This is a genomic window from Streptomyces sp. NPDC030165, from assembly GCF_055573595.1.
The window spans coordinates 1-115343 of the sequence record NZ_JBVIBD010000007.1; the positions used below are offsets into that span (position 1 = coordinate 1).

Consider the following 115343-nt stretch of genomic DNA (forward strand, 5'->3'; position numbering starts at 1 on the left):
TTTTCTTTTCTGGTTTTTCACGCAGAGAAGCGAGGAAGAAGGGAGCGGGGTGGACCGTCCCGGGGGGGGTTGGGTCTGGGAGGGCCCTGTCTTTCCGCGCCGTCCCGGGCCGGCCCGGTGATCCGGTCCGGCCCGACGGCTCAGGCCGGTCCTACGGCTCAGGCCAGCCCGGCGACCAGCTCGGCGACCGGCTTGCGCCGCCCGGTGTAGAACGGCACCTCCTCGCGGACGTGCATCCGCGCCTCGGAGCCGCGCAGGTGCCGCATGAGGTCGACGATGCGGTACAGCTCGTCGGCCTCGAAGGCGAGGATCCACTCGTAGTCGCCCAGCGAGAAGGACGGCACGGTGTTGGCCCGCACGTCCGGGAAGCCGCGGGCCATCTTGCCGTGGTCGGCGAGCATCCGGCGGCGGTCCTCGTCGGGGAGCAGGTACCAGTCGTAGGAGCGCACGAACGGGTAGACGCTCACATAGTCGCGGGCGACCTCGTCGGCCAGGAAGGCCGGGATGTGCGACTTGTTGAACTCTGCCGGGCGGTGCAGCGCCATGTTCGACCAGACCGGCTCCAGCGCGCGTCCCAGCCTGGTGCGGCGGAAGAGGTTGTACGCCTCCTGAAGCGCGTCCGAGCTCTCCGAGTGCCACCAGATCATCACGTCGGCGTCGGCACGCAGGCCGGAGACGTCGTACGTGCCGCGTACGACGACGTCCTTGGCGGCGAGCTGCGCGAACAGCGTCTCGACCTCGTCGGCGTACCCGGCGCGGTCCTCGGGCAGCGTGTCGCGCAGCTTGAACACCGACCAGAGCGTGTAGCGGATGACCTCGTTCAGGTCCTTCGCCTTCTTGCCGGCGTTCGGGGTCTTCTCGGGAGCGGCCCCGGTGGGGGTGGCGGGGGCGGAAGCGTCAGTCATGGGTCCATTCTCACTCGCCCGCCGCGGCGGCTTGCGGCAGGGTGTCCAGGATGTCGTCCGCGGCGGCGCGCGCGGACGCGATGCAGGCGGGGATGCCCACCCCGTCGTACAGCGCGCCGCAGACCCGCAGGCCGGGCAGCTTGCCGGCCTCGGCCCGGATGCGGGCCACCCGCTCCAGGTGGCCGACCGGGTACTGCGGCAGCCCGCCCTCCCAGCGCGTGACCCGCTGCGCGACGGGCCGGGCGGCCAGTCCGACCGCCTCTCCGAGGTCGCGCAGGGACAGCTCCACCAGGTCGGTGTCGTCGCGCGCCAGGTCGGCCTCGTCGCCGTACCGCCCGACGGAGGTGCGCAGCACGAACAGGTCCGGGTCGGCGTCGGCGATCCAGCCCCACTTGTTGCTCGCGAAGGTGGACGCCTTGATCGTGCGGCCGTCGACCGGCGGGACGAGGAAGCCGCTGCCGGACAGCACCCGCTCCACGTCCGCACGGCGGAAGGCCATGGTCACCAGGGCCATGGAGGCGTACTCGACGGCGGCCAGCCCGGTGGCGGCGGCCGGCGCCTCGGCGGCCAGCAGCCGGGCGGCGGCGGGCGCCGGTGCCGCGAGGACCACGGCGTCCGCGTCCAGCGCCGCCGGGCCGTCGCCGCCGTCCAGGACGGCGCGCCAGCCGTCGGCGGTGCGCCGCAGCTCCCGGACGGGAGTGTGCGTACGGATCTCGCCGCCGGCGGCCCGTACCGCGTCGGCCACGGCGCCCGGCAGCGTGCCCACGCCGCCGTCGATGCCCATGAAGACCGGTGCCTGCGCCTGGCCGGGCCCGGCGGCCCGCGCCGCCGTCCGCGCCTGGATGCCCCGTACGCCTTCGATCAGGGAGCGTTCGGCGCGCGCGGCCTCGAAGAGCTGGGGTACGGCGGCGCGCATCGAGATGCGGTACGCGTCGCCCGCGTACACACCGCCGAGCAGCGGCTCGACGAGCCGGTCGACGACCTCGCGGCCCAGCCGGGCGGCGACGTACTCGCCGACCGCCACGTCCGCGCCGACCTCCGTGCGCTCCAGCGCCTCGTCCTCGGCGATCCGCGCCATGCCCTCGGGGGAGATCACCCCGGAGGAGGCGAGCAGGTCCAGGTCGCCAGGTACGCCCATCACGTGCCCCTTGGGCATCGGCCGCAGCGCGCCGCGCGTCCACAGGGCGGCGGTCGCGGTGGTGGGCGGCTGGAGCCGGTCGCCGAGACCGACGGCGCGCGCCAGTTCCACCGCCTCCGGCCGCCTGGCCAGCATCGACTCGGCGCCGAGGTCGACCGGTACGCCCGCGATCTCCCCGGCGTGCAGTTTGCCGCCGAGCCGGCCGGACGCCTCCAGCACGGTCACCCGGGCCCCGCCGTCCAGCAATCGGTGGGCCGCGGCCAGCCCCGAGATGCCCCCGCCGATGACGATGACGTGACTTCCGGGCGCGCGGCCCGTACTGGTGTGCGCTGTGCTCATGTCCCCACTCTCTCAAAGTCCGCACGGAGTCCGGACCGTGACCGCATCGCGACGCACGGACGGCAACCCGCGGCTCCTCCGCCACGTCGAAGTGGCAACAGGGGCACACCACTTCGGGGGTACGGGACATGGGCACAGCGGGCAGGCCGTACGGGGCACGGCGAGCGGCCGCGGGAGCGCTGCTCGCGGCGTCCCTGGCGGTCGCGGGGTGCGGGGCGGCCGGGGAAGGCAGTTCCAAGCCGGCGAGCGCGCCGCAGGCCGACAAGGGCGCCGCGCGGGGCGAGCAGGGCATGGTCGGGCCCAAGGCGCCCGGCGGCGCGGAGTCGGCCGGCGGGCGGGCCGGGACGGGCAGCGGGACCGGGAAGCCCGCCCCGGTCCCGACGGCGCAGATCATCCGTACGGCGACGCTCACCGTCGAGGCCGCGGACGTCCCGGGAACGCTCGCCAAGGCCCGTGCGGCGGCCAAGGGTGCCGGCGGCTACGTCGGGGAGGAGTCCACCGACCGGGACGGCGAGGGCCGCGAGCGCTCCCGGGTCACACTGCGCGTGCCGCCCGAGGCGTACGACGGCCTGCTGGACCGGCTCTCACGGCTGGGCACGCTCAAGGAGCGGCAGGTCTCGGCGAAGGACGTCACCGACCAGGTGGTGGACACCGGCAGCCGCATCACGTCGCAGCAGGCCAGTGTGGCGCGGGTGCGGGCGCTGATGGGCAAGGCCACCTCGATCGGCGACATCGTCACGCTGGAGTCCGAACTCAGCCGCCGCCAGTCGGAGCTGGAGTCTCTCCAGGCGCGCCTGAAGTCGCTCCAGGAGCAGACCGGCATGGCGACGGTGACCCTGGTGCTGCACGAACCGGACGCGGCGGCGGACGACGAGGAGACCTCCTTCGGGGACGCGCTCAGCGGCGGCTGGGACGCCTTCACCGCCGGGGTGCGGCGGCTGCTGGTGGCGGTCGGCGCGGCGCTGCCGTTCCTGGCGGCCGGGGCGCTGGGGTACACGCTGTGGCGGGTGCTGCGGGGCCGGCTGACGAGGCGTACGCGGGCGACCGTCGCGTCGGCACCCCCGCGGCAGGCTCCCACGGAGGCCGCGCAGGAGGGCACGGAAGCCGTGCGGGAGGGTGACGGCCCGGGGGACCGTTGACAGCCGCGCGCGGCGGGCAAAGACTCGGGGCGCTGATGCCGATCTTCGAGCGGACAGGGCGGACGGGCTGATGACCGAGCAGGGTGCACGGGACACACGAGGCGCTTGGGGCGCCCGGGACGTCTACATCGTCGACGCCGTACGGACCCCCGTCGGCAGGTACGGCGGCGCCCTCGCGGGCTCCCGCCCCGACGACCTCGCCGCCCACGTCGTCAAGGCCCTGGTGGAGCGCACCCCCGGCCTCGACCCGGCCCGTATCGACGACGTCGTCTTCGGTGACGCCAACGGGGCCGGCGAGGACAACCGCAACGTGGCGCGGATGGCCGTCCTGCTGGCCGGGCTGCCCGTCTCCGTACCCGGTGTGACCGTCAACCGCCTGTGCGGCTCCGGCCTGGAGGCCGTCATCCACGCCGCCCGCTCCCTCGCCCTCGGAGACGCGCACGTCGTGCTCGCGGGCGGCGTGGAGTCGATGAGCCGCGCGCCGTACGTCTTCCAGAAACCCGAACGCGCCTTCCCCGCCGGGCACCAGGAGATGTTCTCCTCGACGCTCGGCTGGCGGATGGTCAACCCGCGGATGGCGCCCGAGTGGACCGTCGCGCTGGGCGAGGGTGCGGAGCTGATCGCCGACAAGTACGGCATCGGACGCGAGCAGCAGGACGCTTTCGCGCTTGCCAGCCACCGCAAGGCAGCGCGCGCCTGGGAGGAGGGCGCGTACGACGCCGAAGTCGTACCGCTGCCGGACGTGGATCTGACGCAGGACGAATCGATCCGCGCCTCGACCTCCAAGGAGGCGCTGGCCAAGCTCCGCCCGGCCTTCCGCAAGGAGAACGGCACGGTCACCGCGGGCAACTCCTCCCCGCTCAACGACGGCGCCGCCGCCCTCCTCCTCGTCGACGAGGAGGGGCTGCGGGCCACCGGCCGGGAACCGCTCGCCCGCATCAGTGCGAGCGCCGTGACCGGCATCGAGCCGCAGCTCTTCGGGCTGGGCCCGGTGGAGGCCGTACGGCGGGCCCTGGACAAGGCGGGGCGCGGCTTGACCGACCTGGCCGCCTTCGAGCTGAACGAGGCGTTCGCGGCCCAGGCGCTGGGCTGCCTCGCCCAGTGGCCCGGCCTGGACCCGGACGTGGTCAACCCGCGCGGCGGCGCCATCGCCATCGGGCACCCCCTGGGCGCGTCCGGCGCCCGGCTGGCCGGCGCGGTCGCCCATCAGCTCGCCGCCCGCGGCTCCGGTACGGGCCTGGCGGCGCTGTGCATCGGCGTGGGGCAGGGGCTGGCGCTCGTGCTGGAACGCGAGTAGCGGCGGCGGGGCGGGCCGTACAGCCGGGGCCCGGGCCCCGCCGTCCCCCTTGATCAGCGGTGCGGGAGGATGAAACGAACCGGTTCATTCCTCAACCGTTCCGACCGGAGGCTGCGCGATGCCCCTGCTCGACCTGGACCACCGGCCCCTGCTGCACGGCGGTGCGACCACCGCGGTCGAACCGGCGACCGGCGACACCCTGGCCGCCTTCACCCTGGCCGCCCCGCCGACGTGGAGAGCGCGGCCGCCGAGGCCGCTGCCGCCCAGCGCACCTGGGCCCGTACGCCGTACACGGAGCGCGCCGCGGTGCTGCGCCGGGCCGGGGATCTGATCACCCGGCACGCCGCCGAGCTGTCCGAGTGGATCGTCCGGGAAGCCGGCAGCGTCCCCGGCAAGGCCGAGTTCGAGATACGGACCGCCGCCGAGGAGTGCTACGAGGCCGCCGCGCTCGCCCACCACCCGCTGGGCCAGGTGCTGCCCTCCGCCGCACCCCGCCACTCGTACACGACCCGGGTGCCGGCCGGCGTCGTCGGCGTCATCGCGCCGTTCAACGTCCCGCTCGTGCTCGCCATGCGCTCCGTCGCCCCGGCCCTGGCGCTCGGCAACGCGGTCGTCCTCAAACCCGACCCGCGCACCGCGGTGTGCGGCGGCCACGCCGTGGCGGCGGTCTTCGCGGCGGCCGGGCTGCCCGAAGGGCTGCTGCACGTACTGCCGGGCGGCAGCGAGGCCGGGCAGGCCCTGGTCGGCGACCGGCACGTCCGGGTGATCTCCTTCACCGGCTCGACGCACGCGGGCCGCAGCGTCGGCGCGCTCGCCGCCCGGCACCTCAAGCGGGCCCACCTGGAACTGGGCGGCAACAGCGCCTTCCTCGTCCTGGAGGACGCGGACCTGGACGCCGCCATGTCCGCCGCCGCCTGGGCCTCCTTCTTCCACCAGGGCCAGGTCTGCATGTCCTCGGGCCGCCACCTCGTGCACGCCTCCCTGTACGACGAGTACGTGGAGCGGCTGGCGGCCAAGGCGGACGCGCTCGCCGTCGGCGACCCGTTCCGCGAGGAGGTCCAGCTCGGGCCGGTCATCGACGCCGGGCAGCGGGACCGCGTCCACGGCCTGGTGGAGGCGAGCACGGCGGCGGGCGCGCGGCTCGCGGCCGGCGGAACCCACCGGGACCTGTTCTACCGGCCCACCGTCCTGGCCGACGTGGACGACCGCGCTCCCGCGTACGCCGAGGAGGTCTTCGGGCCGGTCGCGCCCGTGCGCGAGTTCCACACCGCCGACGAGGCCGTGGCCCTGGCGAACGACACGCAGTACGGGCTGGCGCTCGGCGTCGTCACCCGCGACACCGCGCGCGCCCTGGAACTGGCCGACCGCATACCGACCGGCCTGCTGCACATCAACGACCAGACGGTCAACGACGAGCCGGCCGCGCCGATGGGCGGCTTCGCCGACTCCGGCACCGGCACGCACTTCGGCGGCACGGCCAATCTCGACGCCTTCACCGAGACCCGCTGGACCACGGTCCGCGCCGCCCCGGCCGGCTATCCGTTCTGACCCGTAACCTGCGTCGTACGGACGAACGGTCGTACGGGCGGCCGTCCCGGGCAGCCGTTACGGACGGGGCGACCGGTACGGACAGGTACCGGCACACGACGAAGGGAGCACCCGCGATGGCGGAGCGACTGGTGGTCATCGGCGGCGATGCGACGGGCATGTCCGCCGCCTCGCAGGCCCGGCGGCTGAAGAAGCCCGGCGAACTGGAGATCGTCGCGTTCGAACGCGGCCACTTCGCCTCGTACTCCGCCTGCGGCATCCCCTACTGGGTCGGCGGGTCGGTCGACGGCCCGGACGACCTGATCGCCCGGACCCCGGAGAAGCACCGCGAGCGCGACATCGACCTGCGGATGCGGACCGAGGTCACCGAACTGGACCTGGACCGCGGCCGGGTCCGCACCCGCGGCCTGGACGGCGACGGCACCGAGACCTGGACCGGCTACGACAAGCTGGTCATCGCCACCGGCGCGCGGCCGCTGCGCCCGCCGCTGCCGGGCATCGACGCGCCCGGCGTGCACGGTGTGCAGACCCTGGACGACGGGCAGGCGCTGCTGGACACCCTGAAGGCCACCGAGGGCACCAAGGCGGTCGTCGTCGGCGCCGGCTACATCGGCGTCGAGATGGCCGAGGCGCTGGTCACCCGCGGCTACGACGTCACCGTCCTGGACCGCGGCGAGCAGCCGATGTCCACGCTCGACCCCGACATGGGCGAGCTGGTCCACGAGGCGATGTGCGGCATGGGCATCGAGACCGTGCGCGGCGCGGTCGTCACCGGCGTCCGCACCGACGGCTCGGGGCGGGCCTGCGCGGTGACCACCGAGGACGACGGCGAGTTCCCGGCCGACGTGATCGTGCTGGGCCTGGGCGTACGGCCCGAGACCACCCTCGCCGAGCAGGCGGGGCTGCCGCTCGGCGACGCGGGCGGGCTGCTCACCGACCTGTCGATGCGGGTACGCGGCCACGACGACGTGTGGGCCGGCGGCGACTGCGTGGAGGTGCTCGACCTGGTGCTGGGCCGGACCCGGCACATCGCGCTGGGCACCCACGCCAACAAGCACGGCCAGATCATCGGCTCGAACGTGGCCGGCGACTACGCGACCTTCCCCGGCGTCGTCGGCACCGCCGTCTCCAAGGTCTGCGACCTGGAGATCGCCCGGACCGGGCTGCTGGAGGAGCAGGCGAAGTCGGTCGGCCTGCAGTACGTGACGGTCACCGTCGAGTCGACCAGCCGCGCCGGCTACTACCCGGGCGCCCGGCCGATGCGCGTGAAGATGATGGCCGAGCGGCGCACCGGCCGCCTCCTCGGCGTCCAGATCGTCGGCCGGGAGGGCGCGGGCAAGCGCGTGGACGTGGCGGCGGTGGCGCTCACGGCGCGGCTGACGGTCGAGGAGATGACCGCCCTCGACCTCGGCTACGCGCCGCCGTTCTCCCCCGTATGGGACCCGGTCCTGGTCGCCGCCCGCAAGGCGGCCGCCGCGGTACGGGCCGCGGGCGGCTGAGCGCGACGGGCCGCCGGGAGCCCGGCGGCCCGCCCCTCAGGTCAGCGCGCCGTCTGCTCGTGGACGTACTCGACGAGGCGGGTCAGCGCGGCCGGGTCGGTGTTCGGGAGCACGCCGTGCCCCAGGTTGAAGATGTGGCCCTCCAGGCCGGAAGCGGCGTCCAGCACCTCGCGCGCCTTGGCCTCCACCGCCTCGCGCGGCGCGAACAGCACGGCCGGGTCGATGTTGCCCTGGAGCGCCTTGCCGGGGCCGACGCGGCGGGCCGCCTCGTCCAGCGGCACCCGCCAGTCGACACCCACGACGTCCGCGCCCGCCTCACCCAGCAGGCCCAGCAGCTCACCGGTGCCGACACCGAAGTGGATCCGCGGGACGCCGTACCCGGACACCGCCTCGAAGACCTTGGCGGAGGCCGGCATGACGGAGCGGCGGTAGTCCGCGGGGGCCAGCGCGCCCACCCAGGAGTCGAAGAGCTGCACGGCGCTCGCGCCCGCCTCGATCTGCACCTTCAGGAAGGCGGAGGTGATGCCGGCCAGGCGGTCGAGCAGGTCGGCCCAGAGCTGCGGGTCGCCGTACATCATCGCCTTGGTGTGCTCGTGGTTGCGCGACGGACCGCCCTCCACGAGGTAGCTGGCGAGGGTGAAGGGCGCACCGGCGAAGCCGATCAGCGGCGTGCCGCCCAGCTCGCCGACGAGCATCCGCACGGCCTCGGCCACGTACGGGACGTCGTCCGGCTCCAGCGGGCGCAGCCGCTCCAGGTCGGCGCGCGTACGGATCGGCTGCTCGACGACCGGGCCGACACCCGGCTTGATGTCCAGGTCGATGCCGATGGCCTTCAGGGGCACGACGATGTCGCTGAAGTAGATCGCCGCGTCGACGCCGTGCCGGCGGACCGGCTGGAGGGTGATCTCGGTGACCAGCTCCGGCATCATGCAGGATTCCAGCATCGCGGTGCCCTCGCGGACCTTGCGGTACTCGGGCAGCGACCGCCCGGCCTGGCGCATGAACCACACCGGCGTGTGCGGCACCGGCTCCCGCCGGCAGGCCTTGAGGAAGGCCGAGTCGTACGTACCGGTCTGCTGCTGGCCCGTCGGGCGGTCGTTGACGCTCACGCACCAAATCTTCGCACGCGCGCGAGGGCGCCTCCGAATGGGCGACGCGCGCACCGGGTGTCCTCCCTCACCGAGCGGCTCCTTCCGCCTAATCTTCCGGGCATGGCTGCGGCTCACGAACACCTCGCGGACAGCGCGGACAACGTCCCCATCCCCTTCCGTCAGGCGATCGAGGCGCTCCGCACAGCACGGGTGCGTCCCGAGATCGAGATCGAGCCGACGCCCGCGCCCAAGCGCCTCGCGCCCTACGCGTACGCGCTGGAGGCGGCGGTCGTCGAGCCGGGCACCGGTCCCGAGGGGGAGGACACGGACCTCGCCGACGGGAGACTGGTGCTGCTGCACGACCCGGCCGGGCACGACGCGTGGCAGGGCACCTTCCGCGTGGTGACGCTGGCGCGCGCCGAGCTGGAGCCGGAGATGGGTTCCGACCCGCTGCTCCCCGAGGTCTCCTGGTCCTGGCTCACGGGGGCGCTGGACGCGCGCGGCGTGCGGTACGGGGAGCCCAGCGGCACGGTGACCCGGGCCAGCTCCCACTACTTCGGCGGGCTCGCCGACCGGGCCCCGGCGACCCAGATCGAGATGCGCGCCTCGTGGACCCCGGAGGAGGGGCAGGGCGGGGTGCCGGATCTCGCGGCTCATCTCTGCGCGTGGTGCGACCTGCTGTGCCAGGTGGCGGGGCTGCCGCCGGTGGCTCCCGAACCGTCACCGCGCGGCGGGGTCGTACCGCTGCCGCAGCGCCGGGGGCCGCAGGCACGCTGACGCGCCCGGCGTGTGGAGGCGCCGGGGAGCGCACACCTGCGTCCGCCCTCCGACCGCGCCGGTGCGCCCGCCCGCGTACGGCGGTGACGGGCGAGGCACGGACGCACGTACCGGCGCGGCCGCGCACCCGCCGGCGCGTGGCCGTGTCCCTGCCGCGCCACCTGACAGAGCGACAGGCTCCGGGCTGCTCCACGACGCTCGAACGGGTTCACGGCAACCTTCCGCCGCCGGATCACTCCAAAGTCGATCAAGCGACCGATTTGACCGAAATGAACCAACTAAGTTGAGATCAAACTCTAAAGTCGGGCCCGTTTGGTGCCGAAGAGGTCAGTGACCCTTCAAAGACGGAGCATTCCGACTCGCCCCCAAATGTCGGCACCCGTCCCGCCACTCCCCCCAGGAGGCCCGGTGTCAGTTCTCCTCGAGCAACCTTCGAGCCTGGTCGCCTACCGCCCGAACAAGCCGACGGCCATGGTCGTCGTGGCCGACCCTCGCGTCCGCTCCACCGTCACCCGCCACCTGTGGGCACTCGGAGTACGTGACGTGATCGAGGCGTCGTCCATCGCGGAGGCCCGTCCCCGCGTCGGCAGCCCGCGCGACATCTGCGTTGCCGACGTCCACCTGCCCGACGGCTCCGGCCTGACCCTGCTGTCCGAGACCCGGGCCGCGGGGTGGCCCAACGGCCTCGCCCTGTCCGCCGCCGACGACATCGGCGCCGTACGCAACGCCCTGGCCGGCGGCGTCAAGGGCTACGTCGTCACCGGCACCCGCACCAACCTCGGCCTTCCGGGCCGTCCCGGCGCCGCACCCATCGGCGCCAACGCCGCCCGGATGCACCGCCGCCCCCCGGGCGCCCCCGGCCACCCGGGCGGCTACCGCGAACTGTCCGGACGCGAGGTCGAGGTACTGCGGCTGGTTGCGGAGGGCCAGTCCAACAAGGCCATCGGCGTCTCGATGGGCCTGTCGGCACTGACCGTCAAGAGCCACCTCGCCCGTATCGCCCGCAAGCTGGGCACCGGCGACCGGGCCGGCATGGTCGCCGTCGCCCTGCGTACCGGCATCATCCACTGACTCCCGACCCCGAAACCGCCGTCACGCCCGTCGAGGGAACGTTCCCTCGGCGGGCGCCGTGCATACACAGATACCCTTGACTGGTGACCGACGCCCAAAAGACCGCAGAAGACTCGACACTGCGAACATCCGGAGACTCCCCTCCGGACACCCGCCCGGCGCCGGTCCCCCTACTGGAACCGCGCGAGGGCACCCCCGCCGTGACGGCGACGGCCGAGGAACTTGCCGAAGTCGTGTCGGCCTTTGCGGCCGGCACGGGCCCGGTGGCGGTGGACGCCGAGCGGGCCTCCGGCTACCGCTACGGCCAGCGCGCCTACCTCGTACAGCTGCGCCGCGAAGGCGCCGGCAGCGTCCTGATCGACCCCGTCGGCTGCCCCGACCTCTCCGCACTGGGCGAGGCGATCGCCGACGCCGAGTGGGTCCTGCACGCCGCCACCCAGGATCTGCCGTGCCTGCGCGACATAGGCATGATTCCGTCCCGCCTCTTCGACACCGAGCTGGCCGGCCGCCTCGCCGGCTTCGCCCGGGTCGGCCTCGGCGCGATGGTGGAGAACGTCCTCGGCTACGCCCTGGAGAAGGGCCACTCCGCCGTGGACTGGTCCACCCGCCCGCTGCCGGAACCCTGGCTGCGCTACGCCGCGCTCGACGTCGAGCTGCTGGTGGACCTGCGCGACGCCCTGGAGGAAGAGCTGGCGCAGCAGGGCAAGCTCGAATGGGCCCGCCAGGAGTTCGCGGCCATCGCCGCCGCTCCCCCGGCGCCGCCCCGCAAGGACCCCTGGCGCCGTACGTCCGGCATGCACAAGGTGCGCCGCCGCCGGCAGATGGCCGTCGTACGGGAACTGTGGACCGCGCGGGACCAGGTCGCCCAGCGGCGCGACGTCTCCCCCGGCAAGGTGCTCGGCGACGCCGCCATCATCGAAGCGGCCCTGAACCTGCCCCCCAACGCGCACGCGCTCGCCGCCCTCACCGGCTTCGGACACCGCATGGGCCGCCGCCAGCTCGAACAGTGGCAGGCCGCCGTCGACCGCGCCCGCGCCCTGCCGGACAGCGAACTGCCGCAGCCCGGCCAGCCGCTGAACGGCCCGCCGCCGCCCCGGTCCTGGGCCGACAAGGACCCGGCAGCGGCAGCACGGCTGTCCGCCGCCCGCGCCGCGGTGACCGCCCTGGCCGAGGACCTCAACCTCCCCCAGGAGAACCTGATCACCCCCGACACGGTGCGGCGCCTGTGCTGGGAGCCGCCCGCCGACCCCACCGAGGAGACGGTCGCCGCCGTCCTGGCCGGCCACGGCGCCCGCCCCTGGCAGATCGGACAGGTCGCCCCGATCCTCACCGAGGCCCTGACCGCCACCGGAGCCTGATCCTCCGGGGGCGGACCGGAAATCCCGGCCCGCCCCCGCCGGCTCAGTCCCGGTCGACGTGCTCGCGCAGGATCTTCCGGTTCATCGCGTCCACGTCGAACGTGGTCTTGTTCCAGTCGTTCCTGGTCACCACGTCCACCGACCAGATCTCCTTCTTCTGGTCGTTGCTGTCCAGCTCCACGGCGGTGACCGTGCCGTTCTTGCGGCCGGTCGCCGTGGCCGCCGCCTGCTGCGGGGTGACACTGGCCCGGCTGAGCCGATCGGCCAGTTCCTTCTTGTCGTCCCCGTCCTCGTTCTTGGCCTGCGGCTTGTCCGCCTTCCCGGACACCGCGTCGACCCGTACGGTGCTCTCGGTGCCGTCCGAGGCCGCCACCTTCGCGTGCCACTCGGCCTTCCCGCCGGCCCCGCGCTTCAGCTCCACCGAAACCGGCTTGGAACCCTCCACGGCCCCCGTCGCCGCCTTGAGTGCCTGGTCGTACGAGATCTTGGCCTCGGGGACGAGGGCCTTGCGGGAGCGCTGGTCCTCGGTCATCGCGCCCGACGAGCCGCCGTCCCCGGCCGACTGCGACGGAGCCGCGGAAGAGGCCGGTGCCGAGGGCGAGGCCGACGAGCCGCCCCCGCCACCGTCGTCGTCACCGCAGCCGGCCAGCAGGCCGCCGGCCAGCGCGACAGCACACACAGCCCCGGCAGCTCGAACACGCTTGGTCATACCCTCACTCCTGTCCGTATCCATATCCGCACCATAAGGCCGCAATACGCCACAAACCTCCCAGGTCGCGCAACCGGCCGACGCTCCCGCGGGTGCCCTGGCCGCGCACCTCCACACGGACAACCCCAGCCACATCGGCGGGAGAACCGCCCGCCGGCCCCCACCCGCCGGGCGACACGGGACGCCCGGCCTTGTGACCTTCACCGCTTACCCCGGAGGGACTGTGCAGCCTGGTTACCCGCAAGTAGCATGAGAGACGTGACGCGCCCGAGGGCGCGCCCGCAGCAGTGCCACCCCGCACCTGGAGGAGAGCCAACGTGCCTCGTACCGCTAGGGACGTCGTCTTCGTCGACGGCGTCCGCACCCCGTTCGGCAAGGCGGGCCCGAAGGGCATCTACCACGAGACCCGCGCCGACGACCTGGTCGTCAAGTGCATCCGGGAGCTGCTGCGCCGCAACCCGGACCTCGACCCGGCCCGTATCGACGAGGTCGCCCTCGCCGCGACGACCCAGATCGGCGACCAGGGACTGACCCTGGGCCGTACCGCCGGCATCCTCGCCGGCCTCCCGCAGTCCGTTCCCGGCTTCTCCGTCGACCGGATGTGCGCCGGCGCCATGACCGCCGTGACGAGCATCGCCGGCGGCGTCTCCTTCGGTGCGTACGACATCGCCGTGGCCGGTGGCGTCGAGCACATGGGCCGCCACCCCATGGGCGAGGGCGTCGACCCCAACCCCCGGTTCGTCAGCGAGAAGCTGGTCGACCAGTCCGCCCTCTTCATGGGCATGACGGCGGAGAACCTGCACGACCGCCTCCCCCACATCACCAAGCAGCGCGCCGACGAGTACGCGGTCCGCAGCCAGGAGAAGGCCGCCAAGGCGTACGCCGACGGCAAGATCCAGGCCGACCTCGTACCGGTCTCGGTCCGCCGCACCAACGCCGAGGCCGGCGAGACCGGCTGGGGCCTGGCGACCGCCGACGAGCCGATGCGGCCCGGCACCACGCTGGAGAACCTGGCGAACCTCAAGACCCCCTTCCGCCCGCACGGCCGCGTCACCGCCGGCAACGCGGCGGGCCTGAACGACGGCGCCACCGCCTCGCTGATCGCCGCCGAGGACGTGGCCCGCGAGCTGGGCCTGCCGGTCAAGATGCGCCTGGTGGACTACGCCTTCGCAGGCGTGGAGCCCGAGGTCATGGGCATCGGCCCGGTCCCGGCGACGGAGAAGGCCCTCGCCAAGGCAGGGCTGAGCATCGACGACATCGGCCTCTTCGAGGTCAACGAGGCGTTCGCCGTCCAGGTGCTGTCGCTGCTGGACCACTACGGCATCGCGGACGACGACCCGCGCGTCAACCAGTACGGCGGCGCGATCGCCTTCGGCCACCCGCTCGCCTCCTCCGGCGTGCGCCTGATGACGCAGCTGGCGCGGCAGTTCGAGGAGCAGCCGCAGGTCCGGTACGGCATCACGACCATGTGCGTCGGCTTCGGCATGGGCGGCACGGTCATCTGGGAGAACCCGCACTTCGAGGGAGCAGGCAAGTGAGCACCACTACCGAACTGCTGAAGGGCGCGGCCGAGCTGTTCCCGGACGAGGTCGTCACGCAGGCGCACGTACGGCACCTGGAGCTGCCCGGCGCCGGCACCTTCGCGCTGATCACGCTGGACAACGGCCTGGACCACACCAAGCCGACCACCTTCGGCCCGCAGTCGCTGACGAACCTGAACGCCGCGATCGACCAGGTCGAGGCGGAGGCGAAGGACGGCAGGATCACCGGCGTCGGCATCACCGGCAAGCCGTTCATCTTCGCCGTCGGCGCCGACCTCAAGGGCGTCGAGCTGCTCAAGCGGCACGAGGACGCGCTGGCCATCGGCAAGGGCGGCCACGACGTCTTCAAGCGGCTGTCCGGCCTGGCCGTGCCGACCTTCGCGTACTACAACGGCGCCGCGATGGGCGGCGGTGTCGAGGTCGGTCTGCACTGCACGTACCGCACCGTCTCCAAGGCGCTGCCCGCCTTCTCGCTGCCCGAGGTCTTCCTCGGCCTGGTACCCGGCTGGGGCGGCTGTGTGCTGCTGCCGAACCTGATCGGCGCCGACCGCGCGGTCTCGGTGATCATCGAGAACTCGCTCAACCAGAACAAGCAGCTCAAGGGCCAGCAGGTCTACGACCTCGGCATCGCCGACGCGATCTTCGAGGGCGCGGACTTCCTGGAGCAGTCGCTGCTGTGGACCGCCTCGGTCCTCAAGGGCGACACCGAGGTCGTACGGGCCGACGTCGACCGCGGCGAGGCGTGGGACGAGGCCGTCCAGCGCGGCAAGGGCATCGCGGACAGCAAGGTGCACGGCGCCGCCCCGGCCGCGTACCGCGCGCTGGACATCATCGCCGCCGCCAAGAACGGCGACCTGCGCCAGGGCTTCGACGCGGAAGACCAGGCCCTCGCGGACCTGATCATGGGCGGCGAGCTGCGCAGCGGCATCTACTCCTTCAACCTGGTGCAGAAGCGCGCCAAGCGCCCCGCCGGCGCCCCGGACAAGTCGCTGGCGCGCCCGGTCACCAAGGTCGGCGTGGTCGGCGCGGGCCTGATGGCCTCGCAGCTCGCGCTGCTGTTCGCGCGCCGCCTGGAGGTGCCGGTGGTGCTCACCGACATCGACCAGGCGCGTATCGACAAGGGCGTGGAGTACGTCCACGGCGAGATCGACAAGCTGCTCCTGAAGGGCCGCGTCAACCAGGACAAGGCCAACCGCCTCAAGGGCCTGGTCAGCGGCCACCTCGACAAGGCCGCCGCCTTCGGCGACGCGGACTTCGTCATCGAGGCCGTCTTCGAGGAGATGGGCGTCAAGCAGCAGGTGTTCGCCGAGGTCGAGGCGGTCGTACCGGAGCACGCCGTCCTCGCGACGAACACCTCGTCCCTCTCGGTCACCGAGATGGCGTCCAAGCTCAAGCACCCCGAGCGGGTCGTGGGCTTCCACTTCTTCAACCCGGTCGCGGTCCTGCCGCTGCTGGAGATCGTGCGCGCGGAGCAGACCGACGACGCGTCGCTGGCCACCGCCTTCTCCGTCGCCAAGTCGCTGAAGAAGACGGCCGTACTGGTCAAGGACGCCCCGGCGTTCGTGGTCAACCGCATCCTGACTCGCTTCCTGGGCGAGATCCAGAACGTCATCGACGAGGGCACCCCGGTGGCCACCGCCGAGAAGGCCGTCGAGCCGCTCGGCCTGCCGATGTCGCCCCTGGTGCTGCTGGAGCTGGTGGGCCCGGCGATCGGCCTGCACGTCTCCGAGACGCTGCACGGCGCCTTCCCGGACCGCTTCACCGTCTCGCCGAACCTGGCCGCCGTGGTCAAGGCCGGCAAGCGCGGCTTCTACGTCTACGACTCCGGCAAGCCGGAGCTGGACCCCGAGGTCGCAGCCCTCCTGAAGCAGGGCGACACCGTCCTGACCGAGGAGCAGGTCCGCGACCGCGTCCTGGACGCCGTCGCGCAGGAGATCGGCCTGATGCTCGACGAGGGCGTCGTCGCCGAGGCGCAGGACATCGACCTGTGCCTGATCACCGGCGCCGGCTGGCCCTTCCACCTGGGCGGCATCACGCCGTACCTGGACCGTGAGGGCGTCTCCGAGCGCGTCAACGGCAAGAAGTTCCTGTCCCCGGGCGTGGCGAGCGTGCCCGCCTAGGGTTCGCCGCACACCGCACCGACTGCCCTGGTACCGCTGCTCTCAGTGATGCCAGGGCAGTCGTACGGGTTCGGCCGGCGCCCGGCCGTCACATACGTCCGCGAGCAGCGGCGGCAGCCCGCGCGGGAAGACGGTCTCGGCCGTCGCCGCCAGTTCGTCCACCGGCCACCAGCGGTGGCCGGTGACGGACTCGGTCTCGTGCTCCTCGAAACCCCTGGTGTCCACCGTGTGCCCGGCGACGCGATGCAGGAAGAACACGTCCTCGAACACCCCCTTGGCCCAGGTCAGCTCCGCGTACCCGGACGTATGGGCGACCAGCGGCCCCAGCGCGTCGGGCGCCACCCGCAGCCCGGTCTCCTCCGCCAGCTCCCGCGCCGCCGCGGCAATCGGTGACTCCCCTTCGCGCACACCGCCCCCGGGGGTGACCCAGCAGTACCCGGCGTCCGGACGGGCCGGGTCCAGGAGGCAGTGGAAGAGCAGCACGCGGTCGTCCGCGTCGAGCAGCAGGACACGGGCGGAGCGGCGCACCGGAGCGGAGGCGGTCTCGGTTTCAGGCATCCTCGCAGCGTACGGCCGCAGCCGCGCCGTACGACAGCGGCTTTTCACCTGCCGCCCGGCGCAGACCGCCCCGCGGGCCGGTTCATCCGGCTGTGCCGCCGCCCGTACGCGAAGTACACGACGAAGCCGAGCAGCATCCACGCCCCGAACCGCAGCCACGTCTCCGCGGGCAGGTTGAGCATCAGCCACAGGGAGGCGAGCACCGACAGGGCCGGGACGAACGGGACCAGCGGTGTGCGGAAGGAGCGGGGCAGGTCCGGGCGGGAGCGGCGCAGGATGACGACGCCGAGGGCGACCACGACGAAGGCGAACAGGGTGCCGATGTTGACCAGTTCGGCAAGTTCGTCGATCGAGGTGAAGCCGGCCACGACGGCGACCACGACGCCCAGCGCGACGGTCGAGCGGTACGGGGTGCCGAAGCGCGGATGGACCTGCGAGAAGAGCTTCGGCAGCAGGCCGTCGCGGCTCATCGCGAAGAAGACCCGGCTCTGGCCGAGCAGCAGGATCATGCAGACCGAGGTCAGGCCGACGGCCGCGCCGAAGCTGATCAGCCCGGCCCAGAACGGGTGCCCGACGGCCTTGAACGCATCGGCGAGCGGGGCGTCCGTGGACAGTTCGCTGTACTTCTGCATGCCGGTGACGACGACCGACACGGCGACGTACAGGACCGTGCAGATGGCGAGCGACCCGAGGATGCCGCGCGGTACGTCGCGCTGCGGCAGGCGGGTCTCCTCGGCGGCTGTGGCGACGATGTCGAAGCCGATGAAGGCGAAGAAGACGACCGCGGCGGCCGCGAAGACGCCCATCACGCCGAAGTCGGCCGGGGTGAAGCCGAAGACGATCTGGGACAGGGGCGCGGCGAGGCCGTCGCTGCCCTCGGTGGCCCGGCTCGGCGGGATGAACGGCTCGTAGTTGGCGCCGGTGATGAAGAAGGCGCCCGCGATGATGACGAGCAGTACGACAGTGACCTTGATACCGACGATCACGGAGGTCACCCGGGACGACAGCTTCATGCCGAGGACGAGGATCGCGGTCAGGACCAGTACGAGCACGCATGCGAGCAGGTCGAACCCGAAGGTGCCCTCGTGCGTACCGGACAGTCCGGCCGGCAGGTGGACGCCGCCGGTGTCCAGCAGCGAGCGGACGTAGCCGGACCAGCCCACGGCGACCACCGCGCAGCCCAGCGCCAGCTCCAGCACCAGGTCCCAGCCGATGATCCAGGCGGGCAGCTCACCGAGGGAGGCGTAGGAGAAGGTGTACGCGGAGCCGGCCACCGGCACGGTCGAGGCGAACTCCGCGTAGCAGAGCGCGGCCAGTGCGCACACCAGGCCGGCGGCGACGAAGGAGAGTGCGACGGCCGGGCCCGCCGTCTCCTTGGCGATCTTGCCGGTGAGGACGAAGATGCCGGTCCCGATGACGACGCCGACGCCGAAGACCGTCAGGTCCAGGGCGGAGAGGGATTTCTTGAGCGCGTGTTCCGGCTCCTCGGTGTCGCGGATCGACTCCTCGACCGTCTTGGTCCGGAACAGGCCGCTGCGGCGTACCCGGGTGGGGTCCGTGCCGCTGCCGCTCTCCGGTCCGTTTCCCGTGCCCCGATGTGTGCTGCTCATGGGCCAACCTCCGCCTGGACGACCGTCGCGACTCGTGAACTGACCGAGTCTGCGCAATGGTCGGGACGAGTACGGTGCGGCGGGCCTGGACACGGCGGGGATTCACCCGATGGTACGGACGGGTGGATATGCCGACGGGCCGGTGGTTGCACCCGTTCGGGTGGCCCACCGGCCCATCGTATGACCGTTCAGCGATGTTTGTGCAGTGTTGGGCGTCGGGTTTGTGCCACCTTGGGCGGCGGGTGTGCGTCCGGTGAACGGCCGGCACGTCCGGTCACCTCTTCGTGCGGGTGCAGCCACGTCACGCACGTACGTCCCGCAGGAGGAACCGGCCACGCCGGTCCCTCCTGCCGTCGCCCGTCGCCGTCAGTCGCGGGCGGCCTCGGCCCGCTCGGCGTCGTCCGCCGCGCCCACGGACTCCGCCGCGTCCACGGACCGGTCCGTGTCCTCGTACCGGCCGTCGATCTTGGAGACGAGGCCGGTCACCTGCCGTGCGATGTCCGGCGCGGTGAGCCCGATCTCGGCCAGGATCTCCTTGCGGGAGGCGTGGTCGAGGAACCGCTCCGGAATACCGAAGTCACGCAGCGGCACGTCCACGCCCGCGTCCCGCAGCGCCTGCGCCACGGCGGAGCCCACACCGCCCGAGCGGCTGTTGTCCTCGACTGTGACCACGACACGGTGCCCGTCGGCCAGGCCCGGCAGTGCCGCGTCGACCGGCTTGACCCAGCGCGGGTCCACCACCGTCGTCGAGATGCCCTGCTTGTCGAGCAGGTCGGCGATCTCCAGGCACATCGGCGCCAGTGCGCCCACCGACACCAGCAGGACGTCGGGTCGCTCGACACCCGCACCGGGCTCGCGCAGCACGTCCATGCCGCCGACCCGGCCCACGGCCTCGACCGCCGGGCCGACCGCGCCCTTCGAGTAGCGCACGACGGTCGGCGCATCGTCGACCTCGACCGCCTCGCGCAGCTGGGCGCGGACCTGGTCGGCGTCGCGCGGGGCCGCGATCCGCAGGCCGGGCACGACCTGGAGGATCGACATGTCCCACATGCCGTTGTGCGAGGCGCCGTCGGTGCCGGTCACGCCGGCCCGGTCCAGGACGAAGGTGACGCCGCACTTGTGCAGTGCGACATCCATCAGGACCTGGTCGAAGGCGCGGTTGAGGAAGGTGGCGTACACCGCGAAGACCGGGTGCAGACCGCCGGTGGCCAGGCCCGCGGCGGAGACGGCGCCGTGCTGCTCGGCGATGCCGACGTCGTACACCCGGTCGGGGAACTCCTTGGCGAACTTGTCCAGGCCGACCGGCTGCAGCATGGCGGCGGTGATCGCGACGAGGTCCGCGCGCTCACGGCCGAGCCTGACCATCTCCTCGCCGAAGACGGAGGTCCAGTCGGCGCCGGAGGAGGCGATCGGCAGACCCGTGTCGGGGTGGATCTTGCCGACGGCGTGGAAGCGGTCCGCCTCGTCCTGGAGGGCGGGCTGGTAGCCGCGGCCCTTCTCGGTGAGGCAGTGCACGATGACCGGGCCGCCGAAGCGCTTGGCGCGCTGCAGCGCCGACTCCAGGGCCTCGATGTCGTGGCCGTCGATCGGCCCGACGTACTTCAGCCCCAGGTCCTCGAACATGCCCTGGGGGGCGATGAAGTCCTTCAGGCCCTTCTTGGCGCCGTGCAGCGTCTCGTACAGCGGCCTGCCGACGACCGGCGTGCGCTCCAGCAGGTCCTTGCCGCGGGCGAGGAAGCGCTCGTAGCCGTCGGTCGTACGCAGCGTGGCGAGATGGTTGGCGAGGCCGCCGATCGTCGGCGCGTACGACCGCTCGTTGTCGTTGACGACGATGACCAGGGGGCGGTCCTTGGCGGTGGCGATGTTGTTGAGCGCCTCCCACGCCATGCCGCCGGTCAGCGCGCCGTCCCCGATGACCGCCACGACATGATCGTTTTTGCGCAGCACCTCGTTGGCCTTGGCCAGACCGTCGGCCCAGCCCAGGACGGTGGAGGCGTGGCTGTTCTCGATGACGTCGTGCTCGGACTCCGCCTGCGAGGGGTAACCGGACAGGCCGCCCTTCATCTTCAGCTTCGAGAAGTCCTGGCGGCCGGTGAGCAGCTTGTGGACGTAGGACTGGTGTCCGGTGTCCCACAGCACCTTGTCCTTCGGGGACTCGAAGACCCGGTGCAGGGCGATGGTCAGCTCGACCACACCGAGGTTGGGGCCGAGGTGCCCGCCGGTCTTGGAGACGGCGTCGACGAGGAAGGTACGGATCTCCCCCGCCAGCTGCTCCAGCTGCTCCGGTCCTAGTCGGTCCAGATCGCGCGGTCCCTTGATGCGGGTCAGCAGCGCCACCCGTGCCTCCTTGCTGTCGAGCTGGTTCGAGCGATTCGTGCTGCTTCGTGCAGATTCGCCTGGTTGTAGCTGGCTCTGGCTGGTCGAGCTTGCCGATCTGCCGAGTCTAATGTTCCGCTTGCGGCGGCGGAGAACGGGCTGTGCGATGTATGTCACGCGGATGGCCGTTTTACGGTTTTGCTCTCGCCGGGACCGCGGTCTTCGGCCGAAAACACTCCCCGGGGCCGGTACGGGTCCGCACGCCCCGGGCTCCGTCCGCCCGCTCAGGAACCGGCGGAGGACTCCGAACGGGTGAGCCTGTGGAGGGTCCGCCTCGGCTGGACCGTCCGTACCCAGGTCACGCAGGCAGTCGCTCGCTCCCCTCCGTACCGACGTTCCGGCAGCCCGCCGCCCTCCCCGAAGAAGCAGCCCGCCCCCGAAGAAGGTGGAGCCTTCTCCACCTGGAAAACGGGATGTGACGCCCGTGCCTGCCCCGGCCCCGCCCCGCTTGACCGGGCGGCACGCCGTGCACACGACCGTGCACGGCGCCCCAGGCCCAGGAGGAGCAGTGCCCGTCACCGGAGCCGGCGTCGAGCAGGCCGTGACACTCAGCGCGGTGGCCAGGCTGTACGGCCGCGGCCACAGCAAGGTCCCCGCCCTGCGCGGTGTGCACTGCGCCTTCGCCCGCGGGTCGTTCACCGCGGTGATGGGTCCCTCGGGTTCGGGCAAGAGCACCCTGCTCCAGTGCGCGGCGGGCCTGGACCGCCCCACCTCGGGCCGGGTGTTCATCGGCACCACCGACATCGGCGCGCTGACCGAGACGGAACTGACCAGGCTGCGCAGGGAGCGGATCGGATTCGTCTTCCAGTCCTTCAACCTCATGCCGTCGCTGACCGCGCGCAAGAACGTGGCCCTGCCGATGCGGCTGGCCGGGCAGCGCCCGAGCCGCGCCCAGGTGGACGCCGCGCTCCGGCAGGTGGGCCTGGGCGACCGGGGCGGCCACCGGCCGGCGCAGATGTCCGGCGGCCAGCAGCAGCGGGTGGCCATCGCCCGCGCCCTCATCAGCCGGCCCGACGTGCTGTTCGCCGACGAGCCCACCGGCGCCCTGGACACCAACACCAGCCGAGAGGTGCTGGGCCTGCTGCGGTCCGTGGTGGACCACGCGGGGCAAACGGTGATCATGGTCACCCACGACCCGGTCGCCGCCTCCTGTGCGGACCGGGTGCTCTTCCTGTCCGACGGTGCGGTGCACGGCGAACTGACGGCCCCGACGGTGGCCGCGGTCAGCGAGCACATGGCACGGCTGGGTGGCTGACCCATGCTGTCCATCGCTCTTTCCACCCTGCGCACCAGATGGGCGCTGTTCGCCGGCACCTTCGTCGCGCTGACGCTCGGCGTCGCACTGATCGCCGGTACCGGTCAGGTCCTCGACGCCACCCGGGGCACCTCGAAGCCCGGCGGGTCCGGGCGCTACGACGCCGCCGCCGTCGTGGTGCGGGCCGGTCAGTCCTTCACCGTCGGCTTCGGCACCGGGGGCGGTGCGTACGACCAGCGCCGGACCGCCACCACCCCGCACCGCATCGAGGACGTGCGGCGGACCGCCGAAGCGGTCCGCCGGGTGCCCGGCGTACACCAGGCCGTCATCGACCGTGCGCTGCCCGCCCAGGTGGTGGCCGGCGACGCCGCCGGTGACTCTGCCGACCGCCCGGTGGGCCACGGCTGGTCGAGTGCCCGGCTCACCCCCTTCCGCGTCACCGAGGGCCGCGAACCCGTCGGTGACGACGAGGTGGTGCTCGCCGCCGCGCTGGCCGGGCGCGCCAAGGCGGCCGTCGGCGACAAGGTCCCCGTGGTGACCCCGCAGGGCCGGCGGGAGATGACCGTCGCCGGTATCGCGGCGCCTCCCGGCGGGGGCGGGGTGCCCGGCGAGGCCACCGTCTTCTTCGCCGACGCCACCGCACAGCGGCTGTCGGCCGACCCGGACCGTGCCGACGCGGTGGCCGTGCTCGCCGGGCCGGGCACCCCGGCCGCGGACCTCGCGGACCGGATCACGGCCGCGCTGCCGGACCCGTCCCTCACGGCCGGGACCGGCGCCGCCAAGGGCGGTGAGCCGACCGCCGCCTCGCGCGCCGCGGCCCTCGGTGACGTCGCCACACTGCTCGCCGTCATGGCGGTGATCGCCGGCTTCGTATCGGTCTTCGTGGTGTCGGGCACCTTCGCCTTCGCCATCTTCGCGGAGCTGGGACTCTCCCCCGACGACGGCAACCGCCGGGTGCTCGCGGTCCTGGCGTATCTGCGCGACGGATGAGCCCGGGGGCCGAGGTCACAGGCCTGCCCCCGGGTTTCCCGGCCGAACGCGCCCTACGCCCGCCCGGCCGTCTTCTGCGTCTTGCGGGAGACCGAGTCGATGACCACGGCTGCCAGCAGGACAGCACCGGTGATCATGAACTGGACCGCCGAGGCGATACCCAGAAGAGCCATGCCGGAGGCGATGGACTGGATGACCAGGACGCCCAGGAGGGCGGACCAGGTCTTGCCGCGGCCGCCGAACAGGCTCGTACCGCCGATGACGGCGGCTGCGATCGCGTTCATCAGAAGGCTGCCGGCGCCGGAGGACTGGTTCGCGGCGTTGATCTGGGAGGCCAGGAACATGCCGCCGACGGCGGCCATCGTGCCGGCGAGGGAGAAGACGGAGATCCGGATGAGGGCGACGTTGATGCCCGCGCGGCGGGCCGCTTCGACACTGCCGCCGAGGGCGAAGACCTGACGTCCGTACGGGGTGCGCCGCAGCACGAAGTCGAGCGCGACGACGACGCCGAGGAAGATGACGACCGCGAGCGGCAGGCCCTTGTACTGGTTCAGCAGCCAGGCCGCCAGGTAGGCCGGGACGGCGAGGACCACCGTACGCAGGATGATCTCGCTCAGCGGCCTGCTCGGGACGCCCGCGGCCTCCCGGCGGCGCGCGTCGAGCAGGGAAAGGCCGAGGACGGCGAGGACGGCGACCGTCGCCAGCCCGTACGCGGCGGCCACATCGGTGAAGTAGTAGTTGGTGAGCTTGGCGACGAGGCCGCTGTCGTCGAGGTTGATGGTGCCGTTCGCGCCGAGCACCTGGAGCATCAGGCCGTTCCAGCCGAGCAGCCCGGCGAGGGTGACGACGAAGGCGGGCACACCGATGCGGGCGAAGAAGAAGCCGTGCAGGGCGCCGGCCACGGTGCCGGTGAGGACGGCCAGGATCAGGGCCGGCCACTCCGGCATGCCGTTGTTGATGTTCAGTACGGCGAAGACCGCGGCGGCCAGGCCGCTGACCGAGCCGACCGACAGGTCGATCTCGCCGAGGATCAGGACGAAGACGATGCCGACGGCGATCAGTCCGGTGCCGGCGGCCGTCACGAAGAGGTTCGAGAGGTTCTCGGCGCCCAGGAAGGCGGAGTCCTGGAGCTGGAAGACGATGCCGATGACGATCAGGCCGACGACGACGGGCAGGGAGCCCAGTTCGCCACTGCGCGTCTTGCGGCGGAACTCGTCGAGGTAGCCCTTGAAGCCCTGCTGCCGTACGAGCAGCCGCGGGTCCACGGCGGTGACGGCGCCTTCGGCCACGGGCGCGGCGTCGACCGGCTCGTCGCCGGCCTTGGAGAGGTTGGTGGTCACTTCTTGGCCTCCGCGGTGCGGGCCTTGCGCCGGGTCACGGCGTTGTCCGTGGCGCCGGTGATGGCGGAGATGATCTCTTCCTGGGTGGTGGTGCGGACGTCGAAGGTGCCGTTGTTGCGGCCCAGCCGCAGGACTGCCACCCGGTCGGCGACGGCTTTGACGTCGGCCATGTTGTGGCTGATGAGGATGACACCGAGGCCGCGCTCGCGCAGCCGTTCCACGAGGTCGAGGACCTGGGCGGTCTGCTCGACGCCGAGCGCCGCGGTGGGTTCGTCGAGGATGACGACCTTGGGTTCGCCGAGCAGGGAGCGGGCGATGGCGACGGTCTGCCGCTGGCCGCCGGAGAGCGAGGCGATGGGGATGCGGACGCTCGGGATGCGGATGGCGAGGGTGGCGAGCAGCTCGCGGGCGCGGCGCTCCATCTCGACCTCGTCGAGCACACCGGCGCGCACGATCTCGCGGCCGAGGAAGAGGTTGCCCACGACGTCGAGGTTGTCGCAGAGCGCGAGGTCCTGGTAGACGGTGGCGATGCCCAGTTCCTGGGCGGTGTGCGGCCGGTCGACGGCGACCGGCCGGCCCTCCCACTCGATGGTGCCGTCGTCGGCGGGGCCGACGCCGGCGATCGCCTTGACGAGGGTGGACTTGCCGGCGCCGTTGTCGCCGACCAGGGCGACGACCTCGCCGGGGTGGATCTCCAGTTCGACATCGGTGAGCGCCTGGACGGCACCGAACCGCTTGGAGACCCCGCGCAACGCCAGCACGGGCGTAGCGGTCACGTGAATCATCTCCTTCGCCGCCTGACCGGCGGGGATGAGCCGTCCGGCGCCCGGCTTCCGGACCCCGGCCGCAGGGCGGGGGTCGGCGGACGGCGGGGCCGGGCGGACGGCCGGGCTTACTTCAGGCCGGCCTGGGTGCAGGCGGACCGGAACTTGGCGGTGCAGATCTCGGCCTTGGTGAAGAAACCTTCTTGGCCGACATACTTGGAAATATCGGCCTTGGTCAGTGCGAAGGGCGTCACGATGACGGACGGCACCTTCTTCTCGGTGGCGCTGTCGACGGTGGACTTGGCGATCGAGTCGAGCTTCTTGCCCTGGGCGAGCGCGACGGCCATCGACGCGGCGGCGTCGGCCTCCGGCTTGTACGGCTTGTAGACGCTCATGAACTGTTCACCGGTGAGGATGCGCTGCACGGCGGAGAGTTCGGCGTCCTGGCCGGTGACCGGCGGCAGCTTGGTGAAACCGGCGCTCTTGAGGGCGGTGATGATGCCGCCGGCCATGCCGTCGTTGGCGGAGTAGACGCCGATGATCCTGTCCTTGCCGAGTGAGGAGATGGCGCCCTTCATGTTCTCGTTGGCGTTCTCCGGCTTCCACTCCTTGGTGTCGTACTCCTTGCCGATCTTGACCTTGCCGTCGAGTACGGAGTGCGCGCCGTCCTTGTACATCTTGGCGTTCGGGTCGGTGACCGACCCGTTCATCATGACGATCTCGCCTTGGCCGGCCTTGTCGCCCAGCGCCTTCAGGAGCGACTCGCCCTGGATCCGGCCGACCCGCTCGTTGTCCACGGAGGTGTACGCCTTGATCGGGCCCTCGGCCAGCCGGTCGTAGGCGACGACGGGTATGCCCTTGTCGTTCGCCTTCTTCACCGAGGAGGCGATGGACTTGGCGTCCACCGCGTCCAGGATCAGCGCGTCGACCTTCTTGGTGATCATCGTGTCGACCTGCTGCTGCTGGACGGAGGGGTCCTGCTTGGCGTTGTCGTAGAGGATCTCGGTGTCCTTGCCCGCCAGCTCGCGGATCTTCTTCTCGATCAGCGGCTTGTCGAACCGCTCGTAGCGCGCGGTCTGGTTCTCGGGCAGCAGGAGGCCGATGGTCAGCGGCCCCTTCTTGTCCTTCTTGGCGTCCGAGTCGCCGCCGGCTTCCTTCGCGGAGCCGCAGGCGGCGAGTCCGAGGGCCATCGAGACGGCGGCCGCGGCCACGGCAGCACGACGCAGATGCGTGTTCACGGATGAAACCTCCCTGACGAGGCCGCGTCGTTGCGGCCGAGGTGGCTGGAAGTCAACTCGGCCGCTCGCAGACCGTCAAGGAGTAAATACTTAACGAGATGACAACGGTGCCATGCGTTAGCTGTGTGAACTCAGCGTGCCTCGTGTACGGCAGCGTGCCCCGTATACGTCAGGCAATGGCAGAGGTACCGGTGCCGTCGGCGGCACGGCCGCCCGCGACGGCGGGCACCCCGGGGGCCGTCCGCCCGCCCGGCTGCGGGCTCCCGTCGGCGGGCAGCGTGCCGTCCAGCAGCGTCGAGTCGCCCATCTCGCTCAGTACGAGCGCCAGCGCGCCCAGCACCTCGGCGCGGCCGCCGAGCGTCCCCGGCACGATCCCCAACTGCCGCGCGGCGCTGGGGATCGCATACCGCGACACCGACTCCCTTATCGGCCCGAGCACCAGCTCCCCGGCCTCCGCGAGGTCGCCGCCGAGCACCACCCGGCTCGGGTTGAGCAGGTTGCACAGGTTGGCCACGCCGCTGCCGATGTGCCGCCCCACGTCCGCGATCACCCGGCGGCAGCCCGGGTCGCCCTCCCGGGCCAGCCGGACCACCTCCGCCATGGTCAGGTCGGGGCCGTGGCTGGGCTGGAGCAGCGGGAGCACGTACCGGGCGGCGGTGAAGGTCTCCAGGCAGCCGCGGTTGCCGCAGCGGCAGACCGGCCCGGACTCGTCCAGGGTGATGTGCCCGATCTCGCCGGCGGTGCCGCCCGGGCCCCGGTAGATCTGGCCGCTGATGACCAGGCCCGCGCCGACGCCGCTGGCGACCTTGATGTACGCCAGGTCGGCGGCGCCGCGTCCGCTGCCCCAGACCAGTTCGCCGAGCGCGCCGAGGTTGGCGTCGTTGTCGACGTACACGCCGACGCCGAGCCGGCCGGACAGTTCCTCGCTCGGGTTCGTCCCGCTCCAGCCCGGCAGGATGGCGGTCGAGCCGAGCGTGCCGGACTCCACGTCGATGGGGCCCGGGACACCGAGGCCGACGCCGATGACCTTGCCCGGTCCGACGCCGGTCGCTTCGACCAGCCGGTTGACCAGGCGCTCGGCCCGGTCGAAGCCCTCCGCCGCGGAGGCGTCCACGTCGATCGGCTCGGTCTCCTCGGCGAGCACCTGGTGGGCGAGGTTGCCGACCGCGACCCGCAGGTGGGAGTGGCCGAAGTCGACGCCCACGACGATCCCGGCGTCGCCGGAGAGCGAGACGCTGCGGGCGCGGCGGCCGCCTGCCGAGGTCGGCGTGACCTCGACGGTCCCGGCGTCCTTCAGTTCCCGAACGATGTTGGAGACCGTGGCCGCCGACAGCCCCGTGCTCCGGGCGATCTCCGCCTGGGTGAGCGACCCCGCCATGCGCACCGCGCGTACGACCCGCTCCAGATTGGCCCGGTGCAGCGAGGACTGCGAACCCGGAGTCTCCATCGACTCATCCACTCCCGCCTGTAGCGCCCGGCACGACGACCGGCCGCCGGCCGGGCCACACCGACGGGACCCGGCTTGTCTCCAACATGTGAATCTAAGCTGACGTGCCCGGGTCCGGTTACGTCAAGTCCTCGACCGGGTGCACCGGACCTGTGGCCAAAACCCGGCCCTCCGGCGGACGCCACGGCGGCCCCCGCGGGACGGCGGGGGCCGCTGTGACGTACGGCGTGCCGGTACGGGCTCGCGCGCCGGCTCGCGGGGCTACTTCAGGGCGCCCGCCGTCAGGCCCGCCACCACCTGCCGCTGGAAGATGATGTAGGCGCCGAGCACCGGCAGCATGGCGATGGTCAGACCCGCGAACAGGCCGGACCAGTCGCCCTTGTACCCCTGGCTGACCGCCAGCGCGACCAGGCCCTGCGTCAGCACCTTCTTGTCCGGGTCGCCGACGTTCAGCACCGTCGGCAGCAGGTACTGGTTCCACTGCCCCAGGAAGTTGAAGATGCCGACGCTGATCAGACCCGGCTTCGCCATCGGCAGCATGACCTGGAAGAACGTACGCGTGTGGGACGCGCCGTCGATGAGCGCGGCCTCCGCCACCGACGTCGGCAGCGTCTTGAAGAACCCGCTGAGGAAGAAGACGGTGAACGGCAGGGAGTACGCGACGTAGACCAGGATCAGGCCGTGATAGGTGTCCAGCAGGGCCATGTTCTTCATGACGAAGAACAGCGGGACCAGCGCCAGGATGACCGGGAAGCCCATCCCGCCCACGAACAGGAAGTAGATGAAGCGGTTGCCCGGGAAGTCGAACCGGGCCAGGACGTACGCCGCCATCGCGCCCAGCAGCATGGTGCCGATCAGCGACCCGCCGACCACGATCAGCGAGTTGAAGAAGTACTGGCCCATGTTGGCCTTGTCCCAGGCCCGCGCCCAGTTGTCGAAGTGCAGCGCCGACGGCAGGCCCCAGGGCGAGCCGAAGATCTCCCCGTCGTCCTTGAAGGAGCTGACCACCGCCCACAGCAGCGGCATGGTGACCAGCAGGCCCCAGACGACCAGGACGCCGTGCGAGAAGACGTTCAGCACCCGGCCCTCGGCGCTCTCGCCCTTGTCGTCCTTCCCGCTCCGGCCCGTCGCGGCCGGAGGCTTGGTCTGCACGCTCATCAGAACTCCAGTCGCTCGCGCCGGCCCAGCCGCATGACGATGGCCGAGAAGATCAGGGTCACTATCAGCAGGGAGACGCCGATCGAGGTGGCGTAACCGGCCTGACCGTCGCGGAAGGTCTTCTGATAGACGTACAGCGGCAGCACTTCGGTGGAATAGTCGGGGCCGCCCGGCCCGACGCTCATGATCTGCACGAAGGCGAAGGCCGACACGTCCAGGGCCAGAATGCCCATGTAGATCCAGCCGGTCTGCACCGTGTCCCAGAGCAGCGGCAGGGTGATCCTGAAGAACGTGTTGAGCCGATTGGCACCGTCCAGCAGCGCGGCCTCGTAGAAGTCCTTCGGTATGGAACTCATGCCGGCCGAGAAGAGCACGACGTAGAAGCCGACATTGGCCCAGATCATCGCGCCCATGATGCACCAGAGCGCGAGCTGCGGGTCCCCCAGCCAGTCGGGCTGTACGTTGTCCAGTCCGATCGCCTGGAAGAACGCGTTCAGCGCGCCGCTCTCCGGGTTGTACGCGAACTGGAAGAGCAGGGCGACGATCGGGATCGACAGCACCTGCGGGAAGAAGTACAGAATCTTGTACGTGCCCGAGCCGCGCACGCCGCCGATGACCGCCTTCTTCCTGCGGCGGCCACCGACGTTGAGCATGAAGGCGAAGAAGAGCCCGAGCGAGAGCGTCACCACCGGCAACAGCAGCAACAGCGTCACACTGTTTCCCACCGAGGCCCAGAAGACGCTGTCCTTGAAGAGGCGCGCGTAGTTGTCGAACCCGACCATTTTCATGTCCGAGCTCAGGCCGGTCCAGTCCGTGAAGGAGTAGTAGATCGCCTGCACGAACGGCGATATCACGAAGATCGCGTATATCGCCAGCGGGAGGACCAAGAACCCTGCTATGAAGCGGTATTTACCGTGCTGCATGACTACCGATCCCGTTCTTTCCCCGCGACTGCCGTAAAGGCCACCGCTGGTGACGCGTGAGATGCACCGGTCAGCGCTTGTACTTCTTGACGCTGCTGTCGTCGCGCGTCTCGTCCGCGTACTTCTGGATCTTGTTGATCGCTTCGTCGGGAGTCATCCGGCCCGCCATCATCTCGCCCAGCGCACCGACGCCGATCTTCTCCTTCTGCAGCGCCACGTACCAGTCCTGGATCCGCGGGTTGACGATGTTCCGGCCGGCCTTCTGCAGCGCCTGCTGCGCCGAGTCCAGGCCCGGGGGCAGGGTCAGGCCCTCGGTGCCGCCGTTGAGCGAGGTGAGCGAGGAGACCTGCTTGATGAAGTTCTGCGAGGACTTCTTGCTGAGCATGATGCGCAGCATCTCCATGCCGCCGGGGGCGTTCTTCGCCTGCTTGGGCACGATGAACGGTTCGCCTCCGGAGGCCCAGATGGTGCCGAACGGCATCTTGTCGGAGCCGGACAGGCTGGACGGCGCGCCGACCGAGAGCTGGAAATCCGGGTTCTTCTCGATCTGCTTGGCCGACTCGTTCTCCACCCACGACCCGTTGGGTATGAACAGGGCCTTGCCCTCGGCCCACGCCTTCTGCGACTGGAGGTGGTCCAGGCCCGGCGAACCCTTGAGGACGTACCCCCTCTTGTACAGCTCGTAGTACGCCTCGAAGGCGGCCTTGACGGCCGGGTCCTTCCAGGCGTTCGGCTCCAGGTTGTCGATCTTCCGCAGCACCTCTGTGCCGCCGATCTTGGCGATGAAGGGGTAGAGGCTGAAGGGGAGGTAGTACGGGTACTTGCCGGGGTAGGTCCACCCGGCGACGCCCTTCTTCTTCGCCTTCTCGCACACGGCGAGCATCTCGTCCCAGGTCTGCGGGTATTCCGCGTCGGCGACCTTCTGGAGGTTGGTCTTGGAATACCACACGCCGTAGACCGTGTACGCGTAGTACATGATCCAGGTTTCCTCGCCGCCGAACTGGCCCATCTCGACGACGCCGGGACGCAGGGTGTCGCGCACCTTCTTGTCCGGGTCGTCGATCGACGGGGCGTCGAGCAGCGGGGTGAGGTCGGCGAGCTGGTTCTTGGAGACCAGGGTGCCGAAGTCCATCTGCTCGGCGCCGGAGTTGTCCACGAGGTCCGGCGGGTTGCCGCCGTTGAAACGCGGCTGCAGCGTGGACTGGATCTTCTGGGTGGAGGCGAGCTTGACCTTGCCCTTGGTCTTCGGGAAGGCGGTGACGTATTCGGCCTGGGCGTCCTTGGCGTATTTGTCGCCGAAGCCGCCGTCGAAGATGACGACGTCGAGGGCGGCACTGTCATTGACCGCCAGCGGATTCTTGGCGGACTTCTGCCCCTTTTCGACCTTCTCGCCGCCGCCACCGCCACTGCCGGCACACGCCGACAGCGCGCTCATGGCCGGTACGGTGACGATTCCGAGGGCCGTGGCCCGCTTGATCAGGTCGCGACGGCTGAAATCTGAGGTGGTTCCCATGCGCAAGTCCTCGCCTTCTTCAGGACTCATGCGGTGTACCGGAGCCACCCCGGCACCGCGGGTCAGATGAAGCTGAGTTGTACGGGATGTGCACCGGGCACGCCAGAGATGTGCGGGGCCGATTTCTTGTGCTGCTCCGCAGGTCCCCCCGGGTCCGCGACGTCGTTCGCACCGTCGCTCGGACGCCGACAGGTATAGTCCACTTCACGTCAACTCGGCAAGATCGTAAGCAAGTTCGGGCCGCCATCTTTCCCGAGTTGAGACCTCGCCGGTATGCGTCGCTCCGGCCACGGACTTCTGGCCGCCGTTCGCAGGGTCACCCTTGACAACAAAGACCCCACACACCTTACTTATCTCTGCATTACGCAGCTGACAACGATGTCACCATCGTTGAAGTGTCGCCTTCGTTGCCATGTCGCCTTCGTTGAGAGGTACGCGTGCGGCTCAGACACCGGCACAGACCCCTGCCCGGCACGGCACGCGCCGTCGCGCTCGCGGCCGCGGCCCTGCTCGCCCTGACGGCTTCCTCCGCCGCCGTAGCGGCTCCCCCGCAAAAACCCCCGGCGGGCCGGCAGTTCAGCTCCTCCTTCGAGACCGGTGATCCGCAGCCGGACTGGCTGGACACCGTCGAGACCGGCCCGGACGGCGCCAAGACCTCCGGGGTGGGCCCGGAGAGCGGCCCGGGCAGCGGCATGGCCAGCCACCCCGACTCCGGCCCCACCGCTTCCCCCACGGCCAGGACGAACGCGGGCTTCAGCGGGCTGCGCGCGTTGCGGTACGCGGGCACGCACACCGCGGCCGGCCGCGGCTACTCGTACAACAAGGTCTTCGACGTCGACATGCCCGTCACGCGCGCGACGTCCCTGTCGTACAAGATCTTCCCCGAGATGGCCGCCACCGACCTGGGCTACCCCGCCACCCATGTCGCGCTCGACCTGGCCTTCACCGACGGCACGTACCTCAGCGAGCTGCGCGCCACCGACCAGAACGGCGCCCCGCTGACCCCGCGCGGCCAGGCCGCCGCCAAGACGCTCTACGTCAACCAGTGGAACCACCGCCAGTCGCGCATCGGCGCAGTGGCCGCGGGCAAGACCGTCGACCGGATCCTGGTCGCGTACGACGCCCCCGGCGCGCCGAGGACGACCCCGGTCTTCCGCGGCTGGGTGGACGACATCACCCTCGGGCCCGAGGCCAGGCAGAAGCCGCCCGCCCACCTCTCCGACTACGTGGCGACCACCCGCGGCACGAACTCCAGCGGCAGCTTCTCGCGCGGCAACAACTTCCCCGCCACCGCCGTGCCGCACGGCTTCAACTTCTGGACGCCGGTGACCGACGCGGGCTCCACCGACTGGCTGTACGAGTACGCGCGGAAGAACAACGCCGCCAACCTGCCCACCCTCCAGGCGTTCGCCGCCAGCCACGAACCGAGCCCCTGGATGGGCGACCGGCAGACCTTCCAGGTCATGCCGTCCACCGCCACCGGCACCCCGGATGCCGGCCGCGCGGCCCGCGCCCTGCCCTTCCGCCACGCCGACGAGACCGCGACGCCGCACCACTACGGCGTCACCTTCGACAACGGCCTCAGAGCGGACATCGCCCCGACGGACCACGCGGCGCTGATGCGCTTTACCTTCCCCGGTGACGACGCGAACCTGATCTTCGACAACGTCAACAACAACGGCGGGCTCACCCTCGACGCCGGGCGGGGCATCGTCACCGGCTTCTCCGACGTCCGCAGCAATCTGTCCGTCGGCGCCACCCGGCTGTTCGTGTACGGCGTGCTCGACGCGCCGGTGACCGCGGGTGGCAAGCTCAGCGGCGGCGGTGGCCCGGACGTCACGGGCTACCTGAAGCTGCGGCCCGGCGCGGACCGTACGGTCACGCTGCGCATCGCCACCTCCCTGATCGGCGTCGACCAGGCACGCGCGAACCTGGAGCGGGAGATTCCGGCGGGCGACTCCTTCGAGCGGGTCAGGGACCGCGCCCGTGCCCAGTGGGACGGCATCCTCGGCCGTATCGAGGTCGAGGGCGCGAGCCGGGACCGTCTCGTCACCCTCTACTCCAACCTCTACCGGCTCTACCTCTACCCCAACTCCGGGTACGAGCAGGTGGGCGCGCGCACCCGGTACGCGAGCCCGTTCTCGCCGCGGACCGGCCCGGACACCCCGACGCACACCGGCGCGAAGATCGTCGACGGCGAGGTGTACGTCAACAACGGCTTCTGGGACACCTACCGCACCACGTGGCCCGCCTATTCCCTGCTGACACCGAAACAGGCGGGGAAAATGGTCGACGGCTTCGTCCAGCAGTACAAGGACGGCGGCTGGATCTCCCGCTGGTCCTCGCCCGGTTACGCCGACCTGATGACCGGGACCAGTTCGGACGTGGCATTCGCCGACGCGTACGCGAAAGGCGTGAAGTTCGACGCCGTGGCCGCCTATGACGCGGCGGTGAAGAACGCCACCGTCGCCCCGCCCAGCCCGGGTGTCGGCCGTAAGGGCATGGCCACCTCGCCCTTCCGCGGTTACACGAGCACGGACACCAAGGAAGGCATGTCCTGGGCGCTGGAGGGTCATCTCAACGATTACGGCATCGCCCGCATGGGACAGGCGCTGTACGAGAAGACGAAGAAGCCGCGCTACAAGGAGGAGTCCGCGTACTTCCTCAACCGTGCCCGCAACTACGTCAAGCACTTCGACAGCAAGGTCGGATTCTTCCAGGGCAAGGACGCGGCCGGGAACTGGCGGCTGCCCCCGGACCGGTTCGACCCGCGCGTCTGGGGCCACGACTACACCGAGACCAACGCCTGGTCGTTCGCCTTCACCGCACCGCAGGACACCCGTGGCCTGGCCAACCTGTACGGCGGCCGGGCGGGCCTGGCCAAGAAGCTGGACGCGTACTTCGCCACCCCGGAGACCGCGGCGAGGGAATTCGCCGGCTCCTACAACAACGTCATCCACGAGATGACCGAGGCCCGGGACACCCGGATGGGCATGTACGGGCACAGCAACCAGCCGTCGCACCACATCGCGTACGCCTATGACGCCGCCGGGCAGCCGTGGAAGACGCAGGAAAAGGTCCGCGAGGTCCTCTCCCGCCTCTACCTGGGCAGCGAGATCGGCCAGGGATATCCGGGCGATGAGGACAACGGCGAGATGTCCGCGTGGTACGTCTTCAGCGCGCTCGGGTTCTATCCGCTGGTGATGGGATCGCCCGAATACGCGGTCGGCTCGCCGCTGTTCACCAAGGCCACCGTCCATCTGGAGAACGGCCGCGACCTCGTCGTCCGGGCACCGCGCAACAGCGCCCGCAATGTGTACGTGCAGGGCCTGCGGGTCAACGGGAAACCCTGGCATTCCACCGCCCTGCCACACTCCCTGATCGCCCGCGGCGGCACCCTGGAATTCGCGATGGGACCGCGGCCTTCCGCCTGGGGCACCGGCAAGGACGCGGCGCCGTCGTCCATCACACGCGACGACCGGGTGCCCGCACCGGACGGCGACCTGACCGCGCCGGGCGGCAGCCCCCTCCTGGACGACACGTCGGACACCGCGGTGTCCTTCACGTCGGTCCCGGTCACCCTCAAGTCGGCGGCGCGGGTGACCTCGTACACCCTCACCTCGGCGGCGCGGGGGGACGCTCCCGCCGCCTGGGTGCTGGAGGGCCGGGACCGACACGGGAAGTGGCGGACTCTCGACCGGCGTACGGGCGAGTCCTTCAGCTGGGACCGGCAAACCAGGGTATTCGCGATCAGAACGCCCGGTACCTACACCGATTACCGTCTGATTCCGTCAAGCCGCGCCACTCTGGCGGAGGTTGAGCTGATCGGCCCGGCAAAACGAACTTAGCGGACCAATTGATCAGACCATCCGCAAATCAGTTGACATGTGAAGGCCTTGTGCAAAGATCCTGAGCATCCCGCGGCGCACCTCATGTAGGTGCGTCGCGCCTCATCACATGGCAAATGGAGAATTACGTGGCCAAACTTCCCGGCCGTAAGCGCGGACGCGCCCTGTCGCGTCTGGCTGTCGCGGCGGTCGCCGCCGCCCTGGTCGGCACCAGTGCCTCAGCCGCGGTGGCGGATGCCCCGGCGCCGGTCCCCGCCCCGGTCAAGAAGCTCGACATCGACTCGCTGGCGCAGACGCCGCCGAAGGCCGGAGCCTCGGCCCGCGTCAAGGCCCAGGACGCGCCGGCCTTCGGCCTCTTCGGCGTGGAGCGCTCTTCCGGCTTCCTGTACCACTACGCCCCGAACGGCACCGGCGGTCTCGACGAGCGCCTGTTCGCCGGGGCCGACTGGGACCTGATCAAGGCCGCGGCCCTGGTCGACCAGAACGACGACGGCATGGGCGACGGCTCCTGGGCCTGGGACTACGCCGGAAACCTGTACTTCTCCGACGCCCAGACCGAGGGCGAGGCCCGGACCATCGGCGGCGGCTGGAACATCTACAACAAGGTCCTGTCGCCCGGCAACCTCGGCGGCGGCACCGCCTACGACATCCTCGCCCGCGACGGCTCGGGGGTGCTGTGGCTCTACCTCGGCTACGACAACGGCAAGGTCGACCCGCGGGTCAGGATCGGCGCCGGCTGGGGTGGCTACACCCAGATCTCCGGCAAGGGCGACCTGACCGGCGACGGCAAGGCCGACATCGTGGCCCGGGACGGCTCCGGTGTGCTGTGGCTCTACAAGGGCACCGGCAACTACAAGGCGCCCTTCTCGCCGCGTGTGAAGGTCGGTGCGGGCTGGAACGGGTACAACACCCTGGTCGGCACCGGTGACGTGGACCTCGACGGCCGCGCCGACCTGGTCGCCCGTGGCGCCGACGGCAAGCTGTGGCTGTACAAGGGCACCGGCAACGCCTCGGCCCCCTTCGCGCCGCGCAAGCAGCTCGGCTTCGGCTACAACATCTACAGCTGGATGTTCTAGTCCTCAAGGACACCGGCAGCCGGGAGACTCCTGTCGACTCGACCGCCCGCCGGTGAGGTGATGGTGCGACGCGTCCCCACGGGGCGCGTCGCACTGCTTTGCCCGGAGTGCGGCAGCGGCCGGGCGGCACTGTCCGGGTACGACGAGGGCCGCACCCCCGGCTGGGGATGCGGCCCTTGTGCGCGGCCCGCTCACGCGGAGCGGGCCGCGTCCGTCACTTGCGGATCAGCGAGCGCAGCACGTACTGCATGATGCCGCCGTTGCGGTAGTAGTCCGCCTCGCCGGGGGTGTCGATGCGCACCTTGGCGTCGAACTCCACGTCGCCAGCCTTGACCTTGACGGTCTCCGGGATGCCGCCGTCGTTCAGGGCGGTGACGCCGGTGATGTCGAAGGTCTCCTCGCCGGTCAGGCCCAGGGACTGCGCCGAGGCGCCCTCGGGGAACTGGAGCGGGAGGACGCCCATGCCGATCAGGTTCGAGCGGTGGATGCGCTCGTAGGACTCGGCGATGACGGCCTTGACGCCGAGCAGCGCGGTGCCCTTGGCCGCCCAGTCGCGGGACGAGCCGGAGCCGTACTCCTTGCCGGCCAGGATGACCAGCGGGATGCCGGCCGCCTGGTAGTTCTGCGACGCGTCGTAGATGAAGGAGACCGGGCCGTCCTCCTGCGTGAAGTCACGCGTGAAGCCGCCCTCGGTGCCCGGCGCGATCTGGTTGCGCAGGCGGATGTTGGCGAACGTGCCGCGGATCATGACCTCGTGGTTACCGCGGCGCGAGCCGTAGCTGTTGAAGTCGCGGCGCTCGACGCCGTGCTCCGTGAGGTACTGGCCGGCCGGGGTGTCGGCCTTGATCGCACCGGCCGGGGAGATGTGGTCGGTGGTGACCGAGTCGCCCAGCTTGGCCAGGACGCGGGCGCCCTGGACGTCGGAGACCGGGCTGGTCTCCATCGTCATGCCCTCGAAGTACGGGGGCTTGCGGACGTAGGTGGACTGCGGGTCCCACTCGAAGGTGTTGCCGGTCGGGATCGGCAGCGCCTGCCACTGGGCGTCGCCCGCGAAGACGTCCTCGTACGACTTGGAGAACATGTCCTCGCCGATGGCGTTGGCCACGACGTCGTTGACCTCGGCCTCGGAGGGCCAGATGTCCTTGAGGTAGACGGGGTTGCCGTCCTGGTCGGTGCCGAGCGCCTCGGTGGTGATGTCCACCTTCATGGAGCCGGCGATGGCGTACGCGACGACCAGCGGCGGGGACGCCAGGTAGTTCATCTTGACGTCGGGGTTGATCCGGCCCTCGAAGTTGCGGTTGCCGGAGAGCACCGAGGTGACGGCGAGGTCGGCCTCGTTGATCGCCTTCGAGATCTCCTCGTCCAGCGGACCGGAGTTGCCGATGCAGGTGGTGCAGCCGTAGCCGACGAGGTTGAAGCCCAGCTTGTCCAGGTAGGGCGTCAGGTTCGCCTTGTCGAAGTAGTCGGTGACGACCTTCGAGCCGGGGGCGAGGGTGGTCTTGACCCAGGGCTTGCGGGACAGGCCCTTCTCAACCGCCTTCTTGGCCACCAGGGCGGCGGCGACCATGACGTAGGGGTTCGAGGTGTTGGTGCAGGAGGTGATCGCGGCGACGGTGACGGCGCCGTGGTCGATCTCGAACACCGAGCCGTCGGCCGCGACGACCTGGGTCGGCTTGCTGGGCGTGCCGTTGGAGACCGCCGGGGAGTCGGAGGCCGGGAAGGACTCCTTGCCCGCCTCGTCCAGGTCGGCCTCGCTGACGTAGTTGCGCACGTCCTGCGCGAACTTCTGGGCGGCCTCGGCCAGGATGATGCGGTCCTGCGGGCGCTTCGGGCCGGCGATCGACGGGACGACCGTCGACAGGTCCAGCTCCAGCTTCTCGGAGAAGTCCGGCTCGGCGGCCGGGTCCAGCCACAGGCCCTGCTCCTTGGCGTACGCCTCGACCAGGGCGACCTGCTGCTCGGAGCGGCCGGTCAGCTTCAGGTAGTTCAGCGTCTCGTCGTCGATCGGGAAGATCGCGGCGGTGGAGCCGAACTCCGGCGACATGTTGCCGATGGTGGCGCGGTTGGCGAGCGAGGTGGCGGCGACGCCCTCACCGTAGAACTCGACGAACTTGCCGACGACGCCGTGCTTGCGCAGCATCTCGGTGATGGTCAGCACCAGGTCGGTGGCGGTGGTGCCGGGCTTGAGCTCACCGGTCAGCTTGAAGCCGACGACGCGCGGGATGAGCATGGAGACCGGCTGGCCCAGCATCGCGGCCTCGGCCTCGATGCCGCCGACGCCCCAGCCCAGTACGCCCAGGCCGTTGACCATCGTGGTGTGCGAGTCGGTGCCGACGAGGGTGTCGGGGTAGGCCTGACCGTTGCGGACCATGACCGTACGGGCCAGGTGCTCGATGTTGACCTGGTGCACGATGCCGGTGCCGGGCGGGACGACCTTGAACTCGTCGAAGGCGGTCTGGCCCCAGCGCAGGAACTGGTAGCGCTCCTTGTTGCGGCCGTACTCCAGCTCCACGTTCTGCTGGAAGGCGTTGGCGGTGCCGAACTTGTCGGCGATGACGGAGTGGTCGATGACCAGCTCGGCCGGGGCCAGCGGGTTGATCTTCGCCGGGTCGCCGCCCAGCTCCTTGACGGCCTCGCGCATGGTCGCGAGGTCCACGACGCACGGCACGCCGGTGAAGTCCTGCATGATCACGCGGGCCGGCGTGAACTGGATCTCCTGGCTGGGCTGCGCCTGGGAGTCCCAGCCGCCCAGCGCACGGATGTGGTCGGCGGTGATGTTCGCGCCGTCCTCGGTGCGGAGCAGGTTCTCCAGCAGCACCTTCAGGCTGTAGGGAAGGCGGGCGGAGCCCTCGACCTTGTCCAGCCTGAAGATCTCGTACGACTCGTCGCCCACGCGCAGCGTGCTGCGGGCGTCGAAGCTGTTCGCCGACACGACAGTCTCCTTCAATGCATGATTCGCGCGTACCACCGCAATCCTGCCGTCACAGATCCTTGCCGATCAGCTAAGGTAAGGCTAAGTTAGGCAAGCCTTACTAGCGCGGCAGCGGTACGCCTCCCGGCAGATATCTCGATGTCGAGATAACTCTAGTACATCCCTGCCGTGCGGTCATGCGCGCCCGGCCGCCCATAACCGAGGGGCATGGACCCCCGAGCATCCGAAATCGGCCAAAAATTAGGTTAGGCTAACCTTGCCTGCGTGAAGGCCGGTGAAGAACTCCCCCGGGCCGCGCACTCCCGCGGCCACACCCTCTCCGCCACGGATGTCACCGTGGCGTACGACGGTGTCGACGTCGTGCACGAGGCATCCCTCCAGCTCTCTCCCGGGCAGGTGACCGTACTGGTCGGCCCGAACGGCAGTGGGAAATCGACACTGCTGCGGACCGTGGCGCGGCTCCAGCGGCCGCGGAGCGCGGCGCTGACCCTCGGCGAGGAGACGGACGGTTTCGCGCTGACGCCCCGTGAGTTCTCGCGGCGGGTGGCGCTGCTGCCCCAGGGCCGGCCCACACCCAGCGGACTGACCGTGCGGGACGTCGTGGAGTTCGGGCGGTACCCGTACCGGGGGCGCTGGGGCCGGGCCGACCCGGGCGGGCCCGCGGCGGTGGAGCGGGCGCTCGGCATGACCGGGGTCGCCGACCTCGCCGAGCGGGGCGCCGAGCACCTCTCCGGCGGCCAGCTGCAACGGGTGTGGCTCGCGGGATGCCTCGCGCAGGACACCGGCGTCCTGCTGCTGGACGAGCCGACGACCTACCTCGACCTGCGGTACCAGGTGGAACTGTTGGACCTGATACGGGACTTGGCGGACGACCACGGGATCGCCGTCGGGGTGGTGCTGCACGACCTGGACCAGGCGGCGGCCGTCGCCGACCGGATCGTACTGCTCCGGAAGGGGCGGGTGATCGCCGACGGGAAGCCCGAGGACGTCCTCACCCCGGAGCGGCTGACGGACACCTACGGCATCCGGATCGAGGTCTCCACCGACCCGTCGACCGGACGGCTGCGCACCCGCGCGATCGGCCGCCACCACACCCGACGGACGCCGGACGGCGGCACGGCACACGGCGTACGGACGCCGGACGGCGGCACGGTGCCGGACGCCACGACGACGCCGGACGGCGACACCCCGCACGACAACCGGAAGAACGCGCGCGACGCGCACAGCGAAAGGCTCGGTGCCACCTCATGAGACGACTCCTCCTCACCGTCGCGGCGGCCACCGCCGCCGCCCTGACCCTGGGCGCGTGCGGTACCACCGAGCCCGCCGCCGACCCGGCGAAGAAGTCCGCCGGGCACATCACCCTCACCGGCGCGTCCGGTACGAAGGTGGAGCTGGACGGGCCCGCCAAGAAGGTCGTCGGCACCGAGTGGAACGTCGTCGAGCACCTGGTCGCGCTGGGCATCGCGCCGGCCGGTGTCGCCGACGTCAAGGGGTACAAGTCCTGGGACCAGGCCGTACCGCTGAAGAACGAGCCCAAGGACATCGGCACCCGCGGCGAGCCGAGCATGGACGCCGTCGCCGCCCTCGCGCCCGATCTCATCGTCGCCACCAGCGACCTGCCCCAGGCCGCCCTCACCCAGCTGCGGAAGATCGCCCCGGTGCTGGACCTGAAGGCCGCCGACGCCACCGACCCAATCGGGCGGATGACCGCGGACCTGGACCTGATCGCCCGGGCCACCGGCACCACCGAGCGGGCCGGCAAGCTCAAGAAGGGCTTCGAGGCGAAGCTCGCGGAGGGCCGGCGGAAACTGGAGCAGGCCGGGCGCAAGGGCACGCGGTTCGCCTTCGCGGACGGCTACGTGCAGGGCAGCCAGGTGACCATCCGGCCGTACACCGGCGGTTCGCTGGTCGGCGCGGTGAACGAGAAGCTCGGGCTGGAGAACCCCTGGACGATGAAGGGCGACCCTGGCTACGGGCTCGCCAAGACCGACGTCGAGGGGCTGACCAAGCTCGGTGACGTGGAGTTCGCGTACATCGGCAGCGACGACGACAAGAGCGCCACGCCGTTCACCGGGGCACTGGCGGACAACGCGGTGTGGAAATCGCTGCCGTTCGTGAAGGCGGGCAAGGTGCACCGGCTGCCCGACGGTGTGTGGATGTTCGGCGGCACCGGGTCGATGGAGTCGTACGTCGACTCCGTCGTCGCCGCGCTGCAGAAGTGACGGCGAGGCGCGCGTAGACATCATGGCCGTCACCACGACCGCTCCCCCTGCCCCCACCACGACGGCGGCAGCCAGAAAAGGCGGCGCGGCCGCGGTGACGGGCGGGCTCGTCCTGCTGATCGCCGCGCTCGCGCTCGTCGACATCGCCCAGGGCACCTCCGGCGTCGGCGCGGCGGAGGTGTGGAAGGCGCTCACCGGGCAGGCCGACGGGGCGGACGCCTCCGTCGTCGTCGCCTCCCGGCTGCCGCGCATGGCCGCCGGGCTCCTGGTCGGCGCGGCGCTCGGCATGGCGGGCGCCGCCCTCCAGGCCGTCAGCCGCAATGTGCTCGCCGCGCCCGACACCCTCGCCGTCAACGCCGGCTCCTACCTCTCGCTCGGACTGGTCGCCGCGACCGGCGTCTCGCTGCCGATGCTCGCCTCCTCCGGCGTCGCCTTCGTCGGCGGACTTGCGGCCGCGGCCGTCGTGCTCGGACTGTCCGGCCTGGGCGCCGGGACCGTACGTCTGGTACTGGCGGGCAGTGCTCTCACCCTGGGCCTCACCTCCGTCACGGAGGGACTGCTGCTCCTGTTCCCCGAGCAGACGGAGGGGCTGTACGCCTGGAACCAGGGCAGCATCGCGCAGAACGGTTTCAGCGGAGTGCTGTGGATGCTGCCGCTCGCCGTCGTCGGACTGGCGGGGCTGCTGCAGGCCGCCCGCCGGGTCGACGCCCTGGCCCTCGGCGACGACGCCGCGCGGGGGCTGGGCGTACCGGTACGGGCCACCCGCGTGACCACCGTCGTCCTCGCCGCCCTGCTCTCCGCCGCCGCCGTCACCCTCGCCGGGCCGATCGGCTTCGTCGGGCTGAGCGCCCCGGCCGTCGTACGCCTGCTGGCGCGCCGTTACCGCGGCTTCGCCCGGACGCGCGCGAGCGTGATCCGGTCGGCGCTGACCGGTGCGGCGCTGGTGCTCGGCTCGGACGTCGTCCTGCGCGCGCTGGTGCCGGCCGACGTGGCGGTGGCCGTGCCGACCGGCGTGGTGACGAGCCTGGTCGGCGCCGTCTTCCTGGTGGTGCTGGCGACCCGGGGCCGGGACACCGGCGCCGCCGCCCCGCCCGACCGGCTGCGCATCCGCAGCCGGAAGGTCTTCCTGACGGTGGCCGGGACGCTGGTGGTGGTACTGATCGCCGTGACCGTCGCCTCCGTACTGCTCGGCGACTCCAAGCTGCTGCTCGGCGACGTCATGAACTGGGCGCAGGGCAGGGCGGGACGGGCCGTCTCCTTCGTCCTCGACACCCGGGTGCCGCGGGTCCTCGCCGCTCTTCTCGCGGGCGCGGCCCTCGCCCTGTCGGGCACCCTGGTCCAGGCGGTGACCCGCAACCCGCTGGCCGAACCGGGCGTCATGGGCGTCTCCGGCGGCGCGGCGCTGGGCGCGGTGATCCTGGTGACGACCGCGCCCGGGGCCGGGCCGACGGGCCTCGCCGCCGCTGCCTTCGCGGGTGCCGCACTCGCCTCGGCCCTGGTGTTCGGGCTGTCCGCGCGCGGCGGCTTCCGGCAGAACCGCCTGGTGCTGGTCGGCATGGGCGTGGCCACCGCGAGCGCCGCCCTGATCAGCCTGTTCATCGTCCTCACCGACCCGTTCAACGCCACCAAGGCGCTGACCTGGCTCTCCGGTTCGACGTACGGACGCACCCTGCCCGACCTGGTGCCGCTCGCCGTCGTCCTGGCGGCGGGAGTCGCCGTGGCGGTCGCGCGGCGCACCGAACTCGACCTCGTCTCCCTCGACGAGGACACCCCGAAGCTGCTCGGCCTGGGTGTCCCCCGGGCCCGCCTCGGCTTCCTCGCGCTGGGCGTCCTGCTGAGCGCCGCGGCCGTCGCCGCCGCCGGAACCATCGCCTTCGTCGGCCTCGTCGCCCCGCACGCCGCCCGTGCCCTGGTGGGCCGTCGGCACGTACGGGTCGTGCCGGTGGCGGTCCTGCTGGGCGCGGCGCTGGTGGGCACGGCGGACGTGGTGGGCCGGACGGTGATCGCCCCGGCCCAACTCGGCGCGGGCCTCCTCACGGCGGTCATCGGCACGCCGTACTTCCTGTGGCTGCTGGTGCGGACCCGGGATGGGAACGGCAGGCGGTAGCCGGTAGCTCTTTCCGCAAACTTCCCTATTGCTCCCTCCGATAGGGAAGATTACGGTACTTTCGTGAACGACCGCCTCTACTCCGTGGACCAAGTGGCCGAGCGCCTGGGCCTGCACGTCCGCACCGTCCGCAACTACGTGCGGGACGGGCGGCTCGCCGCCGTACGCATCGGCAAGCAGTACCGGATCGCGCACGAGGACCTGGAAGCCTTCACCGGCCGTCCGGTCCCGTCCGGGCCCGGGGAGCCCGCCGGGGGGCGGCGGCACAGTGAGGTTTCGAGCATCGTGGAGATCGACGCGGTCGACGCCCGCACCGCCGACCGGCTGTCCACGCTCTTGACCGGCTCGGCCGCCCACCGCAGCCACGACGACCGGCCGCTGCGGATCCAGACGGTGTACGACCCGGAGCGGGCCCGGGTGAAGGTCGTCATTCTCGGCGGCCTGGGCGACACGGCCCGGCTGTTCGACTACATCGAGGGGGTGCTCGACTCATGAGCACAGGCACCGGCACAGCCGCCGGCACGATCTACCGGTCCGCCGCCGGGGCGCACGAGCTCCAGCGGCGCTATCAGGAGGCGCTGGACAACTGGCCCGTAGCCGCCGAGCGGCTGCGGATACCGACCCGCGAGGGTGAGACCTTCGTGCTCGCCTCCGGGCCGCAGGATGCCCCGCCCCTGGTCCTGCTGCACGGCTCGGGGGCGAACGCCACCATGTGGCAGGGCGATGTCGCCGCCTGGTCGCGGCACTTCCGTACGTACGCCGTCGATCTCATCGGTGAGCCGGGGCTGAGCGCGCCGTCCCGACCTCCCCTGGCCTCCGACGCGTACGCGCGGTGGCTCGACGACGTACTGGACGGGCTGGGCGTCGCGTCCGTCTCCGTCGTCGCCACTTCCCTGGGCGGCTGGACGGCCTTGGACTACGCCACCCGCCGCCCGGGCCGGGTGTCCCGCCTGGCCCTGCTGTGCCCCGGCGGCCTGGGGAAGCAGCGGGTGGGGCTGCTCTTCAAGACCCTGCTGCTGAAGCCGTTCGGACGCTGGGGAGTGCGCCGGTCGGTGCGCAGCGCCACGGGTCTGGACACACTTGCGGCGGAGCCGGTCCTGGACCAAGTGGTGCTGACATTCACCCAGTTCAAACCGCGTACGGAGCGGCTGCCGCGGTTCTCGGACGACGCGCTGCGCGGCCTGGACGTGCCCGTACTGCTGATCGTCGGCAGCGATGACGCCTTCTTCGACTCGGCGGGCTCCGCCCGTCGCGTACGGGAGCACGTTCCGGACGCGACGGTGCGGATGCTGCCCGGGGTCGGGCATGCGATCTTCGGGCAGACGGATGCCGTGCTGGAGTTCCTGCAAGGGTGACAGTGGCGCCTCTCACGCGAACCCCGTCCACGCGTCCGCCCCGAACGTTCCCTTCACCTCGGACGCGACGGCAGTGGCGTCCACCTTGGCCTCCAGAGCGTACACGGTCGTCCTGCGGGCGCCGCGGACGCTGAGGAGGACCGGGGTGTCGCCGGGATGGTCCCCGAGGATGCGTTTGAGTTCTCCGACGGACTGTTCGGTGATCCGGTGGGCGGGGAGGGCGAGCCGTACGGAAGGTCTGCCGCCGTGCTCCGCGGCGGACACGTCCAGTACGGCGAGTTCCCTGCCGAAGACGTTCAGGGCTGCGTCCCGGTCCTCGATGCTGCCCTTGACGGAGATGACGTTGTCCTCGGCCAGGGCGTGCTGCACGAGCCGGTAGACGGCGGGGAAGAAGAGCACCTCGACGGCGGCGTCGCGGTCCGCGAGGTGCACGATGGCCCAGGTGTTGCCCTGTCTGGTCATCTTGAGCTGGATGCCGGTGATCAGTCCGGCGAGCCGCACGTCCCCGGTGGTGCGGCCGGAGGCGAGCAGTTCGGCGATGGAGCAGTCGCGGGCGCCGGCGAGGATGTGTTCGGCGCCGTCCAGCGGGTGGGCGGAGACGTAGAGGCCGAGCATGTCGCGTTCGGCCGCCAGGAGCTGTCTGCGGGGCCATTCCGCGGCGTCGACGGGAAAGTCGAGGCCGAAGGCCGGTTCGCTGCTTCCTGTTCCGTTCAGTTCGGCGAAGAGATCGTCCTGTCCGAAGCCGGCTGCTTTCTTCACGGGGATGATCGCGTCGATGGCGTCCGCATGGACGGCGGTGAGGCCCTTGCGGGAATGCCCCAGTGAGTCGAAGGCGCCGGCCTTGATCAGGGACTCCACCGCCCTCTTGTTCAGCGCGGGCAGTCCGGCCTTGTCGAGGAAGTCGGGGAAGGAGGTGAAGGCCCCGCTCCGGCGGCGCGCGTCGACGATGGCCTCGATGACGTTCTCGCCGACGTTGCGTACGGACCGCAGCCCGAACCGTACGTCGTCGCCGACGGCGGTGAACTCGGCGACGGACTCGTTCACGTCGGGCTGCAGGACCCGAACGCCGTTCTTGCGGGCGTCGGCGAGGTAGACCGCGGCCTTGTCCTTGTCGTCGCCGACCGAGGTGAGCAGGGCCGCCATGTACTCGGCCGGGTGGTTCGCCTTGAGGTAGGCGGTCCAGTACGAGACGAGGCCGTACCCGGCGGTGTGCGACTTGTTGAACGCGTAACCGGAGAACGGGAGCATGACGTCCCACAGCGCCTTGACGGCTTCCTCGCTGTAGCCGTTGCCCCGCATGCCGGCGCGGAACTTGTCCCACTCCGCGGCCAGCACCTCCGGCTTCTTCTTGCCCATCGCACGGCGCAGCAGATCGGCGCCGCCGAGGGTGTAGCCGGCCAGCTCCCGGGCGATGGCCATGATCTGCTCCTGGTAGACGAGCAGGTGGAAGGTGTTGCCGAGGATCGGCTCCAGCGCCTCGCGCAGCTCCGGGTGGATCGGGGTGATCTCCTGGCGGCCGGTCTTGCGGTGTGCGTAGTTGGTGTGCGCGTCGGCCGCCATCGGGCCGGGCCGGTAGAGGGCGTTGACCGCGGCGATGTCCTCGAACCGGGTGGGTTCCATCTGCTTGAGCAGGACGCGCATGCCGCCTCCGTCGAGCTGGAAGACACCGAACGTGTTGCCTTCGGCCAGCAGCCGGTACGTCTTGGCGTCGTCCAGCGGGATCACGACGGTGTCCGGATCGCCGTCCAGGGGGTCCACGGTGGCCAGGCTGATGCCCCGGTTCTCGCGGATGTTCTCGATGGCCTGGTCGATGACGCCCAGGTTCCGCAGCCCCAGGAAGTCCATCTTGACCAGGCCCATGGCCTCGCAGGACGGGTAGTCGAAGCCGGTGATCTTCACGCCGTCCGCGGCGCGCATGTGCAGCGGGATGCGGTCGGTGAGCTTCGTCTTGGACAGGATCACCGCCGCGGCGTGCACGCCGGTGCCGCGGGTGAGGCCCTCCACCCCGCGGGCGGTGTCGATGACCCGCCGTACGTCCGGCTCGTCGTCGTACAGCTGCCGGATCTCGCCGGCCTCGCCGTACCGCTCGTGGCTGGGGTCGAAGACGGCGGCCAGCGGGGCCGGCCTGCCGTTCTGGTCGGGCGGGAGCGCCTTGGTGATCCGCTCGCCGTGGGCGTACGGGTAGCCGAGGATGCGCGAGGAGTCCTTGATCGCGTTCTTGGCCTTGATCCTGCCGAACGTGTTCACCATGGCGGTGTACTCCTCGCCGTACTTCTCGGTGACGTAGCGGACCATCCGGTCGCGCTGCCGGTCGTCGAAGTCGAGGTCCACGTCCGGCGGGTTGATGCGCTCGGGGTTCAGGAACCGTTCGAACAGCAGGCCGTGTTCCAGGGGGCACAGCTCGGTGATGCGGGTGGCGTAGGCGACGATGGAGCCGGTGGCCGAGCCCCGGCCGGGGCCGAGCGGGATCCTGTTCTCCCGGGCGTGGCGGCAGATGTCCGCCACGACGAGGAAGTACGAGCTGAAGCCCATGGGGCCGATGACCGACATCTCGGTCTCGAAGCGGTCCACGATGTGCGCGGGGACCGGGTCCCCGTAGCGCATCGCCAGTCCCTTGAGGACTTCCTTGCGCAGCCACGACTCCTGCGTCTCGCCTTCGGGCACGTCCGGGAAGCGCGGCATCTCGTCGGCATGGTCGAAGACCTCGTCGTACGACTCGACGCGCTCGGCGATCAGCAGGGTGTTGTCGCAGGCCTCCGGAAGCTCCGCGAACAGGCGGCGCATCTCGGCGGCGCTCTTGAGGTAGTAGCCGGAGCCGTTGAACCGGAAGCGGTCAGGGTCGTCCTTGTTCTTTCCGACACCGATGCACAGCAGGCTGTCGTGGGCGTCGGCCTGGTCCTCGGTGACGTAGTGCGCGTCGTTGGTGGCCAGGAGCGGGATGCCGAGTTCCTTGGCCAGGCGCAGCAGGCCCGCCCGGACCTCCCGCTCGATGTCCAGGCCGTGGTCCATCAGCTCCAGGAAGTAGTTCTCGCGGCCGAAGATCTCCTGGTACGCCGCGGCCGCGGCCTTCGCCTCGGCGTACTGGTCCAGCCGCAGGCGGGTCTGGATCTCGCCGGAGGGGCAGCCGGTGGTGGCGATGATGCCGTCCGGCCGTGCGGCGATCAGTTCACGGTCCATCCGCGGCTTCCCGGCGGGGAACTGGCCCTCGTAGCTCGCCTGTGTGCTGAGCCGGAACAGGTTGCGCAGGCCCTGGCTGTTCCGCGCCCACATGGTCAGGTGGGTGAAGCGGCCGCCGCCGGAGACGTCCTTCGAGCCCTCGCCGTCCGCGCTGAGGGCGCGCCGGCCGCCCGGCCCCCAGAACTCCTGCTTCCGGACGAACCGGGAGGAAGGCGCTACGTACGCCTCGATGCCGATGATCGGCCTGATGCTCTCGAAGTCCTTGGCGACCTGCGCGAACTCGTAGGCACCGAACATGTTGCCGTGATCACTCATGGCGATCGCGGGCATTCCCTGCCGGGCCACCTCGCCGAACATCGGCCGCAGCTTCTGCGCGCCGTCCAACATCGAGTATTCGGTGTGGTTGTGCAGGTGGACGAACGAATCCGGCACGGACTGGTCACCTCCGGGGTGAGGGGGAGCCGACATGGCGGCCGGCGGCGCGCGGGAGCGTGCGGGCCGGAAGGGCGCCTCGGCGGCCCGGCCGTACGTCTGTTTCCGCGCTGCACGGGAAACCGCGCGTTGACCCGTGACATCAAAGCGAGCGCGGAGCACCGGAATCAAACAACCATTTCGCCGACCTGAATCAACCACTGGTTGTCCATCTAGGATGGACGGCGTGGATCTCACCGCCGTACGCACCTTCGTCACCGCCGTGGACGCGGGACAGTTCCAAGAGGCCGCCGCCGACCTGTCGATCACCCCGCAGGCCGTCTCCAAGCGCATCGCCGTGCTGGAGAAGGACCTCGGCGTGCAGCTGTTCAGCCGTACGGCCCGCGGCGCCCGCCTCACCATCGACGGGCAGGCGTTCCTGCCGTACGCCCGGGCCCTCCTCCAGGCCGAGGAGCGGGCCGCCGCTTCCGTGCGGCCGGGGCGCCGGGCACTGCGCGTCGACGTGATCGGCCGCCGGCTCTCGGTGGCGGGGCTGCTGCGCGACTTCCACCGTGCGCACCCCGGGACCGAGCTGGATGTCGTGACCCTGCTCGACTCCGCCACGGCCGTCGCCGCCGTCCGGTCCGGGACGATCGACGCGACCTTCCGCGCCGTGACCATGCCGGGCCGGCCGCTCCCCGACGGCGTCGAGGCGACGCCGGTCTTCGACGAACCGCTGTACCTGTTCACCGGGCCGGCCCACGAGTTCGCCACCGCCCGCGCGATCGCCCCCGCCCAGCTCGCCGGGCGCCGGATCTGGATGCCCGGCAACCTGCCCGGCACCGAATGGGCCGCCTACTACGACGAACTCGCCGCCACGTTCGGCCTCACCATCGACGCGGTCGGCCCCGACTTCGGCATCGAGCCCCTCCTCGACACCATCGCGGACTCCTCGACACTGGCGACCTTCGTCAGCGAGCAGACGCCGCTGGTCTGGCCCGCCGGCCACGACCTGCGGCGCATCCCCCTGCACGACCCGACCCCGGTCTACCCGCACTCACTGATCTGGCGCACCGACAACCCGCACCCCGCCCTGACCGCGCTGCGCGACCACCTCACGTCCGCGTACCCCGGCCGCCCCGACAGCGGGGTCTGGACACCGAAGTGGGCTCAGCAGGCGCGGGTCACGCCGTGACCGCAGCGAGCTTCTCCGGATTGCGGACGCAGTAGACGGCCGTCACGGCACCACCGCGGATCTCGACCGAGGTCACCTGGTCGAGTACGCCGTCGATGAGCACCATGACGGAGGGCATCCCGTTGTGGGCGCCGGCACGGAGGGCGACTTCCCCCATGCGGGCGCCCTTGGCCAGCAGCCCGAGGAGCAGCCTGGCCACCTTGTCCGGCCCGGTCACGGGGCGCCGTACCGCGCTCACGACCCCGCCGCCGTCGGCCAGGAACACCACTTCGGGTGCGAGCAGGTCCATCAGCCCCTGGACGTCACCGGTCGCCGCCGCCGTCATGAACCGTTCGGCGACCGGCCGGGCCTCGGCGGGGGTGGCGACCGCGGCCTGCCGCCTCGCGCGCACGCTGCTGCGGGCGCGCCGGTTCACCTGCCGTACGGCGGCCTCGGACTTGCCCACCGCGGCGGCGATCTCCGCGTAGTCGAAGCCGAACACCTCACGCAGCACGAACACCGCGCGCTGGGCGGGAGACAGGGCCTCCAGCACCAGCAGCATCGCGGTGGTCACCGCCTCGCCGGTGAGCACATGGTCGATGCCGTCGGGTGCGTCGCCCGCGGCGTCGGTCGCCAGCGGCTCGGGCAGCCACGGCCCCACGTACTGCTCCCGGCGGCGGACGGCCGACCGCAGTACGCCGAGCGCCTGCCGGGTGACGATCTGCGCCAGGTAGGCCCGCGGGTTCTCCACGGCGGTGCGGTCCACCGCCCGCCACCGCAGATAACTGTCCTGCAGGACGTCTTCGGCGTCGGCCACCGACCCGAGGATCTCGTAGGCGATCGAGAACAGCAGGGGGCGGTGGGCAGTGAACTCGTAAGCGGGGTCCGCGGGTGGCGGTGCGGTCGCCCGGTCCGGCTGTCCGGCCGCTCGGTCCGGCCGCTCGCTCATTTCGGACTCCGCAGCCAGGCGTACGTGGCGGTGCGGGCGCCGAACTTCGCGTAGCGGCAGATCCGCTCCTTGACCGCGGCCGCGGTGCGCCCGGCGAAGTGCAGCCGCCGCGCCGTGCCGTCCCTGCGGTCGACCTGGAGCAGCCCGTCCCGCCGGCCCAGGCTCAGTGCCTGTCCGGTGTACCCCATGCGATACGGCTCGGGCTCGCGGCCCTGGATCACGCGCGCCAGCGTATCCGCGGCGTGTGCGCCCTGCGGCATGGCCGTCGCGCAGGCCGCCCGCGAACCGGGAACCGCCGCGCAGTCACCGACCACGAAGATCCGCGGATCGGTCACGCTGCGCAGATGGGCGTCGACCACCGCACGCCCGTCGGCGTCCACTGCGAGCCCGCTGCGGGCAGCCAGGTCGGGCACGGTCCCGATGACCGCCCAGAGCGTGAGGTCGGAGGTGAGCGGCGGGCGCGTACGGAGACGCACCACATCGCCTCCTCCTTCCCCCGCACCGGAATCGACCCGCTCGACGCAGTCCTCCACGACCTCCACGTGCAAGCGGTCCAGGCCGGTGCGCACGCGCTTCCGTGCGCCCTGCGACAGGCTCGCGGCGATCGGCTGTCCCACGAGCCGCACGCGGAGGCCGGGGCGGCCGAAGGCGATCTCGGACGCGGTCTCGATGCCCGTCAGCCCACCGCCGATGACGGTGACCGCTCCCCCGCCGGGCAGCCCGGCCAGCGCGGCCCGAGCCTCCTGCGCCCCCTCCCAGGTCCCCACTGCAACGGTGCCCGGCAGCGGTGCGGCCGTACTGCCCACCGCGAGCACCAGACGGTCGAAGTCGAGACTCGTCCCGTCGCCGAGCGTCACCTGCCCGTCGCCGATCTTGTCGACGGTCCCCACCCGCGTGGCGATTCCCTCGCCCAGCATCGACGTCAGCGGGGTCGCCGCGGCACCGGTGCCGGCGATCTGTTCGTGCAGCCGCACCCGTTCGACGAAGTCCGGACGGGGATTGACGACGGTGATCTCCGCTGCCGTCCGCACCCTCTTGGCCAGCCGGTTCGCCGCGATCGTCCCCGCGTAGCCGGCTCCCACCACCAGGACCTTCATGTGTGCCTCCCGTTGTGTCGTCGGTTCACACACGGGATGCAGCCGGCCTCGCGTCTGTGACGGGCAGGCCGAGTGAGCTGCGTCACTCGCGGGCCGTTCGCCGGTGACGGCCTCCACCGGCACCCGGCAGGCCATGACCGCCCCTCACCCCGTCCCACCCCACCTCACCCTGTCGACAGTCCCGTCCGGACCAGGGCCACGACCTCGTCGTCCGTGAGGCCGAGATCGCGGGCCTCGGCCACCAGCTGGCCCACGCGTTCGGTGAGGCGTACACGGCCCGCAGAGGCGTCACCGGTCACCACGGCGCCGCGGCCGCGGCGGAGTTCGATCAGGCCCTCGTCCTTCAGACGCTGGTAACCGCGCAGCACCGTATGGACGTTGACGCCCAGGGACTCGGCGACCGCCCGGGCCGCGGGCAGACGTTCGCCGGACCGTACGGAGCCCTCGGCGAGCGCGCCCCGGACCGAGGCGGCGATCTGGTCGCCGAGCGGGACCGGAGAGGCGTGATCGATACGGAAGAGCACGTCAGGCTCCTTGGCCGGGGTCGGAAGCGGAATCGGGCCCGGCGGCGGGGTCGGCGCCGGCAGCACCGCTCGAATCCTCCGTGCTCGCGCGGGCCCCGAGGGCGTTCAGGAGTGCGGCGGCGGTGGCCGCGTCGTCGACGGTCACCACGAACACGCGGCCGTTCGTCAGCCGCAGCGCCAGCGCCTCGCCCGTACGCAGCACGATGCCGCTGCGCCCGGACCGTATCCGGTAGCCCCAGCCGCCGAAGTCGGCCAGCGGACTGACCTGCTGGACCCCTGCCTCCACCACCCGGGTGAGGGGAATGCGCAGCCGGGGGCGAGGCGCCAGGGGCGAGGCGACGGTCAGGCCGCGGTGGTCGGCGGTGACGCGTACGACCGCGAACGCCGCGCAGGTCAGGAACGCGAAGGTGAAGCCCACCGCGCCGACCCAGCTCACCGCCAGACCGAAGAGCACGCCGACGGCCAGCAGCCCGGGGCCGAGCACGACCAGGACGGGCGAGCCGACGGTCCGCGACCAGCCGGCGACCTCACCGTCCGCGAGGGCCAGGGGCGGCGTCGCCCGCGACGGCCCGGCCACCTTGTCCGCCCGTACCCGGTCGCGGCCGGCGCACAGCCAGCCCACCGCCCCGCCCAGTACCGCCACCCCCAGGGCCGCCGCCAGGTGCACCAGCGGCAACCGGACCGCCGACGCCTCACCGGCGTCCGCGTTCACCAACAGGGTCGACACCCCCAGGCTGCCGAACAGGCCCGCCAGTCCGTAGCCGACGCCGATCAGCCAGCGCAGGACGCCCGCCGCCTCGTCGCGCAGCACCAGCGCGCCGATGACGGCACCGAAGACGAGGGGCACACCCAGGCACACCGTGAGGAAATCGGCCCGCTCGGCGAAATCGTCACTGGTGCCGTCGGCGGTGAAGTGCACGGCCAGCGGATCGGGTACCCGGTCCCGCAGGAGCCAGAAGACCACGGTCACGGTCACGACGGCGAGGAGGAACGGCAGTACGGCGATCAACGCCCGCCAGGGGCGACGATTCACGGGCGGTCCGACGACGGTTTTGGCATGCACGGCATTCACGAGCGCCTCCCTTTGTTCGCATCGTACTAGAACAAGCCCCTGAATGACGGGCCAGCCCCACCGCCCCCGGCCGACACCACACCACCCCACGACACGCCCGATTACTCGCTGATCTCATATCTGAGATACCGTCGTGCTCATGGCAGACGACTACCTCGTACGCATCGGCAGGCTCATCCGCGACGCGCGGCAGCACCGGGGCTGGACCCAGACGCAGCTCGCGGAGGCGCTCGGTACGAGCCAGAGTGCGGTCAACCGCATCGAACGCGGCAACCAGAACATCAGCCTTGAGATGATCGCGCGGATCGGCGAGGCTCTGGACAGTGAAATCGTCTCGCTCGGGTATGCGGGACCCATGCACCTCCGTGTCGTCGGCGGCCGACGCCTGTCCGGAAGCATCGACGTCAAGACGAGCAAGAACGCGTGCGTGGCCCTGCTGTGCGCCACGCTCCTCAACGCGGGCCGCACCACCCTGCGCCGGGTGGCCCGCATCGAGGAGGTCTACCGGATCCTGGAGGTGCTGGGCAGCGTCGGCGTCCGCACCCGCTGGATCAACGACGGCAACGACCTGGAGATCGTGCCGCCGGCCGAACTCGACCTGGACGCCATGGACACGGAGGCGGCGCGCCGCACCCGTAGCGTCATCATGTTCCTCGGTCCGCTGCTGCACCGCATGGACCACTTCAAGATCCCGTACGCGGGCGGCTGCGACCTCGGTACCCGGACGATCACGCCGCACATGACGGCGCTGCGCCACTTCGGCCTGGAGATCACCGCGACGGACGGCACGTACCACGCCGACGTGGACCGTTCCATCTCCCCCAAGCGCGCGATCGTACTGACCGAGCGCGGCGACACCGTCACCGAGAACGCCCTGCTCGCCGCCGCGCGGCACGACGGCGTCACGGTCATCCGCAACGCGTCCTCCAACTACATGGTCCAGGACCTGTGCTTCTTCCTTGAGGAACTGGGCGTACGGGTCGAGGGCGTCGGCACCACCACGCTGACCGTGCACGGCGTCGCGCACATCGACCGCGACGTGGACTACGCACCGTCCGAGGACCCCGTCGAGGCGATGAGCCTGCTGGCGGCCGCCGTCGTCACCGAGTCCGAACTGACGATCCGCCGCGTCCCGGTCGAGTTCCTGGAGATCGAACTCGCCGTCCTGGAAGAGATGGGCCTCAACCACGAACGCAGCGCGGAGTACGCCGCCGACAACGGCCGCACCCGCCTCATCGACCTGACGGTCCGCCCCTCCAAGCTCCAGGCCCCCCTGGACAAGATCCACCCCATGCCGTTCCCGGGCCTGAACATCGACAACGTCCCGTTCTTCGCGGCCATCGCGGCCAGCGCCCAGGGCCAGACCCTGATCCACGACTGGGTCTACGACAACCGCGCCATCTACCTGACCGACCTCAACCGCCTCGGCGCCCAGGTCAAACTGCTGGACCCGCACCGGGTACTGATCGACGGCCCGACCCGCTGGCGCGCAGCGGAAATGATGTGCCCCCCGGCCCTGCGCCCCGCGGTGGTCATCCTCCTGGCCATGATGGCGGCCGAGGGCACGTCGGTGCTGCGCAACGTCTACGTCATCAACCGGGGGTACGAGGACCTGGCGGAGCGGTTGAACTCCATCGGGGCGCAGATCGAGATCTTCAGGGACATCTAGGCTGCCCCCACACCACACATGCCACCGCCCCCTCTCCGCTGCTGAGACGCAGACCGAGAGGGGGCGGTGGCATGTGTGGCGGCCCTTACGGCACCCGCGACGGCTGCCGGGCCGGGGGGACCGTCAGGGCCGGTCGTGCCAAGCGCAGGCGCTGATGCGCCAGCCGTCCGGGGTGCGGACGAACTGGAGGGTCTTGGTTCCGCCGCCTTCGAAGGGTTCGCCGTCCAGGACTCCGGACTTGCGGTACTCGCCGGTGCGGGACGCGATGTCGCCGGTGATCTCGGTTCGTTCGGAGGTTTCCCACTCGGAGAACTCGACCAGGCGGCCTTCGGACAGAAGGCGTCGGCGGGGTTCGATGAACTCCTCGACGGTATAGGCCGTGAACTGCGGTCCGGTCGCGACGATCACACCTCCCGGGAGGAACAGCCGGCGGATCCGGGAGACGTCGGCGGTGCGGCCGTCCCGGTTGTCGAAGGCACCGAAGAACTCGGCGGTCAGTGCGTCGATTTCGGCTTTGGACATGGCGGGCGTCAGCACCGGCCTTTCCTCTGTCGTGACGGCTGTCAGGGGTGTGTTTCAGCGGTGACTTTCAGGGTGCAGGAGTCGCCTCCGTGCAGTGGGTCTTCCGCCATTGCAGGAACACGTCGGGGCGGTTGGTGATGACGCCGTCCACGCCCCAGGATGTCGCGGTCTGCCAGTCGGTTTCGCGGTCGACGGTCCAGACGAAGACGTCGATGCCGGCGGCTTTGAGCCGGTCCAGGGCGGTGGGGTGGGTGGCCAGGGCCTTGTAGGCCACCGAGTAGGCCGTGAGGGAGAACGTGCGGGCCGTGGCTACGGGGTCCGGGTCGAGTTTGTCGCGGAGCAGGGCGACCTTCATCTTGTGGGGGGAGGCGGTGGCGTCGCGTACCACTGCCTCGTCGAAGGACTGGACCATCGTGCGTTCGGCCATTCCGGCCTCGGAGACGAGTCTGAGGGCGAGTTCCACGTGGGCCGCGGGCTGCGGTCCCTTGATTTCCAGGAGGAGTCTGGCGGACCGCGCCTTGAGGGAGGTCAGGACCTGCTCCAGGGTGGGGACCCGGCCTCCGCCCTTCACCGTCAGCTTGGAAATCTGTTCAGCGGTGAGCTGGTCTATGCGTCCCGTTCCGTCGGTCATTCTTTCCACGGTCGCGTCGTGCATGATGACCGCTTGGCCGTCCTTGGTGAACTGCACGTCGGTCTCGACCCATTCGGCGCCGTGGTCGGCGGCCGCTTCCAGTGAGGCGAGCGTGTTCTCCGGGGCGAGCTTCGGTGCGCCGCGGTGGCCGACGGTGGCGGTGCGGGAGCAGTGGGCGGCGGAGCTCTGCTCGGAGACGCGGATGTCGTCGAGGGTGCCGGCGAAGTTCTCCTGCCAGGTGCTCCGGTAGAAGAGGCGGCCGATCTGCAGGGCGCTGCCGGCGCGCCACGGTGTGGTGAATTCTGCTGCGGGCTGCGGCTTTTCGTCGACGAAGAGCTGGATCTTCTTGGCTGCGGAGTCGTAGACGCCGGTCAAGTGGGTCCAGACGCCGGCCTGCGCCGTGTCGGTACTCGTGGAACGGACGATTTCCGTGTCGTCGGTGTCCTTGGCGTGGCGGTTGAAGACCCATCTGTCGTAATGCTTGGAGTAGTAGAGCTGGAAACCGCTGGCGTGGTTGCCCGCCTGCGAGAGGAGGGTGTAGTTGCGGTCCTTGTTGTCGAGTTTCACCCAGGCGGAGACGGAGAAGGACTTCGTGGTGTCGAGGGCGGGTGCGGCGGTGGCCGCGTAGGCAGCGGTGCCGTCGAGGTGGAGCGCTGTGCCTGCCTTGCCGGTCACGCCCAGTTCGGCACCGTCGCCCGCCAATGTGGCAACCGGACCGGCGCCTTTGCCGCCGCTGACGGTCGTGCTGCCCGGCTTCTCGTCCAGGGGGAAAGAGGCCAGTTCCTGGAGGTGGGTCGGCGTTTCGTCGTTGGCGAGCGCCGCGGCGTCGGACGCGGTGACCGCCGATTGCGCCGTCCGTACGTCGTCGATGAGGCCGAGCGCGTTCTCCTGCCATGCGCTCTTGTACAGGAGGCGTCCGATCTGGAGGCCGCCGGAGGCGCGCCACGGCGTCGTGAAGGCCGTCGACTCCTGCGGCTTTCCGTTCACGAACAGGGAGAGGGAGTGCTTCGTGGCGTCGTACGAGCCGGTCAGGTGCGTCCAGGTGTCCACCTGGGCGGCGTCCTTGCTCATGGCGCGGACGATGGCGGCGTCGTCGGTGTCCTTCGCATGGCGGTTGAAGACCCACTTGTCGTAGGTCTTCGAGTAGTACAGCTGGAAGCCGCTGCTGTGGGTGCCCGCCTGTGACAGAAAGGTGTAGTTCTTGTTCTTGCCTTCGAGCTTGACCCAGGCGGAGACGGAGAAGGATTTCGTGGTGTCCACGACGGGGCCCGTGGTGGCCGCGTATGCCGTGGTGCCGTTGAGCTGAAGGGCGGTGCCGGTTTTCCCGGTCACGCCCAGTTCGGCGCCGCCGGCCGGGCGCGCGGTGAACTCCTCGGCCGTGCCACCCAGGACCCGCCGCGACCCGGCGCTCTCGTCCAGGCCGAAGACCGCTTTCTCCGCCAGTACGGGATGCGCGGCCACGGAGGCCCGGACATCGGGTGGTGCTGTGAACAGACCGCTGGATGTGACGACCCACAGGGTGGCCAGAATGACGGTTATCAGCAGGGAGGGCAGTGCGAATCTGCCACGCGGTTTCATTTCGGAGCCTCACTCATGGACCGACCGAGCACGCACGCGACGGGTACTCGAATGCCGACGGAGAAGAGGGGCCCGGCCCAGGCACGAGCGCTGGACCGGGTCCCGGTGGTGCAGAAGGTGGTGAAGAAGGGAAAGGCCGTCAGCCGGCCACCCTGATGCCGTCGTTGGCGATGTCACCGGCGTCGACGGTCCGGTCCCAGACCCGCAGGTTGTCGATCGTGCCGGCGAAGTTCTCCTGCCAGTCGCCCTGGTAGAAGAGGCGGCCGATCTGCAGGGCGCCGGCGGCCCGCCACGGTGTGGTGAATTCGGTCGCCGGCTGCGGCTTTCCGTTGACGAAGAGCTGGATCTTCTTGGCGGTGGAGTCGTAGACGCCGGTCAGCTGGGTCCAGACGCCGGCCTGTGCCGTGTCGGTGCTCGTGGAGCGGACGATCGTCGTGTCGTCCGCGTCCTTCGCGTGGCGGTTGAAGACCCACTTGTCGTAGTGCTTGGAGTAGTACAGCTGGAAACCGCTGGCGCTGTTTCCCGCCTGCGACAGGAGCGTGTAGTTGCGGTCCTTGTTGTCCAGCTTGACCCAGGCCGAGACGGAGAAGGACTTCGTGGTGTCCACGACGGGGGCGGCGGTGGCCGCGTACGCCGTGGTGCCGTTGAGGTGCAGTGCCGTGCCGACCTTGCCGGTCACGCCCAGTTCGGCACCGCCACCGGCCACCGTGGCCACCGGGCCGGCGCCCTTGCCGCCGCTGACGGCCGCGCTGCCCGACTTCTCGTCCAGGGAGAAGGAGGCCAGTTCCTGTACGTGGTCCGGGAGGTCGCCGCCGGAGATCGACGCGGCGTCGGCCGCCGTGATCGCCGACTGCGTCACCCGTACGTCGTCGACGAGGCCCAGGGTGTGCTCCGTCCACGCGCCCTTGTAGAGGAGCCGGCCGATCTGGAGGCCGCCGGAGGCGCGCCACGGCGTGGTGAACGCCGTCGACTCCTGCAGCTTCCCGTCGACGTACAGCGACACCGTCTTCTTGGCCGCGTCGTAGGAACCGGCCAGGTGCGTCCAGGTGCCCGACTTCGCGACGTCCTTGCTGGTCGCGCGGGCGATGGTGGTGTCGTCGGCGTCCTTGACGTGCCGGTTGAAGATCCACTTGTCGTAGTGCTGGGAGTAGTACAGCTGGAAGCCGCTGGCGCGGTTGCCGGCCTGCGACAACAGCGTGTAATTGCGGTCCTTGTTGCCGAGCTTGACCCAGGCCGATACGGAGAAGGACTTCGTGGTGTCCACGACGGGGCCGGTGGTGGCCGCGTATGCCGAGGTGCCGTTCAGCTGGAGGGCCGTACCGGTCTTGCCCGTGACGCCCAGTTCGGCGCCGCCGGCCAGACGCGCGGTGAAGTCCTCGGCCGCGCCGCCCAGGACCCGCCGCGACCCGGCGCTCTCGTCCAGGCCGAACCGCGCCTTGCCGCTGAAGGTGCTGCCGTCGAGCCACGGGACGATGTTGTCGGTGCGGGCCGCGATCGCGCTGTCGCCCTGCCCGGTCTGGCCGAGGCAGCCGGCGTGGTCGGCGCGGCTCTGCACCGCGGTGATGCGCCCGTTCGCGTCGAGGACCGGTCCGCCGGTGTCGCCCTTGCAGATCCGGCCGCCGGTCAGATTCAGGGCGGTGGCAGTGGCGCTGCCGCGGGTCACGGTGGTGTGGTGCGGGCTCTTGGGCATCCAGACGGTGTCGGTACGGCCGTACCCGGCGGCGACCAGCGCGGCTCCGTCGGCGGCGGGGCTGCCGGCGAGGGTGGCGGGGGTGATGTCGGTGACGGGGGTGTCCAGCCGGGCGAGCAGGACGTCCCGGTCACCGCGGGGTATCAAGTAATTGATCTTCACCGGGGCCCGTCCGGCGAAGGAGGCCGTCGCGTCGAGCGCCGGCGCGGCCTTGGCCCGGAGCGCCTTGGCCGGATCGTCGGTGAAGCAGCTGGCCGCGGTGAGCACCCAGGTCCGGTCGACGAGGGCGCCGCTGCAGCTACGGCTGCCGTCGTGTCCCGGCGTGTTCACGGTGACGCGGGTCAGCCACGGACGGGCGGCGTCGCCGGACAGCGCGGCGGGCTTGTGCTGCCCGACGCTGATCTCGACGAGCAGGTGCTCACGGGTCTGCGGGTCGGTGGACTCGCCGACCGGCGTCCACTCGTCCTTGGGGACCGCCACTTCCTGCTTCGTGCCGTCCGGCGCCGTGAGGGTGACGTCGGCCGCCTGGTCGGCGGCGCCCTTGACGGCGAAGACGGCCGGGATCTCCAGGGTGAGGTAGCCGGAGGCGCCGGTGACCTGGAAGCAGGTCTTGTCGTTCTTCCGCGACCAGACCTCCATCAGCCCCGTGGAGCTGCCGCACTCGGCCAGGACGATGTTGCCGTCGCCGCGCTTGAGGGTGATGCCCTTCTCCGCCTTGATCCTGTCCGCGCCCGGGTAGGCGAAGTCCTCGATCGCGTAACCGGGTTCGCCGTCCGCGACCGTCGCCATCGACGGGGGGAATAAGGGGGCGGGAGAGGTGGAGGTGGCGTTGACGGCAGCCGCGCAGGCCGCTGCCGCCGCACCCGTGGCGATGATCCGCCGTGCGAGCTTCATACGAGGTCCCTTGCTGAAAGGTGAGCTGAGCCGCGCCCGCCCGGTCCGGAACGGGCTTCGTCACGTGCGGTGGTGGTGCGGGCACGGAGACGGCCAGATTCAAGCACGGGGTTGTGCCCCAAACCACTGGAAAGACTCGGACAAATCCAACTAACCCTTAACATAAAGGCTTTGTATTCCTTCTCACGTCTTTACTTACGCCACACACATAGCCAACACTCTCTTTAGCTGCTTATGGTCACGAGACATGCGCTGTCAGTGCGCCGGTCAACTTCCGTAGTCATGCCGGTACATGAGCACATCGACCACAACTTGAGCATGTCTGGCGGCATACCGCGGTCCGTGTCCCGCCGCCAGGCGCCGTCAGATAGGACCACCTTGGACACCACGTACTGGAGCAGACGCCGCGTCCTGACCGCTTTAGCGGCCACCGGCGCAGCCGCCGCCACCTCAAGTCTCGTCCTCAGTCCCGTCGCCGCCGTGGCGGCCCCGGCAGCGGCTCCCGCGGACGGCGGCACTCCCGAGACCGACCCGTTCGCCCTGCCCGACACCGACCGGGCCAAGGCCGTCAAGGCGTGGATGACGGGCGGCAAGGCCACCCGGGCGGCGGCCGAGCAGGCCCTCGTCGGATCCGACGCCGACGTGCAGACCTTCCTGGCCCAGGAGCTGCCCAGGGTCACGGTGGAGGACAACCGGGTCGCGATCATGACCGCCCTGGCCGGTGCCGGAAAGGGCATCCGCCGCGAAGCCGTCGCGGCGATCGAGGGCGGTGACGCGGCCATCGCGGCCTTCCTGAAGGGCGGCTACCAGCCCGCCGTCATGGAGGACCTCCGCGTGGTCACCTCGACCGTGCTGGCCACCGGTGACAAGGCCGTACGCCGGGAAGCCGGCGCCGCCCTCGACGCCGACACCCAGCCGGCCCTGGAAGCCTTCCTCACCGCGGGCCAGTACACCGCGCGCCAGGAGGACATGCGGGTGGAGGTGTCGAAGATGCTCACCGAGGCGGGCCCGGAGGTGAAGAAGTACGCCTCCCGCGCCCTGTCCGGGTCCGGCCAGGACCTCGAGTGGTTCCTCGACACCGGCCAGCACATCGCCCGCGCCCGCGACCAGGAGTCGGCGACGATCGAGGAACTCGTCGCGGTCGTCGAGCGCGAGGGCAAGCGGGCCGACGCGCAGACCAAGCTCGCCGAGGAGGCCTCCGCCCGTGCCGTCACGGCGGCAGAGAAGGCGAAGGAGGCCGCCCAGAAGGCGGCGGCCGAGGCCGAGGCCGCCAAGGAGGACGTGGTCAGGTCGGGCAAGGCCGCCCGGAAGGCGGCCAGTGCCGCACGGGGCGCCGCGGACGCCGCCCGTACCGCGATCCGCGCTTCGCACGCCGCCGTCGCGGCGTCCCGGCGGGCCGCGTACGCCGCGACCGCCGCGAGCCACGCGGCCGCCACCGCGGGCAGCGCCGCCGCCCGCGCGTACCACTCCGCCATCGCCGCCTCGAAGAACGCCTCACAGGCGTCCGCCGCGAAGAACGCGGCGATCGCCGCGCGCAATGCCGCGGCCAAGGCCCGTACGGCCGCGAAGGCCGCCGACTACGCCGCCTCCGCTTCCGCGCAGGCCGCTTCCGCCGGTGGCGCCGCCGCCTCAGCCGCCCGCAACGCCGCCTCCGCCGCCTCCAGCGCGGCCACGGCCGCCGCCGCGGCGGGCAAGGCGCGGGCCGAGGCCGCCGAGGCCAAGCGCCAGGCGGGCATCGCCAACGCGAACGCCGCCATCGCCACCAACGCCGCGGGCACCGCACAGGCGCTGGCCAACGCCTCCGCCAAGGCGGCCCGTACCGCCCGCGACGCGGCCAACTCCGCCGCCGACCACGCGGAGAAGTCCGCCGAGGCAGCCGAGTGGGCCGCCAAGTACGCGGGGCAGGCCGTCGAGTACGCGAAGAAGTCGCAGGAGTTCGCCAACGAGGCCACCAAGGCCGCCAACAACGCCACCGCGGCCGTCACCGAGGCCATCGAGGTGGAGAAGAAGGCGCGCGAGGCCGAGTGGCAGCGCCTGGACGAGGACGCGAAGCAGGCGCGGGAGGAAGCCCGGCTGCTGGCGCAGCTCGAGCAGCAGGAGCTGGCCGAACTCGCCGAGAAGCGGTCGCAGGCGGAGCAGACCGATCAGGCCACGAAGGACCTCATCGACCGGGCCGCGGCGGCGCTGAAGGCCGGTGACCTCGCCCAGGCCGCCACGGTGGGCCGCCAGGCCGCCATCGCCCTGTGCGACTCGCACGGTACATGGAGCAGGGAAGCGGCCCGGTTCGCCCTGTCGGGCACCGACGCCGACGTCCACACCTGGATCGACACCGACCGGGCCCTGGCGCAGGGGCAGGACGACCGCGAGACGGTCCTCTACATGGCCCAGATCTCCAGCCCGACCATCGCCGAGGCGGCGCAGAAGGCGCTGGAGAGCGACTCCGCCGCGGCCCCCACCTCCTTCCTGGAGGCCGGCGCCGTCGAGGCCGCCGCGATGGACAACCGCGTCCAGCTCGCCCGTGTCCTCGCCGACGCCCCCGGCGCCGCCGTCAAGCGGGCGGCGAACGAGACGCTCGACGCAGGCACGCCCAAGGCGCTGCACACCTTCTTCAACTCCGGCTACCAGGAGGCGCTGAAGGAGGACGACGCGGTCGCGACCGCCGCCATCCTCGCCAAGGCGGGCCCGTACACCAAGGCCCACGCGGAGGCCGCGATGGAGGGGCCGGCGTGGATCCGCCGCAACTTCGTCGCCTCGGTGCAGTACAAAACCGCCCAGCTCGACCACGACTCCGCGACCCACATCGCCGCCATCCGGGGGGCGATCGCCGCCGCCGCGAAGATCGCCCACAAGGCGCAGGAGGTCGCCGCGCTCGCTCAGGAGGCCGCGGCCAAGGCGCGCAACGCGGCGCAGGAGGCGCTGGAGTGGGCGGACAAGGCCAAGAAGTCGTCCGACCGGGCGGCGTCGTACGCCAAGGAGGCGAAGGAGAACGCGGACGCCGCCGACAAGTCGGCCGCCGCCGCGCAGGCTTCGGCGAACGAGGCGAAGAAGGCCGCCGCCACCGCCCGGTCGGCCGCGCGGTCGGCGAACTTCTCCGCCAACCGCGCGCTGAACGCCGCCCGTCGCGCGACGGCCTCCGCCAACAGCGCGCAGTCCTCCGCCGCCAGCGCGCACGCCTCCGCCGTCCAGGCGGGCAAGGACTCCAGAGCCGCGGCAGCGGCCGCGAGCCAGGCCCACCACATCGTCGCGGCCAAGCGCCGGGCCGAGATCGCCGCGGCCGCCAAGGCGGCGGCCGAGGCGGCGAAGAAGGCCAGGGAGTCCGGCCGGAACCCGGTCGACACGGCCGACAACGACCAGGTCAAGGGCGACGACACGCCGTGGTGGCGGGACGCCGGCTGGTGGGCGAACGCCACCAACTGGGCCAGCATCGGCACCGGGTTCATCGCGGCCGGCCTCGGCCTCGCCGGTCTGATCTTCCCGCCCCTCGAAGCTGTCGCCCTCGGGTTCGGCATCGCCTCCGTGGCACTCGGGGGTATCAGCGCGGTGTTCACGGGGATCGAGCACGGCTTCGGGAGCGGTGAATTCATGGCATCCGCCGGAAGCGCGGCGCTCGGCCTGGTCACCTTCGGACAGTCCAGGTGGATCACCGCCCTCGGCGGCAGTAATGTCGTGAGGTCGGCCACGGGGTTCGCACACGACCTCATTTCGCCGGTCACCGGCCTGCTGGGATCGCTGGGGTGACGACCGGGGTCCTCATACGGTAGGCCGTAGGGGCCGGTGACACATGAGGTCACCGGCCCTTACGCCCTCTGCCGCGCCGAAAGGACCCCGCATGCTCGTGTCCCTCCCGCTCGCCGCCCTGTTACTCATGGCCGCCGCGGCGACGTTCGTCTTCTGTTTCGCCATGGCCAGATGGATACCGGGGCGCAAGACGAGAATCGCGTTTCCCCTCATTTCCCTCGCTTGCTGCCTGGGTATGGTCCTGGTCGGGCAGTTCCAGTACCAGCACTGGTCTCCGCGGCACATGCTGGTGCTGTACTCCTTCGCCTGGTTCGGGATCACGATCGGGCTGTTCCCGTCGCGGAAACTCCTGCACCGGTACGCCGAGGAGATCGGCCGCGGCGTGAAGCGCGAGAAGTACGCGTTCCCCGCGCGTTACCAGGTGTCCGCCGTCCTTTCCGTCGTCGTCACGTGCTTTCTGGCGTACGCGCTGTCGCGATGACTCCGCCGGTTTCGCGCCGCGGACGCGGCCCCAGGGCATGTGAGCGCCGTACGGGGCGGTGCTCAGCGGATGAGGCGGAAGAGGTCGTACAGGTCGTCGGTGGTACGGGCTGCCGTCAGCATCCGGCGGAAGCCCGGGTGGGCGGTGTGGCGCGCGAGGACCGAGTACGCCTGTACGCAGCCGGCGTCCCGGAGCCTGCGGGGCGCCGCGAGGAGGAACACGTCGCGCACCGGGCGGTCGTCGGCCCCGCGCCAGCCGAGTTCCGCCGGCACCCGCGCGAAGGCGGCCGCCGGGCAGCTGACCGCACGGCTGCGGGCAGCCAGCAGGGCGATGCCGTGGAAGCCGTTGGTGCCCTGCGTCATGCGCAGGCGTACCGCGCAGACGAAGGCGCGGGGGTCGCACAAGGCGCCCGCGGTGTGCAGGCCGCCGGCCAGGGATTCCAGGAGTTCGTCCTTGGTGGCGGCCTGCGCCCGTGGGTGGATCCGCCGCTTGTCCAGGTAGTCGGCGAGGCTCCGGGTGCCGCCGGCCACCGTGCGGGATCGGTTCATGCGTCGGCCGGCGCCGGTTCCGGAGCGGTCGTCGCCTTGCGGGCCGGGCGGAGAATTCCGGCGGAACACACCGCCGCCACGCAGAAGGCGACGGGCAGGAAAAAGGCGACGTTCAGGGGTACGAGATGGGTGAGCGGCCCGATGATGGCGGGGCCCGCCAGCATTCCCACATATCCCATGCCCGCCACGCGGGACACGTTCGCGCCGGACGACGCCGTATCCACGTTTCCGGCCGCGGTGAAGAACTGCGGAATGCACCCGGACAGGCCGATTCCGAAAATGGTCCAGCCGAGAAGGGCCAGCGGCACCCAGGGGGACAGCGAGGCGACCGCCAGGCCGACGGCCGCGAGACCGGCTCCGTAGCGCACCACGAAGACCCGGCCGAAGCGGCCCACCACCCGGTCGGTGGCGAACCGGCCCACGGTCATCGCGGTGGAGAAACCGCCGTACGCCAGGGCGGCGGTCGCGGCGGGCGCGTCCAGCACGTCCTTGAGGTGCAGCACACTCCAGTCGTTCGCGACGCCCTCGCACAGCATGAGCATGAACGCGAGCACACCCAGCGCCCAGACCTGGGACGGCGTACGACGCCTGGGGGCCGGAGCGGTGGCCCCGGACGTGCCGGCGTCCGCCGTCTCCGGGCCGGTCGCGGCCGGTGCGGAGCGCTCCGGGGGCAGCAGGCCGGGCACCAGCGCGAGCGTGATCAGTACGCCGGCCACCGCCACCACCGCGAGGGTGAGGGAGGGCTGCCAGCCCCAGCTGATGGTGCGGGCGCCGATCAGTGCGGCGATGACGCCGCCGACCGAGAACACCGCGTGAAAGGCCGACATCACGGGACGGCCATAACCGCGCTCGACCTGAACAGCCTGCGTGTTCATGCTGACGTCCAGGCAGCCGTTGCCGAATCCGAGCGCCAGGAGGGCCGCCGCCAGGACCCACGGCGAGTCCGCCAGGCCGGGCAGGACGACTGTGGCGCTGCACAGGGCGCCGCCGGCCAGCACGATGTTGCGGCTGCCGAACCGGTCGGCCAGCGCTCCGCAGACCTGCATGCCCGCGAAGGCGCCGCCGCCCAGGAAGAGCAGCAGCCAGCCCAGGACGGCATGGGTGATGCCGACCCGGTGCTCGATCGCCGGGATGTGCACGATCCACATCCCCATGACGAAACCGTTGAGCGCGAAAGCCACGAAGGTGCAGGCGCGCGCGGTACGCAAACGCCGCGACGGCGGCGACCCGGTGGTGGAGGCAGTCGATTCACTCATCACGGCTGACCATAACGCACACCGAGGATGTGCGTAAGGGCTTTCAAGGACTGCTGCGGGTTACGGACCCGACGGGGAACGGCGGCACCGGTCGGCGAGTTCGGCTCACAGCCGCGCGTTCCGGATTCCGGCCAACTGCCCCGCCCTGCCTCGCTGTCCAGGGAGCGGGCAGCAGGGCGGGGCGTCACACGTGCACGATGTTCACGCCCGCGGCGCGCATCTCCTCGACCACCGGCGTGCCCTGGGCCGCGTCGGTCACCACCACGTCGAGCTGTTCGACCGAACAGATCCTGCCGAGCGCCACCCGCCCCAGCTTCTCCGCGGTGGCCACCAGGATGATGCGCCGCGCCGCCCGCGCGGCGACCCGCTTCACGTGTACGTCGTCCAGGCTGTAAGCGGTGGCGCCGCTGGCCGCGTCCACCCCGCAGCAGCCCAGGATGAAGGTGTCGTAGCGCAGGTCCTCGAAGGTGCGCAGCGCCGTCTCCCCGTAGAAGGACAGCTCCCCCGGCCGGACCTGCCCGCCGGGAAGCAGCAGGCGGATGCCCTCGTGTTCGGCGAGCGGCATGGTCGCGTGCAGGGACAGCGGGGTGACGGTCAGTCGGCGGCCCGCCATGGCGTGCGCGACGGCGACCGCCGTGGTGCCGGTGTCCAGGGCGACGGTCTCGCCGTCGTTGAGCATCCGTACGACCACGTCGGCCAGCTTGGCCTTGGTCTCGCTGCCGACCATGGACCGCACCGCGTACGGCGGTTCGACCCCGCTGAGCAGGGCGGTCACGGCGCCGCCGTGCACCCGGCGCAGGGCGCCCCGGGACTCCAGGAGTTCCAGGTCCCGGCGGATGGTCATCTCCGACGTCTGGGTGGAGCGGGCGAGTTCGGCCACGGAGGCCCGGTTGCGTTCGGCCAGCAGGGCCAGGATGAACCGGTGGCGTTCGGAGACATTCATGCCGCTGATGTAGCACATCAACACGACGGCTGCGAGTTGCTTGCCTTCCGCCCGTTGGGCTCCCCGCCCTGCCGGGTGGTCGGCGGTTGACATCCGCCCATGCCGAGTGTGTACTCACACGCACATTGTGTGATTACGGGCCGGTGCGGACGTCCGGCCGGCGCGGAACGTACCCCGGTCCGGCCCGCGGTCCGCGCCGGCGGGGAAGCGGCTCTCTTCGAGGTGATGTCATGACCGCGGTGCTCTTCGACATGTTCGGCGTCATCGCCCGGCAGCAGTCCCCCGCCGCCTGCGCCCGGCTGGAGGAGACGGCCGGAATGTCCGGTGACGCCTTCTGGGAGAGTTACTGGGGGCTGCGGCAGCCTTATGACCGGGGTGACCGCAACGGTGCGCAATATTGGCGGAAGGTCGCCGCGGCGCTCGGGACGCACTTCGACGAGGAACGCGTCGCGGAACTCATCGCCGCCGACGTGGCGAGCTGGAGCCGTATCGACGACGAAATGGTGGACTTCGTCGCGGAACTGGCGGACAGCGGCACCACCGTCGGACTGCTGTCGAACATTCCGGAGGAATTGGCGGCGCATTACGAGGAGCGCCAGGAGTGGCTGAAGCACTTTTCGGTCCTGGCCTTCTCCTGTCGCATCGGGCACGCCAAGCCGGAGTCCGGCGCCTACACGTGGTGCAGTACGGCGTTCGGCCTGCCGCCGGAGCGCATCCTGTTCGTCGACGACCGGGAGGCCAACGTACGGGCGGCGGAGGCCCTGGGGATGCGCGGGCACCTGTTCACGTCGCTCGCGGAGCTGCGGCCGGTGCTGAACCGGTGACAGCCGGCTGAGCGACGGGCGGCCGCGACAACCGGCCGCGTCCGTCGGACGCCCGGGGCGCGCCCGCACATACCGGCGCCGGGGGGGGGGACCTGACACCCCCGCCCCGGCGCCTTGCTGTGCGCGCACCGGCCTCGACCGCAGCAATCAAATCTTCCGATCAAGTTCCCATCAAGGGTGTTTGAAATTTGCGTAAGAATGTGAAACAGACGGCCTGATCATCCGCATGTCGCCCCTTAGAGCCTTGTCGAAGCCCTTACGGGGCCCGGCGACGGAACTCCGCCACCACCCCGCCACCCCCTACCCCTACCCAGCGACTCACCATTTTGCCAGCTCAGGCGCCACCTCAGGGCATCCACACCGGCGCCGCCCGGACGTCGGCCTGATGGATTCCAGCCGATTCACAGATGATCAAGAAAAACGAACACTCTGACTGTTAGTGTCGTTGGCGTCAGAAGTTGAAGAGCCCGGCCGGGGTGTCCCACCTCCCCGAAGCGCCCGGGCCCGCCCACCGGACAGCACACCCCTTCCTCATACCGCCACCGGCCGGCGTTCAGGCCCCCGTGTGGCGCCCCCAGGGGCCCGGTCGGCGTGCCAGTGCTTCCCGTCATCCATATCTGGCAACAGCATGTCTTCTTCGAGGAGAAATGTTCATGGACGCCACGAACGTACGTGATCTGCTGTATTACCCCGTCAGCGCCCAGAAGATGGTGCGCGGCGAAGGGATCTACCTTTACGACGAGGACGGCAACGAATACCTCGACTGCGCCTCCGCCACCTTCAACCTCAGCCTCGGGTACTCCCACCCGGCGGTCATCCAGGCGATGAAGGACCAGCTGGACGTCTTCACCCACCTGACCTCCTCCGTGCAGAGCGACCCCATCAACGGCCTGGTGCGCCGGCTGGTGGAGGTCTCCCCCGGGAACCTGACCAAGGTGCACCCGAAGGTCTCCGGCGGATCCACCGCCAATGAGGGCGTCATCAAGATGGCGCAGCACGCCACGGGGCGCTCGGAGGTCATCTCACTGTTCCGCAGCCACCTCGGGCAGACCATGATGATGACGTCGATGTCGGGCAACGCCTTCCGCAAGGAGCCGTTCCCCTCGCTCTTCCCGCGCACCCTGCAGGTGCCGGACCCGTACTGCTTCCGCTGCTTCTACGGGCAGAAGCAGGGCAGTTGCGGAATGATGTGCGTGGACCGCATCGAGGACTTCCTGGAGTACGCGAGCACCGGCCAGGTCGCCGCCATCATCGTGGAGCCGATCTCCGGCAACGGCGGCAACATCGTCCCGCCGGACGGTTACTTCCAGAAGCTGCGGGCCTTCTGCGACGAGCACGACATCGTGCTGATCTTCGACGAGATCCAGACCGGCATCGGCCGTACGGGCCAGATGTTCGCGGCGCAGCACTTCGACGTGGAGCCGGACGCCATCACCACCGCCAAGGGCCTCGGCGGCTCGGGCGCGCAGGTCGCGGCGATCCTGACCAACGAGCGGCTGGCGGGCCTGCCGGCCAACCACCACTCCTTCACCTACGGTGCCAACCTGCTGGCGGCCTCGGCGGCCAACGTCACCCTGGACATCGTCCGGCAGCCGGAATTCCTGGCCAACGTCCGGGCCACCGGCAACTACATCCTCGGCCGGCTCGCGGACATGCAGACCCGCCACCCGGCCATCGCCGACGTCCGCGGCGTCGGCCTGATGATCGGTTTCGAGATGGCGCACCCCGACGGCAAGCCCGCCGTCAAGCTGACCAACCACCTGGCGAGCGCCGCCGGGCAGCACGGTCTGATCCTGCGCACCTCGCGCTACGGCTACGGCAACGTGCTCAAGATCCGGCCGCCGCTGATCCTCACCCTCGACCAGGCGGAGCTGCTGTGCGACCGCCTGGAGAACCTCTTCCGCGCGGAGCTGTCCTCATGACACGGATGAAGAAGCTGCTGACCGGCCTGGGCCGGCACGTCAGGGCCGAGCTGATGACATACGCCGACCGGGGCCTGGCCCGGCAGGTGCACGGCGACTCCCCCGGCGGCGACGCGCAGTTCGACGTGGACGAGGTGGCCGAGCGGGCCGTACTGGAATACCTGCGCGAGCACGCGGAGGTGCCGCTCGCGGTCTACACCGAGGACGGCTCGCTGGTCGAGCTGGCGCCCGATCCGCAGTACGTGCTGGTCGTGGACCCCATCGACGGCACCAGGCCCACCTCGGCCGGGCTGGAGATGGGCATGGTGTCGATCGCCGCGGCCCCGCTGGTGACGTCCGCGCCCACACTGGACGACGTCACCGCGGCACACCTGCTGGAGATCAAGTCGGGTGCGTGGATCTACGGTGACGACGAGGAGGGGCTGTCGCACGGCGGCTTTCCGCACCCGCTGCCCCGGCTGAGCCGTACCACCGACCCGGCGAAGATGTTCTGGTCGATCGAGTTCAACGGCCACCCCATGCACCTGATGACGGCGGCCTACGCGCACCTGGTGGACCGGTCCGCCAACACCGGCGGCATCTTCGTGTTCAACAGCGCCACCTTCTCCGTCTCGCGCATCATCACCGGCCAGCTCGACGCGTACGTCGACATCGGCAACCGCGTCCTGCGCGACCACCCGGCGACCGAGGCCGCCTTCCTGGAGGCCGGGCGCGGCTCGATCCTGCACCTGTTCCCGTACGACATCGCCGCCGCGGTCTACCTCGCCAAGCGCAGCGGGGTCACCATCACCGACGCGTACGGCGACGACCTGGGATCCACCCAGCTGCTCGACCTGGACCCGATGAACCAGAAGTCGTGCATCGCGGCGGCCACCCCCCAGCTGCACAAGGAACTGCTCGGCGCCATCCGGTGGGACATCCCCGGCGCCGTCCCCACCACGGCAGGAGGAACCAAGTGAAGGCCCTGATCCTCGACGACCGGCGCACCGTGTCGCTGGTCGACCGCCCGAAGCCGGAGGCCTCGGCGCCCACCGACGTCGTGGTGCGGGTCGTGCAGACCGGTATCTGCGGCACCGACCGCAGCGTGCTGGTGGGCAAGTTCCCCGCCAAGCCGGGCGTGGTGATGGGGCACGAGGCGGTCGGCACCGTGGACGCGGTGGGGTCGGCGGTGACCGCGCACAAGCCGGGCGACCGCGTCATCATCAACCCGACGCTCTACTGCGGCAGCTGCCCGTCCTGCCTGCGCGGGCACTGGGACTTCTGTGTCAACAAGGCCGGTACGGAGGTCGGGCTCGACCTGGACGGCGCGTTCGCCGAGTACATCCGGCTGCCCGAGCGGTTCATCCACGCGATGCCCGAGGGCATGGACTTCGACCGCGCGGTGGTCGTGGAGCCGCTGGCGTGCGCGCTGAACAACATCGAGGCGGGCCGGCTGACGGCCGGCGAGACCGCGGTGATCGTCGGCGGCGGCCCGGTGGGCGTGGTCTGCGCGATGGCGGCGCAGCACTACGGCGCGCGGGTCCTGCTGATCGAGCCGGACCCGTACCGGCAGGAGCTGTGCCGCACGGTGTTCGCACAGGACGGCGAGGGCCGGGTGACCGTGCACACGCCGGACGAGGCCGCGCTCGCGCAGCGCGGTGACGTGGTCATCGACACCGTCGGCAATCTGCTGGAGCAGAGCCTGGGGTACGCCGCGGCCCGCGGCCGCGTGGTGATCATGGGGTACAACAGCAAGGCGTCGGCGACCGTACGGCCGCTGGAGATCCTCCAGCGCGGTCTGCAGATCATCGGGGCCGGTGACTACAACAGCCAGGTGTTCCCGAAGGCGATCGAGCTGGCCCGGTGGCTGCCGCTGGAGCGGCTGGTGACCCACCGCTTCCCGCTGGAGCAGCACGAGGCGGCCTTCGCGGCGCTCGCCGCGGCGCCCGGGACGCCGTACTCGGCGCTCAAGGTGGTGCTCGTACCGGAGTGACCGGCGGCGGAGTGATCCGCGGCGAACGGCCCTTCCGACCGGCGCGCGGTGCCGGCCGGAGGGGCCGCCGCGGTGTTCCCGTACAGGCGTACGAGCCCCGTCCCGCGTCAGGAGAAGTCGACGGCCGCCAGTACCGGGCCCGCGACGAGCAGCGCGTACTGGAGCCCCACGGTGTTGCGCCGTGCCGCGTGGCTCATCGCGGCGGCCGGGACGCAGAGCGCGATCAGGCCCGCGACGGGGGACAGCGCCAGCGCCATGCGCGCGACGTGCGCCAGCGGGCCGCTCGCGCCGTCGCCGCTGTACGCCTGGTGCAGGACGATGATCATGAAGAGGACGTACGCGACGGCGAGCAGCGGGAGACCGAGGCCGGCGAACACCCGCAGCGCCGTCGTGGAGGGCGCGAACGGGTCGCGTTCCGTCAGGTCGCCGGGTGCGGGTGCGGAGGCAGGGGCCGGTGTGCTCATGACCGTCAGCCTGCCCGCGGCGGCGCGGCGCGGCATCGGTACGGGTACTCAACACCGGGACAGGCCGGTACTCAGTTCTCGTCAGGTGTCGTACGGATGGAATCCGCGCCCCGACTTGCGCCCCAGCAGCCCCGCTTCCACCATGCGCCGGAGCAGCGGCGGCGGGGCGTACAGCGGCTCCTTGAACTCGTCGTACAGGGACTGCGCGATGGCGGCGACGGTGTCGAGGCCGATGAGGTCGGCGAGTCGCAGCGGGCCCATGGGGTGGGCGCAGCCCAGCTCCATGCCCGCGTCCACGTCGGCGGCGGTCGCGAAGCCGGACTCCGCCATGCGGACCGCGGCCAGCAGATAGGGCACGAGGAGTGCGTTGACCACGAAGCCCGCGCGGTCGCGGGAGCGGATCGCGGTCTTGCCGAGGACGGTGGTGGCGAACTCCTCTGCGGTGGCGGCGGCCGCGGGGGCGGTGTGCAGCGAGGTGACGATCTCGACGAGCGGCATGACCGGTACGGGGTTGAAGAAGTGCAGGCCCAGTACGCGGTCGGCGCGGCCGGTGGCCATGCCCAGGCGCATGACCGGGATCGAGGAGGTGTTGGTGGCGAGGATCGCCGCCGGGTCCTCGACGGTCTTGTCGAGGACGCCGAAGATCTCCGCCTTGGTGCCGGCGTGTTCCACGGCCGCCTCGACGACGAGCTGGCGGTCGGCGAGGTCGGCCGGTTCCCCGGTGAAGGTGATCCGGGCGAGGGCGGCCTCGGCGGCCGGGCGGCCGGTCGTGCCGCGTTCCACGGCGCGTTCCAGCGACCGGGTGACGCGTGCGCGGGCCCGGCGGGCCGCGGTGGCATCCACCTCGCACAGCACCGTCTCCACACCGGCCCGTGCGCACACCTCGGCGATGCCGGCGCCCATCTGACCGCCGCCGACCACTCCGGCCCGCGCGATACGTGTACTCATGGGTGACTCTCCTGGTTCCGGGCGAAGGGGCCGAGCGGGTGGTTCCGGGCGAAGGGGCCGGGCGGACGGCGGTGCGGAACCCGCCCGGCGGGAGGGGCCGTCTCTAGTGGAACTGCTCCTCTTCGGTCGAGCCGCGCAGCGCGGTCGTCTCGGAGGCGGGGTTGACGGCGGACGCGACCAGGTCGAAGTAGCCGGTGCCGACCTCGCGCTGGTGCCGGACGGCGGTGAAGCCGTGCTCCTGGGCGGCGAACTCGCGCTCCTGGAGGTCGACGTAGGCGGTCATGCCGTGTTCGGCGTAGCCGCGGGCGAGGTCGAACATGCCGTGGTTGAGGGAGTGGAAGCCGGCCAGGGTGATGAACTGGAAGCGGTAGCCCATCGCGCCCAGCTCACGCTGGAACTTGGCGATCCGGTCGTCGTCCAGCGCCGCGCGCCAGTTGAAGGACGGCGAGCAGTTGTAGGCCAGCAGCTGGTCGGGGTACCGGGCGTGGACCGCCTCGGCGAACTCGCGGGCCTGGGCCAGGTCGGGCGTACCGGTCTCCATCCACAGCAGGTCCGCGTACGGGGCGTACGCCAGGCCGCGGGCGATCACGGGGGCCATGCCGTTCTCGACGCGGTAGAAGCCCTCGGCGGTGCGCTCGCCGGTGCAAAAGCGCGCGTCGGTCTCGTCGACGTCGCTGGTCAGCAGGTTGGCGGCGAGGGCGTCGGTACGGGCGACGATTACCGTCGGCACATCGGCGATGTCGGCGGCGAGGCGGGCGGCGCCCAGCGTGCGCACGTGCTGGGAGGTGGGCACCAGCACCTTGCCGCCGAGGTGGCCGCACTTCTTCTCCGAGGCGAGCTGGTCCTCGTAGTGGATGCCGGCCGCGCCCGCCTCGATCATGGCCTTGGTCAGTTCGAAGGCGTTGAGCGGGCCGCCGAATCCGGCCTCGGCGTCGGCGACGACGGGCACCAGCCAGTCGGTGGTGTCGTGGGCTCCTTCGGCGGTGGCGATCTGGTCGGCGCGCAGCAGCGCGTTGTTGATGCGGCGCACCACCTGGGGCACCGAGTTGGCGGGGTACAGGCTCTGGTCGGGGTAGGTGTGGCCGGCCAGGTTGGCGTCGGCGGCGACCTGCCATCCCGAGAGGTAGACCGCCTGCAGCCCCGCCTTGACCATCTGCACCGCCTGGCCGCCGGTCAGCGCGCCGAGGGCGTGGATGTAGTCCTGCTCGTGCAGCTGACGCCACAGGCGCTCGGCGCCGCGGCGGGCCAGGGTGTGCTCCTCGCGGACGCTGCCCGACAGCCGCAGCACGTCGGCGGCGCTGTGCGTACGGGTGGTGCCCTGCCACCGCGGGTCGGTCGCCCACCGCTGGGCCAGTTCCTCGGCCGCCTTGGAATCTGCCTGTGCCATGACCATCTCCCGGATGTTCGCTCGAAACCGCTGTGGTGGACCGCTGTGCGTGGTGGACTGCTCTGCCTGAACTGCTCGGACTGGCTGAACTGACTGAACTGGCGGGTTTCTGGCAGGCCACTGGTGAACGGTGCGAATACCCGGCACCAAGTGCCATGCCAGTGCCACCGAAGCTGTGAAGTGCGGCCCGTCGGACGTCCCGGTAGCGGGTGAGCAATGTTGCCGCGGGCCGCACTGCCGACTCTGACAGTGGCACTTGGTGCCATCAACCGTGGCCCGCAGCCAAGTTCCGCCAATCTTCCGGTGCCGTTCTGCCAAGGTTGCGAAGTCCCCTGACGACCGTAAGGCGACTAGGGTGCTGCCGGGCGCCGGCAGCGACGGAGGGGGCACCGTGAGCAAGATCTACGCCGGGGCGCGGCTGCGGCGGCTGCGGGAGGAGCGCGGGTTCAGCCAGGCCGCGCTGGCCCGCGTCCTGGCCATCTCGCCCAGTTACCTGAACCAGATGGAGCACGACTCACGGCCGCTGACCGTGCCCGTACTCCTGCGCCTGACCGAGACCTTCGGGGTGGACCCCGGCTTCTTCTCCGAGCGCGACACCAGCCGGGTGCTGGCCGACCTGCGCGAGGCCCTGGCCGACGAGCTGGCCGCCGGCCGGGTCTCCCCCACCGACCTGTCCGAACTCGCCTCGCGACAGCCCGCGGTGGCGTCGGTCCTGCTCGGCCTGGGACGGCGCAACCAGGCGCTGACCGAGCGGCTGGCGGAGGTGGCGGAGGGCCGGGGCGGCGGCAGCACCGACCCGGCTGTGCCGCTCTCACCGCACGAGGAGATCCGCGAGTTCTTCTACCGGCGGCAGAACTATCTGCACGACGCCGACACCGCGGCCGAGGAACTCGCCGCCGAGCTGGGCATCCGCCCCGGCGAGGTGCAGCGCGCGCTGGCCGCCCGGCTCACCGAGCGGCACGGCGTACGCCTGGCCGGCACACCCGACGGGCCGCTGCACCACTACGACCCGTCCACCCGGGTGCTGCGCCTGTCGGCCGGGCTGCGGCCCGGGCAGCGGGCCTTCCGCATGGCGACCCAGCTGGCGCTGCTGGAGGCCGGTGAGGAGCTGTCGCGGCCCGCCTCCGAGGACTTCGAGGAGGGCTCGACCGCCTGGTCGCTGGCCCGGATCGGGGTCGCCAACTACTTCGCGGCGGCGCTGGTCCTGCCGTACGGCCCGTTCCACGCCGCCGCCGAGGAGCTGCGGTACGACATCGAGCGGCTGACCGACCGCTTCGGCCTCGGGTACGAGACGGTGTGCCACCGGCTGAGCACCCTTCAGCGGCCGCGCCGGCGCGGGGTCCCGTTCTCCTTCGTCCGCGTCGACCGGGCCGGCAACATGTCCAAGCGGCAGTCCGCCACCGGCTTCCACTTCTCCCGCGCGGGCGGCACCTGCCCCCTGTGGAACGTCTACGAGGCGTTCACCGCGCCCAGCCGCATCCACGTACAGATCGCCGCCATGCCGGACGGCCGCCGCTACCTGTGGACGGCACGCGCCGTCACCCGGCACCGCGGCGGCTGGGGCGACCCCGGCAAGACCTTCGCCATCGGCCTCGGCTGCGAGATCCGGCACGCGTCCCGGCTCGTCTACTCCGACGGCCTGGACCTGGACAACGCCGCCGCGGCCACGCCGATCGGCATGGGCTGCCGGGTCTGCGAACGCCTGGAGTGCCCGCAGCGCGCCGTGCCGCCGCTCGGACGGGCGCTGGCCATCGACGAGAACAGCAGCACGTTCGTGCCGTATCCGGTGCGGGAGGGATGAGGGCGGACCCGGTCCCCGTTCCCCCTGGACTTACTAGGACGTCCAACTATATGTTCGTGTCGTAGGCCCGCGGTGCAGGGAAGCCGGTGCGAATCCGGCGTGGTCCCGCCACTGTGACCGGGGAGTGCGACGCCGAGCAACACGCCACTGACGCAGGTGAGTCGGGAAGGCGGGCGGCGCGCGGTGATCCGGAAGCCAGGATACCGGCCGTGGGTGTTGTTCCGTGTTGTCCACGAGGATGGAGCAGACACGCATGGCACCGGTGCGTACCCACAGCCCAGGTGATCCGGTCCGGCCCGCGGCACCGCCCGCGCGCTGACGGTTCCACGCCTTTCGCGTCCCACGGCCCCGCCGCGTGCCGCGCGCCATCCGCGCCGTACGTGGGCCCGGCCGTGCCATCCCCGGATCTCACCTGACGAGAGCAGGCCCCCATGGTCCGTGAACTGACCCATTTCATCGGCGGCAAGCACACACCGGGAACATCGGGTGCTTACGGCGATGTGTACGACCCCAACACCGGCACCGTGCAGGCCCGGGTCCCGCTCGCGGACCGGGCCGGGACGACCGCGGCCGTCGCGGACGCCGCGGCCGCCCAGCCGGAGTGGGGCGAGTGGAACCCGCAGCGGCGCGCCCGCGTGCTGCTGAACTTCCTGCGCCTGGTCGAGGGCGAGCGGGACTCCCTGGCCCGGCTGCTGTCCAGCGAGCACGGCAAGACCGTCCCGGACTCGCACGGCGACCTCCAGCGCGGGCTGGAGGTGGTGGAGTTCGCGGCCGGCATCCCGCACCTGCTCAAGGGCGAGTTCACCGACAACGCCGGGACCGGCATCGACGTGCACTCGCTGCGCCGCCCGATCGGCGTGGTGGCCGGCATCACCCCGTTCAACTTCCCGGCGATGATCCCGCTGTGGAAGGCCGCGCCGGCCATCGCCTGCGGGAACGCGTTCATCCTGAAGCCGTCCGAGCGGGCGCCTTCGGTTCCGCTGCGGCTCGCCGAACTGTTCCTGGAGGCGGGGCTGCCGCCCGGCATCCTCAACGTCGTGCACGGGGGCAAGGAGTCGGTGGACACGCTGCTGGAGGATCCGCGCGTCGAAGCGCTCGGCTTCGTCGGCTCGACGCCGATCGCCGCGCACGTCTACGCGACCGCCGCCGCGCACGGCAAACGCGCCCAGTGCTTCGGCGGCGCCAAGAACCACCTGATCGTGATGCCGGACGCCGATCTCGACCAGGCAGTGGACGCGCTGGTCGGCGCCGGGTACGGATCGGCGGGCGAGCGCTGCATGGCGGTCTCGGTCGCCGTACCGGTGGGCGAGGAGACCGCCGACGCGCTGGTGGCGCGGCTCAAGGAGCGGGTCGGCACGCTGCGTATCGGCCGCTCCGACGACCCGCACGCCGACTTCGGGCCGCTGGTGAGCCGCGACGCGCTGGACCGGGTCCGCGCCTATGTGGACCTCGGTGTCACCGAGGGGGCGGAACTGGTCGTCGACGGACGGGGCTTCACCCTGCCAGGACACGAGGACGGCTTCTTCGCGGGCGCATCGCTCTTCGACCGGGTCACCCCGGACATGCGGATCCACCAGGAGGAGATCTTCGGCCCGGTGCTGTCGGTGGTACGGGCGGCGGACTACGAGGAGGCGCTGCGGCTGCCCACGGAGCACCCGTACGGCAACGGCGTGGCGATCTTCACCCGTGACGGGGACACCGCGCGGGACTTCAGCCGCCGGGTGAACACCGGCATGATCGGCGTGAACGTGCCCATCCCGGTGCCGGTCGCGTACCACACCTTCGGTGGCTGGAAGCGGTCCGGCTTCGGCGACCTGAACCAGCACGGCCCGGACGCGATCCGCTTCTACACCCGGACCAAGACCGTCACCTCGCGCTGGCCCTCCGGGGTCAAGGAGGGCGCGAGCTTCACCATCCCGACGATGGGCTGAGCGCGATGAGTGTCATGACCACCGCCACCACGGCTGCCTCGCTGACCTCACTCACCGCGGACCAGCTGGCCATCGCCGAGACGACCCTGGACTTCGCGCAGGAGCACATCGCGCCGCACGCCGTGGCCTGGGACCAGGACAAGCACTTCCCCGTGGACGTGCTGCGCAAGGCCGCCGGGCTCGGGCTCGGCGGGGTCTACGTACGGGAGGAGTACGGTGGCTCCGCGCTCAGCCGCACGGACGGCGTGCTGGTCTTCGAAGTGCTGGCCACCGCCTGCCCGTCCATCGCGGGCTACCTCTCCATCCACAACATGGTCGCCTGGATGATCGACCGGTACGGCGACGACGCACAGCGCGCCCGTTGGCTGCCCGGCCTGTGCTCGATGGCGGACCTGGGCAGCTACTGTCTGACCGAGCCGGGCGCCGGGTCCGACGCGGCGGCGCTGCGCACCCGCGCGGTGCGCGACGGCGACGATTACGTGCTGACCGGCGTGAAGCAGTTCATCTCCGGCGCCGGGGCCTCGCAGGTGTACATCGTGATGGCCCGTACCGGCGAGGACGGCCCTGGCGGCATCTCGGCGTTCGTCGTCGAACGGGACGACCCGGGCCTGTCGTTCGGCGCCAACGAGAAGAAGATGGGCTGGAACGCGCAGCCCACCCGGCAGGTGATCCTCGACGAGGTCCGCATTCCCGCCGGCCGGCGGCTCGGCGCGGAGGGCGACGGCTTCCGCATCGCGATGAGCGGCCTCAACGGCGGCCGGCTCGGCATCGCCGCCTGCTCCCTCGGCGGTGGCCAGAGCGCCCTGCACGCGGCGCAGGCGTACCTCAGGGACCGGGAGGCGTTCGGGGGCCGGCTGCTGGACGCGCAGGCGCTGCAGTTCCGGCTCGCCGACATGGCCACCGAGCTGGCCGCCGCCCGCGCGCTGGTGCGGCAGGCGGCCGAGGCGCTGGACCGGGCCGACCCGCAGGCGCCGCAGCTGTGCGCGATGGCCAAACGGTTCGCCACCGACACGGGCTACTCCGTCGCCGACCGTGCGCTGCAACTGCACGGCGGCTATGGCTACCTGAGTGAGTACGGCATGGAGAAGATCGTCCGCGATCTTCGGGTGCACCGGATCCTGGAAGGAACGAACGAGATCATGCGCTTGATCGTGGCCCGCGGGCTGACCGGGGCGGGGGCCGGCGCCACCCGCGCCAAGGCCGGAACGGGGGCCGCCCGATGACCGGCACCCCCGTACGCGACGACCTCGCACCGGCCCCCGCCCGCGACGACTCCGTACTGCTGCGCACCGAGGGCCGCGCGGCCTACCTCACCCTCAACCGGCCCAATGCCCTCAACGCCCTGAACCACACCATGGTGCGCCGGATCGACGCGGCCCTGACCGCGTGGGAGCACGACCCCGCGGTCGAGACCGTGGTGATCACCGGTGCGGGTGAGCGCGGCCTGTGCGCGGGCGGCGACATCCGCGCCATCCACACGGACGCGCGGTCCGGCGGCGGTGCGGCGTCCGCCGCGTTCTGGCGCGACGAGTACCGGCTCAACGCCCGCATCGCGCGCTACCCCAAGCCGTACGTCGCCGTCATGGACGGCATCGTGATGGGCGGCGGCGTCGGCGTCTCGGCGCACGGCAGCGTACGCATCGTCACCGAACGGTCCAAGGTCGCCATGCCGGAGACCGGCATCGGCTTCGTCCCGGACGTCGGCGGCACGTACCTGCTGGCGCTCGCACCCGGCGAGCTGGGCACCCACCTGGCGCTGACCGGGACGGCGGTGGGGGCCGGTGACGCCCTGCTGTGCGGGCTCGCCGACCACTTCGTACCGTCCGGGCTGCTGACACGGCTGCTGTCGGACCTCGCCGCCGACCCGGTGCCCGAGGTACTGCCCCGGTACGTACAGCAGGCACCCGCGGGCGACCTGGCGGCCTACCGGGAGTGGACCGACCCCTGCTACGCGGCCGGCAGCGTCGAGGAAATCGTGGACCGGCTGCTCGGCAGCGGTGTCCCGGAAGCCAAGGAAGCCGCCGAGACGCTCCTCGCCAAGTCCCCCACCTCCCTGAAGGTGACCCTGGCGGCGCTGCGCCGCGCCCGTGACCTGGGGCCGCTGGAACGGGTCCTGGACCAGGAGTACCGCGTCTCGTGCGCGACGCTGGCCTCGCCCGACCTGGTCGAGGGCATCCGCGCGCAGGTGATCGACAAGGACCGTACGCCGCACTGGTCCCCCGCCACCCTCGCCGAGGTCACGGACGAGGACGTGGCCCGGTTCTTCGCCCCGCTCGGCGCCCGCGAACTGGGGCTCGCCGACGGTGCCGGTACGCAGGAGGAGCCCTGGTGAGCACGGAGACGCGGTACCAGAACGGTGAAGCCCTCACCATCGCCTTCCTCGGCCTCGGCAACATGGGCGGCCCGATGGCGGCCAACCTGGTCGAGGCCGGTCACCGGGTGACCGGCTTCGACCTCGTACCGGAGGCGCTGGCGACGGCCGCCCAGGCCGGTGTCGAACCCGCCGACTCGGCGGCGGCAGCCGCCGCGGACGCGGCCGTAGTGATCACCATGCTCCCCACCGGACGGCACGTCCTCGCCCTCTACGAAGACGGAGGACTGCTCGCGGCAGCCCGCCCCGGCACCCTGTTCATCGACTGCTCGACCATCGACGTGGCCGACGCCCGCGCCGCCCACGAGGCCGCCGTACGCGCCGGCCACCAGGCCCTGGACGCGCCGGTCTCGGGCGGCGTGGTGGGCGCCGAGGCCGGCACGCTGACGTTCATGGCGGGCGGCGGCCCGGCCGAGTTCGCACGGGCCGAGCCGCTGCTCACGGCGATCGGCAGGAAGGCCGTGCACTGCGGCGCGGCGGGCGCCGGGCAAGCCGCGAAGATCTGCAACAACATGATCCTCGGCATATCGATGATCGGGGTCAGCGAGGCGTTCGTCCTCGGGGAGCACCTGGGCCTGTCCCACCAGGCCCTGTACGACGTGGCGTCCACCGCCAGCGGGCAGTGCTGGGCCCTGAGCGTCAACTGCCCCGTGCCGGGCCCGGTGCCCGGCAGCCCCGCCAACCACGGCTACCGGCCGGGCTTCGCGGCACCGCTGATGGCCAAGGACCTGAAACTGGCCGCCAACGCGGTCCGCGCGGGCGGCGTACACGCCGAACTCGGCCTGCGCGCGGCCGAGCTGTACGCGGCGTTCGCCGAGGGCGACGGCGCGGCGGAGGACTTCTCCGGCATCGTCCGCACCATCCGGCAACAGTCCGGCGGCACCCCGGACGCACGGCAGACCGACCAGAACGGGACGGCAACCGCATGACCGACACCACCCCGCGCACCGACGACCGTACGCACCCGTACGAGACGATCCTCGTCGAGCGCACCGGCCGTACCGCCACACTCACCCTCCACCGCCCCAAAGCGCTCAACGCCCTCAACCTCCAGCTCATGACCGAGGTCGTGGCGGCCACCGAAGAACTGGACCGCGACCCGGACATCGGCTGCATCGTCCTCACCGGCTCGGCGAAAGCCTTCGCCGCCGGGGCCGACATCAAGGAGATGCGGCCGCGGTCGTACATGGACATGTACCTCAGCGACTGGTTCACCGCCTGGGACCGGCTGGGCGCCCTGCGCACACCGACCGTCGCGGCAGTGGCCGGCCACGCGCTGGGCGGCGGCTGCGAACTGGCCATGCTCTGCGACATCCTGCTCGCCGCCGACACCGCCGTCTTCGGCCAGCCGGAGATCAAACTGGGCGTCATCCCCGGCATCGGCGGCTCCCAGCGCCTGACCCGCGCCGTCGGCAAGGCCAAGGCGATGGAACTCTGCCTCACCGGCCGCACCATGGACGCCACGGAAGCCGAGCGGGCCGGACTGGTCTCACGGGTGATACCCGCCGCCGACCTCCTGAACGAGGCACAAAGCGTCGCCGAGAACGTCGCGGCGATGTCCGCCCCGGTCGCGATGATGGCCAAGGAAGCCGTCAACCGCGCCTTCGAAACCACCCTCGCCGAAGGCGTCCGCTTCGAACGTCGCCTCTTCCACGCGGTGTTCGCCACGGCCGACCAGAAGGAGGGCATGACGGCGTTCGTGGAGAAGCGGGCGGCGGAGTTCAGGCACCGCTGAGCCTGTTCGCCATTCTCGGACGGGACGCGCAGCGGGCACGGCATTCCCCAGGAGCGACGGAGGTCGGCGGCGAAAAGACGGGCGAGCCGCAGCCCCGGTACGGGAGGAAAGGGCTCGGTCGACGCCCGACAGAAGCCGTGCGGAAAAGGTGGGGTGACCGGGACCGGTGCCGCCGCACGATGGAGGCATGGATGACACGACCTTGATCTCGGCCTTCCTCCGCGACGGCTTCGTGAAGCTGGCGGGTGCCGTCGCGCCGCGCGTGGCCACGGACTGCGCGCGGCTGCTGTGGCGGGAGACGGGCTGCGCCCCGGACGATCCGACGACGTGGACGCAGCCCGTGCACTGGGTGGCCGGCATGGCACAGGGGCCGTTCGCCGCCGCGCCCAACTCCCCGGACCTGCACCGCGCCTACGACCTGCTCGTCGGCGCGGGGCGCTGGGAGCCGCGCTACTCGCTGGGCACGTTCCCGCTGCGCTTCCCGCACGAGGAGGAACCGGACGACGCGGGCTGGCACATCGAGGGCAGCTACCTGCCGGAGGGCGAGGACTGGTACTTCACCAATCTGCGCTCCCGGGGCCGGGCGCTGCTGATGCTGTTCCTGTTCAGCGAGGTCGGCGAGGAGGACGCCCCGACCCGGATCCGGGTCGGCTCACACCTCGACGTACCGAAGGTGCTGGAGAAGTACGGCGAGGACGGGGCGAGCGGGCCGGCCCTCGCACCCGCTCTGGTGGCGGCGTCCGACCACCGGCCACTCGCCCTCGCCACCGGGTCCCCCGGCGACGTCTTCCTGTGCCACCCGTTCCTGGTGCACGCGGCGCAGCCGCACCACGGGACGCGGCCGCGCTTCATGGCGCAGCCACCGCTGATGCCGGCCGCACCGTACGAACTGGAGCGGGCCGACGGCGCGTACTCACCCGTGGAGACCGCCATCCGCCGAGGCCTGGGACGGGACGTGCCCGGTCCGCACGGGGGCGGCACCGGCTGGAGCGCCGGGTAGGCGTATGCGGCCGCCGGGGCCTGGACGACACCGCCGAGGACCCGAACGTCCTGCCGGTGCCTGTCCATGGACGGCGGGAAGCCCATTCCCGCCGTCGCGGACGCCGGAGGCGACGGGTACAGGCGCTGGTCAGGGGCGGCCGTCCACCACCGGATACGGCACATGTGTCCGCCGGTCCGGGTCGACGGCGAGGCGGCCGCCGGCCGGGGGGCGGGCGCGTTGGGTGCAGTCGCGGCGTTCGCACAGGCGGCAGCCGAGGCCGATGGGGGTGGCCGCGCGGGGGTCGTCCAGGGCGATGCCGGCGGCGTAGACGAGGCGGTGGGCGTGGCGGAGTTCGCAGCCGAGGGCGACGGCGAAGTCGGCGCGGGGGGCCTGGTGGCCGAAGCCGCCGCGGGTGACGGTGCGGGCGATCCAGAAGTGGCGTTTGCCGTCCGGCATCTCGGCGACCTGGGTCAGGACGCGGCCGGGGGCGGAGAACGCCTCGTAGACCGTCCACAGGGGGCAGGTGCCGCCGAGGCGGGAGAAGTGGAAGTCGGTGGCGGACTGGCGTTTGGAGATGTTGCCGGCCCGGTCCACCCGGAGGAAGGCGAAGGGGACGCCGCGGCGGCCGGTGCGCTGGAGGGTGCTCAGGCGGTGGCAGACCGTTTCGAAGCCGACGCCGAAGCGGGCCTGGAGGAGCTCGATGTCGTAGTGCAGTTCCTCGGCGGCGGTGTGGAAGGCGGTGTACGGCATGAGGAGCGCGCCCGCGAAGTAGTCGGCGAGGCCGATGCGGGTGAGGGTGGCGGACTCGGTGGAGGATGGTCGTGCGCCGGCGGTGAGGGTGCTGAGGAGGGAGTTCTGCTCCAGCAGGGCCAGTTGGGTGGCCAGTTGGAAGGCTCGGCGGCCTTCCGTGAGCCAGGGGGAGAGGAAGAGCAGGCCCGCTTCGGGGTCGTAACGGCGGACATCGGGCGACCGTCCGGGGGCGGCCTGGACGACGCGTACGCCGTGCCGTTCGGCGAGGCGGGCGGTGAGGGCGTCGGCGGCGCGGCCGGGGCGCAGGCCCAGCTCGGCGGCGGTGCGTTCGGCGGCGGTGTCGAGCGGTTCGACGTGGTTGTGGTGGGCGTGGAAGAAGTCGCGTACCTCGTCGTGGGGCTCGGCGGGCGGCAAAGGGGTGCTGTCGCCCGGGCCGGCCAGGGCGACGGCCTGTTCGGTGGCGTAGCGGTAGCGGCGGTGCAGGGCGACCAGGGCGCGGGCGATCTCGGGGTGGTCGCGGGCGACCTCGGCGATCTCCTCGGGGGGCGGCGGGGTGCCGCACGCCTCGTCGCCGAGAGCGGCGCGCAGGTCGGTGGCGAGGCGTTCCTCCTCGGCTTCGGAGAAGTACGCGGCGTCGACGCCGAGGACTTCGGCGATGCGGAGCAGGACGGGGGCGGTCAGCGGGCGCTGGCTCTGTTCGATCTGGTTCAGGTAGCTGGTGGAGATGCCCAGTTCGCGGGCGAGCTGTACCTGGTTGAGGCCGTGTTCGCGGCGGAGTCTGCGCAGTTTGGCGTGCGCGTAGATCTTGCGGACGGGCGGTCGTGTCATACCGCTGCCCCCTTCGTCGCGTGCGCCGCGGTGCCTGGCCGGTCGGGTACGCCCCGGCCGCGCCCCTCTCTTGCGAACGTAGCATCCGCAGGCTTCGCAACTTTCGCCGATCCGCAGGCCGGCGCGGGAAGAAATCCGCAGGTGGAGCGGTCGCGGCCGAGGCGCCGCGGGGCAGGCTCGGGGGCGGACGGAACGGTGCGGGAGCGTGCCGACACAGCAGGTTTCTGTGCGTGGGGTGGGGCCGTGAGCAGGCACGAGGGAGAGGCTCTCCCGCGCACAGCCTGTGCTGACAACGCAGGCGAAGTCTGTGGTGGGGGACAGACCGACGCGCTGCCACCGGCACTGAACCGGCCTCCGTGTCCGCCTGACGCAGCTACGGCCACACCCCAGCCAGCCGCGTCACCAACCTCCCCGAACAACACACCTAGCCGTGTTCGCCGTGGTGCGACCGGAACCGTGTGTCCCGCTCGGGCCGGCCCCGGGGTTCTCAGTTCGACGGGGGGGCGGGGGGCGGCGGGTCGGGGAGGGCGAGGTGGTCGTGGACGATGGCGTGGGCGAGGGTGGTCAGGTCCGTTCCCTGGGTGTAGGCGTGGGCGCGCAGCAGGGCCAGGGCCTGGCCGGTGGTGCGGGAGTGGCGGTAACTGATCATGCCGATGGCCTGGTGGACGACGGCATCGGCGGGCAGCAGCCAGGCGTGGGCCAGGTCGTCCTCGGTGGGCACGGGGGCCGTCAGAAGCAGGAGGTCGGCGGCGTCCGTGTGGTCCTGGGCGGTGCGCAGGTCCGCCTCGGTGATCGGGCCGGTCCGGTCGCGGTAGAGCGAGAGCACGAGTCCGGCCTGCCGTGCCGGGGCGGGGCCGTTGAGGATGGGCAGGGCGAAGACCGCGCGGATATCGTGGGCCATGGCCTGCTGGGCGTAGACGGGCCACTCCCGTGTGGTGACGGGGTCGTCGAGGGTGGCGGCGAGAACCGGCGTGCGCCGGTCCAGGGCCTGCACACAGGGACCCTCTCCGAGGTTGATCTGCAGGGTCTCGCCACGGGCGGCCAGCGGGCCGGCGGCGCACAGCGAGACCCGTTGCGCAAGGGCGGCGTCCGCCGCCAGTGTGAGCCCCACCGAATACGCGCCGCGCAGCGCGGTGCGGCACGCCTCGCCGATGCGCCGGGCCGGGTGGGTCTGGCCCACGAAGCGGGAGGCGAGGGCGACGGCTTCCGGCCGGGGGGCCGTCACAGGAAACTCGGTGCGAAAAGGGGCAGGCTCGCGACACTGCGGTACGTGCGCATCGGGGTATTCCGATCTCCGGCATTCACCGCCGATGCTGCCCCGATCGGAAGCCAATGTCAGCATGGTGTGGACTAGGTCGTCACCTGCGGGCAGCCGTACCTTCACCCTACGCCTCGCTGCGGCGCTCCACAGGGCCCGCGGGCGTCCGGCGGCAGTTTCTTTGCCCGGCCGGGCTCCGCGCACAGATTTCCGAGCCGTTCTTCTCCCACCCCTGCTGCTCGGAGGACCCGGGCCGCCGAAACTCCCTAGACTGAGACCTGTCGGGAGTCCGCCCCCCGCACCGCAGGGGCCGCTCTTTCGAGCAGGAGAGTGGCTGCGCCGGGAGGTGAGGAGCATGGTTACCGACAACGACCTGGCCGCCGTGCTGGAGGACCTGCACCCGTCCGCCACCGATACGGGCCTGGTCGGTGCCGCCCCGGACCGCTGCGCCCGGGCCCTGGGAGTGGACGGTGTCGCCGCCTCGGTGACGACGGACAGCGGCCTGAACGAAGTGGTGTGGTGCTCCGCCGGCGTCAGCGAGCGGCTGGAGGACTTGCAGTTCACGCTGAGCCAGGGGCCGGGCCCGGAGGTGAGTGCCTGCTGTGCGCCGGTGCTGGTGCCGGATCTGGCGCGGGTGCCGTCCGGCCGGTGGCCCGCGCTGCTGCCCGAGGTCGCGGCACTGGGCGTCGGGGCGGTCTTCTGCTTCCCGCTGCATGTCGGTTCCGCCTGTCTGGGCACCCTGACCCTGCAGCGCACGGCCCCCGGCCCGCTGCCTGACGCCACGATGACCGATGCCTGGCTGGTGGCCAACGCGTTGACCGCCGTACTGCTGGAGGGCGGCCCGCAGCAGGACGCCTTCGCCACCGGGGAGGAGGGGTCGGACTTCTACCGGGCCGCCGTCCACCAGGCCAGCGGCATGGTCAGCGTGCAGGCCGGTGTCCCTCTGGCCCAGGCGCTCCTGCGGCTGCGGGCCCACGCCTTCCGCCACGGACGCCCGGTGACGGAGGTCGCCGAGGACGTGGTGGCCCGGCGGCTGAGCTTCCGGGATGATGAGAACGGGCCGGAGACTTCTGCCGGCGAAGGGACTGACGGGCCATGACACGTGAGGAACAACTGCTGGCGGCCATGGTCGATGCCGTGGACACGCTGGTCGACGACTTCGACCTGATCGACTTCCTGCACCAGCTGTGCGACCGCTGCAACGAGCTGCTGGACGTGACGGCCGTGGGTGTCATGCTCACCGACCCGCACGGCAAGCTCCAGCTGATCGCCGCCTCCGACGAGCACACCCGCCTGCTGGAACTCTTCGCCCTGCAGACCGACCAGGGACCGTGTGTGGAATGCCATCGCAGCGGCACCGCCCGGCTCAACATCGACCTGACGTCCCCCGGGCAGACCGCTGCGTTCCCGCGCTTCGCCGAACGCGCCCGCCGGACCGGATTCGCCACCACCCACGCCCTGCCCATGCGGCTGCGCCAGCAGGTCGTGGGCGCCCTGAACCTCTTCGATGCCCGCGAGCAGAACCTCAGCACGGCCGACGTCCGGGTGGCGCAGGCGCTGGCCGATGTGGCGACCATCGCCATCCTGCAGCAGCGCACCATCATGTTCGGCAATGTCGAGCGGGCCCAGCTGCGGTCCGCCCTGTCCAGCCGCATCGTCATCGAGCAGGCCAAGGGCGTCCTCGCCGAACGCTGGAACACCACCCTCGACGACGCCTTCGACGCACTGCGCCGGCATGCCCGCAGCCACCAGCTGGCCCTGACCGGACTGTGCCGGCAGCTCATCGACGGCACGCTCGACACCGACGCCATCCCCCGCCCCTGACCAAGTCGGACCGACCGCACGTCCCGGCCCGCACCCATGCGGCCGGTCCCCGCCCCAGACCCCGGCGGAAGGACGTGTCCCTCCCGCCTCCTGCCCGGCACGTACCCCGCTCAAGGGACACCCCGTGAATCACGACCACCACACCGCGGCGTGGCAGCGCATCAGCACCGCCGTGTTCACCGACGGCTTCACGCTCACCACCGCCTGCCGGGCCTGCGCCGACGACCTGGACGCCGACTTCGCCGGCGCCACCCTGGTCGTCGCCGGAGAACTGCGCCTGCTGGCCGCGGCCACCGACGAACGCGCCAGGGCGGTCGAAGACGCCCAGCTGGTCACCGGGGAAGGCCCGTGCACCGACGCCTACACCCACCGCGAACCCGCCGAAGCAGCCGACCTGCACCGCGCGGCCGACCGCTGGCCCGCCTACACCACCATCGCCGCCGACCAAGGCGCCCGCAGCGTCCTGGCCCTGCCCCTGACCATCGGCAGCCTTCCCATCGGCGCCATGGACCTCTACCGCAGCGCCCCCGTCCCGTTCACCCCCGTACAAAAAGACCGGGCCGCCGCCTACGCCCACATCCTCGCCCTGCTCGCCCTGGACGAGCACCCCCACCTCCTCAACGCCCCGTCCCGGCCCACCCGGCGCGGCCCACAGGGCTACCCGCCCACCGTCCACATGGCCGCCGGCATCCTCACCGAAAAATACGACCTCACCCCCGACGACGCCCTCGCCCGCTTGCGCGCCCACTCCTTCCGCCACAACCAACCCCTCCTCCACACCGCCCAACACGTCCTCGACCATCACCGCCTCGACTAGGGCGCTTCTGATGGATCTCCATGGCCGTCCCTCCACCCTGCCCCGACGGCGCCCCCAGGTCCGCCTTATCCCATTCCCACCATTCCGGACCTGACTGCAGCTGGCAGGAACGAGCTGCTTCCACCGTGTCAGACGTGGTGAACCCGTTTCCGCTCGCCCGCCGCCTGCGCTCCGTGCGCTGACTCCGCGGCCTCCTCCCCCTTCGTACAAGACGGCCGTGTGGCTGAGGCCGAAAGTTCACGGAGCTGACGGACCCGCCGCCGCCCGCCGCCGGGACCGTTCCGGGACAGCGGGTACCGGTACGAAGACTGCGTGGGCTCCTGGCAGAGACAGCACCGCGGGTTTGGCGCTTTCGGCACTCAGGCGGACGTTTTGTCGGTGTCGGTGTCCAGTGGGGGCAGGGTGGTGCTGCCGTCGACGATGTCGCGGGCGAGGTCGACCAGGCGCAGGTGGTGGTGGCGGGCGTGGGTGCGCAGGCGGTGGAAGGCGGTGTCGGGGTCGGTTTCGTGGCGGGCGGTCAGGAAGCCTTTGGCCTGTTCGATGACGGTGCGGGTGTCCATGGCCTTTTCGAGCTGGGCACGGACGGTGCGGTGCTGGTCGAGGGTGGTCTGCTGGAGCAGGGAAATGGCGGTGGCGTCCGCCAGGGCCCGGGCCAGATGCCGGTCGGCTTCCGGCAGCGGGCCGGGGATACGGCGGAAGAGGTTGAGCACGCCGATGGTGTCGCCGCGCAGCCGGATGGGTGTGGCGTGGACGGAGGTGTAACCGGCGCTGTGCGCGCGGGTGGTGAAGCGCGGCCAGCGCGGTGAGGGTGTGGCGTTCAGGGTGTGATCGACGGGGACGGCTTGGTCGAAGGCGGTGCAGCAGGGGCCTTCGCTGGCGTCGAGTTCGAAGAGTTCGACCAGGCGCACGCGCTCGGAGGAGGCCGCGACCAGACGCAGCGGCCCGTCGGACAGGGCGAGCATGACGCCGGCGTCGCCGATGTCGAGCAGGTCCATGCAGTGTTCGACGACGCGGTAGAGGAACTCGGCGGGGTCGAAGTCGTCGACGAGGGTGTCGGCCAGGTCGATCAGCGCGGCGGTGATCCGGGCCTCGCGCGGCAGCCGGGACGGCCCGTTCGTCGAGGGCGGGTTAAGCGGGGGGAAGGACGAGCTGGGCATCGCGGCCTCCGGCCTGGGAAGGGGAGCCCTGGCCGGAAGCATGCTACGGGGTCTGGGTGGAATACCACCTGGACGAGGGCTGACCACCGACACGCTACTCCCCGACAGGAGCGCGAACCAGCCACTCGCCGCAGGTGACCCTTCATTCCGCGAGAGCACCCACACAGTGCTGTGACACTCGGCCCCCCCGTGTCGCTGGGTACCTGAGTGCCCGGTGCGGTTGGCACCTTTGGGTGTGGTCGGCCGGCGGGACGAAGTGTGCTTTCACAGCGGGCGCCCAGACTGTGCAGAGCTACCTTGCGTCTTCGGCAGCAGCCGTCCGCTTGTCCCTCCGCCGTTCCGTGCCCGGGACCGCAGCAGTGCGCCAGGCAGCTTGTCCGTCCTCATGGGCGAGCCGGAGTGGCAGCGGCGGTCGGCAGACGGCAACTCAGTAGGTGGCGGACGAAAGAGTCCGTGCTTGAGGGCCGACGTGGCGGCCAGTTCGTGCTGGTGGGCCAGCGTGCCGGCGGCGACATCGGCCGAGGAGTGCGCGAGGTCCACATCGTGGGGTCCCAGACAGAGCGGGCCGGCCATGAGCAGGCTGAGCGCGCCCAGGGGCACCTGCGGCAGGTCCGGGTTCACCGCGGCCACCGCCGCGATGGCCCTGGCCTGGCCGTCGGGAGCCTGCTGTCTCCTTGCGCGCGATGCCAGATGCCCGTGTGGGACGCGTATCGCCGCCGCCTTTGCCCGACGGCGGCGACCGTTCACCACGGCCAGCCGGCCGACTGCGGTGAACATTCCCTGAACGCACTGCGAGAGGACATGCGATCAAGGTACCGGCCGGGTAACCCCGTACCGGACGCGCAAACGCCGGCCTGCGACCCACGTTCGATGCCGGCGCACGCCCCGCACCGCGCCGCGCCCCCGCCGCCTACGCCGTGCCGCGTTCTCGGGCCGGGAATCCCGAAGGCCCCGTCCGGGCCGCAGGGCGTAAGAAATCTCTGCCGGCGGAGGCGGAGTGGTGCCGGCGTGACCGGGTATGTCAGTGACACGGTCAGCGCGTTGTGCCGTTGGGGCAGCGCGCTCCTTGGGCCCAGGGCGTCCAACTCCGCGCTTGCGAGGCTCTGATGACGTCGGCCCAACCGGCCCAGTACCACCTGCTGCCCCTGCCTGACGGAACGTGGGAGACGGTGAGCTGCCTGGCCTCCGTCATCCGGTGCCGCGCCCTCGTGCCCACCGTGGTCCTCGATGTCTCGACGGTGGAGCGGGTGACCATCGACGCCCTGGCGGTCCTGGTCCGCAAGGCGATGCGCCTGCACTCGGCCGGTGGTGAACTGCTGCTCGCCGGGCCCTGCTCCGGCGTACGCAAAATCATTGAACGTACGGGCACCGGACCGCTGCTGCCCGTCTTCGTCGACAGTGCCGCCGCGGTCCGCGCGCTGTCCGAAGACGGCCGCGCCTGGCACCGGGTGGAGCTGGCAGCCGGGCACAGCACCCTCTTCTTCGACGCGCCGCAAGACGCGCGGACACCACCGACCGTGACCATCGACCAAGGAGGCGCTACGGTGTGTGACCGGTAGCTGCGTGCTTCGTCGCCCCGTCCAGAAGTCTGCCCTGGCCGGGAAGGGAACGCCGGTGGTCGATGGCACGCTGTCAGGGAAGCGCGAGCGGGACGCCCGTGCCTCCGGGCGCACTGTGTCCCCTCGGAGCAGGCCGGGCACCAGGGCCGAGCCGGAGTGACCGGCTGGCGGCTCCCGGTTCGTAAGCTCCAGTAGCGGCCGGCCGGGCCAGCCGGAGGAACCTCAGGGGCTGGACACCACCCAGGACGGCCGGTTCCCGGCCCTTGGCCCCGTCAACCGGCCCCGGCACAATGTCCCTGCCCCCGGCCTGCGACCGGTCCGGCCGCAGTTCGGCAGGAGGGGAAGACATGCTTCCGACCATGGCCACGCACGGATGCGCACCGGAACACCACCGCATCCACGTGCAGGACGGCGTCGTGGTCTGCGAGGAGTGCGTGCGCTGCGGCTACCGGATCTCCTACGAGGCCGCGGGCCGTGAACGTCTCTTTCCGCCTCCACGCCCGGCACCCCTGACAGCGGTGGCCGCGCCGAAACCGTCGACAGTGGCCAGTTCGGTTCCGAGTTCTCAGGGCCGTCGGAGTCATTCCGGTGAACGCCGCGACCTCCCGGTGGAGGGGGCTGGTCGGCGTGACCGCACTCCGCCGCGTCCCGGGCCGCGCTGCCGCCCGCGGTAGCAGAGAGCCGACACCTCGCCCGGTAAGCGGAGCCGGGCCGGCTCCGCTCTGCTAGGGCGCTTCTGATGGACCTCCGTGGCCTCGCGTCGCCTGTCACCAACGTCCCGGGACAACACACTTAGAGGGCTGTCGGCACCGGCCGCTGGCCGGGGCCTTCGTAGGAGGCGAGGGGCCGGATCAGGGCGTTGTGGGTGAGCTGTTCGGTGATGTGGGCGGTCCAGCCGGTGATGCGGCTCATCACGAAGATCGGCGTGAAGGTGGGGGTGTCGAAGCCCATCAGGTGGTAAGCGAGGCCGGCCGGGTAGTCCAGGTTGGGGTGGATGCCCTTGCACTTGACCATGGTGTGCCGCAGGGCGGCGTGCAGGGTGGCCATGCGGGTGGTCTCGGGGTCGGCAGCCCGCGCGACCAGGCGGTCCAGGGCGTCCTGCATGATCGGCACGCGGGAGTCGCCGTGCTGGTAGACGCGGTGGCCGAAGCCCATGATCTTGCGCTTGGCGGACAGGGCCTCGTCCAGCCACTCCTCGGCGCGCCGCGGGTCGCCGATCTCCTCCAGCATGTGCATCACCGCCTCGTTGGCGCCGCCGTGCAGCGGCCCCTTGAGGGCGCCGACGGCGGCGGTCACGGCGCTGTAGAGGTCGGAGAGGGTGGAGGTGACGACGCGGGCGGTGAACGTCGAGGCGTTGAAACTGTGTTCCGCGTACAGGATGAGGGAGATCTCGAAGCAGCGGACCGTCTCAGGGTCGGGCACGGCGCCGAAGCACATGTGGAGGAAATTCTCGGCGTAGCCGAGTTCGGGGTTCGGGGGGATGGGGTCGAGTCCCCGGCGGCGGCACTGGTCGGCGGCGACCACGGTGGGCAGCTTCGCCAGCAGGGTCAGGGACTTGGCCCGGTTGGCGGCGGGGCTGCCGTCGTCCTCGGTGGGGTCCTCGGCGCCGAAGAAGCTGACGGCGGTGCGCAGCACGTCCATCGGGTGGCAGGTCTCGGGCAGCCGGGTCAGCAGTTCGGAGGTGGTGCGGCCCAGGGGGCGCAGGGCGCGTTCGCGGGCCTGGAAGTCGCGCAGCTGGGCGTCGTCCGGGAGTTCGCCGTGCCACAGCAGGTAGGCGACCTCCTCGAAGGTGCGGTGGGCCGCCAGGTCCTGGACCGGGTAGCCGCGGTAGGTCAGGGAATTGGTCTCCTGGATGACGGTGGAGATCTCGGTGGTGTCGACGACGACACCGGCGAGGCCGCGGTGGATCGTGGGCGCGGTGGTGGACATGGGGTGCCTGCCTTCGGTGGGTCAGGTGCCGGGCGGGAGGGTGAAGTCGAAGACGGCCGAGTCGAAGGCCGCGTAGTCCTGGTAGCCGAGGAGTTCGTACAGGCGCGAACGGGTCTGCATGCGGGGCAGCAGGGGCTCCTGGGTGCCTTCGGCGGCGAGTGTGCGCAGGCCGTCCTCGACGGCGCCCATGGCGATGCGCAGCAGGGTGACCGGGTAGAGGGCGATGTCGTAGCCGAGACTTTCCAGGGTGCGGGTGTCCAGGAGGGGGGTCTTGCCGAATTCGGTGAGGTTCGCGAGCAGCGGTACGTCGACGGCCTTGCGGAACGTCTCGTACTCCGAAACGTTGGCCAGTGCCTCGGGGAAGATCGCGTCGGCGCCCGCGTCGACGTACGCCTTGGCCCGGTCGACCGCCGCGTCCAACCCCTCCACCGAGCGGGCATCGGTGCGTGCCATGAGCAGGAAGTCCGGGTCGCGGCGGGCGTCCACGGCCGCCCGGACCCGGCGGACCGTCTCCGCACGTGAGGTGAGGGTCTTGCCGTCGAGGTGGCCGCACCGCTTGGGGGCGACCTGGTCCTCCAGGTGCAGGCCCGCAAGGCCCGCGTCCTCCATGAGCTGCACGGTGCGGGCCGCGTTCATCGGCTCGCCGAAGCCGGTGTCGGCGTCGATGAGGACGGGCAGGTCGGTGGCCCGGGTGGTCTGCTGGGCGCGGGCGGCGATCTCGGTGGACGTGGTCAGGCCGATGTCGGGAAGGCCCAGGTCGGCGGCGAGGACGGCGCCGGAGAGGTAGGCGGCCTCGAAGCCGGTGTCCTGAATGAGGCGTGCGGACAGCGGGTTGAGGGCGCCGGGCATGCGCAGCAGCCGGCCGGTGGCCAGCCGGTCACGGAAGGCACGGCGGCGTTCGGCGGGGGTGGTGCGGGTGTGCAGCATCAGAACAGTCCCTTCGGCAGGCGCGCGTCGTACGCGGCGACGGCCTCGGTGTCGACGGCCGGGAACAGGCCGTCCAGGTCAGCAGCCGTCAGCTCGGCCAGGTGCTCGGCGGCGGCCAGGAAGCGGTCCTGTTCGGCCGGGGCGACGACGTTCTCGGCGAGGGTACGGAACTTGCCCGCGTAGGCGGGGCGGTCGAACGGGCGGGCACCGGCCGGGTGCGCGTCGGCGACCGCGAGCTCGTCCTCGATCACCGAACCGTCCGCCAGGGTGATCACCGCGCGTCCGCCGAAGGCGCGGCGCTCCGGGTCGGGGTCGTGGTAGCGGCGGGTCCACTGCGGGCTCTCGACCGTGGTGATCTTCTGCCACAGCTCGACGGTCTCCGGGCGGCGGGCACGCTCGGGCGCGTAGGAGCGTTCGTGGTGCCAGGTGCCGTCCTCCAGAGCGACGGCGAAGATGTACGGCACCGAGTGGTCGAGCGTCTCGCGGCTGGCCGTGGGGTCGTACTTCTGCGGGTCGTCGGCTCCGGAGCCGATGACGTGGTGGGTGTGGTGGCTGGTGTGCAGGACCACCGAGCGCACGTTCTCCAACGGACCGGTCTTCTCGCGGATCCGCCGCGCCAGGTCGATGACCGCTTGGGCCTGGTACTCGGCGGAGTGCTCCTTGGTATACGTGTCGAGGATCGCGCGCCGGGGCTCGCCCGGCTCCGGGAGCAGGACGGTGTAGTCGGCCTGCGGGCCGTCGAGCATCCAGGCGAGGAAGCCGTCCTCACCCTCGTAGATGGGCGAGGGAGAGGTCTCGCCGCGCATCGCCCGGTCCACGGCCTCGATCGCCGCCTTGCCCGCGAAGGCCGGTGCGTACGCCTTCCAGCTGGAGATCTCGCCCTTGCGGGACTGGCGGGTCGCGGTCGTGGTGTGCACCGCCTGCTGGACCGCCTGGTAGACGGTCTCCGTCGGCAGCCGCAGCAGGGCGCCCAGGCCGCCGGCGGTGGCGGCGCTGAGGTGGGCCACGTGGTCGACGCGGTGCTCGTGCAGGCAGATGCCCTTGACCAGGGCAACGTGGATCTCGTACGCGGTGACGATGCCGCGCAGCAGGTCGGCGCCGGTGCGGCCGGTGTGCTGGGCGACGGCGAGCAGCGGCGGGATGTTGTCGCCGGGGTGGGAGTAGTCGGCGGCGAGGTAGGTGTCGTGGAAGTCCAGTTCCCGTACGGCGGTGCCGTTGGCCCAGGCCGCCCACTCCGGGGAGACCCGGGCGCGGGCGCCGAAGACCGAGGCTCCCGGGCCGGCTCCGCGGTGCGCGGTGGCCTGCGAGCGGGCCACCGCGACCGGGCGGCGCAGCAGCGAGGCGACGGCGACCGAGGCGTTGTCGATCACTCGGTTGACGGCCATGGTGACGCTGTCGGTGTCCAGTTCCCCGGTGGCGGTGGCCACGGCCGCGAGCTTCCAGGCGAGCTGGTCCTCGCGCGGCAGCCGGTCGGCGCTGGGGTGGACTCGGACGCGGTGCTCGATCACGGGACTCCTCGTGCGCTGTAGGGCGGTGCTGACGTATCCGAGGCTGCCCCTTCCCGCGTCTGCCGGACCAGCGCTCCAATCTGCGGAATCCGTACAGTGCGGATCTGCGAATCTGCGAACCGTGCGGATGGCAGGTTCGCAAAAACGCTCCCCGGGTGTCACCGCCCGCGTGACGGCTCGCTGCGAGAAGTTGCGTGCCAGGGCCGGAAGACCCGCCGACCGCACGGTCCACGCCCACGCCGAACTGCGCCGGCCACGTCCTGAGCACGGCATGAACCAGGTCGGCATGGCCCGCGCGCTCGACATCTCCACCAGCTGCGCCCCACCAGATCGAGCAGCGGGAGCGCCCGCTGACCGCTTCCGTACCGCTGCGGATCGCGGCCACCCATCGCGGCAGGTCACAGGGCCGGCTGGTCTCTTCTTCCCTACGTGCTCCGGCCGCCAAGCGCGAGAGCATGGGCTTCGGCCTCATGGGGTTCGACATCCCGGCCGTCACCCACGCCTTCGTGATGAGCCGCATCACCGGCTGGACCGCCCACATCACCCAACAGCTCGCGCACAACGTGCTGATCCGCCCGCTGGGCGCGTACAACGGGCCGGGACAGCGGGCGGTGCCGGAGCCGGTCCGGTCGCGCGGGTCCGCTCACCGCTCCCGGTACAGCTCCTTGGCGATGATCGACCGCTGCACTTCCGTCGCCCCCTCGTAGATGCGGGGCGCGCGGACCTCGCGGTAGAGGTGTTCCAGGAGGTGGCCGCGGTGCAGGGCGCGGGCGCCGTGGAGCTGGACGGCGGTGTCGACGGCGTGCTGGGCGGTCTCGGTGGCCAGGAGTTTGGCCATCGCGGAGCGTTTGGCGATGTCGGGGGCGCCGGTGTCGTAGGCGGTGGCGGCCGCGTAGACCAGGAGGCGGGCGGCCTCGATACGGGTGGCCGTCTCGGCGAGCTGGTGGGCGACGGACTGGAGGTCCTTGAGCGGGCCGCCGAACGCGGTACGGTCCGCGGTGTGGGCCAGGGCGGCGTCCAGGGCGGCCTGGGCCATGCCGACCGCGAAGGCGCCGACGCTCGGGCGGAAGAGGTTGAGCGTGCGCATCGCGACGCCGAAGCCGCGGTCCACCTCGCCCACCACGTCGTCGCGGGTGACCGGGACGCCGTCGAAGGCCAGGGTGCCGATCGGGTGCGGGCTGAGCATGTCGAGCGGGGTGCCGGACAGGCCGGGGCGGTCGGCGGGGACGAGGAAGGCGCTGATGCCGCGGGCGCCCGGGCCGCCACCGGTGCGGGCGAAGACGGTGGCGAAGTCGGCCTCGGGGGCGTTGGAGATCCAGCACTTCGCGCCGGTGAGGCGCCAGCGGCCGGCGCCCGGCGGGCCGTCCGGTTCGGCGGCCAGGGTGAGCGCGGCGGCGTCGGAGCCGGCGTCCGGCTCGCTGAGTGCGAAGGCGGCCACCGCGCGGCCCGCCACCACTTCGGGCAGCCAGCGGTCCCGCTGGGCGGGCGTGCCGGACTGGACGACCGGGTACGTGCCCAGGCCCTGGAGTGCGAGCGCGGTCTCCGCCTCGGTCGACTCCTGGGCCAGTGACTCACGCAGCAGGCACAGGTCGAGGGCGCGTACCGGGCCGTCGGCGGGGAACATCCGGCGCAGCAGGCCGAGTTCGCCGAGGGCGGCCACCAGGGGGCGGTTGACACGGCCGGGTTCGCCGCGCTCCGCCAGCGGGCGCAGCTGTCCGGCGGTCAGGGCGCGCAGTTCGGCGCACCACTTCCGGTCCTCCGGTCCCAGCGCGAATGCGGTCACGGGCGGCTCCCTCGTCTCGGGCCCGGGGTGGCCGGGCGGGTCGCTCGGGGTGGGGCGGTACGCGGCGGATGCTTCACGGGTGCGGGGTGGACGGCTTGCGGGTACGGGGCGGTACGGCGGCGCCGGTGGCCTTCCCGGTGCGGCCCGCGCCGCCCGGACCGTATCGCGCTCTGTTGACTGCCGTCACCAACACGTTACGCTGACGGCGGGCCGGCACGGCAGTACCCGGGCAGTACCCGGACGGTTTCCCAGCACGTCACGGCCGGAAGCCGGGCAGGTCCGCGCACGGTTCCGAGCGTCCCCGCCGTCGTCCGCAAGGGGGCACACCGGCATGGACCTGACGCCATCGGCACACACCGACACCTTCGCCCGCGACCACCTCCCCCCGGCCGGCCAGTGGCCGCGCCTCACGGACCTCGGGTATCCCGCCCGGCTCAACTGCGGCGCCGAACTGCTCGACGCCACGATCGGACGGCTGGGCGCCGGCCGCCCGGCGTTCCGGGACGCGTCCGGCACGGTCTGGACGTACGGGGAACTGCGCGAGCGGGTGGACCGCATCGCGCACGTCCTCACCGACGACCTCGGGGTGCTGCCCGGCCACCGGGTCCTGCTGCGCGGGCCCACCACTCCCCTGCTCGCCGCCTGCTGGCTGGCGGTGATGAAGGCGGGCGCGGTGGCCGTGACCGTGCTGGCCGCGCAGCGCCCGCACGAGCTGGCGACCGTCTGCGGCCTGGCCCGGGTGGAGCACGCGCTGTGTGACGTGCGGGTGGTCGGGGACCTGGCGGCGGCCGGTGTGCCGGGGCTGCGGATCACCCCGTACGGCGGGGACGGGCCCGCGGACCTGCTGCGGCTCGCCGGGCGGCGGCCGGGCTCGTACGAGGCGGTGCCGACCGCGGCCGACGACGTCGCGCTGATCGCCTTCACCTCGGGCACCACCGGCCGGCCCAAAGGCTGTATGCACTTCCACCGTGACGTGCTGGCCATCGCCGACACCTTCTCCGCACAGGTGCTGCGGCCCACGCCGGACGACGTGTTCGCCGGGAGCCCGCCGCTCGGCTTCACCTTCGGGCTCGGCGGGCTGGTCGTCTTTCCGCTGCGGGCCGGCGCGTCGTCGTACCTGGCGGACTGGGGCGGCCCGGAACAACTGCTGCGCGATGTCGCGCGGCACCGCGTGTCCGTGCTGTTCACCGCGCCGACCGCCTACCGGGTGATGCTGCCGAAGCTGTCCTCGTACGACGTCTCCTCGCTGCGCCGCTGCGTGTCGGCCGGCGAGAACCTGCCCGCCGCGACGTGGCGGGAGTGGGAGCGGGCGACCGGGCTGCGCATCATCAACGGCATCGGCGCGACGGAGCTGCTGCACATCTTCATCTCCGCCGCCGACGAGCGGGTCCGGCCCGGTACGACGGGGGTGCCGGTGCCGGGGTTCGAGGCGCGGGTGGTCGACGCGGCCGGCCGGCCGGTGCCGGACGGGACGCCGGGGCTGCTCGCGGTGCGCGGCCCGACGGGCTGCCGCTATCTGGCGGACGAGCGGCAGCGGGAGTACGTACGGGACGGCTGGAACCTGACCGGCGACACCTATGTGCGGGACGCTGACGGCTACTTCAGCTACGTGGCACGCGCGGACGACATGATCATCTCGGCCGGGTACAACATCGCCGGACCCGAGGTCGAGGACGCGCTGCTGCGCCACCCCGACGTCGCCGAGGCAGCGGTGGTCGGACGGTCCGACGCGGAGCGCGGCCAGATCGTGGTCGCCCACCTGGTGCTGCGTACGGGAGTGCCGCGCGGGGCGGAAACGGTGGCGGCACTGCGCGAGTTCACCAAGGCGGCCATCGCGCCGTACAAGTGCCCGCGCGAGATCGTCTTCCACGACGCGCTGCCCCGGACGCCGACGGGCAAGCTCCAGCGGTTCCGGTTGCGCGGGGGTGGCGCGGGGGACGGCGGTACGGGCGGTGCGGTGTGACCGGTGGTGGCCGGGGCACCGGGCCGCGCTGCCGCCGTACCTTCCGGACCTGCCGTGCCGCGTCCCGGCCGCTGCGGCTACGATCGCGCCCTGAGCGGCCACGGCCCGGCAGCCGTCCGCGCGTGCCCCCGTGTCCCGGGGCCGCGGACCGGAGTACGACAAGGCGGGAAACGACCTCGTGAGCGACCAGTACGCGCAGGGCACGCCGCGGTCCCTGATCGTCACCTTCTACGGTGCGTACGGGCGCGGCCGGAACGGCGGCCCGGGCGATCCGCCGGGCCCGGTGCCGGTCGCCGCGCTGATCAGGCTGCTCGGGGTGCTCGGCGTCGATCCGCCGTCGGTGCGCTCGGCGGTCTCCCGGCTCAAGCGCCGCGGCCTGCTCGTCCCCGCCCGTACGGAGTCGGGGGCCGCCGCGTACGGGCTGTCGGACGCGGCGCACCAGCTCCTGGACGACGGCGACCGGCGGATCTACGGCCGACCCGCCCCCGGCCCTTCGGACGGCTGGGTGCTGGCCGTCTTCTCGGTGCCCGAACAGGAGCGGCACAAGCGGCATCTGCTCCGCTCCCGGCTGGCCCGGCTCGGCTTCGGCACGGCCGCGCCCGGTGTGTGGATCGCGCCGTCGCACCTGTACGACGAGACCCGGCACACTCTGGACCGACTGCAGCTGTCCTCGTACGTGGACCTGTTCACCGGCGCGCACGCGGGCTTCGAGCCGACCGCCGAGGCGGTGGCGCGCTGGTGGGACCTGGGGTCCCTCGCCGGCCGGCACCGCGCCTTCCTGGACGCCCACGAGCCGGTGCTGCGCCACTGGTCGAGCCGCCGCCCCGTACCTCCCGAGGCGGCGTACCGCGACTACCTGCTGGCGCTCGACGCCTGGCGCCGCCTGCCCTACGCGGATCCCGGCCTGCCCTCTCCCCTCCTGCCCGAGGACTGGCCGGGCGGCCACGCGGCGGACGTCTTCGGCCGGCTGCACGCGCGGCTGCGGGCGGCGGGCGCGCGGTTCGTACGGGCCACGGTCGACGGGGCGGGCCCGGCCGCGGCCACCGCCTGACGGCGTCGCGCGGGGTCAGCGCTTCCTCTGGTGGGAGGCGGTGGCGGCCATCGGGCGCGGCCGGGCGGCGGCGATGGTGGAGACCACGTCCTTGAACGAACCGCACATTCGTGTTCCGGCCACCGCCGCCAACTCGCCGAAGCTGCCCACTCCGTAGGTGACCGCGACCGGTTCCATGCGGGCCGTGACCGCCATCCGCATGTCGCTGACCGTGTCACCGACGTAGGCGCTCTCCCAGGGTGCCACCCCCAGGTCGGCGACGGCCCGCAGCACCATCTCCGGGTGCGGTTTGCCGCGCCGGACCATCTCCTGGCCGATGACGGGGCCCAGCAGGTCGCGGATGCCCAGCACGTCCAGCAGGGCCTCGGCGCTGCGGGTCCCCTTCGAGGTCGCGACGGCCAGCTCGATGCCGTGGGCGCGCAGCGCGGACAGCCCGGCGGCCACGCCGGGGAAGAGTAACCGCGGGCCCTCGCGCAGCACTTCGTACGCGAACAGCTCCCGGTAGCGGCCGATGGCGGCCACCACCGCGTCGTGGTCCTCCGGCATGCCGAGCAGCTTGCCGAAGGCCGGTCCCGGTGGCTTGCCGATCGCGGCGGCGGCCTGCCGGGAGGTGACCGCGCGGCCCTGTTCGGAGGCGACCTTGACCAGCAGCCTGCTGATCGCCGGCAGGGTGTTGGCGAGGGTCCCGTCGAGATCGAAGACGGCGGCCCTGATGGTCTCGCCGACCGCGGCCCGCGCGGCGCCCCCGGGACGTGGCACGGCTCCCGCTGAATCACGCATTGCTCGACACCTTCCGATTTCCTGTGGGCCTTGTGCAGCTGTGGGTCCGGTCGCCGTCCGTGACGACGGTGCCGGACGCGGGAAGACGTGCCGACGGCGCCCACCCGGGAAGCGGCGGACACGCCGGTGCACACCGGTGTCCAGGAGTGGCGTGCTCGCGCCGGAGCCGAATCCTCCGGGAGAGGTCCCTCCCCTGCCTCGCCTTCGCCAGATTTAAAAACCGTCTGCGCTGTTTGTCAATGCACCCTGCGGCGTTTCCCGGGGTCCGGACCAACGAACCACGTCCCTGTGGTGAAGGGAGAACTGACGGGGCGTGACGCGCACAGCAGACCCGTTCACACCATCCGCATCAGCAAATCACCGGAGTACCAGCAGTCACTCCACAATTCCGTTTTCGAACCGCATGGTTGGTTTCGTATGTAGAATGCGGTGCGCTCACAGCCGGACTAGAGACAGGACGGACACTGTGCCGACGCAGCATCGCGCGATCCAAAGCCGCCAGGCCCTCCTTCGAGCGGCCGCCGAGGCCTTCACCGAGAAGGGCGTGCCCGCCTCGGGCATGGTCGACATCAGCCGACGCGCCCGGCTCAGCAAAGGGGCCCTCTACTTCCACTTCGCGTCCAAGGAAGACCTCACCTTCGCGGTACGGGACGAGGCCCTCGGCGCCCTGCGGGCCCTGGAGGAGGAGTTGTCCCGCGCCCCGCACCCGGCCCCCACCGCCGTACGGGACTTCGCCGTCGGGCTGCTCGGCCGGGTGGACGCCGACGTCGTGGTACGGGCCGGACTGCAGCTGCGCCCGGAAACCGCGCCGGGCATCGCCGAACCGGAGCTCGAACAGCGGTGGTTCTCCCTCTTCCTCGCGAAGACCACGACCGACCACGCGACCGGGAAGTTACCACCCGGCGCCGACCCACGGCGCTCCGCGCGGCTGCTCACCGCACTCGTCGTCGGCCTGCTGCACCTGGGGCAGGAGGACCGCACCTGGTGGGACAAGGACGTCGTCACGGACCTCTGGGCGCAGGTGGTGCCCGGCGGGGCGGGCGCGGCGGCCGAGCCCGTCCCGGAACCGGCCCACTGACCGGGCCGCGGCGGGACCGGCCCCGTACGGGCTCCACTCCCGGACCGCCCGGTCACATCTCGACCAGCACCGCCCCCGTATGGCTTCCCCGGACCAGTTCGCACAGGGCGCGCGGTGCCTGGTCGAGCCCCTGGAGCCGGGTGTGGGCGAAGACCAGGGAGCCGTCCCGCAGGCCGCGCCCGAACTCCGCCGTCCACTCCTGGAGCAGGTCGGGATGGTCCACCATGGAGAAGCCGCGCAGCGCGACCCTGCGCACCACCATGAGCAGGGAGTCCAGCTCGACCGGCGCCGCCAGGTCCGCGCCGCCGCCCAGCTGCCCGGAGAGCGCGCCCACCAGCGCGAACCGTGCGCCGGTACGGGCCACGGCGAGCGCCGCGCGCAACTGCTCGCCGCCGACGAGGTCCAGCAGGACGTCGATGCCCTCCGGTGCCGCACCGCGCAGCTGCTCCTCGACCGGGCCCGCGCCGCGGAGCACCACGTCGTCGTAGCCGAGCGCCTCCCGGAGGCAGGGGATCTTGTGCGCGGACCCCGTGCTGCCGATGACGCGGGCCGCACCCAGCCGCTTGGCGATCAGCCCCGCCATGCTGCCGACGCCGCCCGCCGCTCCCGTCACGAACACGGTGTCGCCCGGGCCGGTCTGCGCGACGCGGGTCAACGCTCCCCAGGCGGTGGCGCCTTGCGACAGGTGCGCGGCGGGATCAGGCAGCTCCGTCGCATCGACGCGCCGGGCCTGCGCCTCTTCCACCGCCGCGAACTCCCGCCAGCCGTACGGGTGCACCACCAGGTCACCGGGCGCGAAGCCGCCGCCGGACGCCCGTACGACCTCGCCGACGGCCGGCCCCCACAGCGCCTGGCCCGGAACGAAGGACGGCATCGGCAGTTCGGCGTCGGCCATCATCGTGCACATCACCGCCGTCACGGTCATGATCCGGTTGCGTACGAGCAGCCGGCCCGGCCCCGCGACGGGCACCGGCGCCTCGGCGAGCGTGAAGTGCTCCGGCCCGAGGGCGCCCCGGAGGCGGGCGGCGAGGCGTACCTCCCGGTGGGTGGCGGGAAGCTCCGGATCTGAGGAGGCGGAGCGGGCGGACGGGTCGGGGACGGCGCGTGACGCGGCCAAGACGAAGCTCCTGTGCGGTCGGCGGCCACCGGTGGACTCCGGCGGGGTACTACGGACCAACCCTGCATTCAATACCGCATGGTTGGCTTTTTTAAGGTGCCGAAAATAGACTGACAGACCGGACTCGTAAGGTTGCCCCCAAGCACGACACCCCCCAGAGAGCATACGGAGGACGATCGGTGGTCAAGCAGGAACGCGCAGTGCGCACACGACGTGCCGTCCTCGAAGCGGCGGCCCAGGTCATCGGCACGCGCGGGTACGAAGCGGCCACGATGGCGGAGATCATCCAGCGGGCCGGCGTGACGAAGGGCGCCCTGTACTTCCACTTCGCCTCCAAGGACGCCCTCGCCCGCGCCGTCATCGCGGAACAGACCGACCCCTTCATTCCGCAGGTCACCGACTCCCGGCTGCAGGACGCCATCGACTTCACGCACCGGGTCGCGGTGGCGCTGCGGGACGATCCGCTGCTCCAGGCCGGCACCCGGATCGCCGTGGAAACCACCTTCACCGACGAGCCGTTGGTGCCGTACCAGGCCTGGATCGACATCGTCACGACGATGTTCGCGGACGCCAAGGAGAACGGCGAACTGCTCCCGGCGATCGCGCCGGACCGGGCGGCGGAGTTCTTCGTCTCGGCCTACATGGGGGTGCAGCTCTTCTCGCACGCCGCCTCCGACCGCCACGACCTGCCCGACCGCGTCACGTCGCTGTGGAAGCACATCCTGCCCGGGCTGGCCTCGCCGGGCGCGCTGAGCCATCTCGACCCGCACGGCCGCTCGGTGGCGACCGCGGCCTGACGGCCTGTCGGCCGCATCTCCCGGCGCCGGCGGCCGTTCCGGGTATCGGCCCCCGCCCCCTCCCTGGGCAAGAAAGCCGGTGGAAGCACTAGAAAACAAACCATCCGGTTTGTATCTTAGGCCGCGTCCGTCCGCCACCGAGGCTCACGTTGTCCGAGCGAAGTGAGCCGCTACCAGGGAGGGAACCCGCATGGCCAGCGCCACGCTCACCGCGCCGCCCACCGCAGCAGACCACCGTCCGTTCGCCGGACGGGGGCACACCGGCCTCTCGGACCTGCCGCCGCTGACGACGACCGTGCCCCGGCAGTACGTGCACCGGACCGCCGTGTCCGAAGTGTTCCTGACCGACTGGCGCCTTACGGAGGCCGGCACCTGGGTGGTGAGCGCCCAGTGGCCGCGGGCGCACAGTTTCTACAGCCCCGTCGACGGTCTGCACGACCCGATGCTGCTGGTGGAGACGATGCGGCAGGCGAGCATCCTGCTGAGCCACGTGGCACACGGCGTACCGCTCGACCACCCGATCATCTGGCAGGACCTGCACTACTCCCTGGTCCCCGACGCGCTGCGCGTCACCGGCTCACCCGCCGAGATAGAACTGCACATCGCCGGCCACGACTTGTACCACCGCGGCCGACGGCTGGCGGGCGCACGGCTGCGGTACCGCGTGCTGCGTGACGGCACCGACCTGGCCACCGCCGAGCTGCACTTCTCCTGCCAGACCCCCGCCGTGTACCGCCGGTTGCGCGGCGAGTACAGCGACCTCCAGCGGGCCAACGCCCGCAAACTGGACCTGGCGGAACCGGTAGCGCCGCGCCTGGTCGCCCGCGACCGTACCGGCGACGTGGTCCTCTCCCCCACCGGCCACACCAACCGCTGGCAGCTACGGGTGAACACCGCGCACCCGGTGCTCTTCGACCACCCCGTCGACCACGCCCCCGGCATGCTGATGGTCGAAGCCGCCCGCCAGGCCGCCCACGCCGCCGCGGGCCCCGCCTTCTCCCTGCCCGCCGACATGCAGTGCTCCTTCCACCGCTACGGCGAACTCGACGCCCCCTGCTGGGTCGAGGCCACTCCGGCCGACCACGACACACAGGGCCGTCTCCTCCTGGACATCACCGTCCAGCAGAACGGCCGCCCCGTCTTCACGGCACGGACCGCGAGCCAGTCGGTCCGCTGAACCGGCCACGGGCGTGGGGCAGGACCGAGCCGCCCCCCGCCCCTCACCCCAACGTCAAGCGCGGCTTGGGCGCATCCGTCCGCCCGGTGGGCGGCGTCCGGCTGCCCGCCCGGTACGGCAGCGGCCATGGCGCTCCCGGCCCCGAGTAGCCCTGTTCGGCCGCCGCGTGCAGGGTCCAGTGCGGGTCGTACAGGTGGGGGCGGGCCAGGGCGCAGAGGTCGGTGCGGCCGGCGAGGATCAGGGAGTTGACGTCGTCCCAGGAGGAGACGGCGCCCACCGCGATCACCGGGACGCCCAGGCGGTTGCGGATGCGGTCGGCGAACGGGGTCTGGTACGAGCGCCCGAAGTCCGGGCGTTCGTCGGGGACGACCTGGCCGGTCGAGACGTCGATGGCGGCGGCGCCGTGCGCGGCGAAGGCGCGGGCGATCTCCACGGAGTCCTCGGCGGTGGTGCCGCCCTCGGCCCAGTCGGTGGCGGAGATCCGTACCGTCATGGGCCGGTCGGCGGGCCAGGCGGCGCGTACCGCGTCGAAGACCTCCAGCGGGAAGCGCAGCCGGGCGGTGAGGTCGCCGCCATACGCGTCGGTGCGCCGGTTGGTGAGCGGGGACAGGAAGCCGGAGAGCAGGTAGCCGTGGGCGCAGTGCAGTTCGAGGAGGTCGAAGCCGGCGCGGGCGGCCGACCGGGCGGAGCGTACGAACTGCTCGCGCACCCCGGCGAGTTCGGGTTCGGTCAGGGCGTGCGGTATCTGGTTGACGCCGGGGCGGTACGGCAGCGCGGAGGGCGCCACGAGCGGCCAGTTGCCGTCGGGCAGCGGCTGGTCGATGCCCTCCCACATGAGGCGGGTGGAGCCCTTGCGCCCGGAGTGCCCGAGCTGGACGCCGATGGCCGTGCCGGGAGCCTGCGCGTGCACGAAGTCGGTGACGCGGCGCCAGGCCGTCTCGTGTTCCGGCGCGTACAGGCCCGTGCAGCCCGGGGTGATGCGGCCCTGGGGACTGACGCAGACCATCTCCGTCATCACCAGCCCGGCGCCGCCGAGCGCGCGGGCGCCGAGGTGGACGAGGTGGAAGTCACCCGGTGTGCCGTCGCCGTCGGCGGAGTACATGTCCATCGGGGAGACCACGACCCGGTTGCGCAGGGTCAGGCCGCCGAGCCGGAAGGGCGTGAACATGGGTGGGGTGCCGGCCGGGACGCCGGCTTCCTCCTCGACCGCCGCGACGAATCCCGGGTCGCGCAGCCGCAGGTTGTCGTGGGTGACGCGGCGGCTGCGGGTGAGCAGGTTGAAGGCGAACCGGCGGGGAGGCCGGCCGACGTACTCCGCGAGTTCCTCGAACCATTCGAGGCTGGCGCGGGCGGCGCGCTGGGTGGAGGCGACGACGGGCCGCCGCTCGGCCTCGTACGCGGCCAGCGCGTCCGGCAGCGCGGCATGCTCCTCCAGGCACGCGGCCAGCGCGAGGGCGTCCTCGACGGCCAGTTTGGTGCCGGAGCCGATGGAGAAGTGGGCGGTGTGCGCGGCGTCGCCGAGCAGCACCGTACGGCCGTGCGACCAGCGCTCGTTGACGACCGTGCGGAACGCGATCCAGGCGGAGTTGTTGGACCGCAGCGGGCGGCCGCTGAGCGCGTCGGTGAAGGTCTTGGCACACCAGTCGGCGGACTCGCGCTCGTCGCAGCGGTCCAGGCCGGCGCGGCGCCAGACCTCCTCGCGCATCTCGACGATGACGGTGCTGGCACCGTCCGGGTGCTCCCGCCCTGTCCCCGTTCGGGCGTACGGGTAGCCGTGCAGCTGGACGACGCCGTGCTCGGTCTCGGCGATCTCGAAGCGGAACGCGTCGAAGGCGAAGTCGGCGGCGAGCCAGATGTAGCGGCATCGGTGGGTGGTGACGCTCGGCCCGAAGACGTCGGCGTGCGCGGCGCGGGTGAGGCTGTGCACGCCATCGGCGGCGATCACCAGGTCGTGGGTGGCGGCCAGTTCGGCGGCGGGCGGGGCCTGGGTACGGAAGTTCAGCCGTACGCCGAGGGAGCGGCAGCGCTCGTGGAGGATGCGCAGCAGCGTACGGCGGCCGAGGGCCGCGAAGCCGTGCCCGCCGGAGGTCAGGGTGCGTCCGCGGTGCACGATGTCGATGTCGTCCCACCGGACGAACTCCCGCTGGAGCGCGCGGTACACCTGCGGGTCGGCGTGCTCGATGCCGCCGAGCGTCTCGTCGGAGAGGACGACGCCGAAGCCGAAGGTGTCGTCGGGGGCGTTGCGCTCCCAGACGGTGATGTCACGCTCCGGGCCGAGGCGCTTGAGGAGGACGGCGGCGTACAGGCCGCCCGGGCCGCCCCCGATGACGGCCGCCTTCCGGGCGCCCACCCTTACTTCCCCTGCCACTTGGGAGGCCGCTTGTCGGTGAAGGCGGCGTGGAACTCGGCGTAATCGGCGCTGTTCATCAGCAGGGCCTGGGTGGCGGCGTCCATCTCGACGGCGGCGCCGAGCGGCATGTCCAGTTCGGCGGTGAGCAGCGCCTTGGTCTGGGCGTGGGCGAGGGCGGGCCCTTCGGCGAGCCGCCGGGCGAGGGTCCGCGCCGCCGCGTCCGCGCGGCCTTCTTCGGCGAGTTCGCTGAGGAGGCCGATGCGTTCGGCCTCGGCGGCGCGGACCGGTTCGCCGAGCATCAGCAGCCGGGTCGCGTGGCCGAGGCCGACCACGCGCGGCAGCAGGTAGGCGGCGCCCATGTCGCCGCCGGAGAGGCCGACCCTGGTGAAGAGGAAGGCGAAGCGGGCCGAGGGGTCGGCGACGCGGAAGTCGGCGGCCAGGGCGAGGACGGCGCCGGCGCCGGCGGCGACGCCGTGCACCGCGGCGATCACGGGGAACGGGCACTCCCGTACGGCCCGTACGACCTGGCCGGTCATCCGGTTGAAGTCCAGCAGCTGGGCGGTGTCCATGGCGAGCGTGGCGCCGATGATCTCCTCGACGTCGCCGCCGGAGCAGAAGCCGCGGCCTTCGCCGCCGAGGACGAGGGCGCGCGCCGACCGTTCCCTGGACAGCTCGGCGAGCAGGTCCCGCAGGTCGGCGTACGCCTCGAAGGTCAGCGCGTTGAGCTTGTCCGGGCGCGCGAGGGTGACGGTGACGATGCCGTCTTCCCTGGTCACGCGGATGTGCTGCCATGTGTCGGTGGTGCGGGCGGAACCTGTGAACGGGCTCATCGGGCTACTGCCCCCTTCAGCCGGACGGCTGGTACGGACACGCAATCGCGCTTCGAAGCTATCACCGTTGCGTGACTGTCGTCACGAGTGCGCGATATCGGGACGGTGGCGTCCGTGCCGGTGGCCGACGGCGGTCACGAGAGGACGAGCGATGCCCGTACGGCGACTGCGTACGGGGGCGAGGTGTTCACGAGGCGCCGGGAAGCGGGAGGGTCCGTCAGCGCGGACAGCGGAGTCCGTGGCGGACAAAAAGAAGAGGCAGGAGGAGAACCCACTCCCTGCCATTACTAACATATATCGCACCGGGGGCCTTGCCGCAAGGCCCCCCTCGTGCCGCACAATCACCCCCTTGAGCTGGAGAATCTGCGAGACGGGGTTGTTGATGTCCGACGTGATCGTTGTCGGTGGCGGGCCGACGGGGCTGATGCTGGCGTGCGAGCTGCGGCTGGCCGGGGTGCGCGTGGTCGTACTGGAGAGGGAGCCGGAGCCGGCCAAGGTGGTCCGCGCGCTCGGCCTGCACGTGCGCAGCATCGAGGTGATGGCGCAGCGCGGCCTGCTGGACCGCTTCCTCGCGCTCGGCAAGCGGTACGAGGTCGGCGGTTTCTTCGCCGGCATCACCAAGGCGTGGCCCGAGCGGATGGACACCGCGCACGGGTACGTCCTCGGCATCCCGCAGACCGTCACCGAGCGCCTGCTCACGGAGCGCGCCACCGAGCTGGGCGTCGAGATCCGGCGCGGCTGCGAAGTCGTCGGGCTGAGCCAGGACGAGGACGGGGTGACCGTCGGACTGGCGGACTCGACGCGGCTGCGCTCGCGCTACCTCGTCGGCAGCGACGGCGGCCGCAGCACGGTGCGCAAGCTGCTGGGCGTCGGCTTCCCCGGCGAACCCACCAGGGTCGAGACGCTGCTGGGCGAGATGCGGCTGACCGCGTCGCCGGAGACGCTGCACGAGGTGATGACCGAAGTCCGCAAGACCCAGTTGCGGTTCGGTGCCATGCCCCTGGAGGAGGGGACGTACCGCGTCATCGTGCCCGCCGAGGGGGTGACCGAGGACCGCTCGGTCCCGCCGGCGTTCGAAGAGTTCAAGCGGCGGCTGCGGGCCGTCGCAGGCACCGACTTCGGGGTGCACTCACCGCGCTGGCTGTCCCGGTTCGGCGACGCCACCCGGCAGGCCGAGCGCTACCGGGTCGGCCGGGTGCTGCTGGCCGGCGACGCGGCACACATCCACCCGCCGACCGGCGGGCAGGGGCTCAACCTCGGCGTGCAGGACGCGTTCAACCTCGGCTGGAAGCTGGCCGCCGCGGTCAACGGCTGGGCACCGGACGGGCTGCTGGACAGCTACGAGGCCGAGCGGCACCCGGTGGCCGCCGACGTGCTGGACAACACCCGCGCGCAGATGCTGCTGATGTCCACCGAGCCGGGACCCCGGTCGGTGCGCCGGCTGCTGACGGAGCTGATGGACTTCGAGGAGGTGAACCGGTACCTGATCGAGAAGATCACCGCGGTCGGTGTCCGGTACGACTTCGGCGGGGGCCACCCACTGCTCGGCCGCCGGATGCGGGACGTGCAGCTCAAACGGGGCCGTCTCTACGAGCTGATGCACGGCGGCCGCGGACTGCTGCTCGACCAGACCGGCCGGCTCTCGGCGGCGGGCTGGGAGGACCGCGTCGACCACGTCGTCGACGTCAGCGAGGAACTGGACGTACCGGCGGTGCTGCTGCGCCCGGACGGCCATGTCGCATGGGCGGGCGAGGACCCGCAGGAGCTGCAGGCCCAGCTGCCGCGGTGGTTCGGCGCCGCCGTCAGCTGAGCGTGCTCCCGGGGGCCGCGGGGGCCGGACGGGCGTCGTCGCCCTCGTCGCCCGCCGGTTCCTCACCGCTCGTACCGCCCTGGTCCAGTCGGGAGTGGCGCCGTCCGTACAGCGCGTAGACGAGGGCGCCGGCCAGCAGGAAGGCGGCGAACTGGAGCCAGGTCGCCGGGCCCGTGCCGTAGATCAGGTAGGCGCAGAAGGCGATGCCGAGCACCGGGCTGAGGGGGAAGAGCGGCACCCGGAAGCGGCGCGGCAGGCCGGGGCGGGTGCGGCGCAGGACCATGACGCTGACGTTGACGACGGCCATCACGGCGAGCGTGCCGATGGTGGTCAGATTCATCACGACGTCCAGCGGGACCACCGCGGCCGGGACCGCGAAGACCACGGCGACGATCCAGGTGCCCGCCACCGGCGTGGAGGTCTTCGGCGAGATGCGTGCGAAGACCCGCGGGACGAGACCGTCGCGGGACATCGACATCAGGATGCGGGTCTGCCCGTACATGACGGCCAGGACGACGGAGGCGATGGCGACGACCGCGCCGAAGGCGATGACACCGCCGCCGACGGCGGAGCCGGTGACCTGGTTGACGACGAGCGAGAGCGCCGCGGGCTTGTCGCCCACCTCGTCGGCGGAGAGCGCGCCGATGGCACAGAGCGCGACCACGCAGTACAGGACGGTGACCAGGCCGATGCAGATCATGATCGCGGTGGGGATGTTGCGGCGCGGGTTCTTCACCTCTTCGCCCGCGGTGGTGATCGCGTCGAAGCCGATGTAGGAGAAGAAGGCGACCGAGGCGCCGGAGGTGATGCCGGCGATGCCTTCCGGGGCGAACGGCGTGAGGTTGCCGTCCCGGAAGGCGGTGAAGGCGATCGCGCAGAACAGGACCAGGACGCCCAGCTTCAGCACGGCCATCGCGGCGGTGGCGCGGGCGCTCTCCCGGATGCCGCGCACCAGCAGCACCGCCGCCAGCAGCATCACCACGACGGCCGGGACGTTGACGATGCCGCCGTCGCCGGGCGGGCTGGACAGGGCCGCGGGCAGCTGCCACCCGACGAGGCTGTTCAGCAGTTCGTTCAGGTACTGCCCCCAGCCGACCGCGACCGCCGAGACGGAGACGCCGTACTCCAGCAGCAGGCACCAGCCGACGAGGAAGGCGGTGCGCTCGCCGAGCGTGGCGTACGCGTAGGAGTAGGAGCTGCCGGACACCGGGATCGCGCCGCCCAGCTCCGCGAAGGAGAAGGCGGTGAAAACGCAGGTGACGGCGGCGAGCACGAAGGAGACGAGGACGGCGGGGCCGGACCGGGCGACGGTGTCGGACAGGCCGACGAAGATGCCGGTGCCGACGATGGCGCCGATGCCGAAGCACACGAGCTGGAAGAGCCCCATGGTGCGCTTGAGGCCGTGGCCTTCGCGATCCGCGCCGGATTCGGCGACGAGGACGTCGGGGGACTTGATGCGCAGTCCGGACGGACCTGACGGAGGCATGGGGGTGGTTCTCATCTCTGGTGGAGCGTGGTGCTTGGTGCGGTGTGCGCGGCGGGGTGTGCCGCGCAGGGAAGGGGGCCGGGGCCGGTGGGCCCTGGCCCGTGAGTCCGTTCGATGTCGATGGTAGCCCTTATGCTTGCATGATCGCTCATGGGGGCGTATAGCCATGCAATACGGGTGCACAGGAGCGCGCGGCGCCGGGCCGCGCGGACGGAGCGGCGGCCCCGGGCCCCCTCAGGCCAGGGTGGCGACCAGGACCGCCTTGATCGTGTGCAGCCGGTTCTCCGCCTCGTCGAAGACGACGGAGTGCGCGGACTCGAAGACCTCGTCGGTGACCTCCAGGGAGGTCAGGCCGTGCCGTTCGTGGATGTCACGCCCCACGGCGGTGCCCAGGTCGTGGAAGGCGGGCAGGCAGTGCAGGAACTTCACGTCCGGGTTGCCGGTGGCGCGCAGCACGTCCATCGTGACGGCGTAGCCGCCGAGCAGCGCGATCCGCTCGTCCCAGACCTCCTTGGGCTCCCCCATGGAGACCCATACGTCGGTCGCGACGAAGTCCGCGCCGCGCACCCCCTCGGCCACGTCCGCGGTGATCGTGACGCGGGCGCCGCTGTGCGCGGCCAGCTCCTTGGCCCGGGTGACGACCTCCTCGTCCGGCCAGAGACCCTCGGGCGCGACGATCCGTACGTCCATGCCGAGCAGCGCGCCGGTGACCAGGTAGGAGTTGCCCATGTTGTAGCGGGCGTCGCCCAGGTAGGCGAGGGCGATCTCCGTCAGCGGGCGGCCGGGCGCGTGCTCCTTGACCGTGAGCACGTCGGCGAGCATCTGGGTGGGGTGCCACTCGTCGGTCAGGCCGTTGAAGACCGGCACGCCGGCATACGCGCCCAGCTCCTCGACGACGGTCTGGGAGCTGCCCCGGTACTCGATGGCGTCGAACATCCGGCCGAGGACCCGGGCGGTGTCCTTCACCGACTCCTTGTGCCCGATCTGCGACCCGGCCGGGTCGAGGTAGGTGGTCGAGGCGCCCTGGTCCGCGGCGGCGACCTCGAAGGCACAGCGGGTGCGGGTGGAGGTCTTCTCGAAGATCAGGGCGATGTTGCGGCCCCGCAGGCGCGCGACCTCCTCGCCCGCGCGCTTGGCGGCCTTCAGCTCGGCCGCCAGGTCGACGAGGCCGTGGAACTCCTCGGCGCTGAAGTCCAGCTCCTTGAGGAAGTGGCGGCCCTTGAGGTCTGTCGCCATGGATGGGCTCCTAGATCGCGGCTATCGGAACAGTGGAAGTGTATACGAAAGGCCGTATCTCTATTCAGGCGATCCCGGCACCTCGCATCGCGCCTTTCCCCCACTTTCCCGCCGCGGCTCCTCCCCTACACCGGGTCGCGTTCCACCGGGCAGCTCATGCAGCGCGGGCCGCCCCGGCCGCGCCCCAGCTCACTGCCCGGAATGGTAATGACCTCGATGCCACGCTTGCGCAGGAAGGTGTTGGTGGTGACATTGCGCTCGTACGCCACCACCACGCCCGGCTCCACGGCGAGCACGTTGCACCCGTCGTCCCACTGCTCACGCTCGGCCGCGTGCACGTCCTGCGTCGCGGTCAGCACCCGGATGTCGTCCAGGCCCAGCGCCGCCGCCATGGCACGGTGCATGTGCTCCGGCGGGTGGTCGGTGACCTTCAGCTCCTGGTCGCCGGCGCCCGGCTCGATCGTGTACGAGCGGAGCATCCCCAGCCCCGCGTACTGCGTGAACGTTCCGCCGTCGACCATCGTCATAACCGTGTCCAGGTGCATGAAGGCCCGCCGCTTGGGCATGTCCAGCGCCACGATCGAACGGGCCGACCCGGCCGCGAACAGGCCGCGCGCCAGCATCTCCACCGCCTGCGGGGTGGTCCGCTCGCTCATCCCGATCAGTACGGCGCCGTTGCCGAGCACCAGTACGTCACCGCCCTCGATGGTCGACGGATAGGCCGCCTGACCCTCGGACCAGACGTTGAAGCCGCCGCCCCGGAACAGCTTGTGGTGCCGGTAGATCGCCTCGTAGTGCACGGTCTCGCGCTGCCGGGCCGGCCAGCGCATGGCGTTGATGGACACCCCGTCGTACACCCACGCCGAGGTGTCCCTGGTGAACAGGTGGTTGGGCAGCGGGCGCAGCACGAAGTCGTCGAGATCCATCACGTGGAAGCGGACCGAGGTCGGCTCCGGGTGCGCCGCCAGGTACTCCCGCTTGGTCATCCCGCCGACCAGCGCCTCCACCAGTTCGGGGACGGCCATCGAGTCGAAGACGGCCCGCAGGTGGTCGGTGGCCAGCGGCCCGTACTCCTTCTCGTGGAAGACCCGGTCCAGTACGAGCGTGCGGGCCTCGGGGAGCTGGAGGGTCTCGGTCAGCAGGTCCCCGAACAGGTGCACCTCGACACCCCGGTCCCGGAGGATGTCCGCGAAGGCGTCGTGCTCGGCGCGTGCCCGGCGCACCCACAGCACGTCGTCGAAGAGCAGGGCGTCCTTGTTGGTCGGGGTGAGTCGCTTCAGCTCCAGATCGGGGCGGTGCAGGATGACGCGGCGCAGCCGCCCGGCCTCGGAGTCGACGTGGAATCCCATGTGCCCATCTTCGCCGGTGCGGGGCCGCGGCGGGGGGCTCC

At 71.5% G+C, this 115343-nt stretch carries 86 protein-coding genes, 3 pseudogenes and 1 riboswitch; of the genes and pseudogenes, 45 read left to right on the forward strand and 44 right to left on the reverse strand.

The annotated features are described in order from the left end of the window. Positions 1-158: 158 nt before the first annotated feature. Together hemQ and hemG are read right to left on the reverse strand one after the other, a co-directional pair. Positions 159-905 carry a hydrogen peroxide-dependent heme synthase gene (gene hemQ, locus ACZ4Z1_RS15090; protein ID WP_468487029.1) on the reverse strand — a complete coding sequence of 249 codons (747 nt, stop codon included), beginning with the start codon at positions 903-905 and terminating at the stop codon, positions 159-161. Positions 906-915: 10 nt separating this feature from the next. Continuing rightward, positions 916-2382, reverse strand: coding sequence for a protoporphyrinogen oxidase (gene hemG / locus ACZ4Z1_RS15095; protein ID WP_468487030.1), 1467 nt, complete (start codon positions 2380-2382; stop codon positions 916-918). Between the two features lie 128 nt (positions 2383-2510). Here hemG and ACZ4Z1_RS15100 point away from each other — a divergent pair, with 128 nt between their 5' ends. The 4 genes and pseudogenes from ACZ4Z1_RS15100 to ACZ4Z1_RS15115 all read left to right on the forward strand — a co-directional run bounded on the left by ACZ4Z1_RS15100 (position 2511) and on the right by ACZ4Z1_RS15115 (position 7865). Next, positions 2511-3521, forward strand: a complete 1011-nt coding sequence (locus ACZ4Z1_RS15100) for a DUF4349 domain-containing protein (RefSeq protein WP_468487031.1) — start codon at positions 2511-2513, stop codon at positions 3519-3521. Positions 3522-3591: 70 nt separating this feature from the next. Further along, positions 3592-4818 carry a thiolase family protein gene (locus tag ACZ4Z1_RS15105; protein WP_468487032.1) on the forward strand — a complete coding sequence of 409 codons (1227 nt, stop codon included), beginning with the start codon at positions 3592-3594 and terminating at the stop codon, positions 4816-4818. Between the two features lie 118 nt (positions 4819-4936). Next, a pseudogene (locus ACZ4Z1_RS15110) lies at positions 4937-6366 on the forward strand (aldehyde dehydrogenase family protein). 116 nt (positions 6367-6482) lie between these two features. After that, entirely contained in the window at positions 6483-7865 is a 1383-nt protein-coding gene (locus ACZ4Z1_RS15115; RefSeq protein WP_468487033.1) for an FAD-dependent oxidoreductase, read from the forward strand. A 41-nt stretch (positions 7866-7906) separates the two neighbouring features. Here ACZ4Z1_RS15115 and hemE read toward each other — a convergent pair whose 3' ends face one another. After that, entirely contained in the window at positions 7907-8974 is a 1068-nt protein-coding gene (hemE, locus tag ACZ4Z1_RS15120) for a uroporphyrinogen decarboxylase (RefSeq protein WP_468487034.1), read from the reverse strand. 102 nt (positions 8975-9076) lie between these two features. Here hemE and ACZ4Z1_RS15125 point away from each other — a divergent pair, with 102 nt between their 5' ends. From ACZ4Z1_RS15125 to ACZ4Z1_RS15135, 3 genes are all read left to right on the forward strand, one after another. Beyond that, positions 9077-9733, forward strand: a complete 657-nt coding sequence (locus ACZ4Z1_RS15125; RefSeq protein ID WP_468487035.1) for a DUF3000 domain-containing protein — start codon at positions 9077-9079, stop codon at positions 9731-9733. A 408-nt stretch (positions 9734-10141) separates the two neighbouring features. Beyond that, positions 10142-10804 carry a response regulator transcription factor gene (locus ACZ4Z1_RS15130; RefSeq protein ID WP_003985651.1) on the forward strand — a complete coding sequence of 221 codons (663 nt, stop codon included), beginning with the start codon at positions 10142-10144 and terminating at the stop codon, positions 10802-10804. Between the two features lie 83 nt (positions 10805-10887). Beyond that, a complete protein-coding gene (locus ACZ4Z1_RS15135; protein ID WP_468487036.1) occupies positions 10888-12162 on the forward strand; it encodes an HRDC domain-containing protein in 1275 nt (424 codons plus the stop codon). Positions 12163-12205: 43 nt separating this feature from the next. Here ACZ4Z1_RS15135 and ACZ4Z1_RS15140 read toward each other — a convergent pair whose 3' ends face one another. After that, positions 12206-12871 carry a PepSY domain-containing protein gene (locus ACZ4Z1_RS15140; RefSeq protein WP_468487037.1) on the reverse strand — a complete coding sequence of 222 codons (666 nt, stop codon included), beginning with the start codon at positions 12869-12871 and terminating at the stop codon, positions 12206-12208. Positions 12872-13188: 317 nt separating this feature from the next. On the opposite strand from ACZ4Z1_RS15140, the gene ACZ4Z1_RS15145 reads away from it, so the two are divergent. Next, positions 13189-14409 (forward strand): thiolase family protein, encoded by a 1221-nt coding sequence (locus ACZ4Z1_RS15145; protein ID WP_468487038.1) that lies wholly within the window; start codon positions 13189-13191, stop codon positions 14407-14409. Further along, positions 14406-16532, forward strand: a complete 2127-nt coding sequence (locus ACZ4Z1_RS15150; protein ID WP_468487039.1) for a 3-hydroxyacyl-CoA dehydrogenase NAD-binding domain-containing protein — start codon at positions 14406-14408, stop codon at positions 16530-16532. Before ACZ4Z1_RS15145 ends, ACZ4Z1_RS15150 begins: the two co-directional genes overlap by 4 nt. 42 nt (positions 16533-16574) lie before the next feature. Here the strand turns inward: ACZ4Z1_RS15150 and ACZ4Z1_RS15155 are convergent, their stop codons facing one another. The 3 genes from ACZ4Z1_RS15155 to dxs all read right to left on the reverse strand — a co-directional run bounded on the left by ACZ4Z1_RS15155 (position 16575) and on the right by dxs (position 21037). After that, positions 16575-17090 carry an NUDIX hydrolase gene (locus ACZ4Z1_RS15155; protein WP_468487040.1) on the reverse strand — a complete coding sequence of 172 codons (516 nt, stop codon included), beginning with the start codon at positions 17088-17090 and terminating at the stop codon, positions 16575-16577. A gap of 44 nt (positions 17091-17134) precedes the next feature. Continuing rightward, positions 17135-18700, reverse strand: a complete 1566-nt coding sequence (locus ACZ4Z1_RS15160) for an amino acid permease (RefSeq protein ID WP_468487041.1) — start codon at positions 18698-18700, stop codon at positions 17135-17137. A gap of 366 nt (positions 18701-19066) precedes the next feature. Continuing rightward, on the reverse strand, positions 19067-21037 hold the full coding sequence (gene dxs / locus ACZ4Z1_RS15165) for a 1-deoxy-D-xylulose-5-phosphate synthase (RefSeq protein ID WP_468487042.1): 1971 nt from the start codon (positions 21035-21037) through the stop codon (positions 19067-19069). Between the two features lie 547 nt (positions 21038-21584). Here dxs and ACZ4Z1_RS15170 point away from each other — a divergent pair. After that, positions 21585-22331 (forward strand): ABC transporter ATP-binding protein, encoded by a 747-nt coding sequence (locus ACZ4Z1_RS15170; RefSeq protein ID WP_468487043.1) that lies wholly within the window; start codon positions 21585-21587, stop codon positions 22329-22331. Positions 22332-22334: 3 nt separating this feature from the next. Continuing rightward, positions 22335-23321 (forward strand): ABC transporter permease family protein, encoded by a 987-nt coding sequence (locus ACZ4Z1_RS15175; protein ID WP_468487044.1) that lies wholly within the window; start codon positions 22335-22337, stop codon positions 23319-23321. Positions 23322-23374: 53 nt separating this feature from the next. On the opposite strand, the gene ACZ4Z1_RS15180 is transcribed toward ACZ4Z1_RS15175, so the two are convergent. The 7 genes from ACZ4Z1_RS15180 to ngcE form a co-directional block, all read right to left on the reverse strand. Next, entirely contained in the window at positions 23375-24661 is a 1287-nt protein-coding gene (locus tag ACZ4Z1_RS15180) for a sugar ABC transporter permease (protein WP_468487045.1), read from the reverse strand. Further along, the gene (locus ACZ4Z1_RS15185) at positions 24658-25446 is read right to left on the reverse strand and encodes an ATP-binding cassette domain-containing protein (protein ID WP_468487046.1); all 789 of its coding nucleotides are present in this window, start codon (positions 25444-25446) and stop codon (positions 24658-24660) included. The genes ACZ4Z1_RS15180 and ACZ4Z1_RS15185 overlap by 4 nt, the downstream gene beginning before the upstream one ends. 107 nt (positions 25447-25553) lie before the next feature. Continuing rightward, positions 25554-26663 (reverse strand): substrate-binding domain-containing protein, encoded by a 1110-nt coding sequence (locus ACZ4Z1_RS15190; RefSeq protein WP_468487047.1) that lies wholly within the window; start codon positions 26661-26663, stop codon positions 25554-25556. 169 nt (positions 26664-26832) lie between these two features. Next, positions 26833-28110, reverse strand: a complete 1278-nt coding sequence (locus ACZ4Z1_RS15195; protein ID WP_468487048.1) for an ROK family transcriptional regulator — start codon at positions 28108-28110, stop codon at positions 26833-26835. A 261-nt stretch (positions 28111-28371) separates the two neighbouring features. Next, the gene (locus ACZ4Z1_RS15200; RefSeq protein ID WP_468487049.1) at positions 28372-29268 is read right to left on the reverse strand and encodes a carbohydrate ABC transporter permease; all 897 of its coding nucleotides are present in this window, start codon (positions 29266-29268) and stop codon (positions 28372-28374) included. Then, positions 29268-30191: a carbohydrate ABC transporter permease gene (locus tag ACZ4Z1_RS15205; protein ID WP_468487050.1), complete on the reverse strand. Its 924-nt coding sequence runs from the start codon at positions 30189-30191 to the stop codon at positions 29268-29270. The genes ACZ4Z1_RS15200 and ACZ4Z1_RS15205 overlap by 1 nt, the downstream gene beginning before the upstream one ends. Before the next feature lie 70 nt (positions 30192-30261). Beyond that, positions 30262-31704 carry an N-acetylglucosamine/diacetylchitobiose ABC transporter substrate-binding protein gene (gene ngcE / locus ACZ4Z1_RS15210; RefSeq protein ID WP_468487051.1) on the reverse strand — a complete coding sequence of 481 codons (1443 nt, stop codon included), beginning with the start codon at positions 31702-31704 and terminating at the stop codon, positions 30262-30264. A 437-nt stretch (positions 31705-32141) separates the two neighbouring features. Between ngcE and ACZ4Z1_RS15215 the strand changes: the two genes are divergently transcribed. Both ACZ4Z1_RS15215 and ACZ4Z1_RS15220 read left to right on the forward strand, forming a co-directional pair. After that, a complete protein-coding gene (locus ACZ4Z1_RS15215) occupies positions 32142-35552 on the forward strand; it encodes a GH92 family glycosyl hydrolase (RefSeq protein WP_468487052.1) in 3411 nt (1136 codons plus the stop codon). Between the two features lie 128 nt (positions 35553-35680). Beyond that, the gene (locus ACZ4Z1_RS15220) at positions 35681-36628 is read left to right on the forward strand and encodes an FG-GAP repeat domain-containing protein (protein ID WP_468487053.1); all 948 of its coding nucleotides are present in this window, start codon (positions 35681-35683) and stop codon (positions 36626-36628) included. A gap of 214 nt (positions 36629-36842) precedes the next feature. Here ACZ4Z1_RS15220 and acnA read toward each other — a convergent pair whose 3' ends face one another. Next, on the reverse strand, positions 36843-39560 hold the full coding sequence (acnA, locus tag ACZ4Z1_RS15225; RefSeq protein ID WP_468487054.1) for an aconitate hydratase AcnA: 2718 nt from the start codon (positions 39558-39560) through the stop codon (positions 36843-36845). Between the two features lie 264 nt (positions 39561-39824). Here acnA and ACZ4Z1_RS15230 point away from each other — a divergent pair, with 264 nt between their 5' ends. From ACZ4Z1_RS15230 to ACZ4Z1_RS15250, 5 genes are all read left to right on the forward strand, one after another. After that, positions 39825-40811 carry an ABC transporter ATP-binding protein gene (locus ACZ4Z1_RS15230; RefSeq protein ID WP_468487055.1) on the forward strand — a complete coding sequence of 329 codons (987 nt, stop codon included), beginning with the start codon at positions 39825-39827 and terminating at the stop codon, positions 40809-40811. Further along, positions 40808-41785 carry an ABC transporter substrate-binding protein gene (locus tag ACZ4Z1_RS15235; RefSeq protein WP_468487056.1) on the forward strand — a complete coding sequence of 326 codons (978 nt, stop codon included), beginning with the start codon at positions 40808-40810 and terminating at the stop codon, positions 41783-41785. The genes ACZ4Z1_RS15230 and ACZ4Z1_RS15235 overlap by 4 nt, the downstream gene beginning before the upstream one ends. Positions 41786-41807: 22 nt before the next feature. Then, a complete protein-coding gene (locus ACZ4Z1_RS15240; RefSeq protein ID WP_468487057.1) occupies positions 41808-43892 on the forward strand; it encodes an iron ABC transporter permease in 2085 nt (694 codons plus the stop codon). A gap of 63 nt (positions 43893-43955) precedes the next feature. Then, the gene (locus tag ACZ4Z1_RS15245; RefSeq protein WP_468487058.1) at positions 43956-44387 is read left to right on the forward strand and encodes a helix-turn-helix domain-containing protein; all 432 of its coding nucleotides are present in this window, start codon (positions 43956-43958) and stop codon (positions 44385-44387) included. Further along, complete coding sequence (locus ACZ4Z1_RS15250; protein ID WP_468487059.1) at positions 44384-45247, forward strand: alpha/beta fold hydrolase; 864 nt, start codon at positions 44384-44386, stop codon at positions 45245-45247. The genes ACZ4Z1_RS15245 and ACZ4Z1_RS15250 overlap by 4 nt, the downstream gene beginning before the upstream one ends. Before the next feature lie 12 nt (positions 45248-45259). Here the strand turns inward: ACZ4Z1_RS15250 and dnaE are convergent, their stop codons facing one another. Next, positions 45260-48856 (reverse strand): DNA polymerase III subunit alpha, encoded by a 3597-nt coding sequence (gene dnaE, locus ACZ4Z1_RS15255; RefSeq protein WP_468487060.1) that lies wholly within the window; start codon positions 48854-48856, stop codon positions 45260-45262. 226 nt (positions 48857-49082) lie between these two features. Here dnaE and ACZ4Z1_RS15260 point away from each other — a divergent pair, with 226 nt between their 5' ends. Further along, the gene (locus tag ACZ4Z1_RS15260; RefSeq protein WP_468487061.1) at positions 49083-50030 is read left to right on the forward strand and encodes a LysR family transcriptional regulator; all 948 of its coding nucleotides are present in this window, start codon (positions 49083-49085) and stop codon (positions 50028-50030) included. Here ACZ4Z1_RS15260 and ACZ4Z1_RS15265 read toward each other — a convergent pair. From ACZ4Z1_RS15265 to ACZ4Z1_RS15280, 4 genes are all read right to left on the reverse strand, one after another. Continuing rightward, positions 50020-50958 carry an RNA polymerase sigma-70 factor gene (locus ACZ4Z1_RS15265; protein ID WP_468487062.1) on the reverse strand — a complete coding sequence of 313 codons (939 nt, stop codon included), beginning with the start codon at positions 50956-50958 and terminating at the stop codon, positions 50020-50022. The genes ACZ4Z1_RS15260 and ACZ4Z1_RS15265 overlap by 11 nt on opposite strands. Further along, the gene (locus ACZ4Z1_RS15270; RefSeq protein ID WP_468487063.1) at positions 50955-52055 is read right to left on the reverse strand and encodes an NAD(P)/FAD-dependent oxidoreductase; all 1101 of its coding nucleotides are present in this window, start codon (positions 52053-52055) and stop codon (positions 50955-50957) included. The genes ACZ4Z1_RS15265 and ACZ4Z1_RS15270 overlap by 4 nt, the downstream gene beginning before the upstream one ends. A gap of 164 nt (positions 52056-52219) precedes the next feature. Continuing rightward, a complete protein-coding gene (locus ACZ4Z1_RS15275) occupies positions 52220-52579 on the reverse strand; it encodes a GntR family transcriptional regulator (protein WP_468487064.1) in 360 nt (119 codons plus the stop codon). A gap of 1 nt (position 52580) precedes the next feature. Continuing rightward, positions 52581-53651: a DUF1648 domain-containing protein gene (locus tag ACZ4Z1_RS15280; RefSeq protein ID WP_468487065.1), complete on the reverse strand. Its 1071-nt coding sequence runs from the start codon at positions 53649-53651 to the stop codon at positions 52581-52583. 139 nt (positions 53652-53790) lie between these two features. Here ACZ4Z1_RS15280 and ACZ4Z1_RS15285 point away from each other — a divergent pair, with 139 nt between their 5' ends. Then, positions 53791-55320: a helix-turn-helix domain-containing protein gene (locus ACZ4Z1_RS15285; protein WP_468487066.1), complete on the forward strand. Its 1530-nt coding sequence runs from the start codon at positions 53791-53793 to the stop codon at positions 55318-55320. Positions 55321-55443: 123 nt separating this feature from the next. On the opposite strand, the gene ACZ4Z1_RS15290 is transcribed toward ACZ4Z1_RS15285, so the two are convergent. The 3 genes from ACZ4Z1_RS15290 to ACZ4Z1_RS15300 all read right to left on the reverse strand — a co-directional run bounded on the left by ACZ4Z1_RS15290 (position 55444) and on the right by ACZ4Z1_RS15300 (position 60635). Beyond that, complete coding sequence (locus ACZ4Z1_RS15290; protein WP_468487321.1) at positions 55444-55842, reverse strand: nuclear transport factor 2 family protein; 399 nt, start codon at positions 55840-55842, stop codon at positions 55444-55446. A gap of 67 nt (positions 55843-55909) precedes the next feature. Beyond that, entirely contained in the window at positions 55910-58051 is a 2142-nt protein-coding gene (locus ACZ4Z1_RS15295; RefSeq protein WP_468487067.1) for a glycerophosphodiester phosphodiesterase family protein, read from the reverse strand. A gap of 139 nt (positions 58052-58190) precedes the next feature. Continuing rightward, positions 58191-60635, reverse strand: coding sequence for a LamG-like jellyroll fold domain-containing protein (locus ACZ4Z1_RS15300; RefSeq protein ID WP_468487068.1), 2445 nt, complete (start codon positions 60633-60635; stop codon positions 58191-58193). A gap of 378 nt (positions 60636-61013) precedes the next feature. Here ACZ4Z1_RS15300 and ACZ4Z1_RS15305 point away from each other — a divergent pair, with 378 nt between their 5' ends. Continuing rightward, a complete protein-coding gene (locus ACZ4Z1_RS15305) occupies positions 61014-64373 on the forward strand; it encodes an ALF repeat-containing protein (RefSeq protein WP_468487069.1) in 3360 nt (1119 codons plus the stop codon). Between the two features lie 91 nt (positions 64374-64464). Then, a complete protein-coding gene (locus ACZ4Z1_RS15310) occupies positions 64465-64854 on the forward strand; it encodes a hypothetical protein (protein ID WP_468487070.1) in 390 nt (129 codons plus the stop codon). A 62-nt stretch (positions 64855-64916) separates the two neighbouring features. Here the strand turns inward: ACZ4Z1_RS15310 and ACZ4Z1_RS15315 are convergent, their stop codons facing one another. From ACZ4Z1_RS15315 to ACZ4Z1_RS15325, 3 genes are all read right to left on the reverse strand, one after another. Next, a complete protein-coding gene (locus ACZ4Z1_RS15315) occupies positions 64917-65402 on the reverse strand; it encodes a PTS sugar transporter subunit IIA (protein WP_468487071.1) in 486 nt (161 codons plus the stop codon). Next, positions 65399-66658, reverse strand: a complete 1260-nt coding sequence (locus ACZ4Z1_RS15320) for an MFS transporter (RefSeq protein WP_468487072.1) — start codon at positions 66656-66658, stop codon at positions 65399-65401. The genes ACZ4Z1_RS15315 and ACZ4Z1_RS15320 overlap by 4 nt, the downstream gene beginning before the upstream one ends. Before the next feature lie 184 nt (positions 66659-66842). Next, on the reverse strand, positions 66843-67601 hold the full coding sequence (locus tag ACZ4Z1_RS15325; protein ID WP_468487073.1) for a DeoR/GlpR family DNA-binding transcription regulator: 759 nt from the start codon (positions 67599-67601) through the stop codon (positions 66843-66845). Positions 67602-67831: 230 nt separating this feature from the next. Between ACZ4Z1_RS15325 and ACZ4Z1_RS15330 the strand changes: the two genes are divergently transcribed. The 4 genes from ACZ4Z1_RS15330 (at position 67832) to ACZ4Z1_RS15345 (ending at position 72319) form a co-directional block, all read left to right on the forward strand. After that, complete coding sequence (locus tag ACZ4Z1_RS15330; RefSeq protein ID WP_468487074.1) at positions 67832-68425, forward strand: HAD family hydrolase; 594 nt, start codon at positions 67832-67834, stop codon at positions 68423-68425. A gap of 653 nt (positions 68426-69078) precedes the next feature. After that, positions 69079-70347, forward strand: coding sequence for an aspartate aminotransferase family protein (locus ACZ4Z1_RS15335; protein ID WP_468487075.1), 1269 nt, complete (start codon positions 69079-69081; stop codon positions 70345-70347). Next, a complete protein-coding gene (locus tag ACZ4Z1_RS15340) occupies positions 70344-71306 on the forward strand; it encodes an inositol monophosphatase family protein (RefSeq protein ID WP_468487076.1) in 963 nt (320 codons plus the stop codon). Before ACZ4Z1_RS15335 ends, ACZ4Z1_RS15340 begins: the two co-directional genes overlap by 4 nt. Further along, on the forward strand, positions 71303-72319 hold the full coding sequence (locus ACZ4Z1_RS15345; protein WP_468487077.1) for a zinc-dependent alcohol dehydrogenase: 1017 nt from the start codon (positions 71303-71305) through the stop codon (positions 72317-72319). The genes ACZ4Z1_RS15340 and ACZ4Z1_RS15345 overlap by 4 nt, the downstream gene beginning before the upstream one ends. Before the next feature lie 107 nt (positions 72320-72426). Here ACZ4Z1_RS15345 and ACZ4Z1_RS15350 read toward each other — a convergent pair whose 3' ends face one another. The 3 genes from ACZ4Z1_RS15350 to aceA all read right to left on the reverse strand — a co-directional run bounded on the left by ACZ4Z1_RS15350 (position 72427) and on the right by aceA (position 75118). Beyond that, complete coding sequence (locus ACZ4Z1_RS15350; RefSeq protein ID WP_468487078.1) at positions 72427-72783, reverse strand: hypothetical protein; 357 nt, start codon at positions 72781-72783, stop codon at positions 72427-72429. An 81-nt stretch (positions 72784-72864) separates the two neighbouring features. Then, complete coding sequence (locus ACZ4Z1_RS15355) at positions 72865-73731, reverse strand: 3-hydroxybutyryl-CoA dehydrogenase (protein ID WP_468487079.1); 867 nt, start codon at positions 73729-73731, stop codon at positions 72865-72867. 103 nt (positions 73732-73834) lie between these two features. After that, complete coding sequence (gene aceA, locus ACZ4Z1_RS15360) at positions 73835-75118, reverse strand: isocitrate lyase (protein WP_468487080.1); 1284 nt, start codon at positions 75116-75118, stop codon at positions 73835-73837. Positions 75119-75509: 391 nt separating this feature from the next. Here aceA and ACZ4Z1_RS15365 point away from each other — a divergent pair, with 391 nt between their 5' ends. The 7 genes from ACZ4Z1_RS15365 to ACZ4Z1_RS15395 all read left to right on the forward strand — a co-directional run bounded on the left by ACZ4Z1_RS15365 (position 75510) and on the right by ACZ4Z1_RS15395 (position 83956). Next, positions 75510-76919, forward strand: coding sequence for a short-chain fatty acyl-CoA regulator family protein (locus ACZ4Z1_RS15365; protein ID WP_468487081.1), 1410 nt, complete (start codon positions 75510-75512; stop codon positions 76917-76919). Between the two features lie 53 nt (positions 76920-76972). After that, positions 76973-77145, forward strand: a riboswitch (cobalamin riboswitch). A 205-nt stretch (positions 77146-77350) separates the two neighbouring features. Continuing rightward, positions 77351-78850, forward strand: a complete 1500-nt coding sequence (locus ACZ4Z1_RS15370) for a CoA-acylating methylmalonate-semialdehyde dehydrogenase (RefSeq protein WP_468487082.1) — start codon at positions 77351-77353, stop codon at positions 78848-78850. Between the two features lie 5 nt (positions 78851-78855). Next, positions 78856-80073, forward strand: a complete 1218-nt coding sequence (locus tag ACZ4Z1_RS15375) for an acyl-CoA dehydrogenase family protein (protein ID WP_468487083.1) — start codon at positions 78856-78858, stop codon at positions 80071-80073. Further along, positions 80070-81182, forward strand: coding sequence for an enoyl-CoA hydratase/isomerase family protein (locus ACZ4Z1_RS15380; protein ID WP_468487084.1), 1113 nt, complete (start codon positions 80070-80072; stop codon positions 81180-81182). The genes ACZ4Z1_RS15375 and ACZ4Z1_RS15380 overlap by 4 nt, the downstream gene beginning before the upstream one ends. After that, positions 81179-82150 carry a 3-hydroxyisobutyrate dehydrogenase gene (gene mmsB, locus ACZ4Z1_RS15385; protein ID WP_468487085.1) on the forward strand — a complete coding sequence of 324 codons (972 nt, stop codon included), beginning with the start codon at positions 81179-81181 and terminating at the stop codon, positions 82148-82150. The genes ACZ4Z1_RS15380 and mmsB overlap by 4 nt, the downstream gene beginning before the upstream one ends. Next, a complete protein-coding gene (locus ACZ4Z1_RS15390) occupies positions 82147-82956 on the forward strand; it encodes an enoyl-CoA hydratase (RefSeq protein WP_468487086.1) in 810 nt (269 codons plus the stop codon). Before mmsB ends, ACZ4Z1_RS15390 begins: the two co-directional genes overlap by 4 nt. A gap of 187 nt (positions 82957-83143) precedes the next feature. Further along, entirely contained in the window at positions 83144-83956 is an 813-nt protein-coding gene (locus ACZ4Z1_RS15395; RefSeq protein ID WP_468487087.1) for a phytanoyl-CoA dioxygenase family protein, read from the forward strand. A gap of 129 nt (positions 83957-84085) precedes the next feature. Here the strand turns inward: ACZ4Z1_RS15395 and ACZ4Z1_RS15400 are convergent, their stop codons facing one another. Beyond that, positions 84086-85516 carry a short-chain fatty acyl-CoA regulator family protein gene (locus ACZ4Z1_RS15400; protein ID WP_468487088.1) on the reverse strand — a complete coding sequence of 477 codons (1431 nt, stop codon included), beginning with the start codon at positions 85514-85516 and terminating at the stop codon, positions 84086-84088. Between the two features lie 487 nt (positions 85517-86003). Continuing rightward, positions 86004-86741 carry a GAF and ANTAR domain-containing protein gene (locus ACZ4Z1_RS15405; RefSeq protein ID WP_468487089.1) on the reverse strand — a complete coding sequence of 246 codons (738 nt, stop codon included), beginning with the start codon at positions 86739-86741 and terminating at the stop codon, positions 86004-86006. Positions 86742-87129: 388 nt separating this feature from the next. Here ACZ4Z1_RS15405 and ACZ4Z1_RS15410 point away from each other — a divergent pair, with 388 nt between their 5' ends. The 3 genes from ACZ4Z1_RS15410 (at position 87130) to ACZ4Z1_RS15420 (ending at position 89415) form a co-directional block, all read left to right on the forward strand. Further along, on the forward strand, positions 87130-87873 hold the full coding sequence (locus ACZ4Z1_RS15410) for a GAF and ANTAR domain-containing protein (RefSeq protein WP_468487090.1): 744 nt from the start codon (positions 87130-87132) through the stop codon (positions 87871-87873). Further along, positions 87870-88598, forward strand: coding sequence for a GAF and ANTAR domain-containing protein (locus ACZ4Z1_RS15415; RefSeq protein ID WP_468487091.1), 729 nt, complete (start codon positions 87870-87872; stop codon positions 88596-88598). The genes ACZ4Z1_RS15410 and ACZ4Z1_RS15415 overlap by 4 nt, the downstream gene beginning before the upstream one ends. A gap of 124 nt (positions 88599-88722) precedes the next feature. Beyond that, the gene (locus tag ACZ4Z1_RS15420) at positions 88723-89415 is read left to right on the forward strand and encodes a GAF and ANTAR domain-containing protein (protein ID WP_468487092.1); all 693 of its coding nucleotides are present in this window, start codon (positions 88723-88725) and stop codon (positions 89413-89415) included. Positions 89416-89774: 359 nt separating this feature from the next. Here ACZ4Z1_RS15420 and ACZ4Z1_RS15425 read toward each other — a convergent pair whose 3' ends face one another. After that, positions 89775-90572 carry a GAF and ANTAR domain-containing protein gene (locus tag ACZ4Z1_RS15425; protein ID WP_468487093.1) on the reverse strand — a complete coding sequence of 266 codons (798 nt, stop codon included), beginning with the start codon at positions 90570-90572 and terminating at the stop codon, positions 89775-89777. Between the two features lie 264 nt (positions 90573-90836). Then, entirely contained in the window at positions 90837-91349 is a 513-nt protein-coding gene (locus ACZ4Z1_RS15430; protein ID WP_468487094.1) for a hypothetical protein, read from the reverse strand. A 329-nt stretch (positions 91350-91678) separates the two neighbouring features. Between ACZ4Z1_RS15430 and ACZ4Z1_RS15435 the strand changes: the two genes are divergently transcribed. Next, positions 91679-92131: an STAS domain-containing protein gene (locus tag ACZ4Z1_RS15435; RefSeq protein WP_468487095.1), complete on the forward strand. Its 453-nt coding sequence runs from the start codon at positions 91679-91681 to the stop codon at positions 92129-92131. Between the two features lie 792 nt (positions 92132-92923). Here the strand turns inward: ACZ4Z1_RS15435 and ACZ4Z1_RS15440 are convergent. The 3 genes from ACZ4Z1_RS15440 to ACZ4Z1_RS15450 are packed head-to-tail and all read right to left on the reverse strand — an operon-like array spanning position 92924 to position 96495. Continuing rightward, a complete protein-coding gene (locus ACZ4Z1_RS15440) occupies positions 92924-94060 on the reverse strand; it encodes a bifunctional 2-methylcitrate synthase/citrate synthase (protein ID WP_468487096.1) in 1137 nt (378 codons plus the stop codon). Positions 94061-94081: 21 nt separating this feature from the next. Continuing rightward, positions 94082-94987, reverse strand: coding sequence for a methylisocitrate lyase (gene prpB / locus ACZ4Z1_RS15445; protein ID WP_468487097.1), 906 nt, complete (start codon positions 94985-94987; stop codon positions 94082-94084). Then, complete coding sequence (locus tag ACZ4Z1_RS15450) at positions 94987-96495, reverse strand: MmgE/PrpD family protein (RefSeq protein WP_468487098.1); 1509 nt, start codon at positions 96493-96495, stop codon at positions 94987-94989. Before ACZ4Z1_RS15450 ends, prpB begins: the two co-directional genes overlap by 1 nt. Before the next feature lie 190 nt (positions 96496-96685). Here ACZ4Z1_RS15450 and ACZ4Z1_RS15455 point away from each other — a divergent pair. Further along, a pseudogene (locus tag ACZ4Z1_RS15455) lies at positions 96686-96875 on the forward strand (Cro/Cl family transcriptional regulator); the annotation flags it as partial. Between the two features lie 84 nt (positions 96876-96959). Beyond that, positions 96960-97112: pseudogene (locus ACZ4Z1_RS15460) on the forward strand (citrate/2-methylcitrate synthase); the annotation flags it as partial. 26 nt (positions 97113-97138) lie between these two features. Here ACZ4Z1_RS15460 and ACZ4Z1_RS15465 read toward each other — a convergent pair. Next, positions 97139-98278, reverse strand: coding sequence for an acyl-CoA dehydrogenase family protein (locus ACZ4Z1_RS15465; protein WP_468487099.1), 1140 nt, complete (start codon positions 98276-98278; stop codon positions 97139-97141). A 331-nt stretch (positions 98279-98609) separates the two neighbouring features. On the opposite strand from ACZ4Z1_RS15465, the gene ACZ4Z1_RS15470 reads away from it, so the two are divergent. Both ACZ4Z1_RS15470 and ACZ4Z1_RS15475 read left to right on the forward strand, forming a co-directional pair. After that, a complete protein-coding gene (locus ACZ4Z1_RS15470) occupies positions 98610-100241 on the forward strand; it encodes an AMP-binding protein (RefSeq protein WP_468487100.1) in 1632 nt (543 codons plus the stop codon). A gap of 178 nt (positions 100242-100419) precedes the next feature. After that, complete coding sequence (locus ACZ4Z1_RS15475) at positions 100420-101292, forward strand: PaaX family transcriptional regulator (RefSeq protein WP_468487101.1); 873 nt, start codon at positions 100420-100422, stop codon at positions 101290-101292. A gap of 15 nt (positions 101293-101307) precedes the next feature. Here the strand turns inward: ACZ4Z1_RS15475 and ACZ4Z1_RS15480 are convergent, their stop codons facing one another. Beyond that, positions 101308-102072: an HAD family hydrolase gene (locus ACZ4Z1_RS15480; RefSeq protein ID WP_468487102.1), complete on the reverse strand. Its 765-nt coding sequence runs from the start codon at positions 102070-102072 to the stop codon at positions 101308-101310. Positions 102073-102538: 466 nt separating this feature from the next. Between ACZ4Z1_RS15480 and ACZ4Z1_RS15485 the strand changes: the two genes are divergently transcribed. Then, positions 102539-103150 carry a TetR family transcriptional regulator gene (locus ACZ4Z1_RS15485; RefSeq protein ID WP_468487103.1) on the forward strand — a complete coding sequence of 204 codons (612 nt, stop codon included), beginning with the start codon at positions 102539-102541 and terminating at the stop codon, positions 103148-103150. A 52-nt stretch (positions 103151-103202) separates the two neighbouring features. Here the strand turns inward: ACZ4Z1_RS15485 and ACZ4Z1_RS15490 are convergent, their stop codons facing one another. Continuing rightward, complete coding sequence (locus ACZ4Z1_RS15490; protein ID WP_468487104.1) at positions 103203-104267, reverse strand: MDR family NADP-dependent oxidoreductase; 1065 nt, start codon at positions 104265-104267, stop codon at positions 103203-103205. Positions 104268-104467: 200 nt separating this feature from the next. On the opposite strand from ACZ4Z1_RS15490, the gene ACZ4Z1_RS15495 reads away from it, so the two are divergent. Then, positions 104468-105064: a ScbR family autoregulator-binding transcription factor gene (locus tag ACZ4Z1_RS15495; protein ID WP_468487105.1), complete on the forward strand. Its 597-nt coding sequence runs from the start codon at positions 104468-104470 to the stop codon at positions 105062-105064. Between the two features lie 190 nt (positions 105065-105254). Continuing rightward, positions 105255-106241, forward strand: a complete 987-nt coding sequence (locus ACZ4Z1_RS15500) for a ScbA/BarX family gamma-butyrolactone biosynthesis protein (protein WP_468487106.1) — start codon at positions 105255-105257, stop codon at positions 106239-106241. A gap of 43 nt (positions 106242-106284) precedes the next feature. On the opposite strand, the gene ACZ4Z1_RS15505 is transcribed toward ACZ4Z1_RS15500, so the two are convergent. After that, the gene (locus ACZ4Z1_RS15505; RefSeq protein WP_468487107.1) at positions 106285-108591 is read right to left on the reverse strand and encodes a bifunctional salicylyl-CoA 5-hydroxylase/oxidoreductase; all 2307 of its coding nucleotides are present in this window, start codon (positions 108589-108591) and stop codon (positions 106285-106287) included. Between the two features lie 2 nt (positions 108592-108593). Beyond that, positions 108594-109421: an enoyl-CoA hydratase family protein gene (locus tag ACZ4Z1_RS15510; protein WP_468487108.1), complete on the reverse strand. Its 828-nt coding sequence runs from the start codon at positions 109419-109421 to the stop codon at positions 108594-108596. A gap of 382 nt (positions 109422-109803) precedes the next feature. Here ACZ4Z1_RS15510 and rox point away from each other — a divergent pair, with 382 nt between their 5' ends. Further along, positions 109804-111231, forward strand: coding sequence for a rifampin monooxygenase (gene rox / locus ACZ4Z1_RS15515; protein WP_468487322.1), 1428 nt, complete (start codon positions 109804-109806; stop codon positions 111229-111231). Here rox and ACZ4Z1_RS15520 read toward each other — a convergent pair. The 3 genes from ACZ4Z1_RS15520 to ACZ4Z1_RS15530 all read right to left on the reverse strand — a co-directional run bounded on the left by ACZ4Z1_RS15520 (position 111224) and on the right by ACZ4Z1_RS15530 (position 115302). Next, a complete protein-coding gene (locus tag ACZ4Z1_RS15520; RefSeq protein ID WP_468487109.1) occupies positions 111224-112717 on the reverse strand; it encodes an amino acid permease in 1494 nt (497 codons plus the stop codon). The genes rox and ACZ4Z1_RS15520 overlap by 8 nt on opposite strands. Positions 112718-112951: 234 nt before the next feature. Further along, positions 112952-113953, reverse strand: coding sequence for an ornithine carbamoyltransferase (argF, locus tag ACZ4Z1_RS15525; protein ID WP_468487110.1), 1002 nt, complete (start codon positions 113951-113953; stop codon positions 112952-112954). A 125-nt stretch (positions 113954-114078) separates the two neighbouring features. Then, a complete protein-coding gene (locus ACZ4Z1_RS15530; protein WP_468487111.1) occupies positions 114079-115302 on the reverse strand; it encodes an arginine deiminase in 1224 nt (407 codons plus the stop codon). Positions 115303-115343: the final 41 nt, after the last annotated feature.

Excerpts from the sequence above, each read along its gene's own strand:
- hemQ (WP_468487029.1), bottom strand. The coding sequence starts at position 905 with ATGACTGACGCTTCCGCCCCCGCCACCCCCACCGGGGCCGCTCCCGAG.
- hemG (WP_468487030.1), bottom strand. The coding sequence starts at position 2,382 with ATGAGCACAGCGCACACCAGTACGGGCCGCGCGCCCGGAAGTCACGTC.
- ACZ4Z1_RS15100 (WP_468487031.1), top strand. The coding sequence starts at position 2,511 with ATGGGCACAGCGGGCAGGCCGTACGGGGCACGGCGAGCGGCCGCGGGA.
- ACZ4Z1_RS15105 (WP_468487032.1), top strand. The coding sequence starts at position 3,592 with ATGACCGAGCAGGGTGCACGGGACACACGAGGCGCTTGGGGCGCCCGG.
- ACZ4Z1_RS15115 (WP_468487033.1), top strand. The coding sequence starts at position 6,483 with ATGGCGGAGCGACTGGTGGTCATCGGCGGCGATGCGACGGGCATGTCC.
- ACZ4Z1_RS15125 (WP_468487035.1), top strand. The coding sequence starts at position 9,077 with ATGGCTGCGGCTCACGAACACCTCGCGGACAGCGCGGACAACGTCCCC.
- ACZ4Z1_RS15140 (WP_468487037.1), bottom strand. The coding sequence starts at position 12,871 with ATGACCAAGCGTGTTCGAGCTGCCGGGGCTGTGTGTGCTGTCGCGCTG.
- ACZ4Z1_RS15155 (WP_468487040.1), bottom strand. The coding sequence starts at position 17,090 with ATGCCTGAAACCGAGACCGCCTCCGCTCCGGTGCGCCGCTCCGCCCGT.
- ACZ4Z1_RS15160 (WP_468487041.1), bottom strand. The coding sequence starts at position 18,700 with ATGAGCAGCACACATCGGGGCACGGGAAACGGACCGGAGAGCGGCAGC.
- ACZ4Z1_RS15175 (WP_468487044.1), top strand. The coding sequence starts at position 22,335 with ATGCTGTCCATCGCTCTTTCCACCCTGCGCACCAGATGGGCGCTGTTC.
- ACZ4Z1_RS15185 (WP_468487046.1), bottom strand. The coding sequence starts at position 25,446 with ATGATTCACGTGACCGCTACGCCCGTGCTGGCGTTGCGCGGGGTCTCC.
- ACZ4Z1_RS15195 (WP_468487048.1), bottom strand. The coding sequence starts at position 28,110 with ATGGAGACTCCGGGTTCGCAGTCCTCGCTGCACCGGGCCAATCTGGAG.
- ACZ4Z1_RS15200 (WP_468487049.1), bottom strand. The coding sequence starts at position 29,268 with ATGAGCGTGCAGACCAAGCCTCCGGCCGCGACGGGCCGGAGCGGGAAG.
- ACZ4Z1_RS15205 (WP_468487050.1), bottom strand. The coding sequence starts at position 30,191 with ATGCAGCACGGTAAATACCGCTTCATAGCAGGGTTCTTGGTCCTCCCG.
- ngcE (WP_468487051.1), bottom strand. The coding sequence starts at position 31,704 with ATGGGAACCACCTCAGATTTCAGCCGTCGCGACCTGATCAAGCGGGCC.
- ACZ4Z1_RS15235 (WP_468487056.1), top strand. The coding sequence starts at position 40,808 with ATGAGACGACTCCTCCTCACCGTCGCGGCGGCCACCGCCGCCGCCCTG.
- ACZ4Z1_RS15240 (WP_468487057.1), top strand. The coding sequence starts at position 41,808 with ATGGCCGTCACCACGACCGCTCCCCCTGCCCCCACCACGACGGCGGCA.
- ACZ4Z1_RS15250 (WP_468487059.1), top strand. The coding sequence starts at position 44,384 with ATGAGCACAGGCACCGGCACAGCCGCCGGCACGATCTACCGGTCCGCC.
- ACZ4Z1_RS15265 (WP_468487062.1), bottom strand. The coding sequence starts at position 50,958 with ATGAGCGAGCGGCCGGACCGAGCGGCCGGACAGCCGGACCGGGCGACC.
- ACZ4Z1_RS15270 (WP_468487063.1), bottom strand. The coding sequence starts at position 52,055 with ATGAAGGTCCTGGTGGTGGGAGCCGGCTACGCGGGGACGATCGCGGCG.
- ACZ4Z1_RS15285 (WP_468487066.1), top strand. The coding sequence starts at position 53,791 with ATGGCAGACGACTACCTCGTACGCATCGGCAGGCTCATCCGCGACGCG.
- ACZ4Z1_RS15290 (WP_468487321.1), bottom strand. The coding sequence starts at position 55,842 with ATGTCCAAAGCCGAAATCGACGCACTGACCGCCGAGTTCTTCGGTGCC.
- ACZ4Z1_RS15295 (WP_468487067.1), bottom strand. The coding sequence starts at position 58,051 with ATGAAACCGCGTGGCAGATTCGCACTGCCCTCCCTGCTGATAACCGTC.
- ACZ4Z1_RS15300 (WP_468487068.1), bottom strand. The coding sequence starts at position 60,635 with ATGAAGCTCGCACGGCGGATCATCGCCACGGGTGCGGCGGCAGCGGCC.
- ACZ4Z1_RS15310 (WP_468487070.1), top strand. The coding sequence starts at position 64,465 with ATGCTCGTGTCCCTCCCGCTCGCCGCCCTGTTACTCATGGCCGCCGCG.
- ACZ4Z1_RS15315 (WP_468487071.1), bottom strand. The coding sequence starts at position 65,402 with ATGAACCGATCCCGCACGGTGGCCGGCGGCACCCGGAGCCTCGCCGAC.
- ACZ4Z1_RS15320 (WP_468487072.1), bottom strand. The coding sequence starts at position 66,658 with ATGAGTGAATCGACTGCCTCCACCACCGGGTCGCCGCCGTCGCGGCGT.
- ACZ4Z1_RS15325 (WP_468487073.1), bottom strand. The coding sequence starts at position 67,601 with ATGAATGTCTCCGAACGCCACCGGTTCATCCTGGCCCTGCTGGCCGAA.
- ACZ4Z1_RS15330 (WP_468487074.1), top strand. The coding sequence starts at position 67,832 with ATGACCGCGGTGCTCTTCGACATGTTCGGCGTCATCGCCCGGCAGCAG.
- ACZ4Z1_RS15335 (WP_468487075.1), top strand. The coding sequence starts at position 69,079 with ATGGACGCCACGAACGTACGTGATCTGCTGTATTACCCCGTCAGCGCC.
- ACZ4Z1_RS15340 (WP_468487076.1), top strand. The coding sequence starts at position 70,344 with ATGACACGGATGAAGAAGCTGCTGACCGGCCTGGGCCGGCACGTCAGG.
- ACZ4Z1_RS15350 (WP_468487078.1), bottom strand. The coding sequence starts at position 72,783 with ATGAGCACACCGGCCCCTGCCTCCGCACCCGCACCCGGCGACCTGACG.
- ACZ4Z1_RS15355 (WP_468487079.1), bottom strand. The coding sequence starts at position 73,731 with ATGAGTACACGTATCGCGCGGGCCGGAGTGGTCGGCGGCGGTCAGATG.
- aceA (WP_468487080.1), bottom strand. The coding sequence starts at position 75,118 with ATGGCACAGGCAGATTCCAAGGCGGCCGAGGAACTGGCCCAGCGGTGG.
- ACZ4Z1_RS15370 (WP_468487082.1), top strand. The coding sequence starts at position 77,351 with ATGGTCCGTGAACTGACCCATTTCATCGGCGGCAAGCACACACCGGGA.
- ACZ4Z1_RS15375 (WP_468487083.1), top strand. The coding sequence starts at position 78,856 with ATGAGTGTCATGACCACCGCCACCACGGCTGCCTCGCTGACCTCACTC.
- ACZ4Z1_RS15380 (WP_468487084.1), top strand. The coding sequence starts at position 80,070 with ATGACCGGCACCCCCGTACGCGACGACCTCGCACCGGCCCCCGCCCGC.
- ACZ4Z1_RS15390 (WP_468487086.1), top strand. The coding sequence starts at position 82,147 with ATGACCGACACCACCCCGCGCACCGACGACCGTACGCACCCGTACGAG.
- ACZ4Z1_RS15395 (WP_468487087.1), top strand. The coding sequence starts at position 83,144 with ATGGATGACACGACCTTGATCTCGGCCTTCCTCCGCGACGGCTTCGTG.
- ACZ4Z1_RS15400 (WP_468487088.1), bottom strand. The coding sequence starts at position 85,516 with ATGACACGACCGCCCGTCCGCAAGATCTACGCGCACGCCAAACTGCGC.
- ACZ4Z1_RS15410 (WP_468487090.1), top strand. The coding sequence starts at position 87,130 with ATGGTTACCGACAACGACCTGGCCGCCGTGCTGGAGGACCTGCACCCG.
- ACZ4Z1_RS15415 (WP_468487091.1), top strand. The coding sequence starts at position 87,870 with ATGACACGTGAGGAACAACTGCTGGCGGCCATGGTCGATGCCGTGGAC.
- ACZ4Z1_RS15425 (WP_468487093.1), bottom strand. The coding sequence starts at position 90,572 with ATGCCCAGCTCGTCCTTCCCCCCGCTTAACCCGCCCTCGACGAACGGG.
- ACZ4Z1_RS15430 (WP_468487094.1), bottom strand. The coding sequence starts at position 91,349 with ATGTTCACCGCAGTCGGCCGGCTGGCCGTGGTGAACGGTCGCCGCCGT.
- ACZ4Z1_RS15435 (WP_468487095.1), top strand. The coding sequence starts at position 91,679 with ATGACGTCGGCCCAACCGGCCCAGTACCACCTGCTGCCCCTGCCTGAC.
- ACZ4Z1_RS15440 (WP_468487096.1), bottom strand. The coding sequence starts at position 94,060 with ATGTCCACCACCGCGCCCACGATCCACCGCGGCCTCGCCGGTGTCGTC.
- prpB (WP_468487097.1), bottom strand. The coding sequence starts at position 94,987 with ATGCTGCACACCCGCACCACCCCCGCCGAACGCCGCCGTGCCTTCCGT.
- ACZ4Z1_RS15470 (WP_468487100.1), top strand. The coding sequence starts at position 98,610 with ATGGACCTGACGCCATCGGCACACACCGACACCTTCGCCCGCGACCAC.
- ACZ4Z1_RS15480 (WP_468487102.1), bottom strand. The coding sequence starts at position 102,072 with ATGCGTGATTCAGCGGGAGCCGTGCCACGTCCCGGGGGCGCCGCGCGG.
- ACZ4Z1_RS15500 (WP_468487106.1), top strand. The coding sequence starts at position 105,255 with ATGGCCAGCGCCACGCTCACCGCGCCGCCCACCGCAGCAGACCACCGT.
- ACZ4Z1_RS15510 (WP_468487108.1), bottom strand. The coding sequence starts at position 109,421 with ATGAGCCCGTTCACAGGTTCCGCCCGCACCACCGACACATGGCAGCAC.
- rox (WP_468487322.1), top strand. The coding sequence starts at position 109,804 with ATGTCCGACGTGATCGTTGTCGGTGGCGGGCCGACGGGGCTGATGCTG.
- ACZ4Z1_RS15520 (WP_468487109.1), bottom strand. The coding sequence starts at position 112,717 with ATGCCTCCGTCAGGTCCGTCCGGACTGCGCATCAAGTCCCCCGACGTC.
- argF (WP_468487110.1), bottom strand. The coding sequence starts at position 113,953 with ATGGCGACAGACCTCAAGGGCCGCCACTTCCTCAAGGAGCTGGACTTC.
- ACZ4Z1_RS15530 (WP_468487111.1), bottom strand. The coding sequence starts at position 115,302 with ATGGGATTCCACGTCGACTCCGAGGCCGGGCGGCTGCGCCGCGTCATC.